This is a genomic window from Streptomyces sp. NPDC005722 (assembly GCF_040630935.1).
Classification (GTDB): domain Bacteria; phylum Actinomycetota; class Actinomycetes; order Streptomycetales; family Streptomycetaceae; genus Actinacidiphila.
The window spans coordinates 57,672-168,049 of record NZ_JBEXYN010000005.1; the positions used below are offsets into that span (position 1 = coordinate 57,672).

General features: G+C 73.6%; 107 protein-coding genes, 6 tRNA genes and 1 other RNA gene (2 of these 114 cut by a window edge). 62 read left to right on the forward strand and 52 right to left on the reverse strand.

Annotated features, from left to right (window positions below; translation table 11 throughout):
• Positions 1-1,226 carry the 3' portion of a transglycosylase domain-containing protein gene (locus tag ABZ479_RS07955; protein ID WP_500460626.1) on the forward strand. 1,090 nt of this gene lie to the left of the window's left edge, so 1,226 of the gene's 2,316 nt are visible here — the last part of the coding sequence; the start codon falls outside the window, past its left edge; it ends in the stop codon at positions 1,224-1,226.
• A gap of 85 nt (positions 1,227-1,311) precedes the next feature.
• On the opposite strand, the gene ABZ479_RS07960 is transcribed toward ABZ479_RS07955, so the two are convergent.
• Positions 1,312-1,773, reverse strand: coding sequence for a GatB/YqeY domain-containing protein (locus ABZ479_RS07960; protein ID WP_499604940.1), 462 nt, complete (start codon positions 1,771-1,773; stop codon positions 1,312-1,314).
• A 76-nt stretch (positions 1,774-1,849) separates the two neighbouring features.
• Here ABZ479_RS07960 and ABZ479_RS07965 point away from each other — a divergent pair, with 76 nt between their 5' ends.
• The 5 genes from ABZ479_RS07965 to ABZ479_RS07985 all read left to right on the forward strand — a co-directional run bounded on the left by ABZ479_RS07965 (position 1,850) and on the right by ABZ479_RS07985 (position 4,866).
• Positions 1,850-2,782, forward strand: coding sequence for a metallophosphoesterase (locus ABZ479_RS07965; protein WP_500460627.1), 933 nt, complete (start codon positions 1,850-1,852; stop codon positions 2,780-2,782).
• Positions 2,783-2,870: 88 nt separating this feature from the next.
• Positions 2,871-2,944, forward strand: a tRNA-Pro gene (locus tag ABZ479_RS07970).
• Between the two features lie 463 nt (positions 2,945-3,407).
• Positions 3,408-3,602: a hypothetical protein gene (locus ABZ479_RS07975; RefSeq protein WP_500460628.1), complete on the forward strand. Its 195-nt coding sequence runs from the start codon at positions 3,408-3,410 to the stop codon at positions 3,600-3,602.
• A gap of 85 nt (positions 3,603-3,687) precedes the next feature.
• A complete protein-coding gene (locus tag ABZ479_RS07980; RefSeq protein ID WP_500460630.1) occupies positions 3,688-4,152 on the forward strand; it encodes a hypothetical protein in 465 nt (154 codons plus the stop codon).
• 576 nt (positions 4,153-4,728) lie between these two features.
• The gene (locus tag ABZ479_RS07985) at positions 4,729-4,866 is read left to right on the forward strand and encodes a hypothetical protein (RefSeq protein ID WP_500460631.1); all 138 of its coding nucleotides are present in this window, start codon (positions 4,729-4,731) and stop codon (positions 4,864-4,866) included.
• Positions 4,867-4,945: 79 nt separating this feature from the next.
• Here ABZ479_RS07985 and ABZ479_RS07990 read toward each other — a convergent pair whose 3' ends face one another.
• Entirely contained in the window at positions 4,946-5,836 is an 891-nt protein-coding gene (locus ABZ479_RS07990) for a bifunctional helix-turn-helix transcriptional regulator/GNAT family N-acetyltransferase (RefSeq protein ID WP_500460632.1), read from the reverse strand.
• Between the two features lie 124 nt (positions 5,837-5,960).
• On the opposite strand from ABZ479_RS07990, the gene ABZ479_RS07995 reads away from it, so the two are divergent.
• Positions 5,961-6,140: a hypothetical protein gene (locus ABZ479_RS07995; RefSeq protein ID WP_500460634.1), complete on the forward strand. Its 180-nt coding sequence runs from the start codon at positions 5,961-5,963 to the stop codon at positions 6,138-6,140.
• Between the two features lie 45 nt (positions 6,141-6,185).
• On the opposite strand, the gene ABZ479_RS08000 is transcribed toward ABZ479_RS07995, so the two are convergent.
• Together ABZ479_RS08000 and ABZ479_RS08005 are read right to left on the reverse strand one after the other, a co-directional pair.
• Positions 6,186-7,748 (reverse strand): alpha/beta hydrolase, encoded by a 1,563-nt coding sequence (locus ABZ479_RS08000; protein ID WP_500460635.1) that lies wholly within the window; start codon positions 7,746-7,748, stop codon positions 6,186-6,188.
• Positions 7,749-7,978: 230 nt separating this feature from the next.
• Positions 7,979-8,443, reverse strand: a complete 465-nt coding sequence (locus ABZ479_RS08005; RefSeq protein WP_500460636.1) for a GNAT family N-acetyltransferase — start codon at positions 8,441-8,443, stop codon at positions 7,979-7,981.
• Positions 8,444-8,510: 67 nt separating this feature from the next.
• On the opposite strand from ABZ479_RS08005, the gene ABZ479_RS08010 reads away from it, so the two are divergent.
• Together ABZ479_RS08010 and ABZ479_RS08015 are read left to right on the forward strand one after the other, a co-directional pair.
• Positions 8,511-8,816, forward strand: coding sequence for a DUF6191 domain-containing protein (locus ABZ479_RS08010; RefSeq protein WP_499604928.1), 306 nt, complete (start codon positions 8,511-8,513; stop codon positions 8,814-8,816).
• A gap of 46 nt (positions 8,817-8,862) precedes the next feature.
• Complete coding sequence (locus tag ABZ479_RS08015; protein WP_500460638.1) at positions 8,863-10,653, forward strand: S9 family peptidase; 1,791 nt, start codon at positions 8,863-8,865, stop codon at positions 10,651-10,653.
• On the opposite strand, the gene ABZ479_RS08020 is transcribed toward ABZ479_RS08015, so the two are convergent.
• The 9 genes from ABZ479_RS08020 to ffs all read right to left on the reverse strand — a co-directional run bounded on the left by ABZ479_RS08020 (position 10,609) and on the right by ffs (position 19,216).
• Positions 10,609-11,463 (reverse strand): SURF1 family protein, encoded by an 855-nt coding sequence (locus ABZ479_RS08020; protein WP_500460639.1) that lies wholly within the window; start codon positions 11,461-11,463, stop codon positions 10,609-10,611. The two genes, ABZ479_RS08015 and ABZ479_RS08020, sit on opposite strands and share 45 nt — an antisense overlap.
• Before the next feature lie 48 nt (positions 11,464-11,511).
• On the reverse strand, positions 11,512-12,540 hold the full coding sequence (locus ABZ479_RS08025) for a hypothetical protein (RefSeq protein WP_500460640.1): 1,029 nt from the start codon (positions 12,538-12,540) through the stop codon (positions 11,512-11,514).
• Positions 12,537-13,097, reverse strand: coding sequence for a SigE family RNA polymerase sigma factor (locus ABZ479_RS08030; RefSeq protein ID WP_499605048.1), 561 nt, complete (start codon positions 13,095-13,097; stop codon positions 12,537-12,539). Before ABZ479_RS08030 ends, ABZ479_RS08025 begins: the two co-directional genes overlap by 4 nt.
• Before the next feature lie 390 nt (positions 13,098-13,487).
• Positions 13,488-14,762, reverse strand: a complete 1,275-nt coding sequence (locus tag ABZ479_RS08035; protein WP_499604920.1) for an aspartate kinase — start codon at positions 14,760-14,762, stop codon at positions 13,488-13,490.
• A gap of 286 nt (positions 14,763-15,048) precedes the next feature.
• Complete coding sequence (locus tag ABZ479_RS08040) at positions 15,049-15,696, reverse strand: DUF5063 domain-containing protein (protein WP_499604919.1); 648 nt, start codon at positions 15,694-15,696, stop codon at positions 15,049-15,051.
• Complete coding sequence (recR, locus tag ABZ479_RS08045; RefSeq protein WP_500460641.1) at positions 15,689-16,288, reverse strand: recombination mediator RecR; 600 nt, start codon at positions 16,286-16,288, stop codon at positions 15,689-15,691. Before recR ends, ABZ479_RS08040 begins: the two co-directional genes overlap by 8 nt.
• A 24-nt stretch (positions 16,289-16,312) precedes the next feature.
• Positions 16,313-16,648: a YbaB/EbfC family nucleoid-associated protein gene (locus tag ABZ479_RS08050; RefSeq protein ID WP_499604916.1), complete on the reverse strand. Its 336-nt coding sequence runs from the start codon at positions 16,646-16,648 to the stop codon at positions 16,313-16,315.
• A 157-nt stretch (positions 16,649-16,805) separates the two neighbouring features.
• Positions 16,806-19,052 carry a DNA polymerase III subunit gamma and tau gene (locus tag ABZ479_RS08055; protein WP_500460643.1) on the reverse strand — a complete coding sequence of 749 codons (2,247 nt, stop codon included), beginning with the start codon at positions 19,050-19,052 and terminating at the stop codon, positions 16,806-16,808.
• 67 nt (positions 19,053-19,119) lie between these two features.
• Positions 19,120-19,216, reverse strand: an RNA gene (ffs, locus tag ABZ479_RS08060) — signal recognition particle sRNA small type.
• Positions 19,217-19,288: 72 nt separating this feature from the next.
• Between ffs and ABZ479_RS08065 the strand changes: the two genes are divergently transcribed.
• A tRNA-Ser gene (locus ABZ479_RS08065) sits at positions 19,289-19,376 on the forward strand.
• Positions 19,377-19,790: 414 nt separating this feature from the next.
• On the forward strand, positions 19,791-20,297 hold the full coding sequence (locus ABZ479_RS08070) for a hypothetical protein (RefSeq protein WP_500460645.1): 507 nt from the start codon (positions 19,791-19,793) through the stop codon (positions 20,295-20,297).
• Between the two features lie 51 nt (positions 20,298-20,348).
• Here the strand turns inward: ABZ479_RS08070 and ABZ479_RS08075 are convergent, their stop codons facing one another.
• Together ABZ479_RS08075 and ABZ479_RS08080 are read right to left on the reverse strand one after the other, a co-directional pair.
• Entirely contained in the window at positions 20,349-20,723 is a 375-nt protein-coding gene (locus ABZ479_RS08075; RefSeq protein WP_499604895.1) for a winged helix-turn-helix domain-containing protein, read from the reverse strand.
• Positions 20,720-21,490 carry a hypothetical protein gene (locus tag ABZ479_RS08080; protein ID WP_500460647.1) on the reverse strand — a complete coding sequence of 257 codons (771 nt, stop codon included), beginning with the start codon at positions 21,488-21,490 and terminating at the stop codon, positions 20,720-20,722. The genes ABZ479_RS08075 and ABZ479_RS08080 overlap by 4 nt, the downstream gene beginning before the upstream one ends.
• Positions 21,491-21,731: 241 nt before the next feature.
• Between ABZ479_RS08080 and ABZ479_RS08085 the strand changes: the two genes are divergently transcribed.
• On the forward strand, positions 21,732-22,904 hold the full coding sequence (locus ABZ479_RS08085; RefSeq protein ID WP_500460648.1) for a serine/threonine-protein kinase: 1,173 nt from the start codon (positions 21,732-21,734) through the stop codon (positions 22,902-22,904).
• A gap of 161 nt (positions 22,905-23,065) precedes the next feature.
• Here the strand turns inward: ABZ479_RS08085 and ABZ479_RS08090 are convergent, their stop codons facing one another.
• Positions 23,066-23,914: an alpha/beta fold hydrolase gene (locus ABZ479_RS08090; protein ID WP_500460650.1), complete on the reverse strand. Its 849-nt coding sequence runs from the start codon at positions 23,912-23,914 to the stop codon at positions 23,066-23,068.
• 204 nt (positions 23,915-24,118) lie between these two features.
• Between ABZ479_RS08090 and ABZ479_RS08095 the strand changes: the two genes are divergently transcribed.
• The 4 genes from ABZ479_RS08095 to ABZ479_RS08110 all read left to right on the forward strand — a co-directional run bounded on the left by ABZ479_RS08095 (position 24,119) and on the right by ABZ479_RS08110 (position 26,632).
• Positions 24,119-24,616, forward strand: coding sequence for a MarR family winged helix-turn-helix transcriptional regulator (locus ABZ479_RS08095; protein WP_500460929.1), 498 nt, complete (start codon positions 24,119-24,121; stop codon positions 24,614-24,616).
• 94 nt (positions 24,617-24,710) lie between these two features.
• Positions 24,711-25,262: a SigE family RNA polymerase sigma factor gene (locus tag ABZ479_RS08100; protein WP_500460651.1), complete on the forward strand. Its 552-nt coding sequence runs from the start codon at positions 24,711-24,713 to the stop codon at positions 25,260-25,262.
• On the forward strand, positions 25,255-25,830 hold the full coding sequence (locus ABZ479_RS08105; protein WP_500460653.1) for a hypothetical protein: 576 nt from the start codon (positions 25,255-25,257) through the stop codon (positions 25,828-25,830). Before ABZ479_RS08100 ends, ABZ479_RS08105 begins: the two co-directional genes overlap by 8 nt.
• Positions 25,831-25,933: 103 nt before the next feature.
• Complete coding sequence (locus tag ABZ479_RS08110) at positions 25,934-26,632, forward strand: hypothetical protein (RefSeq protein WP_500460654.1); 699 nt, start codon at positions 25,934-25,936, stop codon at positions 26,630-26,632.
• A gap of 79 nt (positions 26,633-26,711) precedes the next feature.
• Here the strand turns inward: ABZ479_RS08110 and fmdA are convergent, their stop codons facing one another.
• From fmdA to ABZ479_RS08125, 3 genes are all read right to left on the reverse strand, one after another.
• Positions 26,712-27,959 carry a formamidase gene (fmdA, locus tag ABZ479_RS08115; RefSeq protein ID WP_500460656.1) on the reverse strand — a complete coding sequence of 416 codons (1,248 nt, stop codon included), beginning with the start codon at positions 27,957-27,959 and terminating at the stop codon, positions 26,712-26,714.
• A gap of 76 nt (positions 27,960-28,035) precedes the next feature.
• Positions 28,036-28,665 carry an AmiS/UreI family transporter gene (locus ABZ479_RS08120; protein WP_500460657.1) on the reverse strand — a complete coding sequence of 210 codons (630 nt, stop codon included), beginning with the start codon at positions 28,663-28,665 and terminating at the stop codon, positions 28,036-28,038.
• Positions 28,666-28,802: 137 nt separating this feature from the next.
• Entirely contained in the window at positions 28,803-29,081 is a 279-nt protein-coding gene (locus ABZ479_RS08125; protein WP_500460658.1) for an FmdB family zinc ribbon protein, read from the reverse strand.
• A 547-nt stretch (positions 29,082-29,628) separates the two neighbouring features.
• Between ABZ479_RS08125 and ABZ479_RS08130 the strand changes: the two genes are divergently transcribed.
• Positions 29,629-30,060: a hypothetical protein gene (locus ABZ479_RS08130; RefSeq protein ID WP_500460931.1), complete on the forward strand. Its 432-nt coding sequence runs from the start codon at positions 29,629-29,631 to the stop codon at positions 30,058-30,060.
• 98 nt (positions 30,061-30,158) lie between these two features.
• On the opposite strand, the gene ABZ479_RS08135 is transcribed toward ABZ479_RS08130, so the two are convergent.
• Both ABZ479_RS08135 and ABZ479_RS08140 read right to left on the reverse strand, forming a co-directional pair.
• Entirely contained in the window at positions 30,159-31,268 is a 1,110-nt protein-coding gene (locus ABZ479_RS08135) for a hypothetical protein (protein WP_500460659.1), read from the reverse strand.
• A 116-nt stretch (positions 31,269-31,384) separates the two neighbouring features.
• Positions 31,385-31,789: a VOC family protein gene (locus ABZ479_RS08140; RefSeq protein ID WP_500460660.1), complete on the reverse strand. Its 405-nt coding sequence runs from the start codon at positions 31,787-31,789 to the stop codon at positions 31,385-31,387.
• Between the two features lie 167 nt (positions 31,790-31,956).
• Between ABZ479_RS08140 and ABZ479_RS08145 the strand changes: the two genes are divergently transcribed.
• A complete protein-coding gene (locus ABZ479_RS08145) occupies positions 31,957-32,307 on the forward strand; it encodes a hypothetical protein (RefSeq protein ID WP_500460661.1) in 351 nt (116 codons plus the stop codon).
• Positions 32,308-32,355: 48 nt separating this feature from the next.
• Here ABZ479_RS08145 and ABZ479_RS08150 read toward each other — a convergent pair whose 3' ends face one another.
• Together ABZ479_RS08150 and ABZ479_RS08155 are read right to left on the reverse strand one after the other, a co-directional pair.
• Positions 32,356-33,582 (reverse strand): hypothetical protein, encoded by a 1,227-nt coding sequence (locus tag ABZ479_RS08150; protein ID WP_500460662.1) that lies wholly within the window; start codon positions 33,580-33,582, stop codon positions 32,356-32,358.
• Between the two features lie 370 nt (positions 33,583-33,952).
• Positions 33,953-35,236 (reverse strand): ferritin-like domain-containing protein, encoded by a 1,284-nt coding sequence (locus ABZ479_RS08155; RefSeq protein WP_500460664.1) that lies wholly within the window; start codon positions 35,234-35,236, stop codon positions 33,953-33,955.
• A 236-nt stretch (positions 35,237-35,472) separates the two neighbouring features.
• On the opposite strand from ABZ479_RS08155, the gene ABZ479_RS08160 reads away from it, so the two are divergent.
• The gene (locus tag ABZ479_RS08160; RefSeq protein ID WP_500460666.1) at positions 35,473-35,706 is read left to right on the forward strand and encodes a hypothetical protein; all 234 of its coding nucleotides are present in this window, start codon (positions 35,473-35,475) and stop codon (positions 35,704-35,706) included.
• A 281-nt stretch (positions 35,707-35,987) separates the two neighbouring features.
• Here the strand turns inward: ABZ479_RS08160 and ABZ479_RS08165 are convergent, their stop codons facing one another.
• Positions 35,988-36,923, reverse strand: coding sequence for a SigB/SigF/SigG family RNA polymerase sigma factor (locus ABZ479_RS08165; RefSeq protein WP_500460667.1), 936 nt, complete (start codon positions 36,921-36,923; stop codon positions 35,988-35,990).
• A gap of 480 nt (positions 36,924-37,403) precedes the next feature.
• On the opposite strand from ABZ479_RS08165, the gene ABZ479_RS08170 reads away from it, so the two are divergent.
• Positions 37,404-38,378 (forward strand): lysylphosphatidylglycerol synthase transmembrane domain-containing protein, encoded by a 975-nt coding sequence (locus ABZ479_RS08170; protein WP_500460668.1) that lies wholly within the window; start codon positions 37,404-37,406, stop codon positions 38,376-38,378.
• 170 nt (positions 38,379-38,548) lie between these two features.
• Positions 38,549-39,880, forward strand: coding sequence for an amidase (locus ABZ479_RS08175; protein ID WP_500460669.1), 1,332 nt, complete (start codon positions 38,549-38,551; stop codon positions 39,878-39,880).
• A 34-nt stretch (positions 39,881-39,914) separates the two neighbouring features.
• Here the strand turns inward: ABZ479_RS08175 and ABZ479_RS08180 are convergent, their stop codons facing one another.
• Positions 39,915-41,291 (reverse strand): serine hydrolase domain-containing protein, encoded by a 1,377-nt coding sequence (locus tag ABZ479_RS08180; RefSeq protein ID WP_500460670.1) that lies wholly within the window; start codon positions 41,289-41,291, stop codon positions 39,915-39,917.
• A gap of 196 nt (positions 41,292-41,487) precedes the next feature.
• On the opposite strand from ABZ479_RS08180, the gene ABZ479_RS08185 reads away from it, so the two are divergent.
• Genes ABZ479_RS08185 through ABZ479_RS08195 form a run of 3 tightly spaced genes read left to right on the forward strand, consistent with a single transcriptional unit; the run spans position 41,488 to position 45,448 of the window.
• Positions 41,488-42,180, forward strand: coding sequence for a FadR/GntR family transcriptional regulator (locus ABZ479_RS08185; protein WP_500460672.1), 693 nt, complete (start codon positions 41,488-41,490; stop codon positions 42,178-42,180).
• Entirely contained in the window at positions 42,177-43,589 is a 1,413-nt protein-coding gene (locus tag ABZ479_RS08190) for a tocopherol cyclase family protein (protein ID WP_500460673.1), read from the forward strand. Before ABZ479_RS08185 ends, ABZ479_RS08190 begins: the two co-directional genes overlap by 4 nt.
• The gene (locus ABZ479_RS08195; protein ID WP_500460674.1) at positions 43,586-45,448 is read left to right on the forward strand and encodes a GMC family oxidoreductase; all 1,863 of its coding nucleotides are present in this window, start codon (positions 43,586-43,588) and stop codon (positions 45,446-45,448) included. The genes ABZ479_RS08190 and ABZ479_RS08195 overlap by 4 nt, the downstream gene beginning before the upstream one ends.
• 18 nt (positions 45,449-45,466) lie before the next feature.
• Here the strand turns inward: ABZ479_RS08195 and ctaD are convergent, their stop codons facing one another.
• Entirely contained in the window at positions 45,467-47,134 is a 1,668-nt protein-coding gene (ctaD, locus tag ABZ479_RS08200; RefSeq protein ID WP_500460675.1) for an aa3-type cytochrome oxidase subunit I, read from the reverse strand.
• A 95-nt stretch (positions 47,135-47,229) separates the two neighbouring features.
• On the opposite strand from ctaD, the gene ABZ479_RS08205 reads away from it, so the two are divergent.
• Both ABZ479_RS08205 and ABZ479_RS08210 read left to right on the forward strand, forming a co-directional pair.
• Positions 47,230-47,772, forward strand: a complete 543-nt coding sequence (locus ABZ479_RS08205; protein ID WP_500460676.1) for a sigma-70 family RNA polymerase sigma factor — start codon at positions 47,230-47,232, stop codon at positions 47,770-47,772.
• Positions 47,769-48,797 carry a CU044_5270 family protein gene (locus ABZ479_RS08210; RefSeq protein WP_500460678.1) on the forward strand — a complete coding sequence of 343 codons (1,029 nt, stop codon included), beginning with the start codon at positions 47,769-47,771 and terminating at the stop codon, positions 48,795-48,797. Before ABZ479_RS08205 ends, ABZ479_RS08210 begins: the two co-directional genes overlap by 4 nt.
• A gap of 16 nt (positions 48,798-48,813) precedes the next feature.
• On the opposite strand, the gene ABZ479_RS08215 is transcribed toward ABZ479_RS08210, so the two are convergent.
• From ABZ479_RS08215 to ABZ479_RS08225, 3 genes are all read right to left on the reverse strand, one after another.
• Positions 48,814-50,097 carry a hypothetical protein gene (locus ABZ479_RS08215; RefSeq protein WP_500460680.1) on the reverse strand — a complete coding sequence of 428 codons (1,284 nt, stop codon included), beginning with the start codon at positions 50,095-50,097 and terminating at the stop codon, positions 48,814-48,816.
• 349 nt (positions 50,098-50,446) lie between these two features.
• Positions 50,447-52,669: a family 2 encapsulin nanocompartment cargo protein terpene cyclase gene (locus tag ABZ479_RS08220; protein ID WP_500460681.1), complete on the reverse strand. Its 2,223-nt coding sequence runs from the start codon at positions 52,667-52,669 to the stop codon at positions 50,447-50,449.
• Between the two features lie 144 nt (positions 52,670-52,813).
• The gene (locus ABZ479_RS08225; RefSeq protein ID WP_499604844.1) at positions 52,814-53,257 is read right to left on the reverse strand and encodes a DUF7144 family membrane protein; all 444 of its coding nucleotides are present in this window, start codon (positions 53,255-53,257) and stop codon (positions 52,814-52,816) included.
• Between the two features lie 150 nt (positions 53,258-53,407).
• Between ABZ479_RS08225 and ABZ479_RS08230 the strand changes: the two genes are divergently transcribed.
• Positions 53,408-54,004, forward strand: coding sequence for an HhH-GPD-type base excision DNA repair protein (locus ABZ479_RS08230; RefSeq protein WP_500460683.1), 597 nt, complete (start codon positions 53,408-53,410; stop codon positions 54,002-54,004).
• A gap of 11 nt (positions 54,005-54,015) precedes the next feature.
• Here ABZ479_RS08230 and ABZ479_RS08235 read toward each other — a convergent pair whose 3' ends face one another.
• Positions 54,016-55,566 (reverse strand): helicase HerA-like domain-containing protein, encoded by a 1,551-nt coding sequence (locus tag ABZ479_RS08235; protein ID WP_500460684.1) that lies wholly within the window; start codon positions 55,564-55,566, stop codon positions 54,016-54,018.
• A 97-nt stretch (positions 55,567-55,663) separates the two neighbouring features.
• Here ABZ479_RS08235 and ABZ479_RS08240 point away from each other — a divergent pair, with 97 nt between their 5' ends.
• Together ABZ479_RS08240 and ABZ479_RS08245 are read left to right on the forward strand one after the other, a co-directional pair.
• On the forward strand, positions 55,664-55,960 hold the full coding sequence (locus tag ABZ479_RS08240) for a type II toxin-antitoxin system VapB family antitoxin (RefSeq protein WP_499513003.1): 297 nt from the start codon (positions 55,664-55,666) through the stop codon (positions 55,958-55,960).
• Between the two features lie 132 nt (positions 55,961-56,092).
• Positions 56,093-56,770 carry a LytR C-terminal domain-containing protein gene (locus tag ABZ479_RS08245; RefSeq protein ID WP_500460685.1) on the forward strand — a complete coding sequence of 226 codons (678 nt, stop codon included), beginning with the start codon at positions 56,093-56,095 and terminating at the stop codon, positions 56,768-56,770.
• 94 nt (positions 56,771-56,864) lie between these two features.
• On the opposite strand, the gene upp is transcribed toward ABZ479_RS08245, so the two are convergent.
• Entirely contained in the window at positions 56,865-57,500 is a 636-nt protein-coding gene (gene upp / locus ABZ479_RS08250; protein WP_499604837.1) for a uracil phosphoribosyltransferase, read from the reverse strand.
• Between the two features lie 145 nt (positions 57,501-57,645).
• On the opposite strand from upp, the gene ABZ479_RS08255 reads away from it, so the two are divergent.
• The 9 genes from ABZ479_RS08255 (at position 57,646) to ABZ479_RS08295 (ending at position 62,870) form a co-directional block, all read left to right on the forward strand.
• Entirely contained in the window at positions 57,646-57,855 is a 210-nt protein-coding gene (locus tag ABZ479_RS08255) for a hypothetical protein (protein ID WP_500460686.1), read from the forward strand.
• A gap of 221 nt (positions 57,856-58,076) precedes the next feature.
• Entirely contained in the window at positions 58,077-58,619 is a 543-nt protein-coding gene (locus ABZ479_RS08260; protein ID WP_500460687.1) for a tRNA adenosine deaminase-associated protein, read from the forward strand.
• Between the two features lie 38 nt (positions 58,620-58,657).
• The gene (gene tadA / locus ABZ479_RS08265; RefSeq protein ID WP_499604832.1) at positions 58,658-59,113 is read left to right on the forward strand and encodes a tRNA adenosine(34) deaminase TadA; all 456 of its coding nucleotides are present in this window, start codon (positions 58,658-58,660) and stop codon (positions 59,111-59,113) included.
• A gap of 10 nt (positions 59,114-59,123) precedes the next feature.
• Positions 59,124-59,210: transfer RNA gene (locus ABZ479_RS08270), tRNA-Ser, on the forward strand.
• Between the two features lie 179 nt (positions 59,211-59,389).
• Positions 59,390-59,554, forward strand: a complete 165-nt coding sequence (locus tag ABZ479_RS08275) for a hypothetical protein (protein WP_018558266.1) — start codon at positions 59,390-59,392, stop codon at positions 59,552-59,554.
• A gap of 31 nt (positions 59,555-59,585) precedes the next feature.
• Complete coding sequence (locus tag ABZ479_RS08280) at positions 59,586-59,882, forward strand: Dabb family protein (protein WP_499604830.1); 297 nt, start codon at positions 59,586-59,588, stop codon at positions 59,880-59,882.
• Positions 59,883-60,043: 161 nt separating this feature from the next.
• On the forward strand, positions 60,044-60,970 hold the full coding sequence (locus ABZ479_RS08285; RefSeq protein WP_500460688.1) for an RNA polymerase sigma factor SigF: 927 nt from the start codon (positions 60,044-60,046) through the stop codon (positions 60,968-60,970).
• Between the two features lie 169 nt (positions 60,971-61,139).
• Positions 61,140-62,045 (forward strand): RNA polymerase sigma factor SigF, encoded by a 906-nt coding sequence (locus ABZ479_RS08290; RefSeq protein WP_026250826.1) that lies wholly within the window; start codon positions 61,140-61,142, stop codon positions 62,043-62,045.
• Positions 62,046-62,111: 66 nt separating this feature from the next.
• Complete coding sequence (locus tag ABZ479_RS08295) at positions 62,112-62,870, forward strand: hypothetical protein (protein ID WP_500460689.1); 759 nt, start codon at positions 62,112-62,114, stop codon at positions 62,868-62,870.
• An 85-nt stretch (positions 62,871-62,955) separates the two neighbouring features.
• Here ABZ479_RS08295 and ABZ479_RS08300 read toward each other — a convergent pair whose 3' ends face one another.
• Complete coding sequence (locus tag ABZ479_RS08300; RefSeq protein ID WP_500460690.1) at positions 62,956-63,630, reverse strand: esterase/lipase family protein; 675 nt, start codon at positions 63,628-63,630, stop codon at positions 62,956-62,958.
• Between the two features lie 146 nt (positions 63,631-63,776).
• Here ABZ479_RS08300 and ABZ479_RS08305 point away from each other — a divergent pair, with 146 nt between their 5' ends.
• Positions 63,777-66,545: a helix-turn-helix transcriptional regulator gene (locus ABZ479_RS08305; protein WP_500460692.1), complete on the forward strand. Its 2,769-nt coding sequence runs from the start codon at positions 63,777-63,779 to the stop codon at positions 66,543-66,545.
• 96 nt (positions 66,546-66,641) lie between these two features.
• Here the strand turns inward: ABZ479_RS08305 and ABZ479_RS08310 are convergent, their stop codons facing one another.
• Positions 66,642-66,821, reverse strand: coding sequence for a hypothetical protein (locus tag ABZ479_RS08310; protein WP_499604821.1), 180 nt, complete (start codon positions 66,819-66,821; stop codon positions 66,642-66,644).
• A gap of 106 nt (positions 66,822-66,927) precedes the next feature.
• On the opposite strand from ABZ479_RS08310, the gene ABZ479_RS08315 reads away from it, so the two are divergent.
• The 5 genes from ABZ479_RS08315 (at position 66,928) to ABZ479_RS08335 (ending at position 72,426) form a co-directional block, all read left to right on the forward strand.
• A complete protein-coding gene (locus ABZ479_RS08315) occupies positions 66,928-67,872 on the forward strand; it encodes an aldo/keto reductase (RefSeq protein WP_500460694.1) in 945 nt (314 codons plus the stop codon).
• Positions 67,873-68,018: 146 nt separating this feature from the next.
• Positions 68,019-68,474, forward strand: a complete 456-nt coding sequence (locus tag ABZ479_RS08320; protein WP_500460695.1) for a MarR family winged helix-turn-helix transcriptional regulator — start codon at positions 68,019-68,021, stop codon at positions 68,472-68,474.
• Between the two features lie 77 nt (positions 68,475-68,551).
• On the forward strand, positions 68,552-70,957 hold the full coding sequence (locus ABZ479_RS08325) for an MFS transporter (protein WP_500460697.1): 2,406 nt from the start codon (positions 68,552-68,554) through the stop codon (positions 70,955-70,957).
• 145 nt (positions 70,958-71,102) lie between these two features.
• Positions 71,103-71,936 (forward strand): YceI family protein, encoded by an 834-nt coding sequence (locus tag ABZ479_RS08330; protein ID WP_500460698.1) that lies wholly within the window; start codon positions 71,103-71,105, stop codon positions 71,934-71,936.
• A gap of 25 nt (positions 71,937-71,961) precedes the next feature.
• Positions 71,962-72,426 (forward strand): PPOX class F420-dependent oxidoreductase, encoded by a 465-nt coding sequence (locus tag ABZ479_RS08335; RefSeq protein ID WP_499604814.1) that lies wholly within the window; start codon positions 71,962-71,964, stop codon positions 72,424-72,426.
• Between the two features lie 765 nt (positions 72,427-73,191).
• Here ABZ479_RS08335 and ABZ479_RS08340 read toward each other — a convergent pair.
• Positions 73,192-73,932 (reverse strand): response regulator transcription factor, encoded by a 741-nt coding sequence (locus ABZ479_RS08340; RefSeq protein ID WP_500460699.1) that lies wholly within the window; start codon positions 73,930-73,932, stop codon positions 73,192-73,194.
• Positions 73,933-74,138: 206 nt separating this feature from the next.
• Between ABZ479_RS08340 and ABZ479_RS08345 the strand changes: the two genes are divergently transcribed.
• Both ABZ479_RS08345 and ABZ479_RS08350 read left to right on the forward strand, forming a co-directional pair.
• Entirely contained in the window at positions 74,139-75,020 is an 882-nt protein-coding gene (locus tag ABZ479_RS08345) for an LLM class F420-dependent oxidoreductase (RefSeq protein ID WP_500460701.1), read from the forward strand.
• A gap of 110 nt (positions 75,021-75,130) precedes the next feature.
• Positions 75,131-75,976: an MEDS domain-containing protein gene (locus ABZ479_RS08350; protein ID WP_500460703.1), complete on the forward strand. Its 846-nt coding sequence runs from the start codon at positions 75,131-75,133 to the stop codon at positions 75,974-75,976.
• Positions 75,977-75,991: 15 nt separating this feature from the next.
• Here the strand turns inward: ABZ479_RS08350 and ABZ479_RS08355 are convergent, their stop codons facing one another.
• From ABZ479_RS08355 to ABZ479_RS08365, 3 genes are all read right to left on the reverse strand, one after another.
• The gene (locus tag ABZ479_RS08355; protein ID WP_499604807.1) at positions 75,992-76,204 is read right to left on the reverse strand and encodes an EF-hand domain-containing protein; all 213 of its coding nucleotides are present in this window, start codon (positions 76,202-76,204) and stop codon (positions 75,992-75,994) included.
• A 145-nt stretch (positions 76,205-76,349) separates the two neighbouring features.
• A tRNA-Arg gene (locus tag ABZ479_RS08360) sits at positions 76,350-76,422 on the reverse strand.
• Between the two features lie 181 nt (positions 76,423-76,603).
• Positions 76,604-76,694: transfer RNA gene (locus tag ABZ479_RS08365), tRNA-Ser, on the reverse strand.
• Between the two features lie 186 nt (positions 76,695-76,880).
• On the opposite strand from ABZ479_RS08365, the gene ABZ479_RS08370 reads away from it, so the two are divergent.
• Complete coding sequence (locus ABZ479_RS08370) at positions 76,881-77,324, forward strand: SSI family serine proteinase inhibitor (protein ID WP_500460705.1); 444 nt, start codon at positions 76,881-76,883, stop codon at positions 77,322-77,324.
• Positions 77,325-77,544: 220 nt separating this feature from the next.
• Positions 77,545-80,886: a hybrid sensor histidine kinase/response regulator gene (locus tag ABZ479_RS08375; RefSeq protein WP_500460706.1), complete on the forward strand. Its 3,342-nt coding sequence runs from the start codon at positions 77,545-77,547 to the stop codon at positions 80,884-80,886.
• 72 nt (positions 80,887-80,958) lie between these two features.
• Here ABZ479_RS08375 and ABZ479_RS08380 read toward each other — a convergent pair whose 3' ends face one another.
• The 7 genes from ABZ479_RS08380 to ABZ479_RS08410 all read right to left on the reverse strand — a co-directional run bounded on the left by ABZ479_RS08380 (position 80,959) and on the right by ABZ479_RS08410 (position 87,535).
• Positions 80,959-82,608, reverse strand: a complete 1,650-nt coding sequence (locus ABZ479_RS08380) for a long-chain fatty acid--CoA ligase (protein WP_500460707.1) — start codon at positions 82,606-82,608, stop codon at positions 80,959-80,961.
• A 78-nt stretch (positions 82,609-82,686) separates the two neighbouring features.
• Positions 82,687-83,211 (reverse strand): SigE family RNA polymerase sigma factor, encoded by a 525-nt coding sequence (locus tag ABZ479_RS08385; RefSeq protein WP_499604777.1) that lies wholly within the window; start codon positions 83,209-83,211, stop codon positions 82,687-82,689.
• Positions 83,212-83,383: 172 nt separating this feature from the next.
• Positions 83,384-84,397 (reverse strand): DUF1906 domain-containing protein, encoded by a 1,014-nt coding sequence (locus ABZ479_RS08390; RefSeq protein WP_500460708.1) that lies wholly within the window; start codon positions 84,395-84,397, stop codon positions 83,384-83,386.
• Between the two features lie 129 nt (positions 84,398-84,526).
• On the reverse strand, positions 84,527-85,717 hold the full coding sequence (locus ABZ479_RS08395; RefSeq protein ID WP_500460710.1) for a lipid-transfer protein: 1,191 nt from the start codon (positions 85,715-85,717) through the stop codon (positions 84,527-84,529).
• On the reverse strand, positions 85,714-86,100 hold the full coding sequence (locus tag ABZ479_RS08400; RefSeq protein WP_499605035.1) for a MaoC/PaaZ C-terminal domain-containing protein: 387 nt from the start codon (positions 86,098-86,100) through the stop codon (positions 85,714-85,716). The genes ABZ479_RS08395 and ABZ479_RS08400 overlap by 4 nt, the downstream gene beginning before the upstream one ends.
• Positions 86,101-86,119: 19 nt before the next feature.
• Positions 86,120-87,031, reverse strand: coding sequence for a Zn-ribbon domain-containing OB-fold protein (locus ABZ479_RS08405; protein WP_500460712.1), 912 nt, complete (start codon positions 87,029-87,031; stop codon positions 86,120-86,122).
• Positions 87,032-87,229: 198 nt separating this feature from the next.
• The gene (locus ABZ479_RS08410; protein ID WP_500460714.1) at positions 87,230-87,535 is read right to left on the reverse strand and encodes a hypothetical protein; all 306 of its coding nucleotides are present in this window, start codon (positions 87,533-87,535) and stop codon (positions 87,230-87,232) included.
• A gap of 482 nt (positions 87,536-88,017) precedes the next feature.
• Between ABZ479_RS08410 and ABZ479_RS08415 the strand changes: the two genes are divergently transcribed.
• Entirely contained in the window at positions 88,018-89,505 is a 1,488-nt protein-coding gene (locus ABZ479_RS08415) for a multicopper oxidase family protein (protein WP_500460715.1), read from the forward strand.
• A 36-nt stretch (positions 89,506-89,541) separates the two neighbouring features.
• Here the strand turns inward: ABZ479_RS08415 and pip are convergent, their stop codons facing one another.
• Entirely contained in the window at positions 89,542-90,498 is a 957-nt protein-coding gene (pip, locus tag ABZ479_RS08420; protein WP_500460717.1) for a prolyl aminopeptidase, read from the reverse strand.
• An 88-nt stretch (positions 90,499-90,586) separates the two neighbouring features.
• Positions 90,587-91,954 (reverse strand): FtsK/SpoIIIE domain-containing protein, encoded by a 1,368-nt coding sequence (locus tag ABZ479_RS08425; protein ID WP_500460718.1) that lies wholly within the window; start codon positions 91,952-91,954, stop codon positions 90,587-90,589.
• A gap of 385 nt (positions 91,955-92,339) precedes the next feature.
• Here ABZ479_RS08425 and ABZ479_RS08430 point away from each other — a divergent pair, with 385 nt between their 5' ends.
• The gene (locus ABZ479_RS08430) at positions 92,340-95,525 is read left to right on the forward strand and encodes an FG-GAP repeat domain-containing protein (RefSeq protein WP_500460719.1); all 3,186 of its coding nucleotides are present in this window, start codon (positions 92,340-92,342) and stop codon (positions 95,523-95,525) included.
• 74 nt (positions 95,526-95,599) lie between these two features.
• On the opposite strand, the gene ABZ479_RS08435 is transcribed toward ABZ479_RS08430, so the two are convergent.
• Positions 95,600-96,214: a hypothetical protein gene (locus tag ABZ479_RS08435; protein ID WP_500460720.1), complete on the reverse strand. Its 615-nt coding sequence runs from the start codon at positions 96,212-96,214 to the stop codon at positions 95,600-95,602.
• A 301-nt stretch (positions 96,215-96,515) separates the two neighbouring features.
• Between ABZ479_RS08435 and ABZ479_RS08440 the strand changes: the two genes are divergently transcribed.
• Together ABZ479_RS08440 and ABZ479_RS08445 are read left to right on the forward strand one after the other, a co-directional pair.
• On the forward strand, positions 96,516-96,764 hold the full coding sequence (locus tag ABZ479_RS08440) for a DUF4265 domain-containing protein (RefSeq protein ID WP_500460721.1): 249 nt from the start codon (positions 96,516-96,518) through the stop codon (positions 96,762-96,764).
• On the forward strand, positions 96,761-97,000 hold the full coding sequence (locus tag ABZ479_RS08445; protein WP_500460722.1) for a DUF4265 domain-containing protein: 240 nt from the start codon (positions 96,761-96,763) through the stop codon (positions 96,998-97,000). The genes ABZ479_RS08440 and ABZ479_RS08445 overlap by 4 nt, the downstream gene beginning before the upstream one ends.
• Before the next feature lie 147 nt (positions 97,001-97,147).
• Here the strand turns inward: ABZ479_RS08445 and ABZ479_RS08450 are convergent.
• Together ABZ479_RS08450 and ABZ479_RS08455 are read right to left on the reverse strand one after the other, a co-directional pair.
• Positions 97,148-97,234: transfer RNA gene (locus tag ABZ479_RS08450), tRNA-Ser, on the reverse strand.
• 60 nt (positions 97,235-97,294) lie between these two features.
• Complete coding sequence (locus ABZ479_RS08455) at positions 97,295-98,887, reverse strand: S1C family serine protease (protein ID WP_500460723.1); 1,593 nt, start codon at positions 98,885-98,887, stop codon at positions 97,295-97,297.
• A 154-nt stretch (positions 98,888-99,041) separates the two neighbouring features.
• Here ABZ479_RS08455 and ABZ479_RS08460 point away from each other — a divergent pair, with 154 nt between their 5' ends.
• The 3 genes from ABZ479_RS08460 (at position 99,042) to ABZ479_RS08470 (ending at position 101,679) form a co-directional block, all read left to right on the forward strand.
• Positions 99,042-99,917 carry a glycerophosphodiester phosphodiesterase gene (locus ABZ479_RS08460; protein WP_499604756.1) on the forward strand — a complete coding sequence of 292 codons (876 nt, stop codon included), beginning with the start codon at positions 99,042-99,044 and terminating at the stop codon, positions 99,915-99,917.
• 71 nt (positions 99,918-99,988) lie between these two features.
• Positions 99,989-100,597 (forward strand): ATP-binding protein, encoded by a 609-nt coding sequence (locus ABZ479_RS08465; RefSeq protein WP_500460725.1) that lies wholly within the window; start codon positions 99,989-99,991, stop codon positions 100,595-100,597.
• Positions 100,598-100,707: 110 nt separating this feature from the next.
• On the forward strand, positions 100,708-101,679 hold the full coding sequence (locus ABZ479_RS08470; RefSeq protein ID WP_500460726.1) for a DUF5926 family protein: 972 nt from the start codon (positions 100,708-100,710) through the stop codon (positions 101,677-101,679).
• A gap of 202 nt (positions 101,680-101,881) precedes the next feature.
• Here the strand turns inward: ABZ479_RS08470 and ABZ479_RS08475 are convergent, their stop codons facing one another.
• On the reverse strand, positions 101,882-102,412 hold the full coding sequence (locus ABZ479_RS08475; RefSeq protein WP_500460728.1) for a hypothetical protein: 531 nt from the start codon (positions 102,410-102,412) through the stop codon (positions 101,882-101,884).
• A gap of 148 nt (positions 102,413-102,560) precedes the next feature.
• A complete protein-coding gene (locus ABZ479_RS08480; protein ID WP_500460729.1) occupies positions 102,561-103,214 on the reverse strand; it encodes a bifunctional DNA primase/polymerase in 654 nt (217 codons plus the stop codon).
• Positions 103,215-103,803: 589 nt separating this feature from the next.
• Here ABZ479_RS08480 and ABZ479_RS08485 point away from each other — a divergent pair.
• Both ABZ479_RS08485 and ABZ479_RS08490 read left to right on the forward strand, forming a co-directional pair.
• Complete coding sequence (locus ABZ479_RS08485; protein WP_500460730.1) at positions 103,804-105,207, forward strand: PP2C family protein-serine/threonine phosphatase; 1,404 nt, start codon at positions 103,804-103,806, stop codon at positions 105,205-105,207.
• Between the two features lie 45 nt (positions 105,208-105,252).
• Positions 105,253-106,740, forward strand: a complete 1,488-nt coding sequence (locus ABZ479_RS08490) for an aminopeptidase P family protein (protein ID WP_500460731.1) — start codon at positions 105,253-105,255, stop codon at positions 106,738-106,740.
• Between the two features lie 81 nt (positions 106,741-106,821).
• Here ABZ479_RS08490 and ABZ479_RS08495 read toward each other — a convergent pair whose 3' ends face one another.
• Positions 106,822-107,268: an ATP-binding protein gene (locus ABZ479_RS08495; protein WP_018558220.1), complete on the reverse strand. Its 447-nt coding sequence runs from the start codon at positions 107,266-107,268 to the stop codon at positions 106,822-106,824.
• A gap of 212 nt (positions 107,269-107,480) precedes the next feature.
• On the opposite strand from ABZ479_RS08495, the gene ABZ479_RS08500 reads away from it, so the two are divergent.
• The 5 genes from ABZ479_RS08500 to ABZ479_RS08520 form a co-directional block, all read left to right on the forward strand.
• The gene (locus tag ABZ479_RS08500) at positions 107,481-108,224 is read left to right on the forward strand and encodes a hypothetical protein (protein ID WP_500460732.1); all 744 of its coding nucleotides are present in this window, start codon (positions 107,481-107,483) and stop codon (positions 108,222-108,224) included.
• Between the two features lie 96 nt (positions 108,225-108,320).
• The gene (locus tag ABZ479_RS08505; RefSeq protein WP_500460734.1) at positions 108,321-109,082 is read left to right on the forward strand and encodes a YcnI family copper-binding membrane protein; all 762 of its coding nucleotides are present in this window, start codon (positions 108,321-108,323) and stop codon (positions 109,080-109,082) included.
• Positions 109,083-109,161: 79 nt separating this feature from the next.
• Complete coding sequence (locus ABZ479_RS08510; RefSeq protein WP_500460736.1) at positions 109,162-109,827, forward strand: SCO family protein; 666 nt, start codon at positions 109,162-109,164, stop codon at positions 109,825-109,827.
• A complete protein-coding gene (locus ABZ479_RS08515) occupies positions 109,824-110,276 on the forward strand; it encodes a copper chaperone PCu(A)C (RefSeq protein WP_500460738.1) in 453 nt (150 codons plus the stop codon). The genes ABZ479_RS08510 and ABZ479_RS08515 overlap by 4 nt, the downstream gene beginning before the upstream one ends.
• Before the next feature lie 10 nt (positions 110,277-110,286).
• A protein-coding gene (locus tag ABZ479_RS08520) for a copper resistance CopC/CopD family protein (protein ID WP_500460740.1) crosses the window boundary here: on the forward strand, positions 110,287-110,378 show its beginning. The gene runs 1,792 nt beyond the window's last position; 92 of the gene's 1,884 nt are visible here — the first part of the coding sequence; the start codon lies at positions 110,287-110,289; its stop codon lies beyond the right edge, outside the window.

Sequence of the window (110,378 nt, forward strand, 5' to 3'; positions counted from 1 at the left end):
CCACCGCCGTGACGCTGGTCCAGCCCGGCACGGGCAAGATCATCGGGATGGGCCAGTCCCGCCCGTACGGCTTCGGGAAGAACCAGACCCAGATCAACCTCTCGGTCAACCAGGCCATGGGCGGCGGCGTCGGCTACCAGCCCGGTTCGACCTTCAAGCCGATCACCGCGGCCGCGGCCATAGAGCAGGGCACCGACCCGGCGCAGACCTACCCGTCGCCCTACGAGATGCCCTACCCGAGCCCGGTCACGACCTGCGGCGGCAACTGGCTCAACACCGAGAACGCGACGGTGTCGAACGAGAACGAGTCCGAGAAGGGCCCGTACTCGATGAAGGAAGCGACCGCGAAGTCGGTCAACACCTACTACGTCCAGCTGATCAGCGACATCGGCGTCTGCCCGGTGGTCAAGATGGCCAACTCCATGGGCGTCCAGCGGGCCAACGGCAAGAAGCTCAGCCAGGTGCCCTCCCTCACCCTGGGTTCGCAGGAGGTCTCGCCGCTGACCATGGCGAACGCCTACGCGACCTTCGCCAACAAGGGCGTGTACTGCACCCCGGTCGCCATCCAGTCGATCACCGACGCGAGCGGCAAGAAGCTGCCGGTGCCCAAGACCGACTGCGAGCGGGCCATGACCGAGCAGACCGCGGCCACCCTGAACACCCTGCTCAAGGGCGTGGTCGAGGACGGCACCGGCCAGCAGGCCGGTCTGTCCGACCGTGACAGCGCGGGCAAGACCGGTACGACCGACGAGCGCTACGCCGCCTGGTTCGTGGGCTACACCAGCGACATGGCCGGCGCGGTCTGGGTCGGCGACCCGGCCCACAAGCGCCACATGACCAACATCACCATCGGCGGCGTCTACCACGCCAAGGTCTTCGGCGCCGACACCCCGGGCCCCATCTGGCGGGACGCCATGTCCGGCGCCCTGACGGGAACGACCTCCGCCAGCCTGCCGACGGTCGCCATCCGCGAGCCCGAGAAGCCCCGCGACCACGATGACGACCACCACGGCCCCGGCGACAACGGGGGCAACGGCAACGGCGGCGGCAACGGCGGGGACGACGGCGGCCTCTTCGGCGGCATCTTCGGTGGCGACACCGCAGGCGGCGACGGCGGCAACGGCTTCACCACCGGTGGCGGCAACGGCCGCGGCGGCGGGGACAACGGCGGCCCCGGCGCCGGGACCGGCGTCGTCCCCGAGACGGGCGGCACCGGGGCGGGCTGATCCCCCGGACACGACGTGACGCCGAAGGGGCGCCGGGACCGAACGGTCCCGGCGCCCCTTCCGTCGTCCGCTGCCCGCGGCGCCGTCAGCCGCCGGCGAGCTGCTTGCGCACCTCGGCCGCGACCCGGCCGCCCTCGGCCAGGCCCGCGACCTTCGGGTTCACGATCTTCATGACCGCGCCCATCGCCTTGGGCCCCTCGGCCCCCGACTCCGCGATCGCCGCGGCGACGATCCCGGCCAGCTCCGCGTCGTCCAGCTGCTTGGGCAGGTAGGCGTCCAGCACGGCGCCCTCGGCCAGCTCGCGCTCTGCGGACTCCTTGCGGCCGCCCTGCTCGAAGGCCTCGGCGGCCTCCCGGCGCTTCTTCGCCTCGCGGGCGATCACCTTCAGCACCTCGTCGTCGGAGAGCTCGCGCGCCTCCTTGCCCGCGACCTCCTCCTTGGTGATCGCGGTGAGGGTGAGGCGGATGGTGGACGAGATCAGCTCGTCCCGTCCCTTGATGGCAGCCGTGAGGTCGTCGTGCAGACGCTGCTTGAGCGTGGTGGTCATGGCGTCGAGTCTGCCAGGTCGCCACCGGGCGGGCCGGAAATTTATCCCTGACGAGCCGTCTGCCACCATGGAGGGCATGCGCGCGCGATACGGAGTACCCCTGGGCATCACAGTCGCCGGAGCCGCCTGCGTGGCCTACGCGGCCGGAATCGAGGTGCGGTCCTTCCGCCTGCGCAGGGTCCGGGTGCCGGTCCTGCCGGCCGGGATGCGGCCGATCCGCGTCCTGCAGCTCTCCGACATCCACATGGTCAGCGGCCAGGACAAGAAGCGCCGCTGGCTGCAGTCGCTGGCCGGGCTGCGTCCGGACTTCGTCGTGAACACCGGCGACAACCTCTCCGACCCCCACGGCGTCCCCGAGCTGCTCGACGCCCTCGGCCCGCTGCTCGACCTCCCCGGGGCGTACGTCTTCGGCTCGAACGACTACTACGCCCCCAAGCTGCGCAACCCCGCCCGCTACCTGATCGAGCGCGTCCGGGGCCAGCACGGCCTCAACGGCAAGAACGACCCGGCGATCGGCGTCACCCGCAACCCCTGGGAGGAGGTACGCGACGCCTTCGACGTGGCCGGATGGGTCGGGGTCAACAACACCCGCGGCCGCCTCAAGCTGGACGACGGCATCGAGATCGCCTTCGCGGGCCTCGACGACCCCCACATCCGCCGTGACCGCTACGCCGCGATCGCCGGGGGCCCCGACTCGGACGCCGACCTCTCCCTCGCCGTCGTCCACGCCCCGTACCTGCGCGTGCTCGACTCCTTCGCCGCCGACCGCTACCCGCTGATCCTCGCCGGGCACACCCACGGCGGACAGCTGTGCATCCCCTTCTACGGGGCCCTGGTCACCAACTGCGACATCGACACCGACCGGGTCAAGGGCCTGTCCACCCACCGGGCCGCCGGGCACCGCTCCTACCTGCACGTCTCCGCGGGCTGCGGCACCAACCGCTACACCCCGGTCCGCTTCGCCTGCCCGCCCGAGGCCACCCTCCTCACCCTGACCCCGGGAGCCTGAGCCGCCCGCGAAAACCGGATTTCGTCTCCAGCGGGAGGTCCGCTAGAGTAATCCTCGTCGCGCCGGGCCGAAAGCCACGACGCGACACCGGGGTGTGGCGCAGCTTGGTAGCGCGCTTCGTTCGGGACGAAGAGGCCGTGGGTTCAAATCCCGCCACCCCGACCCAGGTAAGAGGGCCAGGTACTCATATGAGTACCTGGCCCTCTTTCTTTTCCGGGAGGCGAACGGGGAACCGCCTGGGAGACGATCAAGCCGTCTCTTGCTGCTGCTCCCCTTCGCGGGCAAAGATCTCATCCATTGCGCCGGCACTCTCAGTGATCACCGGACGCGGTTGGGCCCCGAGCGGGATGTCGCGTTCGGACGTCCGGGAACCAGGAGCGGTCGTGGGCTCCGCCTACCGCTTCCCTTCTCCCGGCACGGCAGCAATGATGATCGCCGGATCACGGCCACCTCCGAGGGAGACATGCGTACCCGCCCCGTCACATCGGTCGTCATCATCGCCCTCCTCACCGGGCTCACCGCGTGCAGCACCTCCCCTCAGCCTCGAGAGTCTCGGGGTCACGCCGCCCCGTCCCGTGCCTCAGGCGCGTCGACGGTTTCACGCCCCGGCCCGGGCGACGTTCCGATGCCCAACTTCCTGGGTGGCAACGTGAAAAGAGCGGTCGAACAGCTCGGTCCCGACGCTGACGTGCGACTCTTCGACGCGAGCGGAAGGCATCGCCCCATCGGCGACGGTGACGCATGGAAGATCTGCAGCGCGCGGCAGACTCCCGAGCAGCTCATCGTCCTCGGAGCAGTCATGAGTGACGAGCACTGCTGACGGTCGCCGTCGGTACGGAGATTCCGACGCCCGCAGCCGCTCCCGCCGGCCTGCGGCGTAGGGTGCAGGCCTCACAGGGGGTTGGATGGCTTCGCTCACGATTACTTGGACGATGCGAAACCACGGCTGGGCCGTCATCAAGGTCGCCGACGATCATGCCGAGACAGAAGTGTGCGCCTCGTACGTCACGGATGGGCCCGAGCAGTTCTTGTACGCGATTGCCAGGCTTGTGGACGGCGATGAGGACACACGAGCCGAGTTCGAGGGGGAGCCCCAGGTCTACCGGTGGTTCTTCCACCGAGATGGGTCCGACGTCGACATCCGACTGGTCGAGGCAAAGGACCTTCGAGCGCCCGACAGCTCGGGGACCGTGCTCTGGTCAGGACGCCACGACGCCACTGCGCTGGCACGGGCGGCTGTGCGCGCCTTCGACCAGGTCGCTCACGAGCTGGGCGAAGAGGGCTACGCCTCCCACTGGGGCCGCCCGTTTCCCCGAACGGAGCTCGAGGCTCTACGGGCCGGGATGCGCACACGGACGAGGAGACCGTGACGCTCGTGGCCCCGGTCGACGATGCCGTCCAGGACAGGACGGGAGCGGGCGTCAGGCGAGACCGCGCCATGGCCTGTTGGCTCTTGGCAGCTGAAGCACTCGGAGAAAAGTGATCGACTACTTGGAACGGCTGGCCTTGCTGCTGCCTCCCCCCGCCGTGCCGGTTGCCCGACCGCCGTGGGAGCGGTCGCAAGCGAAGGTCGGGTTCGAATTCCCCTCGGACTACCGGGCGTTCGTCGACAGGTACGGCGGCGGCTTCGCGGGCACCCCGGACTCGCTGAGGTCCTTCGTGTACGCGCCGTCCTCCGTTCCTCTCGCACCTGGTCGGACTTCCGGTTTCGGGGGCTTCGTCGACTGGCACGCCTCTGAGATCGCGCCGCTGTCCACAGGGTGGGACGAGGACGAGTGGGGCGGCACCGCTTACCCATGCACCCCGAGCCGGGCGGTCTGCTCACGTGGGGCGAGAACCAGGCCGGTGACCTGTACTGCTGGTTGACCGAGGGGGACGATCCGGATGCATGGCCGGTCGTCATGTGGGCGCGCTGACCCGCCACCACCTACCGGTTCGACGTGGGGATGGTGAGGTTCCTCCGTTCCCTGGCCGGCGGCAGCCACCCCGCCCCCGACTGGATGCACTCCGCCGGGACCCGCTGGACGCTGACGACGGACTGGCTGCACCGAGGGCTGAACACCTCCGCCGGCCCCGCCCGGTAGGCCCCGTCCGTTGCGGGGTGCCCCGTGGCTGGGCGCAGCCCGGTACGGCCGGCGTGCGGGCCGGCCGTACCGGTCCGTTTCAGTGGGGGAGGTTCCGTTCGAACCAGTGGTGGGCGTACTGCTCGGTGCTGAAGGCCTCGACCTCCGTGAAGCCCGCGGTCTCGTAGAGGTGGCGGGCCTCCGCGAGGGCGCCGTTGGTCTCCAGGCGCAGGGTCCGCATCCCGCGGGCGGTGGCCTCGTCCGCAAGGCGTTCGAGGATGCGGCGGCCCAGGCCGAGCCCGCGGACGTCCGGCGACGTCCACATCCGTTTCACCTCGGCGATCCGCGTTTCGGCGTGCAGTTTGAGCGCGCCGCAGCCCACCGGGGAGCCCTGTGCGCTCGCCACCAGGAGCAGTCCGTGCGGCGGCGTCATCTCCTCGTCGGCGGCGGAGATGCTGCGGGCGGGGTCGAACCCGGTGTCGAAGCGCCGGTCCAACTCCTCGACGTAGGAGCGCAGGCAGTACCGGGCGTCGGGGGCGCGGGGGTCCGTGATCGCGATCCGTACCTGCGAGGCCAGCAGCAGACGCTCGACCTCGGCCATCGCCGCGACCAGGCGGTCGCGCTGGCCATCGGTCAGCGGATCGAGGACCGACTCCGCGAGTTCGTCGGAGCCGCGGTCCAGCAGCGCCCGTTCCGCGACGCCGGCCCCGGTCAGACGTACCTTCCGCACGCGGCCGTCGTCCGTGTCCGGGTCCGTGGTCACCAGGCCGTCCGACTCCAGCCGCCGCAGTTGCCGGCTCAGGTACCCGGAGTCCAGGCCGAGGCGTGAGCGCAGGACGCGCACCTCGGATCCGTCCGGCTCGACCTCCCACAGCAGCCGCGACAGCCCGAGCGACCGGTCCCGTGACAGGTACTCGTCGTTCAGGGCACCCACCCGCTGGGTGACCGCACGGTTGAACCTGCGCACCACGTCGATCTGCCCTCGTTCCATTCTCTGACGATAGTCAGAGAATTGTGCGGAGGCAAGGCCCCCGGTCCCCGCAGGCCGACCGACCGGAGATCGCGTCCGGGCCCACGTGTAGCGTCATGTGGTTGCACGGCCCCCGGAGGAGCACATGGACGACATAGCCGGCGCGATCGTGCGCGCCGTCTTCCGCGGCGTCGCGTCGCTGATCATGGACCTGGTCGGCGATGCGGTGCTGAAACGGCTGTCCCGGCCTGTCAGGCGGGTCCTCGGGCGCCTCCGGCCCCGCCGGCCGGCCTCGGGTTCCGACGCCCCCACCCCGGCTCCGTGAGCGCGCGCACCCCTGGGTGATCCGGCCCGGCTCGGCAGCCGCGCGTCAGCCGCAGACCGTGCCCGGGTCGGGGAGTTCGCCGTGGGCGAGGTAGCGGTCGACGGCGTCGTCGACGCACGGGCTGCCGCGGTGGTAGGCGGTGTGCCCGTCCCCGTCGTACGTGAGGAGCCGGCCGGAGTCGAGCTCGCGGGCGAGGGACTGGGCCCAGGGGTACGGGGTGGCGGGGTCGCGGGTGGTGCCGACGACGAGGATCGGGGCGGCACCGGGGGCCGCGATGGGGCGGGGGTCCTGGATCGGCGCCACGGGCCAGTGGGTGCAGAGCACCAGGAACGGGGCCAGCGAGGCGCCGAACTGGGGCGAGGCGCTCAGGAAGGCGGGCAGCGCGGCCTCGGCCTCGGCGGGGGTGAAGCGGGCGCCGAGGGTGGCGCTGAGGCAGTCGACGGCGAGCAGGGCGTCCGCGGCGTTGCCGGAGTCGCCCTCGTCCGTGCCGGAGAACTGCTGCAGGTGCGTGGTGTCGCCGGCCAGGGCCTGGCGCAGCATGGTGCGCAGTTCCTCCCAGGACGCCTCGCGCAGGGCCGTGATGACCGCGGTGAGGAGGTCCTCGCCGGTGACGGCGATGTCCTTGCCCTGGCGCAGCGGGCCGGCGTCCAGCTTGTCCACCAGGCCGTCGAGGACGCGGCCGGCCTCCGCGACGGAGTGGCCGACCGGGCAGTCGGGGCGGGCGGCGCAGTCGGCGGCGAAGGACTCCCAGGCGAGCTGGTAGCCGGCGGTGCTGTCCAGGTTCTCGCGGTAGCCGTCGATCGCGGGGTCGACGGCGCCGTCGAGGACCATGCGGCCGACCCGCGAGGGGAAGAGCTCGGCGTAGGTGGCGCCCAGGTAGGTGCCGTAGGAGTAGCCGAGGTAGTGCAGGCGCTCGTCGCCGAGGAGGGCGCGTACGACGTCCATGTCGCGTGCCGCGTCGGGGGTGCCGAGGTGGGGCAGCAGTTCGCCGGCCTGCTTCTCGCAGGCCTCGGCGAGGTCCCGGAACGCGTCGTAGGAGTCGGCGATCCCCGCCGCGTCGCCGGAGACGCGCAGGCCGAAGCCCATGGGGGTGGCCGCGGTGTCGGTGTCGCAGTCGACGGGGGTGCTCTCGCCCACGCCGCGGGGGTCGACGGCGACCAGGTCGTAGGCGGAGCGCATGGCGGGGGAGAAGGTGCCGGCGGCGGCGACCAGGTAGTCGACGGCGGACTCGCCGGGGCCGCCGGGGTTGACCTGGAGGGAGCCGACGTGGGCGGCGGCGTCGCCGGTGGCCCGTACGCGGGCGGCGGTCAGGGTGATGTCGCCGGCCTCGGGGCGGGAGTAGTCCAGGGGCACGCTCACGGTGGCGCACTGGAAGCCGGGGACGTCCTGGCAGGACCGCCAGTCGAGGCGCTGCTCGTAGTAGCGCCGCAGCTCCGGGGGCACGCCCGCGGCGGGGTCCGCCGCCCGGCCGTCCCCGGGTGTCGCCGGCCGGGGCGGGACGGCGTTGGCGCAGGCCGCGGTCAGCAGCAGCCCGCAGGTGCTCAGCACCGCGAGCGCGCCGCGCAGCCTGCGCCGGGGTATCCCGTCGGTCTCCAGGACAGCGATCATCGCCACGCCTTCCTCGTGCGCCCGTGTGACGGGGGAGCACCGGACGCGGCGCCGGGTCCTGCCCGGGGGCCGACGGGTCCGGTCGTGTCGCGGAGCGCTCGGACGCGCCCCCGCGACTCCGCTGCGTCATCAGCCCATCACACGTCGTGCGTGGCGGCGGCCCCGGGTGGGCCGAAGGGGTGAACCTCCGGGCCGCCCCGGAAGGGGTTCGGCGGGGCGGTTCAGCGGGTTCAGCGGGGCGCGTAGGCGATGCGCTCGAAGGGCCAGGCGCGGGCCAGCCAGTCGCGGACGACGCGGTGGAGTTCGGCGTCCAGGGCGGCGTGCGGGGCGCTGACCCAGGAGCGGACGTCGACGGTGCCGGGCTCGGTGCGGGAGCCGTAGACGTACACGCAGCCGATGACGTCGCCGCCGGGCACGGACAGGACGGTGTAGGTGAAGCCGGTGCGCCGCTCGAAGTCCTCCGCGTGCTTGCGCAGGTCCTCGAGGTTGGCCTCGGGGGTCATGCCGTCCGGCGGCGGCCAGGAGCGGCCCTCGAAGCCGGGGGTGGCGCGGATGTGGTCGATGCCGGCCGTCCAGGCGGCGTGGTCGGCGGCGTTGTGCCGCGGGCCGAGGGGTTCCAGGCGGAAGCGGTCGGTGGCGGGCGGCTCCGGGACGGCGAAGCCCGGTGGGACGAGGGGCTGTTCGGCGGCGGTCATGGCGCGAGGGTAGCGGGATGCCGCCGGGGCCGTCGCCGCCGCGGGGGCGCTGTGCGAAGGTGGGGCCATGGGTGTCGCGTTCGTGGTCTTCATGACACTGCCGGGCCTGGTGATCCTGCTGTGCGCAGTGGCCCTCGTCGACCAGGTGCTGCGCGCGGGCCGGTGGGCCGGGCGGAGCGGGCAGGTCTCCGCGACCGGCTTCGAGCAGCTGCACGCGAGCTTCTCCCCGGGCAAGCGGAGCGAGTTGGACGAGCGACGGGCGACGCTCCTGCTGCGCGACGAGGAGGGCGACGGCGCACCCCCGCGGTCGCGCGTGGACCTGGGCCGGGGGACGGCGCTGATCGTCGTTCCGGGACGTGATCGCAGCGGGTGACGACGCCCACGGTCCGCAGCGGGGCACGATCGGGTTTGATGGTGGCATGAGCGACGTCATGGCTGGGATGCCGGATTGGGAGAAGCGCTTCCGGGCGCCACGCGTCGGACTGCCGGAGTGGGCCGAGGACGCCCCCCACCGCAGCCTGTTCGTGTCGAATGCGACGGGTACGTACGAGCTCTACGCGTGGGACCGGACGACCGGGGCGCAACGGCAGGTCACCGACCGGCCGAACGGCACGTCGGACGGGACGCTGACGCCGGACGGCGCGTGGGTGTGGTGGTTCGCGGACACCGACGGGGACGAGTTCGGGGTCTGGATGCGGCAGCCCTTCGAGGGCGGTCCGGACGAGCCGGCCGCGCCCGGCCTGGAGCCCTCGTACCCCGCGGGGCTGGCGCTGGGCCGCGGGGGGCTGGCGGTGGTCGGCCGCTCCACCGACGAGGAGGGCACGACGGTCCACGTCGTGCGTCCCGGGGCGGAGCCGGTGGAGATCTACCGGCACGAGGAGTCCGGCGGGGTCGGCGCGCTGTCGGAGGACGGCACGCTGGTCGTCGTCGAGCACACCGAGCACGGCGACGCGATGCACTCGGCGCTGCGGGTGGTCACGACGGACGGGACGACGGTCGCGGAGCTGGACGACAGCGAGGGCGGCACGAAGGAACTGGGCCTGGAGTGCCTGGGGTTCGCCCCGGTGCCCGGGGACGCCCGGCTGCTGGTGGCGCACCAGCGGCGCGGCCGCTGGGAGCCGATGGTCTGGGACGTCACGGCGGGCACGCAGACCGCGCTGGCGATCGACCTGCCCGGCGACGTCGCGGCGGAGTGGTACCCCGACGGCACCGCGCTGCTGGTGGTGCACTCCTACCGGGCCCGCAGCGAGATCTACCGCTACGGGCTGGCGGACGGGGAGCTGACCCGGCTGGAGACCCCGGCGGGCTCGGTGAGCGGCGCGACGGCCCGGCCCGACGGGACGGTGGAGTTCCTCTGGTCGTCGGCGGCGGCGCCCTCGGAGGTGCGCTCGACGACCGGCGCGGTGGTCCTGGAGGCGCCGGGCGAACGGGCCCCGGGCTCGCTGCCGGTGGAGGACGTGTGGGTGGACGGCCCCGGCGGCCGGGTGCACGCGCTCGTCCAGCGGCCCGCGGCGGGCGAGGGCCCGTACCCGACGGTGTTCGAGATCCACGGCGGGCCGACCTGGCACGACTCGGACGCCTTCGCGGCCGGCCCGGCGGCCTGGCTCGACCACGGCTACGCGGTGGTGCGGATCAACTACCGCGGTTCCACGGGCTACGGCCGGGAGTGGACGGACGCGCTCAAGCACCGCGTCGGCCTGATCGAGCTGGAGGACATCGAGGCCGTCCGTGCGTGGGCGGTGGAGTCCGGCTTCGCCGACCCGGCCCGGCTGGTGCTCTCCGGCGGCTCCTGGGGCGGCTTCCTGACGCTGCTGGGCCTGGGCACCCGGCCCGAGCTGTGGACGGTGGGCCTGGCGGCGGTGCCGGTCGCGGACTACGTGACGGCGTACGGCGACGAGATGGAGGCGCTGAAGGCACTGGACCGCACCCTGTTCGGCGGTTCCCCCGAGGAGGTCCCGGACCGCTACGAGGCGTCCTCGCCGATCACGTACGTGGCGCGGGTCAAGGCCCCGGTCTACATCTCGGCGGGCCTGAACGACCCGCGCTGCCCGATCCGGCAGATCGAGAACTACGTCGAGCGGCTGGCGGGCCTGGGCAAGGCGCACGAGGTCTACCGCTACGACGCGGGGCACGGCTCGCTCGTCGTCGACGAGCGGATCAAGCAGCTACGACTGGAGCTGGACTTCGTCCGGCGCCACCTCGGCGGCTGAGGCCGCGGCCGGCCCCTCCTCCTCGGTGAGGCCGAGCTCGGCGTCGCGCCGGGACTCGGCCTCCCGCCGGACGAGCCGGAACCACATGAAGACCACGAAGCCGGCGAAGACGAACCACTCGCCGGTGTAGCCGAGGTTCTGGAAGGCCTTGAGGTCCAGGCCGGTGCCGCTGGGCGCGACCGGCGGCACGGCCCGCAGCGGCGCGTGGACGCCCTCGGTCTGGGTGATCCAGGCGCCGTACACCTGGTACGGGACGAGGTTGACCAGGGAGGCCGCGCTGATGATCCCGAGCTGTCCCGCGGGAAGTCCGCCGCGGTCGATCGCGCCGTCGGTGTCGGCGCCCTCGGGGGCCTGCAGGGCCCCGGTGACGGTGACCTCGCCGGCCGGCGGCGCGGGCACGCCGGCGGCGGTCGCGCGGTCCGCGTCGCCGGGCAGCCAGCCGCGGACGACGGGCAGGACGGCCTCGCCGTCGCCGGTCCGCAGCGGGGTGAGCACGTAGTAGCCGGTGCGTCCGTCGAGCTCGCGGCCCGGTACGAGGAACTGGTGCGCGGCGTCGTAGCGGCCGGTGGCCCGTACGGCGCGGCCGACCGTCTCGGTGGTGACCGCGGAGGCCGGACGCGGCAGCAGGCGCTCCAGCGGCACCGCGTCGCGGGCCACGGCCGCGGGTGTGTCCTGGGCGGCGCGGTGGCTGTCGACGCGCGCCTCGAACCGGCTCAGCTGCCAGCTGCCCATGAACGTGCAGACGACCACGGCGCACACCATGAAGAGGTGCCCGCCCAGCCAGCGGGGGGACAGCAGGAACCGGTACACGCCGTCCACGGTACGGGGCGGTCGCCCGGCCCAGGGAACCGCCCCCTGCTACGGGGCGGCGACGGCGCCGGTCTTGTACACCGTCCCCGCGCAGGCGCCGTCGATCGTCGCGTTGACGACGGGCGCTCCGGCCTCGGGGGTGTGGCTCAGCACGACGGCCGCCGGACCGGTCTGGCCGGTGCCGTTCTCCCCCGCCGGGGGCGCGGACGCCTCGCCGGTCGGGCTGTCGGTGGCGGTCGCGGTCGGCGTCGGCGAGGACGGGGGCGTGCAGCCGCCCGGGCCGCCGGCGGCCGGGACCCAGGTGAACTCGACCCGGTAGCTCTGCCCGGGCTTGAGGATCAGCGCCTTGCCGAGGGAGTCGGGCAGTGTGGTGCCGTCGTTCGCGGTGTGGTCGACGACGCTGATGCGGGCCGCTTCGGCCGCGCCCTGGGCGGCGAAGCCCACCGAACCGCCGCCGTCGACGGTGCACGAGCCCTTGGAGACGTTCCCCACCTGGAACCAGCCGCTGACCCGGCCGGAGACGTCGGCGGCACCGGCGTAGCCGGAGGCGTTGCCGAGGTCGCCGGTGGTGCACAGCGGGGCGTTGGCCGCGAGCGTGTCGGAGGGGTCCGCGGGACCCGAGGACCCGGGGGTGACCTGCCCCTGGGAACCGCCGGTGCGCGTGGGGTCCGCGTCGGGACGTCCGTCGCCTTCGGACGGGCTCGGCGTGCCGGCGTCCGCGTCGGGGCCGTCCGGCTCGCCGTTGGTGCCGCCGGTGTCCTGGGCGCTGGAGGCGTTGGCCGTCCCGGCTTGGGTGGAGCCGGAGATGTTCGCGGCGTGCAGGGCCGCGGGGACCGCGACCAGCGCGAGCAGGCACGCGGCCGCCGTGCCTGCCAGCAACTGCCGCCGGTGCGCCCGTCGGGCGGGGACCGCGCGGCGCAGGTGCTCCAGCGTCTCGTGGCCGGGCTGGATGCCGCTGACGGCGTCACGCATGAGCCGGCGCAGCGCCAGTTCGTCGGGGCTCAGCCGTTCCTCGGGACCGCCGCCGCTGATGTCGTTCTCAGGTTCCATACCGCCGGGTGGGTTCGGGTTGGTCATGCCGGGGCCTCCATCGCGACGCGGAGCGCCGCGAGACCGCGCGAGCCGTACGCCTTGACCGAGCCTATGGAAATGCCGAGGGTCTCGGCCACTTGGGCTTCGGTCATGTCGGCGAAGTAGCGCAGCACGAGCACCTCGCGCTGCCGGCGCTGCAGTTTGCGCATGGCCGCCTTCAGCTCGTCGCGCTCCAGCGCCTCGTACGCGCCCTCCTCGGCGCTCGCCATGTCGGGCATCGGCTTGGACAGCAGGCGCATGCCCATGATGCGGCGACGGAGTGCGGAGCGGGAGAGGTTGACGACGGTCTGCCGGAGGTAGGCGAGCGTCTTCTCGGGTTCGCGGACCCGCTTGCGGGCCGAGTGGACGCGGATGAAGGCCTCCTGGACGACGTCCTCGCAGGAGGCGGTGTCGTCCAGCAGGAGCGCGGCGAGGCCGAGCAGCGAGCGGTAGTGCGCCCGGTAGGTCTCGGTGAGGTGGTCGACGGTCGTCCCGACTGACATCGCGCCGTCAGTGTCGCCGCGGTCCGCGGGCGCCTGCACCACAGGCCAGGGCGCGATCACCGGGATCCCGCCGACTGCGCGCGACGGCCGCCGGACGTGCGGGCGCGCCGGGGCGCCGCCCAGCCCCACGAGGGGCGCTTCGATGCCGAGTGCCTCTGCCACGACTGTTGGACACGCGTCCCCCCGTCAGGGTTGTACGCCCGAGGCACCGTTTTTGGCGGTGCAGCACATATGCCCATGCGTACCAACTCTTCCCCAATGCCCCTTTTTGCTGGCGCTGTTGCGCCGCGCCCGGCCTGCAGCACAGTAGGGCAGTGCGCTGACACAAGGACGCTCCCTGTGCGTCGCGCGGTTGCGACACACAGGGAGCTGAAATTGTCTGGTGCCTACAGGCTTCCGAGCAAGCGGTATAGACCAGGGATGTGGGTCACTCGACCGAAATCGAGGTGCTCAGCGGCCCGTTCCTCCGTAGACGACCGCTTCGTCGCTTTCGCTGTCCAGGCCGAACGCTGAATGCACGGCGCGGACGGCCTCGTTGACGTCGTCGGCGCGGGTGACGACCGAGATGCGGATCTCCGAGGTGGAGATCAGCTCGATGTTGACGCCCGCGTTGGACAGCGCCTCGAAGAACTGCGCCGTGACCCCCGGGTTGGTCTTCATGCCGGCGCCGACCAGCGAGATCTTGGCGATCTGGTCGTCGTAGCGCAGCGCCTCGAAGCCGATGCCGCCCTGGACGCGCTTGAGGGCCTCGATCGCCTTCGGCCCGTCGGCCTTGGGGAGGGTGAAGGAGATGTCGGTCAGGCCCGTGGCCGCGGCCGACACGTTCTGCACCACCATGTCGATGTTGATCTCGGCGTCCGCGATCGCCCGGAAGATGACGGCGGCCTCGCCCGGCTTGTCGGGCACCCCGACGACCGTCACCTTGGCCTCGGATGTGTCGTGCGCGACACCGGAGATGATCGCGTGCTCCATGCCCTGCAGGTCCTCTCGCGGCTCGTTGCTGACCCAGGTGCCCTGGAGGCCGGAGAACGACGACCGGACGTGGATCGGGATGTTGTAGCGGCGGGCGTACTCCACGCAGCGGTGGAGCAGCACCTTGGAACCGGAGCTGGCGAGCTCCAGCATGTCCTCGGACGAGATCCAGTCGATCTTCTGCGCCTTCTTCACCACGCGCGGGTCGGCGGTGAAGACGCCGTCGACGTCGGTGTAGATCTCGCACACCTCGGCGTCCAGGGCCGCCGCCAGCGCCACCGCGGTGGTGTCGGAGCCGCCCCGGCCCAGCGTCGTGATGTCCTTGCTGTCCTGGGAGACGCCCTGGAAGCCGGCCACGATCGCGATGTTGCCCTGGTCGAGCGCGGTCCGGATGCGGCCCGGCGTGACGTCGATGATGCGCGCTTTGTTGTGGACGGAGTCGGTGATGACACCCGCCTGGCTGCCGGTGAACGACTGCGCCTCGTGTCCGAGGTTTTTGATCGCCATCGCCAGCAGGGCCATGGAGATCCGCTCTCCGGCGGTCAGCAGCATGTCGAACTCGCGGCCGGTAGGCATCGGAGATACCTGTTCGGCGAGCTCGATCAACTCGTCCGTCGTGTCACCCATCGCCGAGACCACGACGACCACCTGGTGGCCGCTCTTCTTGGCATCGACGATCCGCTTGGCAACGCGCTTGATGCCCTCGGCATCCGCAACGGAGGAGCCGCCGTACTTCTGCACGACAAGGCCCACGTGCGCTCCTCAAATCCGGTACTGCGTTCGGCTCAGTCTAACGAGCAGGCCGGGACGGACCCCTCAATACCACATGCTGAGATGTCGGGCCCACTCCGCGAGCCATCTGCCCATCGACACGCCGGGGTATGCACACCGACCGGCGTGCTCCCGGTCACTACACCCCCGGCGCCGCACCCCGGGACGACCACGCGCCCGCCCCGGGAGGGGACGGGCGCGGTGGCGTACGGGTACGGGTCCCGGTTCGGATCCGGGTCGCGGTTCGGGTCGCGGTACGGGTCCGGTTTCAGCGGCTGGGGCGCAGCCCCAGGGGCCTGGCGATCTCGGCGGCCATCACCCGGCCGGCCTCGGCGGCGAGCTTCTCCTCGTCGTCCGCGCCGTGGTCGGTGTCCAGGCCGTCCAGCGCGTCCAGCGGGCTGTCCAGCCGCACATGGGCCACGAGGGACTGCAGGGCCCGCAGCGAGGCCGAGGCCGTCGGCCCCCAGTTGGACAGGTAGGAGAACTGCCACCACCACAGCGCCTCGCTGACCCGGCCCTCACGGAAGTGCGCCAGGCCGTGCGCGAGGTCCGTCACCACGTCCGCGAGGTCGTCGGAGATCCGGCAGGCCACCGGCGTGCTGCGCGGCACGTACGGGTCGAAGACCTCGGAGTAGACGTCGATCGGCTCCAGCAGCACCGCGAGCCGCTGGCGCAGCTCGTCGGCGTCGGGCTCCGGGCCGATGTCGGGCTCGTAGCGCTCCTCCGGGACGATGTCCTCGTGCGCCCCGAGACGGCCGCCGGCGAGCAGCAGCTGGGAGACCTCCAGCAGCAGGTAGGGCACCGCGCTGTCGGGGTCGTCGCCCTTGGCGACCTCCCGCACCGACAGGATGAAGCTCTCGATCTGGTCCGCGATCGAGGAGGCGAAGTCGTCGGGGTCCAGGGCGTTGTCAGACATCAAGCAGCCGCCTTCCTTCAAAGGCCCGGCCGAGCGTGACCTCGTCGGCGTACTCCAAGTCGCCGCCGACCGGCAGGCCGCTCGCGAGACGGGTGACCTTCAGTCCCATCGGTTTGACCATGCGTGCGAGATACGTGGCCGTCGCCTCCCCCTCGAGGTTGGGGTCGGTGGCCAGGATCAGCTCGGTGACCGTGCCGTCCGCGAGCCGCGCCAGCAGCTCCCGTATGCGCAGGTCGTCCGGGCCGACCCCCTCGATCGGGCTGATCGCGCCGCCGAGCACGTGGTAGCGGCCGCGGAACTCGCGGGTCCGCTCGATCGCCACCACGTCCTTGGGTTCCTCGACCACGCAGATGACGGCCGGGTCGCGGCGCGGGTCACGGCAGACCCGGCACCGCTCGGCCTCCGCGACGTTGCCGCAGACCGCGCAGAACCGGACCTTGGCCTTCACCTCGCCGAGGGCGTTCGCGAGCCGTCGGACGTCCGCGGGATCGGCCTGGAGGATGTGGAAGGCGATCCGCTGCGCGCTCTTGGGACCCACGCCGGGCAGCCTGCCCAGCTCGTCGATCAGGTCCTGAACCACGCCCTCGTACACGCTGTGCCCTCTTCCCCGCCGGAACTAGAAAGGAAGGCCGGGGATGCCCCCGAGCCCCTGGGCGAGCGGGCCGAGCTTGTTCTGCTGCAGCTCCTGCGCGCTCGCGGTGGCGTTGTGCACGGCGGCGACGACCAGGTCGGCCAGCGTCTCCGTGTCCTCAGGATCGACCGCCGCGGGGTCGATGACCAGACCCCGCAGCTCGCCGGCTCCGGTCACGGTCGCCTTCACCAGGCCACCGCCGGCCGTACCCTCGATCTCGGTCTCGGCGAGCTCCTGCTGGGCCGCCGCGAGGTCCTGCTGCATCTTCTGTGCCTGCTTGAGCAGCTGCTGCATGTTCGGCTGACCACCACCGGGGATCACGGTCTCGCTCCTGCCTCACGACGTCGGTTGTGCGGGTAGGGCGAGCCTACGTGCTCGGGCGCCCGCTCGCGCTACCCGTACGAGGGAACGAGCGGCGCGCGTCGCCCGTTCCGCCCCGGCCGTGCCGTTCCCCACAGGAGGAACGGGGCCGCCGCCGCTACTCGTTGGCGATCTCCTCGATCAGGGTGGCACCCAGCTCGCGCACGATGAGGTCGTGGCCGCTGAGCGCCGTCTCGTCCAGGTCCGGGTCGTCGTCCTCGGGCATGTCGTACTCGACGGGCGGGGGCTCGTCGGCGACGGGCGGGTACGCGGAGGCCGCCGGCGCCGCGTTGACCGCGGCACGGGCCGCCGCCACGGCGGCGGGCGGCGGTGCCGGGGACGGCCCCGGGTTCTGGGACTGCTGGTGCGATTGCTGCGGCTGCTGGTGCGACTGCTGCTGGTGCGCGGACGGTGCCGGGGAGGCGGGGGCGGGACGGGGCCCACCGGAGCCTCCACCCGGTCCCGCCGGGCCGGAGCCGCCGGGGCCGCCGCCCGGGCTGACGATCGCCTCGATGCGCCACTGGACGCCCAGGGCCTCGCTGATCGCCTGCTTGAGCACCTCCTCGTGGCCGCGGTTGGCGAAGCTGTCGCGGGCGCCGGGGTTGTCGAAGCCGATCTGCAGCGTCGACCCGTCGAAGCCGACGAGCCGGGCGTTCTGGTCGAGCAGTATCCAGGTCACCTTCCGCAGCCGCTTGACCGCCTCGAGGACGGTCGGCCACATCTGGTGGACGCGCGAGGCATCGCCGATGGGCTGCGCGGCGGGTGCGGTCGGTCCCGGGGCCGGGGGCTGCGCGGGCGTGGCGGCGGGGGCGGGCTCCGGGGCCGCCGCCGATGCCGCGGTGGGCCAGGCGCCGGGACGCTGCCCGCCGCCGGGGGCGGTGGCGGTCGGCCAGGCGCCGGGACGCTGCGCGGCGGGGGGCTGCGCGGACGGGAGCGCGGGAGTGGGCTCCGGGGCGGCCGCGGGGGCCGGCGCGGGTGCGGGGGCCGGGGGTGCGGTGAACGCGGCGGGTTCGGGGGCGGGCGCGGGAACGGCTTCGGCGGGCCGGGCCGGGCCGCCCATCGCCGCACGCGCCGCGGCGGGGCCGCCGCCGGGCGGGAGCGGCTCCCCGAACTCCACGACCGGGACCGCCGGGCCGCCCGCGGGCGCCGCGAAACCACCGGCGGACGCACGGCGTTCCAGCCGGTCCAGGCGGGCCTGCAGCGACCGCTCGTCGTCGTAGGCCGCCGGAAGCAGCACGCGGGCGCAGATCAACTCCAGTTGCAGACGCGGCGAGGTCGCCCCGCGCATCTCCGTGAGCCCGGCGTTGACCAGGTCCGCGGCGCGGCTCAGCTCCGCCGCGCCGAACACCCCGGCCTGGGCCCGCATCCGCTCCACGACGTCGGCGGGGGCGTCGATCAGGCCCTTCTCCACCGCGTCCGGCACCGCCGCGAGGATCACCAGGTCCCGCAGACGCTCCAGCAGGTCGGCCACGAAGCGGCGCGGGTCGTGCCCGCCCTCGATCACCCGGTCCACGACCTCGAACGCCGCCGCGCCGTCACCGGCGGCGAAGGCGTCCACGACGTCGTCGAGCAGCGTGCCGTCGGTGTAGCCCAGCAGCGAGGTCGCCATGGCGTACGTCACACCGGCCTCGCCGGCACCGGCGAGCAACTGGTCCATCACGGACATCGAGTCACGCACCGAGCCGGCCCCGGCCCGGACCACCATCGGGTACACCCCGGCCTCGACCGGGATCGCCTCCCGCTCGCAGACCTCCGACAGGTAGTCGCGCAGCGTGCCGGGCGGCACCAGTCGGAACGGGTAGTGGTGGGTGCGCGACCGGATGGTGCCGATGACCTTCTCGGGCTCGGTGGTCGCGAAGATGAACTTGAGGTGCTCCGGGGGCTCCTCGACCACCTTCAGCAGGGCGTTGAAGCCCGCCGAGGTGACCATGTGCGCCTCGTCGATGATGTAGATCTTGTAACGACTGCTCGCCGGCCCGAAGAAAGCCTTCTCCCGCAGGTCACGGGCGTCGTCCACACCGCCGTGCGACGCCGCGTCGATCTCGATCACGTCGATCGACCCCGGACCGTTGCGCGCCAGGTCGCGGCACGACTGGCACTCCCCGCACGGCGTCGGCGTCGGGCCCTTCTCGCAGTTCAGGCAGCGCGCCAGGATGCGGGCGCTGGTCGTCTTGCCACAGCCGCGCGGCCCGCTGAACAGGTACGCGTGGTTGACCCGGTTGTTCCGCAGCGCCTGCTGCAGCGGGTCCGTGACGTGCTCCTGCCCGATGACCTCGGCGAAGGTCTCGGGACGATAGCGGCGGTACAGAGCGAGGGACACGACTACGACGATATCGGCCCCCACCGACACCCGGGCCCCGCGCATGTGACGACGGCCACACCGAGGCCCTCCCCCGGCCTCCCCGGCCCGTGTTCCCGCAGGCCCGAGGGCAGCAAAAGACCCCCCACGCACCCGCCAGAGCCCACCTACCCTTGCTGCCTTCCGGCCCTGGGGGGTTTCAGCGAGATAGCGCCACGTGAGGGGCTGCGCCCAGCCTACATGATCGGATCACCCGGGAACGAGTTCGCGAGCACTCCCTCCGGTCTAGTAATGTTTGCCGCGGAGGATTCGCCTAGTGGCCTAGGGCGCACGCTTGGAAAGCGTGTTGGGGGCAACCCCTCACGAGTTCGAATCTCGTATCCTCCGCCAGTGCCTCACCGGGCACGTTGTCGAAGGGCCCCACCGGTCGCGGTGGGGCCCTTCGACGTTCTCCGTTCCGGACGGCCCCGACGCCGGCGACGCCTGTCACGCCACCAGTTACGGTTTGGCCCAGCCGGACGGTTCGCCACTGGTGCCGGACAGGGGCTTCCGCCGCACCGAGCCGAGGCTTCTCCTTCGGCTCGCGGTCCTCTCGCGCTCCTTGATCGACGGGTCCGGCAGGCCAATGGTGCGACGGCCGGCCAGGGACGCGGTCGATTCGTACTCGCGACGCGCATGCTCGCACCCGGAGCAGTGCCCGGCCGCCGATGCCTGTGGTGTCGTCGCCGGTGGCCGCTCCCGCATACCGGACCGCCCCGGAGTCCGGCAGGGTGGCCTGCCGACCTGGTTCTGAGAAGATCCGGCGTGTTCAACTTCGGGATCGAGGGCTACCGGCCTCAATGGCTCAGCGGCCGCTCCGCGGTCGTGGCAGGCCACGGCCGGCAACTGCGTGCGCTGGTCGGCCGGCGGCTGACCCACGTCTGGCTGGTCTGGGACGTTGAAGACGACGAGTGGTTCCCCGACTGCCCTGTGCTGCTCGACTTCACCGGCGAACAGGTCGAGGTCAACCACCACAAGTTCGACGACCTCTCCCTCACATGGAACACCGTCGATCCCCACCAGCGGGTCCTGTGGGCGGACTTCGATCTCCAATGGCGCCACGACCTGCGCCCCGAAGCGCAGTCCCTCCAGGGCCAGGTCCTTGAGGACGTGGAGCTCATCGAATGGGCCGGGAGGGACATGGCCCAAGGCAGCGTCGCTGTCAGCTTCCGATTCCCCCACGGCCAACTGACCATCGCCAACGGGCTCGATCAGAACGAGATCACCTTCGGGGCGCCGGATTCTTGCTACCGGCGTCACTCACTGCGCTGAGGCACCCCGACGTCGCTCACGCTCCGCCGCGCGCCGGCAAGGTCGGCCTGATCACGTCCCGGGTGGGTCGGGCGTGGGGCGAGGGGATTCCAGGCGGAGGACGAGTGCACGCAGGGCGCGAAGTTCTGCGTCCAGCGCCTGCGCGCCTTGGCGGGTGAGAGCGATCCATGTTCGGGGGCGCCGGCCGGCGTAGCCCTTCTCCACGGTGATCAGACCTGAGTCCTCCAGCACCTTCAGGTGCCGGGAGAGGTTTCCGTCGGTGACGGCAAGCTGCTTCTTCAGGAAGCCGAACTCGACTCGATCGGCCTCTCGGGCGATGGTGAGGACGCCGAGGCGCACACGCTGGTGGACGGTGTCGTCCAGCGACTGGGTCGGATGGACGCCTTCCGGCTCATCCGACCCAGCGGTCGAGTCCTCGACACTCATGGTGCGACCGTACCGGCATCAGTGGCGTCGGGCGTCGCTCGACGACGGGCCACAGCCCCATCGACCAGGCCGGCGAGGAGCAGGATGGCGGCGAGCAGGAGCGCTTTGGCCTGCGGTCCGTCGGTCCAGTCGGGGTGTGCGGGGTGCTGCCAGGGGAGCCATCCGCTGCCCCAGGAGGCTCCGAGGTAGCCGGTGAGCAGCAGGGCGTGAGAGATGCCGGCGGTTACGGCGAACCAACTGCGTTCGGCGATCCCGAGGGCGAGGAGTCCGAAACCGACGAGGTACCACGGGGAGGCGTAGCTGTTCTCCAGCAGCTCGGCCTCCCACGGCTGGTTCCTGGCGAACAACAGGGCCATCAGGGCCGTCGTGATCACTGCGGTGGCTACGGCGGTCGTGGGGATCCACACGCCGCGGCGGGGGACGACGCCGCGGTCCTCACCGCGCCGGCGGTACCAGCGCGCGAAGACGAACCAGGCCAGGGGGAGCAGCGAGAACCACACGCCCCAGGCCGTGAAGCGCAGGACGGCCCCGTCGAACTCCCCCCTCAGACAAGGGGCCCCTGGTTGATGGACGACGCACAGGCCACTCAGCTCGGCGTAGGCAAAGGCGGGATACGACCCGATGTAGCGGCCGTGGGCTCCGAAGTTGAAGGCGTACCGGGCGATCGGGGCAGCCGCCAGGGCAAGCAGGCCGAAGCCGAGCAGGGCGACCCGCGAACCGTTCATCTGCGCGCGGGTCCTGACCCGCAGGTCTTCCGTCGCCGCCAACAGGCCGACCGCACGCGCCCTCGGTTCGGATCCCGCGCTGCTCGGTGACGGCGTCCCCATGGTGTCCCCCTTGTGGTCGCGCTTCAGGAGCGCTTCGGGAGCACTCGCAAGCGGGCCGCCAGTCGGCGGCCGCTCGAACTTTGCGATACAAAGTACCTTGCAGTCAAGAGCAGTTGTGACCGGGTCGCCGCCTTCGGGCTGTGCCCTGATCTTGCAAGTGCTTGTCGGACATACTGTCCGCGTGGATCGCATAGGCACGTACACCGTCGAGAAGAAGCTCGGCGAGGGCGGCATGGGCACGGTCTACCTGGCGCGGTCCCGCGGTGGCCGTGCGGTGGCGGTGAAGGTCGCCAGGCCGGAGCTGGCCTCCGACCCCGCCTTCCGTGAGCGGTTCCGTGCGGAGGTGGCGGCGGCCCGTACGGTGGGCGGATTCCACACGGCCCCGGTCGTGGACGCCGACCCCGACTGCGCGACGCCCTGGCTGGCGACCGCGTACGTGCCCGGACCCACGCTCGCGGAACTCCTCGCCACCGGGGGACCGTTGGACGAGCCGCGCCTGCGGAGCCTGGGTGCCGCGCTCGCGGAGGCGCTCGAGGCCATCCATTCGTGCGGTCTCGTCCACCGGGACCTCAAGCCCGGGAACATCGTCATGGCCGAGGACGGCCCCCGCGTGCTGGACTTCGGCATCGCCCGCGCCGTGGAGTCCACCCGGCTGACCGCGACGGGAGCGGCCTTCGGCACCCCCGGGTACCTCGCTCCCGAACAGGCGCTGGGCGAGGACGTCACGGGCGCGGCCGACATGTTCGCGCTCGGCGTGGTCCTGGTCGCGGCGGCGGGCGGGAGCGCGTGGGGCGAGGGCACGCCGATGTCCTTGATGTACCGCGCGGTCCACGAACCCCCGGACGTCGCCGTGATCCCACCGGACCTGCGGGAGGCCGTGACGTCGTGCCTGGCCAAGTCCCCCTCGGCGCGCCCGACGCCCTCCGCGTTCCTGGACCTCCTGACCGTTCCCCCGGTACCGCCCGCCGTGCCCTCGGCGGACCGTGTCCCCACGGCCTACGCGGCAACGGTCTCCGCACCGCGGCCGCCGGAGACGCCGGAACGGCCTCCCGTCCCGGGCCCCTCCGGTCCGGAGGACGACGCTCCGTCGATGGTCGCCGCCGACCGGGCGGCGAGCATCGCCGCGGACGGCGACGGGATCGCGTTCCAGCTCGACCACACCACGGCCGAGTTCGCCTGGTCCGAGATCACCGCCGTCGAGTACGGGGCACACCGACGCGGCAGGCAACTCGTGGTGAAGGTCTACCTGCGCGACGGCACCTACACCTGTGAGGTCGGCGCCCACCGCAAGGCCGATGTCGACGCGTGGCTCGAACAGCTCGAAGACGTGCTCGACTGGCACTTCGACACGTAGGAACCGGGCCGGCCACGGATCGGAGGGGCCTCGGGATCCCGTGGGCCTCGAGCGCTTCGGTACGTGGTCCGGTCGTGTGCGCGATCATCCGGCACCGGGCGGGAGGCGCACCCGCGCGCCCCGGCCCGTGAGGGGCCGGGGCAAGGTGCGTGCGGGGAGGGTCAGCGGACGGTGGAGCGGGCGGCCTGCTCGATGATGCGGGTGACCGCGTCGGGGCGGGAGACCGAGACGGCGTGGGAGGCCTTGATCTCCACGGTGTGGGCGTGCGCCCGCTTGGCCATGAAGCGCTGGGCGGCGAGGGTGATGTTCTTGTCCTGGGTGGTGACGAGGTCCCAGGACGGGATGGTCCGCCAGGCGGCGCCGGCGGCCTTCTCCTCGAAGACCGAGGCGGCCACGGGGCGCTGGGTGGCGGCCATCTGCTCGGCGACGGTCTTCGGCACGTCGGCCGCGAACTGGGCGCGGAACTTGTCGGCCTTGATGTAGAGGTCGGTGCCGGTGCCGCCGCCGGGGAGCGGGAAGGGCACGGGGTTGAGGGTCTCGCCGAGGGTGCCGCCGGGGAACTTGTCGGAGATCTGCGTGACGGTCTCGCCCTTGTCCGGGGCGAAGGCGGCTATGTAGACGAGCGCCTTGACGTTGGGGGAGTCCGCGGCGGCCTCGCTGATCACCGAGCCGCCGTAGGAGTGGCCGACCAGCACGACCGGGCCCTTGACGCTGTCCAGGAAGCTGTGGACGTACGCCGCGTCGCTCGCCAGGCCGCGCAGCGGGTTGGCCGGGGCCACGACGGGGTAGCCCGCGTGCTTCAGGCGGGTCACCACGCCGTTCCAGCTGGAGGAGTCCGCGAAGGCGCCGTGCACCAGGACGACCGTGGGCTTCTTCTCCTGCGGGTGGTGCGCGGCCTTGGCGGCGTTGGCCGGTGCCGTGGCCGCCAGCGTGAGCGCCGCGACACCTGCGGCGGCGCCCAGGACGGCGGCGCTCTTGCGGGTGGGGCGGAGGACGGACTTGAGGTTCACGGTGGCTCCTTGGCGTACGGCGCCCGGCAGGCGCGCCGGACAGGTGGTCGGTCCCGGGGCGTCCGCTCCGGCCGATGACGAGAAACCTAGCGTCCATTTAAGTTGTGCGCAAGCTAATCGGGTACGAGCCCATAGCTCACGGGGAAGGTGCGACAATGTGGGCCGGAGGACCGACCGACCAACCGACCGACGGAGGGGGAGGGAATCGTGAACGACGACACCCGCGCACCCGGGAACGACGACCTGGCGGAGCCCTCGCTCCTGCTGGACAACCACTTCTGCTTCACGCTGTACGCCGCCTCGCGCGCCGTCACCGGCGTCTACCGCCCCCTGCTGGACGCGGTCGGCCTGACCTACCCCCAGTACCTGGTCATGGTCGTGCTCTGGGAGCACCGCACCGTGACGGTCAAGGAGCTGGTGGCCGCGCTGCACCTCGACTACGGGACCCTGACGCCGCTGATCAAGCGCCTGGAGGCGCACGGCCTGCTCAAGCGGCAGCGCCGGGCGGACGACGAGCGGGTGGTGGAGGTGGCGCTGACCCCGGAGGGGACCGCGCTGCGGGAGCGGATCCGCAATGTCCCGCCGGCGATCGGCGAAGCCGTGGGGCTGACCCACGAGGAGATCGCGACCGCCCAGGACCTGCTGCGCCGGCTCACGGCCAACGTGGACCGGCACACCGCGGGCGCCGCGACGACGGCCTGACCGGCCGCTTGACGTGGTCGCCCCGGGCCACAGAATGGTCCCGCGGCGTTGACCACGTGTGTGCCGGGCGCACACGTCCGGCGGGGGATGAGGAATGCGACTGCCCGAGGAGCCCGCGGGGCGTGTGGTGGGGGAGGCCGAGTTCGACGCGTTCTACGCCGCGAGCGTCGGCCGCCTCGTCGGTCAGCTGTACGCGATGACCGGCGACCTCGCGGAGTCCCAGGACGTGGTGCAGGAGGCGTTCGCCCGGGCCTGGGAGCACCGGGCCGAACTCGACCTGCACGGTGCGCCCGAGGCCTGGGTGCGCACCGTGGCGTGGCGCCTGGCCGTCAGCCGGTGGCGACGCGTGCGCACCGCGCTGACGCTGGCCCGCCGGCAGGGACCGCCCCCGGCCGTGCCGCCGCCGGAGCCGCACCACGTGGTGCTCGTCGAGGCGTTGCGGCAACTCCCGGAGGCGCAGCGGCGGGCCGTGGTCCTGCACCACCTGTGCGATCTGCCGGTGGACCAGGTGGCGGCCGAGACCGGCTCCCCGGTCGGCACCGTGAAGGTGCACCTCAGCCGTGGGCGGGCGACGCTCGCGCGGCTGCTGGCGCACACGGAGGCGGACCCCGGGGCGGAACGACTTCCGGAGGGCAGGCGTGGCTGACGGGACCGAACTGGGCAGGCTCCTCGCCCAACTCGCGGAATCCGGCCGGGGACGGACCGTACCGGTGGCCGCGGAGCAGGTGCGGGCCCGTGGCGAACGGCGCCGCCGCCGCGCCCGTACGGTGCGGGCGTGCGCCGTGGCGGTGCTCGCCTGCGCGCTGCTGGGCGGCGGCATCGCGCTGGCCGGGACCACCGGGGGGCCCGGGCCGGCGGCGGTCTCGCCGTCGCCGCCGCCCTCCCCCTTCGTCCGCCCGGTCCCCGCGCCGGGCGAGGAGTACGCCGGCGAACTGGGCCTGGTCCACGACGCGGTGGTCCAGGGGGACATGGTGCGGGTCACCGTGCGGCAGCTGCGGGCGACCGGGGACGGGCCGCCGGTGCCCACCGGCGTCGTGCACACGCTGACGCTGCCGCGCACCACGCCGGTCGAGACGCTGCGCCTGTCGGACGGCCGCCCCGCCGACCGCGAACTGGCCCAGCTGGTCGGCCGGCTCGCGGGCGGGCCGCGGTGGACGTTCGAGATCGACTACGACGCGGAGGGGCGGGTGGCGTCCCTGCGGGAGGCCGGTTAGCGCGGCGGAAGGTTGTTACCGGTCCATGACATTCCCGGTGTAACCCGCGGGGCGGGCCGGTGCGTAGAGCCTGTGCACGCCGCCCGTACCCGACCCCGACCCGATGGGACCCACCGTGTTCGCCTCGCCCTCCGCGCACCGCCGCGCCGCCACCGCCCGGCTCGCCGCCCTCGCCCTCACCACCCTCACCACCCTCGCCCTCGCCGCCTGTTCGGGGGAGGGGACGGACGGCGGGCCGACCGGACGCACCGACGCCGCCGCCTCCGCCTCGCCCGTCCCGGCGCCGAGTTCGGCCCCCGCCTCGCCCTCGGCGACTCCCCCGGCCGAGGACTCCGGCACGCCCTTCCCCGCCCGCTCCACCGGGGCCCCGGCGGCGGACGGCGGGACGTACGGCGTGGCGGAGCCCCCGGCGGACGGCCCCACGGGCACCCCGTCACCGCAGGCGCCCGCGCGCTGGGCGGGCAGCAAGCAGTTCGTGCAGGTCGAAAGGGCCTGGATCGAAGGCGGGCACACGTACCTCTCCGTGCGCGCCGCACGCAGGGAAGTCCTCACCGGACCGATCGAGGGGTGGCAGCTGATCCCCGGCAAGGGCCCCTACACGACGGTACGCATGGCTCCGGCGGGCCGGGTCCTGCTGTCGGTCCCGCTGGGTGACGTGGCCCTTCCCCACGCCTACTCCCAGGACGAGTTCATCCGCCGGTGGTGGGCCCAGCCCGTCGACGAGCGGGGCTGGCTGGGCTACGACGTCAGCTTCGACCGCGACGGCGAGGTGGTCAGGCTCCAGTCGATCTACCGCGCCTGACCGCCGCGACGGCACGGGCGCGGACGGGTCCCGGCCCGGGGACGGGCCGGGACCCGGGTGCGCCGGGCGACCGGGAGGGTCAGGAGGTCAGCGCGGCCTGGCCGCGGTCCGCCCGCGTCGGTCCGGCGGACGACGGCCGCACGTCGAAGTCGAACATGGCGGTCGGCACGTACAGGGAGCAGCACGCGTTGGGGATGTCGACGATGCCGCTGATGCGCCCCTCTATCGGGGAGGACCCGAGCAGCAGGTACGCCTGCTCGCCGCTGTAGCCGAACTTCTTGAAGTACTCGACGGCGTTGAGGCACGCGCGGCGGTAGGCGAGCGTGGCGTCGAGGTAGTAGTTGGTGTCCGTGTCGTGGTCGACGGAGATCCCGATGAAGGTGAGGAAGTCCGAGTAGCGCGGCTCCACGTTGCCGGGCATGAACACCGGGTTGGTCGAGATGCCGTACTTCTCCATGCCGCCCTTGATCAGGTCGACGTGGAAGTCGATGAAGCCGCCCATCTCGATGGCGCCGCAGAAGGTGATCTCCCCGTCGCCCTGGCTGAAGTGCAGGTCGCCGCCGGAGAGCTTGGCGTCCTTCACGAGCACCGGGTAGAACACCCGGGAGCCGCGCGTGAAGTTCTTGATGTCGTGGTTGCCGCCGTTCTCACGGGCCGGCACCGTGCGGGCGCCCTCGGCCGCGATGCGCGCGGCGAGGTCACCGGTGGCCGTGCCGGCCAGCGCGTTGGCGGAGTCCGGGGGGACGGCCAGCGGCGGGACGCGCTCGGGGTCGGTGTCGATGAGCGCCTTCTCACGGGCGTTCCACCGGCCCAGCAGTTCGGCGGAGGGGGCGGTCCCGAACAGTCCCGGGTGGGTGATGCCGGTGAAGCGGATCCCGGGCAGGTGGCGGGAGACCGCCTGCTGGCCGTGGAAGTCCCACACCGCCTTGTAGGCGTCGGGGAAGTAGTCGGTCAGGAAGCCTCCGCCGTTGGCCTTGGCGAAGATGCCGGTGTAGCCCCAGCCCTGGCCCGCGGCGTCCCCGGCCTGCTGGGGTACGGGGCCGAGGTCGAGGATGTCGACGACCAGCAGGTCGCCGGGTTCCGCGCCCTCCACGCCGATCGGGCCGCTGAGCATGTGGGGGATGGTGAGGTCGATGTCGCGGACGTCGTTGGCGGAGTCGTTGTTGCCGATCTGGCAGTCGGTCCAGTCCCGGCACTCCATCCGGAACTCGGCTCCGGGCTTCACCATGGCGGCGACGGGAATGTCAGGGTGCCACCTGTTGTGTCCTGGGGTGTCCTGATCGCGCATCGACTTGGTCTGGTCCACGCTGAAAACTACTTCGGGCATGACAGCCTCTCTTTTCTGATCCGGTCAGGACGGTGGTCCCGTGCCTCGGGGACGCCGGGGCCGGCCGGACCCGCACCTAACCCGGCGAGCCGGACGACGCGGCGGCCCGGGCCTGTTCCCGCGATTTCCTGGTGAGCGGCCACAACGCCGCGAACACGACCACGCCGAAGGCACCCAGGGCGATGGCGATCTCGGTGGTGTGCTTCCAGTAGCCGGACAGCAGCAGCGCCGCGGGGATCACGCCGGTGACCCAGCCCTCGATCGCCGTCACCCAGCCGACATAAGTGCTCAGCTCCGATTTCCCGAGACCGAGCACCAGGAAGAACAAAGCCCAAAGGAACGCCCAGTACAGCCAGATGACGCCGAACGGGTAGTCCTTGAAGAGATGGAAATTCACGAACGAGTACCCGAGGGCGACAATCGCCACGAAGAGGGAGTACCAGCCGACGCAGATGTTGTCGATGTCCGCGAGAAGGACGATACCCACGTAGAGGTAGGTGAATCCGAAGAGGTACAGCCCGGACGCCGCCAGGATCTTGTCCTGGTCACCGTTGGCCGTGAAGATGAGGTACGTCGGGGTCAGCACCTGCAGTGCACCCACGAAGAGGTTGAACACCGCCGCCGACTTGGGGTCGACCTTCTGCAGCAGCAGCAGGCCGTTCATGAACAGCACCGCACCGACGAAGAGCAGTCCCACGTTGGCCACGGGGACGCACCTCCTAAGTCCGCGTGGGGACGGATTGCGGCCGGTACGCCACCTCGTCCCGCATCGGCGGGAGCGGGGTCCGTGCTCCGGCTTCGACCCCCCTGAGCAGCTACGACTCGCCGATCACCGCCCTCGCGCTAGGGCTTGGGCAGCCGGGCCAGCGCCGGATGGGGCCGCGGCTGCGGCCGCTCGCGCGGCGGCGGGGCGGACACGACCTCCGGCATCTCACGGGACTTCTCCTCCCGTTCCCGGGAGACGGCGAGCCCGTGCGGCGTGACGGCCAGGGAGGGCGAGGAGAACACCCGCCGGGACTCGCCCGCGCAGGCGGGGCAGTCGTGCGTCGCGGGTGCGGAACCGATCGTCAGCCTGACGTCGAAAGGCCCGCAGTCGTTGCAAAGGTATTCGTAGGTCGCCATGAAGTCGCCTCCGGTCATCGGCGCACCCGGGTCAACCTCGACGTCTGCGGCACACCCCGTTGAGCGCACGCCGGGGGAACAATCCCTATATCAAGGAGACGCCTCCGCAAGGTGGTTGTCAAGGTCGGCCGAAGGCACCCGGAGTGCCGCGGAAGGCAGTTCGGGAGTTCCCTTTCCGGCACTCCGGGAAACACCGGATTTCCATTTGTCTCGCCTTGTCGCCCGGGTCCGGAGCGCGGATATACCGCATCGCGGGCGCGACCGCATTCCGGGACCGGGGACGCCTCCGGGCCCGTCCTCCCGCCCCGCGGACGCCGGGACCAGGGGGGGTGGGACGGGGGTGCACGACGGGCGGGGGCGATGCGGGCGGTATGACCGCTGTGAGGCGGTTCACTGCTCTTTTCCTGGACGGACACTACTCGCGGCTTTAGCGTTCATATGCATCGGCCTTTTCCGTGAATGCAGTGGCAATGGAGCCCCGCTCATCGGACGGCACACAACGCTTCGCACGGAACAAGGCGAACGCCGGAGAGGTGGAGAAGTGAGCATGGACGCCGTGTGGGTCCGTGGCGTGAACGGCCTTCAGATGCACCACGTCACCGACCTCCAGGACGCCGGCAGGTTCCTGGGCAACGCAGCCATGGCCCTGCGGGCCGCACACGTGCGGACCGGTGCCGAGCGCTACCAGGGCCTCGCCACCGAGCTCAAGGCCCTGGTGACCCGCATACGGGAGCTGGAGGACGAGGCCCGGTCCGCGATGCACGAGCTGCACGCGACCGACCCGGAGCGCTTCGCCCGTTGCCGTGACGGCCACGAGCCCTGGCCCGGCGAGATCGAGGCCGGGTTCATCCCCCGCCACACCTGCCGCGACGAGTGCCTGTACCACGACCGCGGCGTGCTCGAGGCGATCACCCAGTGCACCTGCGGCCGGCCGCCCTGCCAGGCCTGCCAGATCGGCGGCGAGCCCGTGCTCGCCTGATCCACCGCGCTCCGCGGCCGCTCCCGGGCGGCACGAGGGCCCCGGCCTCCGACGAGGCCGGGGCCCTCGTCGTACCCCCGTGTACCCCGGGCGACCGGCTACACCAGCAGGACGAGCAGCAGCACGGCCACCACCAGGACCGCCGCCGCGATCACGAGCCCGTACGCGACCCGGCGACGGGAGGGCAGCGTCAGCACCTCGACGCCGTCGGCGCCCGGGAACGCGTAGTGGACGCGGTCGGGGTCGGTGGGGACGGTGATGCGCGCGAGGGGCAAGTGGCGCAGCACGATCCTGCGGTGGGCCTCTCCGGCGCGGACGGAGAGGTACGGGGCGAGCGCCTCGGCGTGCGCGGCGTCGAGGTCGCCGGGCAGCGGGTCGTCGCCGGTCAGCACGGCCTTGCGCCACCGGCCCAGGCGGGCGGTACGCCGGCGGACCGGGAACGGCGGCCGTCTGCGGGGCCGGCGCACCAGCTCCTCGTGGCTGCGCTGCTCGATGACACCGCCCACCCAGGTGGTGACGACCCCGCTCCCCCCGCACGCCTCGTGTGCGACGGTGCCGTCCCCCTTGCACGTCGGGCAGTCGACGAGGCCCGACCCCGAGCACTGCGGGCACTTCGTGCGGGCCCGCCCAGCGCAGGTGGGGCACGCGGCGTCGGGACGACGGCACTTGGCGCAGCGGACGCGCCGGGGCACGGTGCCGGACGCGGTCGCCTGCGCGGCGCGTCCCTGGTCGCGGTCCTTCGTGCGCGGCCGCGGCCTGCCGGTGCCGTCGCACTCGGCGCAGGACTCCAGTCCGCGGCAGTCGGGGCAGGCCGTCGTCGGGTCGCAGGGGAGCCGGCCGCGGCCCTCGCACCGCTTGCAGACCCATGCGCCGTTGCCGCACTCGCAGGTGTTGTGGCGTACGGATCCCTCGCGCACCAGCTCGATCCGGCGCAGGGAGCCGTGCTCGGCGGGCGGGCCGGGCCGGTGGCCGGCGAGGTGGGTGTAGGTGGCGAGCGCGGAGAGGTCCTTGCGGCCCTTCTCCGTCCTGGCGGTCTCCTTGCGGGTCTCGGTGGTACGGCGGATGCGGCAGTCGAGCACGGAGTGCCAGGAGAGGTCCGCCCCGGCGGAGGCTTCGGGCCGGACCGCGCCGCCGGCCGCGGAGAGGTGCCGCGCCAGGGCTTGGAGCATCTCGTCGTCGGACGGTGTACCGGACGGGTCCTCGGCCATGACGACCACTCCCCTCGACGGGCGCGAGGCGCGCTGTCGGCAGGGTAAGGGCGTACCTGACGATCCATCAAGATCGGGGGCGGGGAGGGCCCTTGCGGACCCTCCCCGCGGCCGGCTCAGCTCGCGCCGGTGGTGGTGCCGCCGCTGCCGTAGGGGCGGGTGATGACCTCCATGCCGTGGCCCGCCGGGTCCGTGAAGTAGACGCCGCGGCCGCCGTCGTTGTGGTTGATCTCCCCGGGCCGCTTGCCGTGCGGGTCGGCCCAGTAGGTGAGTCCGGCCTCCTGGATCCTGCTCAGGATGCCGTCGAAGGCGGTCTCGGGGACCAGGAAGGCGTAGTGCTGCATGACGATCGTCTCCGCCGGGACGGTGGCGAAGTCGAGGGTGACGCCGTTGCTCAGCCGGAGCGGGACGAACGGGCCCCATTCCTCGCCGGCCCGCAGACCGAGGATGTGCGCGAGGAAGTCGGCGGATTCCCGGTTGTCCGGGGCGTGCACGATGGTGTGGTTCAACTCGACTGACACGGTGGGATGCCTCCGTAAGGCATTCTCACGGGCACCTCCATGCCTCACCCGGCCGGTGACCGGCACGCGATGCCGTGCCTTCGATCCTATGCCCGGCCGTAATCCGGTGGGCCGGGGCCGGCGGCGGCCCCTACGGTGGACGACCGGACCGACCGAGGAGGACGACGATGACGGACACCGTGACGCTCTGGCGCCCCACCGGGCCGGAGGAACTCGCCCTGGTCGAGGCATCGGGGTGGCGGGCGTGGCCGCCGCGGCTGCCCGAGCAGCCGATCTTCTACCCGGTGCTCGACGAGGACTACGCGGTACGCATCGCCCGCGACTGGAACGTCCCCGCCTCCGGCGCCGGTTACGTGACGCGCTTCGAGGTCGAGGCCGGGTTCGCCGCCCGCTACCCGGTGCGCCAGGTGGGCGGCCGGACGATCCTCGAACTGTGGGTGCCGGCGGAGGAACTGCCGGAGTTCAACCGGCACATCGTGGGCCGGATCGAGGTCGTCCACGAGTTCCGGGCCGCGTAGGGGTGCGGGGACCCGGGCCCGCGGGGGCCCGGGTCCCGGCCGGCGGCGTCAGACGCGGAGCGTGGTGACGGCCGCGACCCCGGTGAACTGCAGGGGTTCGTAGCCGAGGGCGAGCAGTTGGGCCGTGAGCGTCAGCGTGCCGCCCCGGTGACCCTGACCGCCCGGGCCGCCCGGGCCGCCCGGGCCGCCCTGACCTCCCGGTCCGCCCGCCGTCTCGGCGGTGTCCGCGCCGTCCACGGTGTAGGGCCCGTCGTTGAAGGCCACCGTGATCGGGACGCTGAAGGTGCCGCCGGGACCGAGGTCGACGGCGGGCGACGGGGCGTAGGTGCCGACGAGGGTGCCGCCGGGCCCGGGGGTCAGGACGACCGGGACGCCGCCCACGGTGACGGTCAGGTCGCCCGGGTCGACGCCGCGGGTACGGGCGAGGATCAGCCGGATGCCCACGGAACGGTACGCGGGACCGTCGGCCGGGTCGGTGAAGACGATCTGCCCGGAGGCCGCGTGGCAGGGCCGCCCTGGCGTGCTGTTGCCGAGGGTGATGCGGGCGTTGGTACGGCCGTCGACGAGGAAGTCGTACGTGGTGCCGTTGACGGTCAGGTTGTCGACGTACGTGTCGAGCGTGAGCCCCGCGTTGGGCTGGCCCAGCCGCCCCGCGTTGGCGATGACCCCGTCGACGCCGTCGCCGGCCGCGGTGCAGGCGGCGATGTACTCGGCGAGGGTGCGGTCGGCCTGGGCGGGGATCGTCCCGGCCTGCCGCGAGGTCCGCCACAGCGAGTCGGGGCCGTTGACGAAGTGCTGCCAGACGCCCTGGACGACGCCCTGGCGGCCCTGGCTGTCGGTGGCGAGCTGGGGCTGGAAGCTGAGCGTGGTGAAGCTGCCCGCGCAGATCATGGGGAGCTGGAGGTTGGCGGCGGTGCCGGTGACGCTGCCGCTGGTGACGAAGGAGTCGTACGACAGCTCCGAGGCCGCGATCGTGGCCAGCGGGACCCGCGCGGGGAAGGGGTGCGCGGCCTGGGACTGCTGGTCGCCGGTGATGGCGAGGTGCAGGCTGCCGTTGAAGCGGACGGGGTCCGCGAAGGGCGAGACCTCCTGGATCCCGGGGGTGCGGTCGCCGTTGCCCGGCTGGTCCTGGAGCCGGAACCAGGGCCCACCCGGCCCGAGGTCGGCGGCCCGGACCTGTTCGACGCGGGGGGCGGAGGAACCGGGTGCTGCGGATATCACGGAGGCGCCCGCCGCCAGGACGGCGGCGGCGGCAAGCGCTATCGGGCGGATCATGAGGCGGGGGACTCCCTCGTACGGGCGGCCCGGTACGGCCGCGACGGGGCGGCGCCCAGTGGCGCCGCGGCCTCGTATGGGTGCCCCGCGGGATTGCGCGTCCGGCATATGACAGGCCGGGCTCACCCGCGCGTCGCAAAAAATCCCACGCCTGGCGCCGAGAAGGTGCGGACGGCGCGGCGCTCCCCTGTGGCGGACGTCGCGGTGTACGCGGAACCCGGGCCGGTCGGGTCCCGCATCGGCGAGGGCCCGCACGAGGGTGGCCGGCCGCCCACGGCGGGATGTCCGTCGCGGGAGCCGGCGCCCCCGGCTCCCCCGGCGACCGGGGCGTCGGGGTGGGTGCGGAACCGGCCGCATCGGTGCGGGTCCGCTACGCGCGGCCGCCGGGGGAGCCGGTCGTCGCGGGGGCGGGCGGGTGGTCGGCTCCCTGGGCGGGCGGGCGGAACTGGGGGCCGTACGTGTGGCGCCCGTCGCCGAGCGGGATCTCCATGAGGGCGAGGGCGGGCTCCTCCAGTTCCTCCATCGTCCGGATCGCGCGGTTGAGCGCGCCGTGGTCGGCCGACTGCCAGGCGGACTCCAGGCCGCGCAACAGGTCCCCGTACGCGGTGTCGAAGCGGCGCAGCAGGGTCGCGGCCTCGCGGGGCGGGTGGGGCCAGCCGCCCCGGGGGACCACGCCCATGGGGTGGACGTCCGGGAACGGGATGGGCGGGCCGCTGAACTCCCACAGGCCGTCGGTCTCCTCCAGGGCCCGGCCGTGGTAGATCTCCGCGAAGGCGAAGTAGTGGGCCAGGTCGCGGTGGCCACCGACGGCCTCGCCGGTCGGTGCCTCCGGGGAGTCCGAGCTGCCCTCGCCCTGCTCCTTGATGATCTCCACGGCGGCGACGACGTCGTCCAGGGTCCGCATCGGCCGCAGTTCGTCGGGGCCGATGCGCTGGCCGATCTGGCCGCGGACGCTGAGCTCGGGACGGTGGTCGAGGAAGGCGGTGACGACGCCGTTGTAGAAGTCGCCGATGGTCGGCGGCCCGGCGGACGGCTCGGGGAGCGTGGACTCCGGGGTCTCGATGGCCATGAGGACGTCCCGGACGTACGCGCGGGTCAGCCCGGAGAGGGAGACCGTCAGCTCGCTGCGCACGCCGCCGGGCAGGCGGCAGGGATAGTCCGGGGTGACGCCGGCGATCCGCGGCCGGCCGCCGACGGCGACCAGCATGTTGCAGGCCAGGCCCATGTGGAACATCTCGTCGGTGACGATGCCGCGGATCAGGCGGGCGACGGTGTCCGAGCGGTCCCGTACCGACCACCACGCGCACAGGTAGGGCGGGATGGTGGCGAGTTCCAGCTCGACGGCCACCTGCAGCGCCTGGTGCAGCCAGTCGGTACGGCGGGAGGCCGCGGGGACGGCGAGCAGCCGGGCGACCATGCCGTGGGCGGCGGCCGCGGCGACCGCGGGGGCGACCGCCGGTACCGCCGCCGCGGCGGTCTGGACCGCCACCGGCAACGTCGCCGCGAGCGGGGCCGCGTGGGCGGCGGTGCCGAGGACGGCGGGGCTGACGGCGGCCGCCGCGGCGGACTTGACGAAGCCCCGGCGGTCGAGGGCGGCCGGCGGGACCTCGTCGCCCCCGCGCCCGTTGTCCTGGTCGTCCACCGGTTCCGTCACCCACGTCTCCGTCCCCGAGAAGAATGGCGCGCGGGACACGGCACTGGGCGGACCCGCGAGGCTGGCGAAGCTACCAGCCGGGCCCCGGCCCCCCGGGCCGCGACGCCGCGCGCGCCGTGCCGTGCCGCCCGTGCGGCCCAACGCGCCCCGGACGCCGTCCGCGGGCGGCCCCGCCGCCCGCCTGACCTCGGCTCCGCGCCCGGCGCGGGCTCCGCGGTGCGGCCTGGGGCGCGGAGTTGCTGCTCCCCTCGGTGCGCGAGGCGCTGCCCGGGGTGCGCCGGCTGATCTCCCGGGCCCGGGAGGAGGACGTGGACGTCATCCACGTCAACGACGACTTCGGCCGCCGGCGGCGTCGCGCTCGACGGCCCGCACGCCGGCCTGGTGGAGCCGGTGCGTCCCGACGCGGACTCGCTGTTCGTCGTGAGGGCACCCTCGTCGCGCCCTCCGCCCGGATCGCACTGCGCGGCTGAACCCGGCCCGGCGGCCCGTCACCTCCCGCGCCCGTATGGGAACGGGCATTCGGGGCATCCGAAACGTCAGGAGGTGCTGACGATGGTTCCCCTGCCGGCCGGCCCCGAGGACGACGCGGCGAGCGAGGTGGGACGGCTGCGCGCGGAGAACGAGCAGTTGCGCCGCGCGCTGGGCAGCCGGTCGGTCATCGACCAGGCCGTCGGCATGGTGATGGCGGCGACGCCCTGCCCCGGCGACGTGGCCTGGACGGTGCTCGTGCGGGCCTCCCAGTACGGCAACGTCAAGCTCCGTGAGGTCGCGGCCGCGCTCGTGGCGAGCGCGGGCGGCCGGCCCCTGCCGGCGGACGTCCACCGCGCGCTCCTGCGGGCCCGGCGCCCCCGGCCCGTCCGGCAGCCTCGGCCACCTCGGACGCCTCGACCTCCTCGCGGAGGCGCCGGCAGGTGCGGCTGATCAGCCGGGAGACGTGCATCTGGGACAGGCCCAACTGGTCGGCTATCTGGGTCTGCGTCATGTCGCGGAAGAACCGCAGGTAGAGGATCTGCCGCTCGCGCGGGGGGAGTTCCCGCAGCCGCGGTGCGACGGCCACGCGGTCCACGACGAAGTCCAGGCAGGGGTCCTCGGACCCCAGGGTGTCGAGGAAGGTGCGCCCCTCCGCGCCGGGGGTTGCGGAGTCGAGGGAGGCGGGGGCGAAGCTGTCGAGGGCCTCCATGGCGGTGGCCACGTCCTCCTCGCTCATCCGGGCGTGCGCGGCGATCTCGGCGACGGTGGGGGTGCCGCCCTTCGTCCCGGCGAGTTCGTGGCGGACGGCGCGGACCCGGCTGCGCAGCTCCTGGACCCTGCGGGGGACGTGGACACCCCACAGGTGGTCGCGGAAGTGGCGTTTCACCTCGCCGACGATGGTGGGGACGGCGAAGCTCTCGAAGGCGCTGCCGCGGGCGGGGTCGTAGCGCAGCACGGCCTTCACCAGGCCGAGCGCGGCGACCTGTACGAGGTCCTCGGTGGACTCGCCGCGGTGCCGGAAGCGGCGCGCGAGCCGTTCGGACATGGGGATCCAGGCGATGACGACCTGCTCGCGCAGGGCGTCCTTCTCCGCGCCGTCGGGGAGGGCGGCGATCCGCCGCAGGACCTCGGTGGTGTCCGGGGCGTCGTCGTGCGGACGCGGACGGGCGCCCGGGGGCGGATGCGGATTCCTGGTACGGAGCTCTCGGGCGGCCATTGGCGGACCTGTGCCTTCCTGCCGGGGACGGGAGCCGCGCCGCGCAGGGGCGTGCCGTGCGGAAGGGCACGCCCGCGCTCGGGCGCCCTGCCGGGACGCCCCGCGCGTGCGTGCCTCCGTTCCGAAGCACGGGGATCGCCTGCCCCGGCGCGCGCCGTCCAAACCCCTTGCCGGGCAGTGGCGCTGAACTTCCGTCAGAGCGCACCGGGTGCCGGTGGCCGGCCCCCTCAGGCGGGCACCGCCGTCCGTCCGTGCCCGCGGTCCGGTGCCCGTACGCGGCCCGCCGGCGCGCCGGGGTACGAACGGCGACCGGGCGACGTACGGTGCCCCGCCCGGAGCGGCCCGCACCGGACCGACGCCGTTCCGCCATCCGGGAACGTGCCGGACGTCAGCCCCAGGACACCCGCAGGTCGCGCGGACAGGGCATGAAGGGGCGACAACACCTGCGGACAGGCGCACGACGCGCGGGGGCGACCGACCATGGGCATCACCACCACGACGACTCCACGTCTCCTGAGCGGCGCCACGCTGCGCCGGATCGCGTGCCTGGCCCCGATCGTGCTCGTCGGGTGGTGGGTGGCCCGGCACTGGCACCTGATCGCCGACGGGGGCCGCGGGTTGCTGGACGCCAACCGGGGCTGGCTGCTGGCCGCCGTGGCGGCGACCGGGCTGGCCTGGGTCGCCGTGTCCTTCATGCGGCAGGGCACGGTCCTGGAACGGCTCCCGGCGGGACGGCTGCTGGCCACGCAGTTCGCCGCGGGCGCCGCGAACCACCTGCTGCCTGCGGGCATCGGGGCGAGCGCGGTCAACCTGCGCTTCATGCGGGCGTGCGGACTGCCGCCCGCCCGGTCGGCGGCGGCCATCGCGCTGTACTTCCTGGCCGAGTGCGTGGGCCGCGGGACCCTGCTGGTGGTGCTGCTCGCCGTGTTCCCGCACGCGCTGCGGCTCGACGGGCTGCTGCCCGACGGCATCTCCGTACCGGTCGGCCCCACGGCGGGGGCGGCGGCCGGGGTGTGCGTGGTCGTGACGGTCGTGCTGGTCGCGATGCCCCGGCTGCGGCAGGTGGTCCGTACGTTCCTGGCCACGGCGTTCACCGACGCGCGCACGCTGCACGCCCGGCCGTCGCGGGCCCTCGCGCTGTGGGGCGGCTCGCTCGCCTTCCCCGCGCTGCAGGCCGCCGGCCTCGTCGCCGTCACCATGGCCCTGGGTGTCCCGGTGCCGTTCACCCACGTCGCCGTCGCCTACCTGGTGGCCAGCGTCGCGGCGGCGGCGCTGCCGACCCCCGGCGGCGTCGGCTCGGTCGACGCGGCGCTCGTGGTGGCCCTCGTCGCCACCGGCGCCTCCCTTGCGGCGGCCACCTCGGCGGTCCTCGGCTACCGCATCGTGACGGTCTGGCTGCCCCTCGTCCCCGGCGCCCTGGTGCTGGGCGCGCTGGTGCGCCGCAAGGTCGTCTGACCCGCCCCCTCGCCGGCGAAAACCCCGTGGTGGCGGCCCGGCGGCGCGTGCCACGCTGACCGCGGGACAGGGCGCGGGAGGGCGGAACGCTGGAACTGCACGAGTACGCGGAGCGGGACGCGACCGGGCTGCGGGAGCTGATCCGCGCCGGCGAGGTGACGGCGGGCGAGGTGGAGGCCGTCGCACGCACGGCCCTGGAGGCGGCGGGGGCGGAGCTCAACGCGCTGACGCTGCCGCTGTTCGACCCCGCGCCCGCCCACCGGACGGACGGGCCACTGGGCGGGGTGCCCTTCGTCGTCAAGGACGGCGGGCCGTTCGTGCGGGGTGTGCCCTTCACCCTGGGCAGCCGCGCCCTGCGGGGTGCCGTGGCGGACGCCGACCACGATCTGATGGCCCGGTTCCGGGAGGCCGGGCTGGTGGCGCTCGGCCAGAGCACCGCGCCGGAGTTCGGCCTGAACTTCGCCACGGAGCCGGTGCGGTACGGGCCGACGCGCAACCCCTGGGACCCGGCGCGCGGGGTGGGCGGGTCGAGCGGCGGCTCGGCCGCGCTGGTCGCGGCGGGCGCGGTGCCCGTGGCGCACGCCAACGACGCGGGCGGTTCGATCCGCATCCCGGCGTCCTGCTGCGGGCTGGTCGGGCTCAAGCCGGGCCGGGGGCGCACCCCGTGCGGGCCGCTCACGGGCGAGGCGGCGTTCGGGCTGCAGGTGGAGTTCGCCGTGACCAGGACGGTACGGGACGCGGCGGCGCTGCTCGACGCCGTGGCCGGGCCCGGTGACGGCGCCAAGTACCCGCTCCCGGCGCCCCCGGTGCCGTACGCGCGGGCGGTGCGCTCCGACCCGGGGCGGCTGCGGGTCGCCGTGACCACCGCCGCGTGGACGGGGACGCCGGTGGACCCGCAGGTCGCCGCGGTCGCCGTCGACGCGGCCAAGGTGCTGGAGTGGATCGGGCACCGCGTCGGCGAGGACGCGCCGCGCCTGGACGGGGACGACCTCGTGGAGGCCGCCGCGCTGGGCGCGTTCGCCAGTGGCGGCGCGCTGCTGCGGGCGGCCCCGCGCATCGACCGCTCCCTGCTGGAGGCGGTGTCGCGGGCGGTGCTCGCCGAGACCGAGGCGTGCACGGCGCTGGAGCTGATGGCGTCGATGGAGGCGCAGCACCGCGTGACCCGCGCGGTGGACCGCTTCTTCGCCGGTCACGACCTGCTCGTCACGCCGACGCTGGGCGCGCTCCCCGCGCCGCACGGCACCCTCGACCACGACGACCCCCGGCACACGGTGCGCTCCTGGCTGCGCGAGCTGTTCGCGTACGGGCCGTTCACGGCGGCCTTCAACGTCTCGGGGCACCCGGCGGTCAGCCTGCCGCTCGGCCAGAGCCGCGAGGGACTGCCGGTCGGGGTGCAACTGGTCGCCGCCCACGGCCGGGAGGACCTGCTGCTGGCGGTCGCCGCGCAGTTGGAGCAGGCCGTCCCGTGGCGGGACCGCAGGCCGCCCTTCCCGGCCGGCTGATCCCGCGCGGCCGGGAAGGGCGGCCTCCCCGCGCTCAGCTGCTGCTCGGGCTGGTGCCGGTGCCGTTGGTGGGCGGGAACGCGTAGACGTGCTCCGGGGTGACGATCTTGGTGATGGCCTCGGCGAAGAGGCTGCTGGGCTCGTTGCCGCCCACGGGGGTGTCGGTGTTGAGCAGCACGACCAGGGTGGCCCCGGCCCCGGGCAGGTGGACGGCCGTGCTCTGGTAGCCGGGCAGGGAGCCGTTGTGCCCGATCCAGCCGTGGTTGTCGAAGAGGCCGAGGCCGTAGCCGATGCCCGGGTAGGGGGTGGGGAGGAAGGTCGTGCGCTGCGTCTGCGTCGCCCCGGCCAGCAGGGTGCCCTCGGCCACGATGCGGGCCCAGGCCCGCAGGTCCTGCTGGTCGGAGATCATCGCGCCCGCGGCCCAGGCCCAGGAGGGGTTCCAGTCGGTGGCGTCGGCCTCCTTGCCGTCCTTGGTCTGCCGGGTGTAACCGCGGGCGTGCGGGCTCGGGAAGGCGCGCCCCGCCGGGAGGACGGTGTGCTTCAGCTTGGCCGGGGCGAGCACGTTGCGCTGCAGGTAGTCGCCGAACGACTGGCCGCTCGCCTTCTCGATCACCAGGCCCAGCAGGACGGTGTTGGTGTTGCAGTACTGGAAGCGGGCGCCGGGACCGGACGGCGAGGGGTGCTGGAAGGCGTAGGCGAGCAGTTCGGCGGGGACGAACTCCCGGTGCGGGTCGGCCTTGAGGGTCTTCTGGAAGGCCGGGTCGTCCGTGTAGTTGTAGAGCCCGCTGCGCATCTCGGCGAGGTGCCGCAGCGTGATGCGGTCGCCGCCGGGCACGCCGTCCACGTAGCGGGCGACGGGGTCGTCGAGCGCGACCTTCCCCTGGTCGACCAGCTTCAGCAGCGCCGTCACGGTGAAGGTCTTGGTCTCGCTGCCGATCCGCACGTAGAGGTCGGGCGACATGCGCGCCTTTGACCTCTTGTCGGCCACGCCGAGGGCGCGGACCCAGGAGCCCTTGCCCGCGGCCCACAACCCGACGCTCACACCGGGCACCGCGGTCCTCTTCAGCGTGGCCTCCAGCGCGTCGTCGAGCTTCTTGACGACCTCGCCGGTGAGCGCCGGGAAGTCGTCGCCCGCTCCCGGCGAACCGCTCGGCGAACTGGTCGGCGAACCGCCGGGGGAGGCCTGCGCGGGGGAGGCGGAGGCCGGGTCCGCCGTCCGGTCCTCCTCGGCCCGCGCGAGCGGCGAGGCCGGCGCGGACGTCGCCGTCCTGGTACCCCCGGGGGAGCGGGTGCTCTCCGCGGGCCCGCCGCACGCCAGGGCCGTGGGGAGCGCGGCGGCGGCGAGGGCCGTCGCGACGGCCCTCCGCACGGTGCTGCGGAGCCCGGACGGACGGGCGCACGGCTGCGTCATGTCGGTGCCTTTCGGCCGTGGGGACGGGCGGGGCGAGGGCATGCCATCGCGAACGTAAGCCGACCGTCGCGGTGCGGCGACCGGACGGCGGGTGACGCGCCGCCGGGCGGGTGAGCGACGGCCGCCGCGGGGGCGGGTCTTGACGGTGCGTCGGCTCATTGGTTGAGTGGCTCATCCACTGAACCATGGAGGTGTGATGGAAGCGCTGCCGCGCACGTCGATCGTGGACGTCCTGGAGGACCGCATCCGCGAGGAGATCCTCACCGGCCGCCACCCCGCGGGAAGTCTGCTGCCGCCCGAACGCACGCTGGCCGAGGGGTACGGCGTCACCCGGACCACCCTCAAGCACGCCTTCGGCCGGCTGGTGCAGGCCGGACTGCTGGAGACGCGGCACGGCGTCGGCACCCGGGTCCGGGACTACGAACGCCTGGGCGGCGCCGACCTGCTGCCCATGCTCGTCCGGCACGACGCCCGCTGGCTCGGCGAGATCTTCGAGGCACGGCGCGGGGTGGGCGCCCTGATCGCCGGCGCGGCCGCGGCCCGCGCGAACGGCGCCGCGCGGACCCGGCTGCGGGAGCTGGTGGAGGCCGTGCGCACGGCCGGCGACCCGGACGCGGTGCAGCTGGCGGACGCCGAGGTGCACCGGGCACTGGCCCGCGCCACCGGCAACCGCGTCTACGTGCTCCTCACCAACACCCTGTTCAACGCCTACCTGCCGATGCGCCGGCACCTCGCGGGCCCCTTCCAGGACCCGCAGGAGGCGTACGCGCGGCTGGCGCCCGTGGTCGCCGCGGTGGAGGAGGGCGACGGCGCGGCCGCCCGCGCGGCGGCGGAGGCCTATCTGACGGCGACCGAGGAGATCATGCGCGAGGGGCTGAAGTCCCGGTGAGCGCGGCACGGGGGACGGTCTTCGCCGAGCGCATGTCGGGCACCGTACGGCTGCGCGGCGAGGACCGGGAGCGGCCGGTGCGGCTGGAACTGACGGCGCGCAGCGACGGCCTGCTGCTGCCGCACCGCACGACCGCGGCCCGCGTCGGCGGACGGCTGCGCGTCGCGGGCCGGGCAGACACCGCCGTCACCGGCACGCTGGAGGTGTCGCCGCTGGCCCGGCGGCGCGTCCACTACCGGCTGGAGTACGAACTGGACGGCGAGCGCTGCCTCCTGGAGGGCTGGAAGTCCGTCACCCCGCGGCGGCCGCTGGCCTCGATGACCACGCTGCCCTTCACCCTCACCGCCGGGGACGACCCGGAACCGGCCGGCACCGGCACCCTGCGCTTCCGTACGGCGACCTCGCTCGTGCCGTTCCTGGCGAGCTTCCGCTTCCCGCGCAGGGACGACCCCCGCGCGCAGTGGGCGCCGCGCTGGGACGGCGCCGCGGGCCGCACCGAGGTCTGGTACACCACGGCCACCGACCCGGCGACCGGCACCGGACTGTGGCTCCACCACGAACTCGTCGCCCCCGCCGACGGCTCCCCCGCCTTCGCCCACGGCTGGGCCGCCGTCTTCCCCCCGGACGGCGGGGGCCCCGTGGAGCACGCCCGCTTCGGGCCGCTGCCCTGGGAGCCCGCGACGGGCGCCGAGGGCTTCACGGCGGACGGCGTCGAGGCGGTGCCCGGCCGGCTGCGCGGCACGGCGGGCGAGCTGACCTGGGACCTCACCGAGGACCCCGGCGCCGAGCCGCCGCTGTACACCTTCCCGCGCTGGTCGTGGCGGCACCCGCTGCTGCCCGCCGCGCAGATCCTGCCGTCGCCCCGCGCCCGGTACACGGGCACCGTCCGCCACGGGACGTCCGAACTCGCCCTGCGCGGCGCCCCCGGGGCCTCGGCCCGCATCTACGGCCACGGCAACGCCCGCCGCTGGGCCTGGCTGCACGCCGACCTCGGCGACGGGGACGTGCTGGAGGTCGTCGCGGCGGTCTCCACCCGCCCGGGTCTGGACCGGCTGCCGCCGCTGGTCTTCCTGCGGCTGCGCAAGGACGGCCGCGACTGGCCGCGCGGCGGCCTGCGCCCGGCACTCGGGCGGGCGGGCCTCGCCCGCTTCACCGCCGACATCGGCCTGCCGCGGTGGACGGTCACCGGGCGGGCGGGCGGGCGGCGGATCACCGTACGGGTCGAGCAGCCGCCGGAGCGCACCCTCGCCCTCGACTACGCCGACCCCGACGGCTCCCCCGCCGTGTGCCGCAACAGCGAGACCGCCGACGCCCACGTCGTGCTGGAGCGCCGGGGCCGCGGCGGCTGGCGCACCGAGGCGCAGTGGACGCTCGCCGGCACCGCCCACGCCGAAGTGGGCGGCCGGTGAGCGCCGCCGTCCGCGGCCTGGTCGCCGCGCTGCTCGCCGACCCGGGCGACGGCGGCTGGCCCGCGGGCGTACCGCGCCGGCTGGACGGCCTGCTGGCGGCGATGCCCGCGCGGACCCGGCACGGCTTCCGTGCCGCGGCGGCCGCAGTCGACGCCTACGCGGCGGTGCGCACCGGGCGGCGGCTGGAGCGGCTGGGCCCGGGGGAGCGGGAACGGGTGCTGGCGGGGCTCGCCGCGCGGCCCGCGTTGCTGCCCCTGCTCGACGTGGTCAAAGTACCGGTGCTGCTGGCGGCGGGCACCGAACGGCTGCTGGCGGGAGCGCCCCGCGCCGCGGTGCCCGCGGCCCCGCAGGACCCGCCGCTGGACTGCGTGCCCGCCGGCGAGTGGCCGGACCGCTCGCGCGCGGACGCCGTCGTCGTCGGCTCGGGCGCCGGCGGGGCGATGGCGGCGCGCACCCTGGCCCTGGCCGGCCTGCGGGTGGTCGTCCTGGAGGAGGGCCGGCGGCACACCACGGCGGAGTTCGGACGGCGGGCGCCGCTCGACCGGTTCGCCGAGCTGTACCGGGACGGCGGCGCCACCGTGGCCCTCGGGAACCCCCCGCTGATCGTGCCGACCGGCCGTGCCGTCGGCGGTACGACGGTCGTCAACTCCGGCACCTGCTACCGCACTCCGGACCGGGTGCTGGCCCGGTGGCGGGAGGAGCACGGGCTCGGGGACCTCGCGGACCCGGCGGCCTTCGGCGCGTACCTGGACGAGGTGGAGCGCACCCTGCGGGTGGCGCCCCAGCCGCATGACGTACTGGGCCGCAACGGCGACCTCGCGCTGCTCGGCGCGGGCGCGCTCGGCTGGCGGGCCGCGCCCCTGCGGCGCAACGCGCCCGGCTGCCGGGGCTCGTGCCAGTGCGTGGTGGGCTGCCCGTCCGGGGCGAAGCAGAGCGTCCAGCTGTCGGTGCTGCCGCAGGCGTGCGCCGCCGGGGCCCGGATCGTCACCGGGGCCGAGGTGCGGCGGGTGCTGACCGAGCCCGACCGGCCCGGCGGCCCGCGCGCCTGCGGCGTGGCGGTACGGCGGCCCGACGGCAGCGAACTGGAGATCCTCAGCCCCCTGGTCGTGGTGGCCGCGGGCGCGCTGCGCACTCCCCCGCTGCTGCGCCGCTCCGGCCTCGGCGGGCACCCGCGGACCGGCCGCAACCTGGCCGTGCACCCCGCCACCAGCGTCGCCGGGCGGTTCGCCGAGCCGGTCGCGGACGGCGGACCGGCGGTGCTGCAGAGCGTCGGCGTGGAGGAGCTGCACGGGGACGGCATCCTCGTCGAGGCCACCGCCCCGCCGCCCGGCATGGGCTCGTTCGTGCTGCCGGGCGTCGGCCGCGAGCTGCGCGCGGAACTGGAGGACTCCGGACGGCTGGCCACCTTCGGCGCGATGATCGCGGACCGGCCCGGCGGACGCGTCCTCGGCCGCGAGGGCGCCCTGCTCCGCTACGACCTCGACCCCCGCGACGGCCGCCGTCTGCTGCGCGCCGTCCGTGCGATGGGCGGCCTGCTCTTCGCCGCCGGGGCCGAGGAGGTGCTCACCGGTGTCCCCACCGCCCCGCGGGCGCGTACGCCGCGGGAGTTCTCGGCGGCCCTGGAGGGCGTGACGGCGCGGCAGTTGCACCTGTCGGCCTTCCACCCCACGGGGACGGTGGCGCTGGGCGCGGACCCGCGGGTGGCGCCCGCCGACGCCGCGGGACGGCTGCGCGGCGTCCACGGGGTGCTGATCGCCGACGCCTCGGCGCTGCCCAGCTGCCCCGAGGTGAACCCCCAGCTCAGCATCATGGCGCTGGCCCTGGCCGTCGCCGAGGGCGCGGTAGGGGCGGCCGGCTGAGGGGTCGGCGGGCCCGCGCTAGGCGTCGGAACGGGCCGCCGGGAGCGGCGTGTCCGGCCTGTCGGGCACCCCTCCCGGCACCATGGGTGCGGCGTGGCGCAGGTCGAAGGCGGGCGACTCGGAACGGATGCGCGGCAGGGAGCGGAAGTTGTGGCGCGGCGGCGGGCAGCTCGTCGCCCACTCCAGGGAACGGCCCCAGCCCCAGGGGTCGTCGGTGCCGACCGGCTCGCCGTACTTGGCCGTCCGCCACACGTTGTAGAGGAACGGCAGGATCGACAGCCCCAGCAGGAAGGAGCTGACCGTCGAGACGGTGTTCAGCGTGGTGAAGCCGTCCGCCGCCAGGTAGTCCGGGACGCGCCGCAGCATGCCCTGCGTGCCCAGCCAGTGCTGGACGAGGAAGGTGCCGTGGAAACCGGCGAAGAGCGTCCAGAAGGTGATCTTGCCGAGGCGTTCGTCGAGCATCTTGCCGGTGAACTTCGGCCACCAGAAGTGCAGCCCGGAGAACATGGCGAAGACGACGGTGCCGAAGACGACGTAGTGGAAGTGCGCCACGACGAAGTAGGAGTCGGAGACCGCGAAGTCCAGCGGCGCCGACGCCAGGATCACGCCGGTGAGCCCGCCGAAGACGAAGGTCACGAGGAAACCGGTCGCCCAGAGCATCGGCGTCTCGAAGCTCAGCGAGCCCTTCCACATCGTGCCGATCCAGTTGAAGACCTTCACCCCGGTCGGCACGGCGATGAGCAGCGTCATGAAGGAGAAGAAGGGCAGCAGCACCCCGCCGGTGACGTACATGTGGTGCGCCCAGACCGTCGCCGACAGCCCGGCGATGGAGATCGTCGCCGCGATGAGGCCGGTGTACCCGAACATCGGCTTGCGCGAGAAGACCGGTACGACCTCGCTCACGATCCCGAAGAAGGGCAGCGCGATGATGTAGACCTCGGGGTGGCCGAAGAACCAGAACAGGTGCTGCCACAGCAGCGCCCCGCCGTTCGCCGGGTCGAAGACGTGCGCCCCGAACTTCCGGTCCGCCTCCAGCGCGAGCAGGGCCGCGGCCAGCACCGGGAAGGCCATCACCACCAGCACACCGGTGAGCAGCACGTTCCAGGTGAAGATCGGCATCCGGAACATCGTCATGCCGGGGGCGCGCATGCAGATGATCGTGGTGATCAGGTTGACCGCGCCCAGGATGGTCCCGAAGCCGGACAGCGCCAGCCCCATGATCCACAGGTCGCCGCCCACCCCGGGCGAGTGCACCGCGCTCGACAGCGGTGCGTAGGCGAACCAGCCGAAGTCCGCCGCGCCCTGCGGGGTGAGGAAGCCGCCCACCGCGATCAGCGAGCCGAAGAGGTAGAGCCAGTACGCGAGCATGTTGAGCCGGGGGAACGCGACGTCCGGGGCGCCGATCTGCAGCGGCATGATCCAGTTCGCGAAGCCGGAGAACAACGGGGTCGCGAACATCAGCAGCATCACGGTGCCGTGCATCGTGAACAGCTGGTTGAACTGCTCGTTCGACATGACCTGCAGACCGGGCCGGGCGAGTTCGGCACGCATCAGCAGGGCCATCACCCCGCCCCCGCAGAAGAAGGCGAACGCCGTGCCGAGGTAGAGCGTGCCGATGGCCTTGTGGTCGGTCGTGGTCAGCCAGGCCACGGCGGACGCCGCGCGTCGCGGGAACGTGAGACTCATGCCCGGTAGGTGTCCGGGCCGGGCCCCGGCGTCACGCGGAGAACGTCACAGCGGCGGGGTGTGATGATCGGACCCATGGCGGACACCAAGCGGTCATGAGCACGGACGAGACGCATTCCCAGGCGTTCGCCGCTGCCTACCGCGAGCACTACTGGGCGGTCAGCCGCTACGTCGCCCGGCGGACGGCCGGGCGGCAGGCGTACGACGAGGTGGAGGAAGTGGTGGCGGAGGTCTTCGCCGTCGCCTGGCGGCGCCGCGCCGAGCACCCCTCGTACTCGCTGCCCTGGCTGTACGGCGTCGCCCGCAACTGCATGGCGAACAGCGTGCGCGGGCAGGGGCGGCGGCGCAGGCTGCTGGACCGGATCGGGAACCACGAGACGGCGCACGGCGCGCACCTCGTGCCGAGCCCCGGCACCGAGGCACCCGGCTCCTGGGTGCACGAGGCGCTGGGCCGGCTGGCGGCGCCCGACCAGGAGGTGCTGCGGCTGACCGCCTGGGAGGAGCTGGACGTCGGGGAACTGGCGGTGGCGCTCGGCTGCGGGCGTTCCGCCGCCGCCATGCGCCTGCACCGGGCGCGCCGCAGGCTGCGCGAGCAGATCGACCGCATGGGGATGACCGTGACCCAGGAGGGGCCATGACCGACGAGCCGGAACTGGAGCTGCTGCGCCGGGCCGACCCCGTGCCGGCCGGGGATCCGCGCTGGCGCGACCGCCCGCTGGACGCGCGGGCCGAGCACACGCTGCGGCGGCTGCTGGCCGCCGAAGCGGCGTCCGGAGGGGCCGCCGCGTCCGCGCCCCGCCGGACCGGCCGCCGGGTGGGCGGCCTCGCCACGGGCCTGGCCACGGTGGCGGCGGCCGTGGTGGCCGCCCTGGTCGTCGTGCTCTCCGGGGCCGGCGGCACCCCGGCGGTCGCCGCGCCCGTCGCGCTGCGTCCGCTGGCCGGCTCACAGGAGGTCCCGCTGGCCGACGTGGCCGGCGCGGCCCGCGAGGCGGCGGCACGGGGCGGCGGCACGGGCACCCGGCGGGGGAGCCACGTGATGACGTGGAGCATGGCCATGGAGTCGGGCCCGGGCGCCCGGCCGCCCGTCACCCTGCCCGAGGAGCACCTCACCCGCTGGGACGCCGACGGCAGCGGCACCGAACTGGTCGTCGCCACCGACCCCCGGCACCCCGGCGAACCGGTGATCAGCGACTCCGGCGGCGCCCCGCACACCGTCGCCGACGGCGAGGTCCTGCACCGCGCCGCGTTCCCCCCGGGCACGCTCCCCCCGTACGGCCGGTCCGGGACCGAGCCCCCGGACTCGGCCAAGGAACTGCGGGGCTACCTGTCGCAGGTGTACGGCTGCGCCTGCGCCGGCACCCCGGAACTGGTGGACGCGCTGGCCTCGCTGCTGCAGGACTGGACTCCGGGGCCCGCAGGCACCGCCGCCGTCGACGAGCTCCTCGCCGCCGCCCCGGGCCTCCGCCCGGCCGGCGCCGTCACCGACCGCCTGGGCAGGCGCGGCCAGGCCTACGTCCACGACACCGCCGGCCTGCGCCGCATGCTCGTCCTCGACCCGGCCGACGGGCGCGTCCTCGGCGTCGAGGAGACCTTCACCAAGGACCAGCCCGAGTACCGGGTGAAGGCCGGCGACGTCATGTCCTACCAGGCCTGGATGGACTGACCGGCGGCCCGCCGCCTCACGCGAAGCGGCCGCTGCGCACCGGACCGGACGGGGCGGACCGTTCCCGCGGCCCCCGCGGCGGGCGGCCGGCCAGCCGGGCGGCGAAGGAGCGGAAGGCCTCGTCCGAATCGGGCGGGGTCCCGCCGTCGCCCGGGTCCGGGGTCGTATCGGCGGCGAGGACGTCGTCGGCGATCTCCTGCTCGGCGCGGTCGTCGGCGGCGGACTTCCCGACGGAGCCGTCCGGGTCCTGCCGCAACTGCTCGCCCCAGAACGGGACACAGTGCTGCGCGAGCAGGCCGCTGACGTCGGCGCAGACCGCGGGCGGCCGGGTCCAGCAGGTGGCGTGCTCGTACAGCACCTGCCCCGGAGCGCGGTCGAGGAGACCGCCGAGCAGGGCGGGGTCGGTCTCGCCCAGGTCGTAGCCGACGACCACGGTGTCCGGGCGGTCCGGCGCGTACGGCTCGAGGGGCAGTCCCAGGACCCGGGCCGCGGCCAGGGCCATGATCCGGCTGGAGCGGTCGGGCAGCGCGCAGACCGCACGCGGTGCCGTCCCGCCGGCCTCGATCGCCAGCCTGAGCCGGTCCAGGCCGAGGTGACACAGGGCCGGGCTGTCCTGGAGGAAGGCCCAGCGGCCGGTCATGCTCTCGAAGCCGTACGGGGAGAGCGTCGCGAGCAGGCCGCCGGTCAGGACGTGGTGCCAGCCGCGCAGGTCGCGGTCGTCCAGCGCGCTGAACCCGGCCAGCGCGTCGGCCCGTCCGAGCATCCGGCGCAGGCGTGCCTCGGCGGGCTGCCAGCTTTCGTCGGCCCCATCCGGCCGGGGCAGCCGGGCGGCGGTGGCGCGGGCGAGTGCCAACTCACCGGCCACCAGGGCGTTGTGGGCCAGCAGGTAGCGCTCCGGCCAGGGGGCGAGGTCGGGTTCGCGCGCGCGGAGCAGTTCCGTCACCTCGCTGTGGCGTTCCTCGCGCTCCAGCGCGGCGACCAGCTCCACCAGGACGCCGCGGGAGCCGGGCGCCTCGCGCAGCGCCGCGCGCAGTGCGGGCACCGCGAGGAAGGACGCGCCCTCCTCGACGCAGGCGTAGCCGTACGCGTACAGCTCCTGCGCGCCGCGGGGCTCCGCGGCCAGCGCGGCGGCCGCGGCGGCGAGGGCGTCGAGGCCGGAAAGCCGGGCGACGCCCTCCATGAGGGGGGCAAGACGGGCGGGGTCGGTGGTCTCGGCGTGGGCTCGCAGTTCGCGGATGGCGCCACGGGCGTCGCCGGCGTCGACCAGCCGGCGTATCGCGGTCAGTGGTTCGTCGTTCACGGTGTCGGTCCTCCTGTGTCCGTGCAGGGCGGGGCGGCCGGGGGTATCCGGCTGCGGGTGGGGAGGGACCGTGCGCGAGAGCGTCCGGCAGCGGGGCCGGTGCCTCGGGGCTCACCGGTGCGGGCGGCGCGCGCCCTTTCCGTGGCAGGTGCTTTCGGTCATGTGCGGGATCGTCACATCCCCCGCGCGGCGCGGCAAATGATTTCCGCCGCCCTCCCGGGCACGAGGCCGCACCGGTCACGGACGAGGACCCCTCATCACCCCCGGAGCCGGACGGCCCGCCCCCCGCCGCGCACCGAACCACCCCGCGGCGGGGGCGGGCGCGGCGCCCCCGCCCCCGCCGCATACGTCAGCGTGCGGCCAGGAGCGCGAGGCGGGCCGCGGACGTGCCGAGGCCGGTCGGGCCGGTGGGGGGCCGGAACCCGCCGACCGGGCGGCGCAGTTCGGCCTCGTCGTAGCGGTGGCAGCCGCGGTGCCAGGCGAGGATGCCCGAGAGCCAGTCCTGCAGCTCGCGCACATAGCCGTCCAGCACCGCGCGGGCCTCCTGGTCGAGGGCGAAGTCGTCGTACAGGACCGGGAGTTCGTACGCGGCCACGTGCTGGAACTGCCGCATCCGCCCGGTCATCAGGTCGTGGACGACGGCGAGCGAGACCTTTTCGTCGCAGTCGAAGAAGTTCTGCACGACCAGCAGCGCGTTGTGGATCTCGCCCTCGAACTCGATCTCCTTCTGGTACGAGAAGACGTCGTTCATCAGGCAGGCGTAGTCGGCGGCGGCGTTCTCCAGGGAGCGCATCGGCCCGCTGCGGTAGACCTCCTCGGGCACCCGCCGGCCGTGCCCCAGCCGGCACAGGCTCATCGTCAGGTCGGAGCCGAAGGTGTGACGGCGCATCTCCAGGTAGTCGACGGGGTCGGGGACGCGGTTCTGCGCCTGGTTGGCCAGTTCCCACAGCCAGCTGCCCGTCATGTTCTCGACGGCCGTGCGGAAGCGGCGCCGCGCCTGCGGTTCCATGGTCGCGGCCGTCCGGGTCCACAGGTCGGCCAGGCCCCGTTCCAGGGCGGTGGCCGGGGCCGGGGCGGCGGAGCCGTCCACCGGCATGAGGGCCGACAGGCGCTCGTTGGCCGCGCGGGCGCCGGCCAGGTCGCGGGTGCGGCCGTAGACGGCGGGGAAGTAGTCGTCGGCGTAGGTGCCCCAGGTGAGCCAGCCCGAGGTGAGGTCCAGCGCCTCAGGTGACGCGTCGGGGTGGATGCCGGCGGCGCACAGCGGGAAGTCGAAGGCGGCCAGCTTGTGCTCGTCCCAGACGTGGGAGTGCGGGACGCCGGGCTGCGGCAGCAGCAGTCCCGTCCGGTGCGCCCAGTCGACGACGTGGCGCCGCGCGGCGTCCAGGTGCGGGCTGAGCCGGGCCGGGAACGGCATGAGGAAGTCGGGCAGCGGGGTCGGCCCGGTGTGCCGCGGCCCATGGGTGAACGACCGGACGCGGGCCGTCTCGGCGCGGCCGGTGGTCCGTACGGTGCCCGCCGACACCCCGAGCCCGCCGGGCAGCGCGAACGCCGACCACCGGGGGCCCGCGGCGGCGCCCGCCCCGCCGCCGTTCATGTAGCGGCTGGAGCGCATGTGCCACTCGTGGCCGCCGGACTGCCAGTCCTGCAGGCCCTTGACGTACGCCAGCACCCGCGCGCACTGCTCCGGGTCGAGCGCGTGCTCGGCGAAGAGCGGGGGCAGTTCGGTGAGCGCGGTGTTCTCGAACTGGTGCAGCCGGGAGGTCAGCAGGTCGTTGACCGATTCCGCGGCCTCCTGCGTCGAGCAGCCGAGGAAGGTCTCCAGGACCAGCACCCCGTTGCTGAACTCGCCCTCCTCCTCGGTCTCGCGCTGGTACGAGAAGAGGTCGTTGCGCAGGTGCACCGCGTCGGAGAAGGCGTCCCGCAGCACGAGCAGCGGCCGCGCCCCGGCGACGGCGGCCGGCACCTCGGCCCCGGCGGCGTACTCCACCAGCCCCGCCGACCAGGGCGCGCCGCCGACCTTGCGCCGCATCTCGATGTACTCCACCGGGTTGGGCACCCGGCCCGCGTTGATGTTGGACAGCTCCCACAGGGACTCGTTGAGCAGGTGCTCGGTGCTCTCGGCGAAGCGCCCGCGCCAGTCCATGGACATCGCCGGCACCGTGCGCGCCCACAGGTCGGCGAGGCCCGCCTCCACCGGGTTCCGCGGCTCGGGCGTGCCCTGCGCGAGGTCCATCGGCATGAAGGCGGGCAGCCGGTCCAGGTACGCCTTGCCACCCTCGCGGTCCTGCGTGCGCTTGAACGCCTCCAGGAAGTGGTCGTCGAAGAAGAAGACCCACACGTACCAGTCCGTCACCAGGGACAGGGCCGGCCCGGAGCAGTCCGGGTGCGTGTACGCGCACAGCAGCGCGTAGTCGTGCGCGTCGAGGTCGTCGGTGTCCCAGATGCCCGAGCCCTCGAGCATCCCCATCTCCCGCGCCCAGCCACGGGAGTGCTCCCTGGCCTCCTCCACGTGGGGGTTGAGCCGCGCGGGGTACGGGAGGTAGAAGTCGGGCAGTTCAAATGGCTGCGTCACTCGTTCAGCGCTACCCGGGGCCACGTCCCCTATCCGGCATCACGGGCAAGCCATACGAACGGGTGAAAACACCGCGGGAACGCCCGGGGCCGCCCCGTGCTCCGGACCGGCCCCGGGCGTCGGCGACGGCGACGGCGACGGCGGTCAGACCCGTTTCGGGTGCGCCCGGTGCTCCCGGTGCTCCCCCCAGCTCCTGCACAGCGCCCAGATGACGAAGACGTCCACGGCGATGACGATGATCGCCCACACCGGCGTGTACGGCATCCACGCGAAGTTCACGACGATGTTGAACGCCGCCAGGGCGACACCGGCGACCCGGGCCCAGTCGGGGGCGTTCTGGAGCAGGGCGGCGCCCACCACGATGACCAGCACGCCGAGCACGAGGTGGATCCAGCCCCACGCCGTCAGGTTGAACTTGAAGACGTAGTCACCGAGCCGGACCCAGATGTCGTCCTGGGCGATGGCCGAGATGCCCTCGAGGATCATCACGACACCGGAGACGATGAGCAGCACCCCGGCGAAGGTGGTACCGCCCGTCGCCCACCCCGAGTGCGTGCGCTCCGTGACCGGCTGTGTCTGCTGGCTCATGTGACGGCTCCCGTCCACTCGCTGCCCGGGCTCGCTGCCCGGACACTCCACACGGTCCGCCCGGCCGGTGGGTACGGCCATCCGCGCTGCGCCGTCCGGGTGACCCGCGGGCGGCGTGCCGCTGATCCCGGGTCGCGGGATCATCGGTGCATGGCAACCACACTCCGCCTCGCCCAGCAGCCCGAGGCCGACGCCCTGCTCTCCCGCAGTCCGCTGGCGGCCCTGGTCGGCATGCTGCTCGACCAGCAGATCCCGATGGAATGGGCCTTCTCCGGCCCCTGGACCATCGCGCAGCGCATGGGCCGCGAGGACCTCGACGCCGGTGAGATCGCGGCCTACGACCCCGAGGCCTTCTCCGAGCTGCTCTCGCAGAAGCCCGCCGTCCACCGCTACCCGGGCTCGATGGCCAAGCGGGTCCAGCAGCTGTGCCAGTACCTCGTCGAGCACTACGACGGCGACGCCGGAGCCGTCTGGCGCGACGTCCCCACCGGCCGCGAACTGCTGACCCGGCTCAACGAGCTGCCCGGCTTCGGGAAGCAGAAGGCGCAGATCTTCCTGGCGCTGCTCGGCAAGCAGCTCGGCGTGGCACCCGAGGGGTGGCGCGAGGCGGCGGGCGCGTACGGGGACCGGGGCTCCCACCGGTCGGTCGCCGACATCACCGGCCCGGAGTCCCTGGACAAGGTGCGGGCCTTCAAGCAGGAGCAGAAGCGGGCCGCGAAGGAAGCGAAGTCCGCGAAGGAGTCCTGAGGGCCCTGCCCCTAGCGACGGCGGCGCTTGGACGTGCCGAAGAGCGACCGGGTGATCTCCCGCCCGATCTGGGTGCCGATGGAGCGGGCCAGCGACTGGAAGACGCCGCTGCCCATCACCTGTTCGACCACCCCCGTCTCCTCGCGCGGCCGCTCGCCGCGCCCGCTCCTGGCGGGGCCCGGCGGGGAGGGCCGTACGGGGGCCGGCTCCGGCCGTCCGGCGAGCCGCTCGTACGCCGACTCCCGGTCCACCGCCTGCGCGTAGCGCCCGTACAGCGCCGAGTCCGCGATCGCGGCGTCCATCGCCGCCGGGTCGGCGGGGCCCATCAGCGACCGCGGTGCCCGCAGCCGTACCGCGGCGACCGGGGTGGGGGCGCCGTCCTCGTCGAGGACGGTGACAACGGCCTCGCCGGTACCGAGCCCGGTGAGCAGTTCCTCCAGGTCGTACGGCGAGGTGGGGAAGGTGCGCACGGTCGCCTTGAGCGCCTTGGCGTCCTCCGGGGTGAAGGCGCGCAGCGCGTGCTGCACCCGGTTGCCGAGCTGGCCGAGCACCTCGGAGGGCACGTCCTTGGGGGTCTGCGTCACGAAGAAGATGCCGACGCCCTTGGACCGGATCAGCCGCACGGTCTGCGTGATGGCCTCCAGGAAGGCCTTGCTCGCCCCGGTGAAGAGCAGGTGCGCCTCGTCGAAGAAGAAGACCAGCTTGGGCCGGTCCAGGTCGCCCACCTCGGGCAGGTCCTCGAAGAGGTCGGCCAGCAGCCACATGAGGAAGGTGGAGAAGAGCTGCGGCCGGTCCTGCACGGCGGGCAGTTCCAGCACGGAGACGACGCCCCGCCCGTCGCCGTCCGTCCGCAGCAGTTCGGCGGTGTCGAACTCCGGCTCGCCGAAGAAGGCCCCCGCCCCCTGGGCCTCGAAGGTCGTCAGCGACCGCAGGACGACTCCTGCCGTCGCGCTGGAGACCCCGCCGATCCCCTTCAGCTCCGGCTTGCCCTCGTCGGAGGTGAGGAAGGTGACCACGGCCCGCAGGTCCTTCAGGTCCAGCAGTTCCAGGCCCTTGGTGTCGGCGTAGTGGAAGATCAGGCCGAGCGACTGTTCCTGCGTGGTGTTGAGCCCCAGCACCTTGGAGAGCAGCACGGGCCCGAAGCTCGTCACCGTGGCGCGCAGCGGGATGCCGCGACCCGTGCCGCCGAGGGCGTAGAACTCGGCGGGGCAGCCGGCCGGGGTCCAGTCCTGCCCGACCTCGGCGACCCGCCGGACGACGCGGTCGCCGGGCACGCCCGGGGCAGAGATGCCGGAGACGTCGCCCTTGACGTCGGCCAGGAAGACCGGCACGCCGTGCGCGGACAGCTGTTCCGCGACGAGTTGCAGCGTCTTGGTCTTGCCGGTGCCGGTCGCGCCCGCGACGAGGCCGTGCCGGTTGAGCACCGCTAGGGGGACGCGGACGGGTGCCCCGGGCAGGACCCGGTCCTCCCAGAGCAGGGCGCCGAGTTCGAGGGCCGGACCGGTGAAGGCGTACCCCTCGGCGATGGCCCGGGCGGCGCCGGGCAGGCTCGGCGTGGTCATCGGCTGCTCCGCTGCTCCCGCTATCACCGTATTTGCCCACCATCGCACTCCTGCGCCGTTGCTGCGCCCGTACGCCCTTGCCCGGTAGGCTTTCCGTGTGATCTTCAAGCGCATCGGAAGCGGGCGGCCGTACCCCGACCACGGCCGGAAAAGCACCCGTGAATGGGCGGACGTCGCCCCACGTCCGGTCCGCCTCGACCAGTTGGTCACCACCAAGGGCAACCTCGACCTGGAGACCCTCCTCGCCGAGGACTCGACCTTCTACGGGGACCTGTTCGCGCACGTCGTGAAGTGGCAGGGCGACCTCTACCTGGAGGACGGGCTCCACCGGGCCGTGCGCGCGGCGCTGCAGCAGCGCCAGGTGCTGCACGCCCGGGTGCTGGAGATGGACTGACCTCCGGACCGCTCCGCGGGCCCGTCCGGGCGGGCGGAGCGCTTCGCCCTTTCGGGTTCAAGTCCCCCTGAATGGCCCCGATTGGTTGATCGTTTAGTACGCCCGGACGCCCGATCGCACTACGCTGCGCACATGAGCATGCTGACGCCCCCTGGCATGGGCGGGAAGTACCGGGTGACCGGGAACCAGTACCCGCGGATGCGCCGCCCCCGGAGCCGGGTACGCATCGTGGCGGTCGTCGTGACGACCGTCGCCGTGGTCGGTCTCGCCGGCTGGGGCACGCTCCAACTGGTCGACGTCTTCGGCGGCAAGTCCACGCCGGCGAAGGCCGCCGCCGTCAAGGCCGGGACCACCGCCGGGGAGCGCGCCTGCAAGACCGCGGCCCCCAAGGGGTCCGCCGGGGCCGCCCCCACCGCCTTCCCGGATCCCGGGGAACTCACGGTCAACATCTACAACGCCACCGCCAAGGGCGGTCTGGCCAAGGACACCGCGGACGAGTTCGCCGCACGCGGGTTCAAGGTGGGCACCTTCGGCAACGCCGACCCCCAGTACGACCGCAAGGTGAAGGAGGCCGCGCTCCTGATCGGCGGCCACGGGCCCAAGGCCGAGGCCGCGATGAAGCTGGTCAGCGCCCAGATCAAGGGCACCAGCACACTCAAGCCCGCGGCCGCCGGCTCGAAGCGCGCCACCGGCACGGTGGACGTGATGCTCGGCAAGGGCTTCACCAAGCTCTCCGGTGACAAGGCCGTCGAGAAGGCCCTCGCCGCCCTGGCCCGCCCGAGCGCGGCGCCGAGCGCCGGCACCTGCTGACACCGGGGTACCGCGGTACCGGCGGTACGACGGAACCGGCCGCCGGGGCGTGGCGCCCCGGCGGCCGGTTCCGTGCGTCGTGGGACGGCGGGCGTCAGCCGGCCGTGCCGTAGAGGCGGTCGCCCGCGTCGCCCAGGCCCGGGACGATGTAGCCGCTCTCGTTGAGGTGGTCGTCGACCGCCGCGGTGACCACGGTGACCGGCTTGCCGGCGAGCGCGCGCTCCATCGCCTCGACGCCCTCCGGCGAGGCCAGCAGCACCACGGCCGTCACGTCGTCGGCGCCCCGCTCGATCAGCAGGTCGATGGCGGCGATCAGCGTGCCGCCGGTGGCCAGCATCGGGTCCAGGACGTACACCTGCCGGCCGGACAGGTCCTCCGGCATGCGGGTGGCGTAGGTCTTGGCCTCCAGGGTCTCCTCGTCGCGGATCATGCCGAGGAAGCCGACCTCCGCGGTCGGCAGGAGGCGCACCAGGCCCTCCAGCATCCCGAGTCCGGCCCGCAGGATCGGCACGACCAGCGGACGCGGGTGGGACAGCCGCACACCCGTGGTGTCCGCGACGGGGGTGCTGATGTCCACCTGCTCGGTGCGCACGTCACGGGTCGCCTCGTAGGCGAGCAGGGTGACCAGCTCGTCGGCCAGCCGACGGAAGGTCGGCGAGTCGGTGCGCTCGTCGCGCAGGGTGGTGAGTTTGTGCGCCACCAGGGGGTGGTCGACGACGTGGATCCGCATGTCCACGACTCTAACGTTCGGCCCGCGCCCCGGCCTGCCCGGTCCGTACGGCCGCTCAGGCTTTGAACCACCCGGTAGGGGGAATGCGTGCCCTTACGCCTGGACTGTCCCGGCCGGGCACGTGGATCTCTAGGGGTGGTGCCCCATGGCGGAGCGCGGCAGCGACGGCGCCGGCGCGGACGACGCGGGCGACGCCCGCACGCAGCAGGAGCGCGACGCCGAACGCCGTCGGCGACGTGCCATGTTCCTGCGCGAACTGAACGAGGCGAAGGAACTCCGTGACCGCGTCCAGCCACGCCGGGCGCGCGCGGCACGCGCGCGCCAGCAGATGCGGATGCGGACGTTCCGCTGGTAGTGCCCAGGTCGGCACAATGCCCCCACCTGGCGGGCACCGTCGGGGTCGGCGCGGCCCGCCGCGCGGAAAAAAGCCGGAAGGCCTGCCACGCGGCACGCGCGGAAGACCCTTCGCAAAGCCGAGGTTTCTGCCACGATGCCGAGTGTGGGCGGGGACCTGCGCCGGAACATTCGGCCCCCGCCCGTAAGTCCGGACGGCCTGAGACCTGTGGGAGAGTCACGGTGTACTTCGCCGCACTGCTCGCGCGCACCGAGGACGGTTGGGAAGCGCGCGAGACCGATCTCGACGATGTGGAAACCCTCGCCGACCTGACCGACTTGGCCCGGGCTGCTTCAGCCGGGGAGGATACGGTCCTGGTCTTCATCGAACAGGAGGACGCCTGGTTCGGCGTCGTCCGCGTCGACGGTGAGGAGGACCCGCGGATCTACGTGTCCGACGCCGCCACCGCGGCGCGCAGCTCGTACGGGGAGATCCTGCTCACCGACGAACTGCTGGGACGGGACCCGGAGGACCTGGACGACATCGTCGACCTCGACGGCACCGAGGAAGGTGACGCCGAGGAGCTCGACGACGACGTGGTGCCCGGTCCGACGGAGGAGCACGTCCCGATGGGCCCGCTCGGGGACGCCGAGCTGCTCGCGGACTTCGGGATGAGCGACAAGGAGCTGCTGGCCCTCAGCGGCGACGGCGCGCTGACCGGGGAGGCGCTCGGGGAGATCGCCGACTCGCTGGGCTGCGCCGACGTCCTGGAGGCGGTCCGCTGACCGGTCCCGACCCGCTGCGCGACCCCTGGGTCCCCGCGATGCGCCTCGCCCTGGAGGAGGCCCGCCTCGCCCCGCGCACCGGTGACGTACCGGTGGGCGCGGTCGTGCTGTCCCCGCAGGGCACGGTCATCGGCCGCGGCCGCAACGAACGCGAGGCGGTCGGCGACCCGACCGCCCACGCGGAGGTGCTCGCCGTCCGCGAGGCCGCGAAGGCGCTCGGGGAGTGGCGGCTGACCGGCTGCACGCTGGTGGTGACCCTGGAGCCCTGCACGATGTGCGCGGGGGCGGTCGTCGCCTCGCGCCTGGAGCGCGTCGTCTACGGCGCGCTCGACGAGAAGGCCGGTGCGGCGGGCTCCCTGTGGGACCTCGTCCGCGACCGCCGGCTCAACCACCGTCCGGAAGTGATCCAGGGCGTGCTGGCCGGGGAGTGCGGTGAGCTGCTCACCGCTTTCTTCCGCTCAAAGGATTTCGGAGCACCCCCGGACGTCCGCTAAGCTCTCTCTCGGTAGCGTGTCCGAGCGGCCTAAGGAGCACGCCTCGAAAGCGTGTGAGGGGGCAACTCCTCCGTGGGTTCAAATCCCACCGCTACCGCTGCGAGTGACGAAACCGAATCGCCCGGTCCCCACGGACCGGGCGATTCGGCGTTTTCCGGCCTTCCGGACGCGCTGTGCCGAAGGTCACACGGCGAGCGGGGCGGGGCCGTGGATCACCCGCAAGGAGGCCCTCCGTCACCCGGTCTGATACGGCCATCCGGTGGATACACTCCAGCCATGGCGCAGGCGAAGAAAATCACCATGTACGTCATCGTGGCTTTCGTGCTGTATACGATCGTGACATCGCCGGCCCGCGCAGCCGATCTCGTGCAGATAGGCTTCCAGGGCATATCGGACGCCGCAAAGGGCGTCGGGGAGTTCATGACCGCGCTGGTCAACTGACCGGCCGGGAGCCGGCGAGGAGCACAGCACCGTGATACGCCACCTGGTCCTTTTCAAGCTCAACGCCGGCGTCGAACGCGACGACCCGCGGGTCGTGGCGGGTGTCGACGCCTTCGAGCGGCTCGGCGGGCAGATCCCCGAGCTGGCCTCCTGGGAACTGGGCTGGAACATCTCGGACCGCCCGATCGCCCACGACTTCGCCATCAACTCCTCCGTGGCGGACGCCGACGCGCTCAAGACGTACCTGGAGCACCCCGCGCACCAGGCCGGGGTGGCGCTGTGGCGCGAGTTCGCCACCTGGGTGGTCGCCGACTACGTGTTCGAGTGACACCCCGCGGCGGCCCCTCGGGCCCCGCTCCAGAGGCTCAGCCCTCCGCCCGCCGGGTGGAGGGCTTTTTCATTGAGGGCCGCGCCTCACTTGCACACAGTCCACATGAATTGTGATGCTATGACCGCTTTTGCCGGATGAGTGGACCGATGAGGAGTGGCATGTCCGTGTCGGCCCGACCCGCGTCACCATCGACCTCCGGAGACGGCAACGGGACCGGCACGACCTCCGGAGACGGCAACGGGACCGGCACGACGACCGGCGGCGGCAACGGGACCGGTACGACGACCGGCGGCGGCACCCGCGAGAGGAGCACCAACAGCAACGCGGTGGAGGCGCGGGCGCTGACGCAGGTGCTGTTCGAGCAGTTGTCGGGGCTGGAACCGGGCACTCCGGAGCACGGCCGGGTCAGGGCCGCGCTCATCGAGGTGAACCTGCCGCTGGTGCGCTACGCGGCGGCCCGCTTCCGCAGCCGCAACGAGCCGATGGAGGACGTCGTCCAGGTCGGCACGATCGGGCTGATCAACGCCATCGACCGGTTCGACCCGGAACGCGGGGTACAGTTCCCGACCTTCGCGATGCCGACGGTCGTGGGGGAGATCAAACGTTACTTCAGGGACAACGTGCGCACCGTCCACGTCCCGCGCCGGCTGCACGAGCTGTGGGTCCAGGTCAGCGGCGCCATCGAGGACCTGACGGTGGCCCACGGACGCACCCCCACCACCGCGGAGATCGCCGAACGGCTGAAGCTCTCCGAGGACGAGGTGCTGGCCTGCCTGGAAGCCGGCCGGGCGTACCACGCCACGTCCCTGGAGGCGGCCCAGGAGGGCGGCGACGGGGCCCCCGGGCTGCTGGACCGGCTCGGCTACGAGGACCCGGCCCTGACCGGCGTGGAGCACCGGGACCTGGTGCGGCACCTCCTCGTACAGCTGCCCGAACGGGAACGGCGGATCCTGCTGCTGCGCTACTTCGGCAATCTGACGCAATCCCAGATCAGTGCCGAACTCGGGGTTTCGCAGATGCACGTGTCCCGGCTGCTGTCGCGTAGCTTCGCCCGGCTCCGATCCGCAAACCAGCTCGAATCGTAACCCTTGAGGACTACCCACCCCCTGAGAAATAAGTCGACATGGCGCTACAGCGCGTTGCCGACATGTGACATTCTGCGGGAACCGCGTTTGTCGCGGTCCGGCCTCCGGTATTCCAGTGGAGGAACGAACCGTCGCCCGCGACACCCGTCCGCGACCTCAAGGGGGTGGCATGTCCGTAGAAGTGGGCAGTCCGAAGGTGCTGAACACCGACGCGCCGCACGATGCTCCTGACGGCAAGGCCATCGACACCGCCGGCACCGCCGTCGCCGACACCACCGCCGTCGACAGCACGATCGAGGCCATCGACACCAGCGTCGACACCCGCACGCTGTCCCGCTCGCTGTTCCTGCGGCTCGCCGAGCTGCCGGACGACAGCCCGGAGCGGGCGTACGTGCGGGACACGCTCATCGAGCTGAACCTGCCGCTCGTGCGCTACGCGGCGGCCCGCTTCCGCAGCCGCAACGAGCCGATGGAGGACATCGTCCAGGTCGGCACGATCGGGCTGATCAAGGCGATCGACCGCTTCGACTGCAACCGCGGCGTGGAGTTCCCCACCTTCGCGATGCCCACGATCGTCGGCGAGGTGAAGCGCTTCTTCCGCGACACCTCGTGGTCGGTGCGGGTGCCGCGCCGCCTGCAGGAACTGCGGCTGGCGCTGACCAAGACCAGCGACGAGCTCGCCCAGCGGCTGGACCGCTCGCCCACCGTCTCCGAACTCGCGGCGGCGCTCGGCGTCTCCGAGGAGGACGTGGTCGACGGCCTGGCGGTCGGCAACGCGTACACCGCCAGCTCGCTGGACTCCCCGCCCCCGGAGGACGACGGCGGCGAGGGCTCGCTGGCCGACCGGCTGGGCTACGAGGACACCGCGCTGGAGGGCGTGGAGTACCGCGAGTCGCTCAAGCCACTGCTCGCCCAGCTGCCCGCGCGGGAGCGGCGGATCATCATGCTCCGCTTCTTCGCCAACATGACGCAGTCGCAGATCGGCGAGGAGGTCGGCATCTCCCAGATGCACGTCTCCCGGCTGCTGACCCGGACCCTGGCACAGCTGCGCGAGGGCCTGACCGCCGAGCAGTAGGGGCGGGCGGGACGGCCGGCGGGACCGGCCGGTTACTCTCTGACGGTTCGTCAGTACACTGGCGTGATGGTGCACATACCACGGGGCCGCCGGGGCGCGCTCGCCGCAGCCTCGGCGGCCGTCGTCTGCCTGGGTGCCTTCGCCGCGCTGGGCCCGGACTGCGAGAGCAACGGCGCGGGCTACGTGGCGGCCGGTGCACCGGGCCCGCCCGGCGGCCCCGCGGTCAACGCCGCGCCCACGGGTGACGTGGACCTCGTGCCGCTGGACGGCCGTACGGCCGCGCCCTCCGGTCCCGGCCGCACCTCGCCCGCCGCACCGGGTGCCCCGGGCGGGGGCGGCACCGGCTCCCCGCCCCCGGCGGGGCCCGGCGCCACGAGCGGCCCGCCACGGCAGGACGGCACCGCACCGCCCGCCACCGCGACCTCCTCCGGGGACCCCACGGGGCGCCCGGCTCCCGGCGGTTCCGCTCCCGCAGATCCGACGCCCGGGACGTCCGCGCCCCCGTCCGCGCCCGGCGCGCCGGCCCACCTGGTGGTCAGCGCGGTCGAGCGCGCGGCGGCCGCCGACCGCTGGTGCGAGAAGGTCACCGTCACCCTCACCAACACCGGTGGCCGTGCCGCGGCGGCGGGCACCGTCACCTTCGGCACGCACGTCATCGGCCTGCTGGGCGTCGACTGGGCCACGGTGCACAGCAGCCGTGCCGCGCCGGTTCCGGTGCCCGGCGGCGGCAGCGTGAAGGAGGGCTGGGAGGTCTGCGTCGAGGCCTGGCGGGTGCCGCCGGGCATGCACGTCGAGACCCGGGACGTGTCCGTCGCGGACTCCTGACCCGGCCCGTCCCGCGCACGCGGAGGCGGGGACCGGCCCGTCCCCGGACCGGTCCCCGCCTCCCCGGGAAGGCGTGGCGGTGCGCTCAGCCGGCCAGGTAGGAGCGGATCTGGCCGAGGGTGCCGGTGTCGCTGAGGAACCCGATGTGGGTCGTGCACGCCACCAGGTGGTTGTTCGCGCCGCTCAGCGGGGTGCTGGTGTACGGGATGATGATCCCGTCGCACGGCGAGTACCAGGTCGCGTAGACCGTGCTGCCCGGCGTCTCGTCACCGCTGCTGATGGTGCGGACGAAGGACGAGCCCGGGAGCATCTCGACGCAGGAAGCGTAGATCACGCAGGCCGAGGCGTAGGTGGTGCCGTGGTTCGCACCCGCGACCGAGGCGACCCGGCGGACGGACGAGGTGCCGCCGAGCTGCGTGAGGTACCACTGGGTGACCAGGCCGCCCATCGAGTGGTTGACGATGTCGACCTTGGTCGCGCCGGTGCGGGCCAGCACCTGGCGCACGTAGCCCGCCAGTCCCGCGGCGCTGGTCTTGTTCGACTGGGCCCAGTTGTACTCGTACGCGAAGAGCTCGCTGCGGCTGTAGCCGCCGGCCACGAAGACCGACTCCGCGTAGTCCCAGTTGCTCGCGCTGCCGGTGTAGCCGTGCACGAAGACCACCGGGGTGTGGGTGGCGGCGTTCGCGGTACCCGGCGCCACGAAGGTGCCGAGGCCGACGGCGGCCGCCACGGTGAGCAGGATCGCCCATATTCGTCGCATCTGAACTCCTTGTCGTGGGGGTCGACAGGAGTCTGCGAGCGGTACGCGGGTGACGGACCGGTGGAATCACCAGTGTCGTTCCTGTCATGGACGGAACATGACGCACGACCCTTCCCTCCCGTTGGGCGCCAGCAGACACTGGCGTCATGGAGGCCGGACGGAGCGAACCCGCCGCGTGGCCGCCGGCGCTGCACGGCCGGGACCGCGAACGCGCCCTCCTGGACGCCCTGTCGGCCCGGGCCCGGCAGGGCGGGGGACGGGCGCTGCTGCTGCTCGGCGCACCGGGCACCGGACGCACCTCGCTGCTCGCGGCCGCGGCGCACGACGCGGCGGCGGCCGGCGGGACCGTGCTGCGCACCGACGGCGTACGGGCCGAGGCGCGGGTCCCGCTCGCGGGACTGCACCGCACCCTCCTGCCGCTCGCCCCGCGCCTACGGGCCCTGCCCGGACCGCACGGCGCGGCCCTGGCCGAGGTCCTCGCCGGACGGCGGCCCGCCGGGGGCGAACTCGCCCTGGGCGCCGCGCTGTCCGGCCTCGTCGCCGAACTCGCCCACCCGGCATCGCTGTTGTGGTGCGTGGACGACGCGCACCGGCTGGACCCCGCGACGCTGCGCGCGCTCGGCATGGCGGCGCGCCGCCTCGACGGCCTCCCGGCCGCCGTGCTGTTCGCCGCCGACGACGGCTGCCCCGCCGCCTCCGTGCTGGAGGGCCTGGACGTACTGCGCCTGGGGCCACTGCCGCCGGACGCCGCGCGCCGCACGCTCACCGAGCGCTTCCCCGGGATGCCGCCGCACGGTGCGGACGCGGTCGCGGTGCTCGACCTGGCCGCGGGCAACCCGCTGGCCCTGGTCGAACTCGCCGCGGCGGCCCTGGAGGAGCGGCTGCCGGAACCGCCCGCGCTGCCCGAGGGGAGCCGGCTGCGCGAACGGCACCGGGAACGCTTCCGGGCGCTCACCCCCGGCGCCCGGGCCGTGGTGGCGCTGCTGCTCTGCGGCGGGCCGCTGGCCGTACCGGTGCTGGAGTCCGCGGCCCGCCGCGGCGGGCCGGGCGGCGGCGTCGAGGAGGCCCTGGCCTGCGGGCTGGTCGACCTGCGCGACGGGACGGCGACCGTGCCGGGGCGGCTGCTGCGCGCCTCGCTGGCCGGACTGCTCTCCCCCGCCGACCGGCTGGCCGCGCACGGGACGCTCGCCTCGGTGCTGGACCCCCCGGCCGCCCTGCTGTTCCGGGCGCTCCACCGGCTCGGCCGCTCGGCGGACCCGGCGCCGGGGACGGAACGGGAACTGGAGGACGCCGCGGGCGCCGTCCGCCGCTCCGCCGGCCACGCCGCGGCGGCCGCCGCGTGGGAGCGGGGCGCCGAGGCGGCCGCCCGCCCGCACACCCGGGTCCGCTGGCTGGTCGCGGCCGCCGCCGACGCACAGGCCGCCGGGGACACCCGGCGGGCGCGCGGCCTGCTGCGCCGGGCCGGGGCACAGGGCGGCCCGGCACCCGGCGGGGCGCCGGGCGCGCTGGTCCGGGGCGAGATCGAACTGCGCGACGGGGTGCCCGCCGTGGCCTGCCGCGATCTGGCCGCCGCGGCCGCACGTTTCCCCGCCGGACTGCGCGCACCGGCCGTACGGGCCCTGATGCTGGCCGGCGAAGCGGGCTGCGTGGCGGGCGACTTCGCCGCCTTCTTCGCCCTCGCCGACCGCGCCGACGCGCTGCGCCGCAGCGACGACCCGCCGGAACAGCGGCTGGTCTTCGACCACTTCGCGGGCCTCGCGGCGACCTTCCGGGGCCGGCACGACCGCGCGCAGTGGGCGCTGCGCCGGGTGGTCCGGCTCGCCGAGACGCTGACGGACCCCGAGTCCGCGATCTGGGCCGCCCAGGCCGCGTACACCCTGGGGGACGCACCGAGGGCGCACGCCCTGGCGACCTCGGCCGTGCACCGGGCGCGGCGGCAGGGGGCGGGGGCGCTGGTCCCGGCGGCCCTGGTCTACGAGGCGCTGTGCGCGCTGGCGCTCGACCGGTACCCCGCGGCCGGGGCCGCCGCCGAGGAGGGACTGCGGCTCGCGGCGGCGACCGGACAGCGCAACCTCGCCGTCGACCACCTCGCGGTGCTGGCGCTGCTCGCGGCGCTGCAGGGCGACAGCGCCACCGCCGGGCTGCGGATGGCGGCCGCCGAACGCGCCGTCGCCGTACGGGGACTGGGCCGTCCCGGGGCGTTCAACTGCTGGGTGTCCGCCTGCGCGGACCTCGCCGCGGACCGGCCCGCCGACGCGCTCTCCCGCTTCGCCCGGATGCGCGGCGGCGCGGGCCAGGTGAACCTGGCGGTCCGGGGGATGGCCGCGCCCCACTTCGTCGAGGCGGCGGTGCGCTGCGGTCAGCGGGCGAAGGCGGCGGGGGCGCTGCGCGCGTACGAGAAGTGGGCGGCGGCGAGCCGCAGCAGCGTACGGCTGGCGCTGGCGCACCGCTGCCACGGGCTGCTGGCGGAGGACGACGCGAGCGCCGTGGACCACTTCCGGGAGGCGGTGCGGCTGCACCAGGACGACGGCACCGTCCTGGAACTGGCCAAGACGGAACTGTTCTACGCCTCCCGGCTGCGGCGCACCCGCCGGCCCGGCGAGGCCCGCGGCCTGCTGCGGGAGGCGGTGGCGGTGTTCCGGCAGTTCGACGCCCGTCCCTGGGCGGAACGGGCCGCGGCCGAACTGCGCGCCGCCGGGGACCGGGTGGGCCCGGTGGACCGGGAGCCCGGTGGCCGACGGGAGCTGACGGCGCAGCAGACGAGGATCTCCGAGCTGGTGGCGCAGGGCGCCACGAACCGCGAGATCGCCGGCCTGCTGCTGCTCAGCACACGGACGGTCGAGTACCACCTGCGGAACATCTTCAGCCGGCTCGGGGTGCGCTCACGCGTCGAACTGGCGTCGCTGTTCCGCTGAGTCGGGACGGAGGCGCCGGACACGGGCGCGCGACGGCCGCCGGACGGCCGGCGACCGCCGGCGTCCTGTGCCGGTGGGGGTGGTGGGGCGCGCCGGTCAGGCGACCGCGAACCACACCACGGCGGCGATCACGACGACGGCCGCGATGACGCCGACGATCAGCCCGGTCTTGTTGCCGCCCGAGGCCTGGACCTGGGCGGGCTCCTCGTCGACGAAGGCGCGGAACATCTGGGTGTTGCCGGCCGGGTCGTAGTTGTTGTTGTCAGGGGTAGTCATGGGGCAGGACCCTAGCGAAGTCCCACGGCGAGGGTCACCCCCGGTCCGCCGTTGACGAGGGGAACAGCCGGGGAATACCGCTCGTCCCCGCCGCGTCCAAGACCACATGGCACTCATCGGCAACTCCGATCTCGACGTCTTCCCTCTCTGCCTCGGCGGCAACGTCTTCGGCTGGACCGCGGACGAGGCGACCTCGTTCGAGGTCCTGGACGCCTACGCGGAGGCGGGCGGAAACTTCGTCGACACCGCGGACGTCTACTCGGCGTGGGTCCCCGGCCACACCGGAGGGGAGTCCGAGACCGTGATCGGCTCCTGGCTCGCCAAGCGCGGCCGCCGCGACGACGTCGTCGTCGCGACCAAGGTCGGCTCCCACCCCGACTTCAAGGGCCTCAAGGCCGGCACGGTCAAGGCCGCCGCGGAGGAGTCGCTGCGCCGGCTGGGCACCGACCGGATCGACCTCTACTACACGCACTACGACGACCCCGAGACCCCGGTCGAGGAGATCGTCACCGCCCTGGACGCGCTGGTCCGCGAGGGCAAGGTCCGCCACGTCGCGGCCTCCAACATCACCCCCGAGCGGCTGGCGGCCTCGCTGGAGTTCGCCGAGCGCGAGGGCCTGACGAAGTACGTGGCACTGCAGCAGCACTACAACCTGGTGGAGCGGGAGCAGTACGAGGGCGGCGCGGTCCCGCTGCGCGAGGTCGTCGAGGCGCACGGCCTCGCCTCCGTGCCCTACTTCGGTCTGGCGCGGGGCTTCCTCACCGGCAAGTACCGGCCCGGCGTCACGGTGGACAGCGCCCGGGCGGCAGGTGCGGGCGCCTACCTGGACTCCGAGCGCGGACTGCGGGTGCTGGCCGCACTGGACGAGGTCGCGGCGGCGCACGGCACGGAGCCGGCGAGCGTCGCGCTGGCCTGGCTCCGGTCCCGGCCGACCGTCGTGGCGCCGATCGCCAGCGCCCGTACGCCGCAGCAGCTCACCGCGCTGCTCGCCTCCGTGCCCCTGGAGCTGACCCCGGCGGAGCTGCAGCGGCTCACGGACGCATCCGCCTGACCTGCGACTCCCGTCCCACGGCCCGCCTCCTTGACCGGAGGCGGGCCGTTCCTTTTGGAGGTTTTTACCCGAAAGAATTTGCCTGCAGCAACCAACGTTTCCTAAGGTTGCTTGAGGCAACCAACAAGGGTCGGAGGCGAGGCGCCATGGCGACGCAGGAGCAGTTCGCGGAACTCGCGAGCCAGCTGCGCGCGATCCCGGTGGTCGCCCGCGAACTCAGCCGGGCCTGTCCCCCGGAGTGCCCGCCGTCGTCACTCGGCGTGCTCTCGGTGATCAGCCGCCACGGCGAGACGCGGATGAGCCGGCTGGCCGAGCTGCTGGAGGTCGACATGTCCGTCACCAGCAGACACGTGGCCCACCTCGCCGAGCGCGGCTGGATCGACCGGCTGCCCGACCCCCACGACAAGCGGTCACGGTTGCTGCGCCTGACCCCCGGCGGCGCGGACATGCTGCGCGCCGCCCAGGACCGGGTCGCCGAGGCGCTGGCCCACCACATGCGGGACTGGCCGGACGAGGACGTCAGCGAGTTCTCCCGGCTGCTGGACCGGCTGCGCAGGGACTTCGCGGCCGACTGCCGCCCCCGTACGCATTCCACGACGTGAAGAGGATGACGATGGCAACAACCGCATCACCGGCCGGTGTGCGGGGGACCGACGCCCACGCAGGACACGCGGCCCCCATGTCGCACCGGCAGATCATGGAGGCCCTGACCGGCCTGATACTCGGCTTGTTCGTGGCGATCCTGTCGTCCACGATCGTCTCCAACGCCCTGCCGAAGATCATCTCCGATCTGCACGGCGGACAGAGCGCCTACACCTGGGTCGTCACCGCCGCACTGCTCTCCACCACCGCCACGACCCCGCTGTGGGGCAAGCTCTCGGACCTGTTCAGCAAGAAGCTGCTGGTCCAGCTGGCGCTGGTGATCTACGTGGTGGGCTCGCTGGTCGCGGGCCTGTCGCAGAACGCCGGGATGCTCATCGCCTGCCGCGTCGTCCAGGGCATCGGCGCCGGCGGCCTGACCGCGCTGACCCAGGTCATCATGGCCGCGATGATCTCCCCGCGCGAGCGCGGCCGCTACAGCGGCTACCTCGGCGCGGCCTTCGCCCTCGGCACCGTCGGCGGCCCACTGCTCGGCGGCGTCATCGTCGACACCGACTGGCTCGGCTGGCGCTGGTGCTTCTACGTCGGCGTGCCCTTCGCGGTCCTCGCGCTGATCGTGCTGCAGAAGACCCTGCACCTGCCGGTCGTCAAGCGCCGGGTCAAGGTCGACTGGGCCGGTGCCTTCTTCGTCACCGCCGCCGTCAGCCTGCTGCTGGTCTGGGTCACCTTCGCCGGCGACAAGTACGACTGGATCTCCTGGCAGACCTACGCGATGGTCGCGGGCGCGCTGCTGCTGGTCCTGGTCTTCGTCCTGGTCGAGTCCCGGGCGAACGAGCCGATCATGCCGCTGCGGCTGTTCCGCAACAAGACCATCAGCCTGACCTCGGTCGCCTCGCTCTTCGTCGGCACCGCGATGTTCGGCGCCACTGTCTTCCTCAGCCAGTACTTCCAACTGGCCCGCGGCGAGTCGCCGACCATGTCCGGCGTCATGACCATCCCGCTGATCGCCGGTCTGTTCGTCTCCTCCACCGCCTCCGGGCTCATCATCACCCGCACCGGGCGCTGGAAGGCGTTCCTGGTCTCCGGCGGCGTGCTGCTCACCGGCGGCCTCGCCCTGCTGGGCTCCCTGCGCGCCGACACCACGTACTGGCACCTGGCGCTCTTCATGGCGCTGCTGGGCCTCGGCGTCGGCATGATGATGCAGAACCTGGTCCTCGCCGTGCAGAACCAGGTGGGCGCGGCCGACCTCGGTGCCGCCAGTTCCGTCGTCACCTTCTTCCGCACGCTCGGCGGCGCGATCGGCGTCTCCGCGCTGGGCGCGGTGCTCGGCAACCGCGTGACCCACTACGTCAAGGACGGCCTGACCGCGCTGGGCGTGAAGTCCACCGGCCAGTCCGACGGCGCCATCCCGGACCTCGCCACGCTGCCCGCGCCGATCCGCCACGTCGTGGAGGCCGCGTACGGGCACGGCGCCGGGGACGTCTTCCTGGTCGCGGCCCCGGTGGCGTTCCTCGCGCTGCTGCTGGTGCTCTTCATCAAGGAGGTGCCGCTGAAGACCGCGAGCGGTCTGCAGCAGGCCGCCGGTGTCACCGGCGACGCCGAGCAGACCCCGGTCGTACCGGCCCAGGCCTCCGCCGTCCAGGCCGTCGCCGCGACGGCCGCCGAGGTGGCCGCCGTGACCGCGCCCGTGACACCCCCGCCGGCCGAGGGCACCACGATCCACGGCCAGGTGCGCAACTCCGACGGCACGGGCGTCGAGCGGGCGACCCTCACCCTGATCTCGCTCACCGGCCGGCAGCTCGGCCGCGCCTCGACCCGCGCGGACGGCGGCTACGAGCTGACGGCGCCCGGCGCCGGCTCGTACGTGCTCATCGCCGCCGCCGACGGCCACCAGCCGCAGGCGTCGACCGTGGTGGCCGGCGAGGAACCCCTCCCGTACGACGTGGTCCTGGCCGGCACCAGCGGGCTCACCGGCACGGTCGTCGCCGAGACGACCGGCATCCCCGTCGCGGGTGCCATGGTCGTGGTGACCGACGTCCGCGGCGAGGTCCTGGCCAGCGGCGGCACGGGAGCCGACGGCGCCTTCGGCTTCGAGGACCTGCCCGCCGGCGACTTCACCCTGGCCGTCAACGCCGCCGGCTACCGGCCGGCCGCGCTGCCGGTCGAGGTGGCGGGCAACGGGCCCACCCACGTCGAGGTCCCGCTCCGCCCCGGAGCGCGCCTGCAGGGCTCCGTGTTCGGCGGCGCCGCGCGGACGCCGCTCCCGGAGGCCCGCGTCACGCTGATCGACGCGGCCGGGAACGTGGTGGCGACCGCCACCACCGGCACCGACGGGGCGTACGCCTTCGGCGACCTGGACGCCGGCGAGTACTCGCTGGTCGCGAGCGGCTACCCGCCGGTCGCCACCCAGGTCACCGTCGGCAACGGCGCCGCGGCCGGCCACGAGGACGGCTTCGACGTCCAGCTGAACCACCCCGAGGGGTGAACCACCGGCCGGTCCCTGCGCCGCGGAGACGCACGGACCGGCGGACGGGGGAAAGCGGGTCCGGTCCTGACGGCCGGGCAGGGGACGGCCGTGGCCGTCAGGACCGGACCCGGCCGGGGGAATCCACCGAAGGCGAGCGAGGGACATGGACACGACGGCAGGAGCCGGGCTGCGCGGGCGGATCCGGACGAAGGACGGTTGGGCGGTACCGCACGCGGTCGTCACCGTCACCGACATGACCGGGCAGCAGATCGCGCGGGAGGCCGCGGACGCCGAGGGCGCCGTGCGCACCGCGGCGCTGGCCCCCGGGGCGTACACCGTGATCGTGACCGCCGTGGGCTACCGCCCGGCCGCCGCGACGGCACTGGTGACCGCCTCCGGCTCGGCCGACCTGGGGAACCTGCTGCTGGCCCGTGCGGGCGGCCTCGAACTGCCGCCGCCCGGGCCGTGGACGATCGACCCGGCGCACTCCGAGGTGGGCGCGGTCGCCCAGCACCTGGGCCTGTCCAGCGTGCACGGCCGCTTCACGGCCTTCGCCGGCCGGATCGACGTCGCGGAGCAGCCGCTCGCGTCGTCCGTCGAGGCGGTGATCGACGCCGCGTCGATCGACACGGGCAACGGCACCCGTGACGAGCACCTGCGCTCCGCCGACTTCCTCCACGTCACCGAGCACCCGACCGTCACCTACCGCAGCACCTCGCTGGAGCCGGCCGCCGGCGACCGGTGGACCGTCCACGGCGAGCTGACGATGCGCGGGATCACCCGTCCCGTCGACCTGGACCTCGCCTACCTGGGCACCGGACCGGACCCCTGGGGCGGCGTGCGCGCCGCCTTCCGCGCGACGGCCGAACTGCGCCGCGAGGACTTCGCGATGAACTGGAACCAGGTCGTCCGGGCCGGCATCGCCACGATGGGGACGACGCTGAGGATCACCCTCGACATGCAGGCGGTCCAGGGGACGGCCCTCCCCGCCGGGTGACCGCGGGCCGCATAGGCTGCCGTCCATGGCTGCCAACATCGCGACCAACACCGACGTCGAGCTCGACCAGTTGCTGGAGTTCGTACGACCGCGCCACCGCGCCCTGCTGCTGACCACCCGCGCCGACGGCCGCCCCCAGGGCTCCCCCGTCACCTGCGGGGTCGACGACGCGGGGCGCCTGGTCGTCTCCACCTACCCCGAGCGGGCCAAGGCCCGCAACGCACGCCGGGACACGCGGGTCTCGGTGATCGTCCTGTCGGACGACTGGGACGGCCCCTGGGTGCAGGTCGACGGCACCGCCGAGGTCATCGACACCCCCGACTCGGTCGAGCCGCTCGTGGAGTACTACCGCAACATCGCGGGCGAGCACCCGAACTGGGACGAGTACCGCGCCGCCATGGTCCGGCAGGGCAAGTCCCTGGTGCGCGTGACCCCCGAGCGCTGGGGCCCGATCGCCACGGGCGGCTTCCCGGCACGGCTGGCGCCGTAACCGTAGGGGGGCGTGCGGGCGCCGTGGTACCGGTGGGTCCCTCGGCTGTCGCGCCGTCTCGCGCCCTTCGGGCGCACAGCGGCTGGCTGCGGATGGGAGGGTGGGGGGCCGGGGCTTGTCGGCGGTGTGCGGGTCGGGGGTGGCTGGGGTTCAGGCGCCGGAGCGGGGTCGGTTGTTCGTCTGGCTCGGGTCTCGTTGCCGTCCGCGGGTATAGATGGCCGGTTGCCACGCCTACTCCCGGTGGTGGGCGCGCCCGCCGTAACCCGCGACTGCGGATATTTCGGGGTGCTGCCCGGGCGGTCGGCGGGAGATCGGGCCCGCTTTCGACGGTATATCCGGCGGAACAGAGCCCGATCTTCGCGCGGACGGAGACCGGGCTCGCTTTCAGCGGTATTGCCGTCGGAAGAGGGCCCGATCTTCGGATCCGCCGAGATCCGGCCTGCTTTCGCTGTCACAGCCGTTGGAAGAGGGCCCGATGTCGGATCGGGGAATTACCCGCAGACGCCGGTTACGGCGGGCGCGCCACCCACGAACGGTGGGCGTGGTCACCGGCCATCTATACCCGCGGACGGCAACGAGACCCGAGCCGGACGAACAACCAGCCCCGCTCCGGCGCCTGAACCCCAACCGACCACCGGGCCGCACACTGCAAACAAGGCGGACCCCCACCCTCCCATCCGCAGCCGGCATCTTTGCGCCCGCAGGGCGCGAGACGCCGGGAAAGCCGACCGACCAGCCCGCCAGCCCACCCACGCACCCCCGGGCCTACGCCGCCTCGCCCGGTTTGATCAGGTAGCCGGCGCCGCGCCGGGTGTGGATCATCGGTGTGCGGCCCGCGTCGATCTTCTTGCGCAGGTAGGAGATGTACAGCTCGACGACGTTGGCCTGGCCACCGAAGTCGTAGGACCAGACGCGGTCGAGGATCTGCGCCTTGCTCAGCACCCGGCGCGGATTGCGCATCAGGTACCGCAGCAGTTCGAACTCGGTGGCCGTGAGGTGGATGCCCTGGCCGTCGCGGCTGACCTCGTGGCTGTCCTCGTTGAGCACGAGGTCGCCCACGACCAGCAGCGAGTCCTGGCGCACGGCGGCCGCCCCGGCCCGGCGCAGCAGCCCGCGCAGCCGGGCCACGACCTCCTCCAGGCTGAACGGCTTGGTGACGTAGTCGTCGCCGCCCGCGGTGAGTCCCGCGATGCGGTCCTCGACGGCGTCCTTGGCGGTGAGGAACAGCACCGGCACGTCGGGCAGTTCGCGGCGCAGCCGGGCCAGCACCTCCAGCCCGTCCATGTCGGGGAGCATCATGTCGAGGACCACGGCGTCCGGGCGCTGCTCGCGCGCGGTGCGCAGCGCGTCGGAGCCGGTGCCCTCGGTGCGGACGACCCAGCCCTCGTACCGCAGGGCCATGGAGAGCAGGTCGGCGAGGGCGTTCTCGTCGTCCACGACGAGTACCCGGACGGGTGAGCCGTCGGGACGCGTGAAACCGACGGCGGGGGAAGGGGACGCGGTCATGACCGCATCCTGTGAGCCGCCCCTGAGAAGACCCTTTCCGCCGTCTGTGATTTCCCTGAGAATCGCCGGCCGCGGCCCCACCCCGCGGGACGGCCCGGCGCCCGGACGCGCCGCCGGGCGGGGAATGCCCGGGCCGCGGACCCCGTTTTGGTACGAAGGACGACATTCCATCGGCTTCACACGGACTTCGTGGCGGGAGAAGACCCATGAGCGACAGCCGGACGCCGGCGATCGGACGCTACGGCCTGTGGAACGGCGGCCTGCGCGACCCCCACCCGGCCCGCGCGGCCGAACTCGCCGAGACCGCGGCCGAACTCGAGGAACTGGGGTACGGGGCGCTGTGGCTCGGCGGCAGCAGCGGCGTCGAGCACGCGGCCCCCCTGATCGCGGCCACCTCCTCGATCACCGTCGCGACCGGCATCCTCAGCATCTGGCAGTACGGCGCCGAGGACACCGCCGCCCGCCAGGCCACGCTGGAGGCCGCCCACCCCGGGCGGTTCCTGCTGGGCCTGGGCGTCAGCCACGCCCGCCTCGCCGCGCAGTACAAGCGCCCCTACGCGGCGATGACCCGCTACCTCGACGAACTGGACGCCGCCGGCGCACCGGCCGCGAACCGGGTGCTCGCCGCGCTGGGCCCGAGGATGCTGGAGCTCGCCCGCGACCGCTCGGCGGGCGCCCACCCGTACCTGGGCACCGTCGAGCACACCGCGCAGGCGCGCGCCACGCTGGGCGAAGGGCCGCTGCTGGCCCCGGAGTTCACCGTCGTCCTGGAGACCGACCCGGCCCGGGCCCGGGAGACCGCCCGGGAGATGCTGGCGTTCTACCTGACGCTCCCCAACTACACGGGCAACTGGCTGCGGCTGGGCTTCGGCGAGGAGGACCTCGCCGGCGGGGGCAGCGACCGGCTGGTCGACGCGCTCTTCGGCTGGGGCGACGAGGAACGGGTGCGGCGGCGGATCGACGCCCACCTGGACGCGGGCGCCGACCACGTCGCCGTCCAGGTGCTGGTCCCGGGCGGGGGCGGGTCCGGGCTGCCGCGCGAGCAGTGGCGCCGGCTGGCCGCCGTGCTCCGGCCCGGCGATCACTGAAGGTCGGCTGGGGATCAGTAGGGGGCAGCCCGCCGAACAGGAACGGAACCCTCCGCTCAAAGGCGTTCAGCGCCCGGCCCCGCCGCGGGGCCGGGCGTATGTTCGGCCCCATGGACAGCGGTACCGTCCCCCGCACCGTCCCGGTCGACCGCATGGCGTCCGGCGACCACGCCTGCCTCGGCTTCCAGGACGAGGACGACCGCTGGGAGATCCGCGCCGCCTTCACCGCGATCGGCCTGGCCCGCGGCGAACGCGTCCTGCTCTCCACCGGCCCCGGGACGTCCCCGGCCGAAGCCGTCGGCCGCCTCACCGCCCACGGGGTGGGCGCCGCCGAGGCGGTGTGCCACAACGCGCTCGTCATCACCCCCGAGGTCCCCGGCTACGACGCCGCCGGGGCCTGGGCCGCACTGACGAACACCGCACACCGGCAGGGCTTCTCCGGGCTCCGCGTCGCCGGCGACATGTCCTGGGCGCTGGGTCCCGGCCTCGACCGCGACCGCCTGCTCGGCCACGAGACCGCCATGACCGCGATCCTCGCGGGCCTCGGTCTCACCGCCATCTGCGAGTACGACCAGCGGCGCTTCGCCGCCCCGCTCCTCGACCGGCTCCGGGCCGCCCACCCGGTCTGCGTACGCCCGCGCCAGGACCCCCTGCGCGCGGAGCGCTCCGGGGGCACCCTCGCCCTGCGCGGCGACGCCGACCTCGCCACCCGCAACGACTTCGAACTGGCCGTCCGTCACGCCTTCTCGGCGCCCGGCGGACCGCCGTCCCGGGTCGACCTCACCCGGCTCTCCTTCATCGACGCCCGCTGCGCGGTCGTCCTGATCCGCCACGTGGCGTCCCTCGGCCCCGCCGACCGCGTCACCATCCGCTGCCCGCGACTGCACGCGCGCACCCTGCGGCTGTGCGGCGCGACCGAGGTCCCCCAGCTCCTCCTCGAGGAGACCCGGGCCTGAGCCCCCGGCCCTGCGTCAGGCCTGCTGGGCCGCCCAGAACTCGTCCCACGAGATCTTGCCGTCGCCATTGGCGTCGACGGCCCTGATCACGCTCTGCGCCACCGTCTCGGTCACGTTGAAGTCCCCGAGCTGCGCCATCACGCTCTTGTACTCGTTCGCCGTGATGAGCCCGTCCCCGTCGACATCGAATCGCGTGAACGCCTTCTTGGCCGCCTCGATGTCCGCCATCGCGACCACCCCTCCTTGTGTGAACCCGGTCCTGACTGCGCACACCCTAGCCGCCGCGGCACCCCCCAGAACGGGCGGGCGGACCCATCTACGCCATCACAACGCCAGAGGCCCCCGGGTGATCCCGGGGGCCTCTGGCATGCTGTGCACTCGGCAGGATTCGAACCTGCAACCTTCTGATCCGTAGTCAGATGCTCTATCCGTTGAGCTACGAGTGCTTGTGCTTCCCGGCGTTTTCTTGCCGGTCGGCGTTGCGGGAACAACATTACATGACCCGCGCCGTGAGGTGAAATCCATTAGCCACACCCGTTCTGACCTGCGGAAACAAGCCAACGGCGGCCCAGCAGGGGTCCCGGGAACGGCAGAAGCCCCGGCCGGTTGGCCGGGGCTTCCGTGGAGCGGAGGCGGAGGGATTTGAACCCTCGATGGACGGTAAAGCCCAAACCGCATTAGCAGTGCGGCGCCATAGACCGGACTAGGCGACGCCTCCTGGTGCGCCCGCGCGAGCGGGTGTGTGCAGATGATGGCACAGCCCACCGGGCTGGGACCAATCGCTGACCAGATTACTAGGCCGCGTGCGGCCAGGGCAAAGGCGTTGCGGCGGGCGCCGGGGCGACGCGCCCACGATCGGGTGGATTGGCGGGCGCGGGCGGCGGCGGGGAGGTAGGGACGGAGCATGCGATTGGCTCGTGTGCCCATGACCGCCGCGCTCGCGCTCGGCCTGCCACTGACGGTGGCCGCACCGGCCCTGGCCTGCCCTCCGGGGCCGCCGGGTGGGCCGCCCGACGTGCTGCGGGTGACCGTGGACGACGGGGGCGGCCACGTGACGGAGTACGACCTGCGCTGCGGCCCCGCCGGCGGGACCCACCCCGAGGCGTCGGAGGCGTGCGCCCACCTGGAGCGGCTGGGTGGTCCCGTGGGGCCCTCACCCGCGGGCACGATGTGCACGATGATCTACAGCGGCCCGCAGCGCGCGACCGTACGCGGCAGCTGGCGCGGCCGGCCCGTGGACGCCCGCTACGACCGCAGCAACGGCTGCGAGACGGCCCGCTGGCGGCGGATGGCCCCCGTGCTGCCCGCACCCCCGGTCCACGACGGGCCCGCCGGCCGGGGTGCGTGACCTGCGAGGGTGACCGACACCACATCCGCACGGCCCGGCCACGAACGCTACTCACGCGTACGGGACATGGGCATCCGGAGCCTCGCCGCCAACCTCTGCCCGTACACTCGCTCTAGTGACATGCCCCCCGGTCGGCGGCAAGATGGGCCACCACCGGTGGATGCCCCCTTCGCGGGTGGTGGCGCGGCAGCAAGTGCGGTTTTCAGGGAGGACGCGTCTCGTGAGCAGCAGGCCATCCCGAGGCGCTGCTCGCCTCGCGGCAATACTCGACGCGCTGCCCGACGCCCTGCTGCTGGTGAACGCCAACGGGACCGTCGTCAACGCCAATTCCATCGCCCTGGAGACCTTCGAGTCGCCGGGCACCGCCCTCGTGGGCCGCGGGCTGCTCGACCTCCTGCCGTCGTTCGACGCGCGTCGCATCCCCGGTTCGATGCGCCGCCCCGACGACGACGAGGGCCGTACCAAGCCGACCCGGATGGTCGCGCGGCGGACCGACGGCAGTGAAATTCCGGTGGAGGTCACGAGCGCGAACCTCGACGACGCCCGCACACCCTTCGCCGAGACCTACAGCTACACCGGCGACGAGCTGCTGATGCTGGTCGTCCGGGACCTGACCGGGACGCTGGACACCGAGGCCGAACTCGCCCGCCAGCAGCGCCAGACCGAGATGATCCTGCGCGCCGCCAGCGAGGGCGTGATCGGCGTCGACACCGACGGCAAGATCGTCCTGGTCAACCCCGCGGCCGCGCAGATCCTGGGCTTCCGGGCCACCGACCTCGGCGGTCAGGAGCTGCACCCGCTGGTGCACCACTCCCGTCCGGACGGCACCCCGCTGCCCGTCGAGGAGACGCCGCTGTCCGAGACGCTGCGCTCCGGGCTGAAGCACCGGGTCCGCGGCCAGGTGCTGTGGCGCAAGGACGGGCGTTCGGTGCCGGTCGACCTGATCACGGCGCCGGTGCGGGAGGGCGACCAGCTGGTCGGCGCGGTGATGACCTTCACCGACCGCACGCGCTTCGACGCGCTCGCGGCGCGCAACGCGCAACTGCAGTCGCTGCTCGGCGACGCCCTGCGCGGGCCGCTGGACGAACTGCGGGCCGAGCTCGCCGGGCTGGCCAACGACCCGGCCGGGCAGCTGTGGCCGGAGGCCAACCAGATCCTGCACCACCTCACCGCGGGCTACGCGCGGATCACCACGCTCATCGACAGCGTGCTCTCCTTCCAGCGGCTCGACCGGGGCGAGGAGAAGCTGCAGCGCGAGACGACCTCGATGGACAAGGTCGTGGCGTCCGGTGTCGAGGCGGCCGTCGAGCTGATCGGTCCCGGGCGGGCCCAGTACGCGGTGCACGCCCCGCCGATAGAGGCGACCGTGGACCCGGAGCGGATGTCGCAGGCGCTGTCCCACCTGATCGCGGACGTGGCGGGCGTCGACGCGGCCGGCAACGTGCCGGTCGTGGTCGGCGGCGTCGACTCCACGATCGTGGTGGCGGCGGCGCAGCGCGGCGACTCCGTCCGCATCGAGGTGCGCGGCCCGCACGCGGGTGACAACCCGGTGCACGTGCCGCTCGCGCGCGGCATCGTCGAGAAGCACGGCGGTGTGCTCCAGACGCACGAGGTGCCCGGGCAGGGCAGCGCCTACGTGATGGAGGTGCCGGTCGGCAAGGGTGGGACGAAGACGGCGGTCAAGGAGGCCCGGCGGGAGTCGGAGACGACCGTGATGCCGGTGCCGGCCGAGCCGGTGCGCGGCACCGCCCCCGCGGCCCTGCCGCCGGCGCCCCTGGCCGTCCCGGTCCCGCAGCCGGCCCGGCCGGCCACGCCGGTGGCGACCCCGGCGCCGGCGCCCGGTGCCGCGCTCGCGCTGCCCGCCGCGCCCACCACCGACGCCCCGACCCCCACCGGACGGCGCCGTGCCCTGCGCCGTCCCGAGGAACCGCAGTCCCAGGCGCAACCCCAGGCACAGCCCGCGCTCCCGCCGGCTCCGGCCGATGCGGAGGAGCAGCCCACCGGCCGCCGGGCCCGCCGTGCCACCCCGCAGGAGCCGCAGCCCGGGTTGCTGCCCGCGCTGCCGGAGGCACCCGCGCCGGAGCAGGGCGCACCGGGCAACGGCCGCCGCGCGCGCCGGGCCGCCGTCGCGGAGGCACCGGCCCCGCCGGAGCTGCCCGCGCTGCCGCCCGCCCCGTCGGCCCCCTCCGTCCCCGCCACGCCGGCGCCCGAGTGGCCGGAGGCCCAGGGGTCGGCCCGCCGTCCGCGCGGCATCGTCGAGAGCACCCCGCGCCCGTCGGCGATCGTCGACCCGCGGCGGCTCCCGCCGCCCACCCCCGCGGCACGGCCGGAACCCCTGGCCCTCGAGCCGCCGATGATCCCCGAGCAGACGCAGCGCAGCCCGGAACCGCAGCCCGTCGCGCAGCCTCAACCCGTCGCCCCGCCGCAGCCCATGGTCCCGCCCCAGGCACTGGCGCCTGCCCCGGCCCCCGCGCCGCCGCAGGCACAGCCCCAGGCGCAGGCCGCGCAGAACGGCGGCGGCGGCGGTACGCACGGCCGGGCCATCAGCGTGCGGACCCTCGGCCAGGGCGTCGCCTTCGCCCAGCAGATCAACGAGCAGATCGCGCAGCCGTCCAGCGGCTCAGGGCGGCGCCGCAAGCTGGCCACCCCCGCGGAGCCCGAGCCGGCGCAGACCGCAACCCCCGGGACGCCCATCGCGCCCGCCGCGCCCGCCGTCGTCAACGGCACGGAGACCCCCGGCCGGGCGTACGCCATAGGCGCCCCCACGGAGGACACCGAGGGCCCCGAGCCGCTCGACGGCCCCAACGGCGCCGTCGACGTCACGGAGGAGAACGCCCAGGAGCCCGGGGCCGTCCTGGACGAGCCGCGCAGGCTGCTGGTCTGGCCCGAGCCGGACGTCGCCACCCGCCAGGCGCTCACCGACCGCGGCTACCGCCCGGTCATCGTCCGCTCCCGCGAGGAGGTCGACGCGCAGGTCGCCGATCCGCCCGCCGCGCTCTTCGTGGACCCGCTCACCGGACCCATCACCCGGACCGCCCTGCAGTCGCTCCGTCAGGCGGCGGCGCAGGCCGAGGTGCCGGTGCTCGTCACGGCCGGCCTCGGGCAGGCGACGCGGGAGGCCGCGTACGGGGCCGACCCCGCCGTGCTCCTCAAGGCCCTGGCGCCGCGGGACAGCGAGCAGCACCCGCCGCGGGTGCTGCTGATCGAGGCCCACGCGCCGATCGCCCAGGCCTTCGCCGCGACGCTGGAGCGGCGCGGGATGCACGTCGCGCACGCCCAGTCCGAGGCGGACGCGATGACGCTGGCCGCGCAGGTGCACCCGAACCTCGTGGTGATGGACCTGATGCTCATCCGCCGCAGGCGGCAGGGGATCGTCGACTGGCTGCGGTCGAACGGCCGGCTGGAGCGCACGCCGATGGTCGTCTACACGGCGGGCGACATCAACCCGGCCGAGCTGCCGCGGCTGGCGTCCGGCGAGACGGTGCTCTTCCTCGCGGAGCGCTCCACCAGCGCGGACGTCCAGGGACGCATCGTCGACATGCTCGGCAAGATCGGCTCCTGAGGGCCCTCCGCACGACGTGCGCCGGGCCCCGGGGGCGCGTCCCCCGGGGCCCGGCGCACGCGTGCCGTGCCGTCAGACGAGCTTGGTGACCTCCAGCTCCCCCTCCGCGTACTGGCGCCGGATCACCTTCTTGTCGAACTTGCCGACCGAGGTCTTCGGCACCGCCGGGATGACCGCCCAGCGCTCGGGCAGCTGCCAGCGCGCGATGCTCTCGCCGAGGAAGGTCCGCAGCTCCTCGTAGCCGACCGTGCTGCCGTCCTTGAGGACGACCGTGGCGAGCGGCCGTTCGCCCCAGCGGTCGTCGGGCACGGCCACGACCGCGGCCTCGGCGACGGCCGGGTGGGCCATGATGGCGTTCTCCAGCTCGACGGACGAGATCCACTCGCCGCCGGACTTGATGACGTCCTTGGCGCGGTCGGTCAGCGTCAGGTAGCCGTCGTGGGTGATGGTGCCGACGTCCCCGGTGCGCAGCCAGCCGTCGGGGCTGAACTTGTCCTCGGGGCGCAGCGGTTCGGCGTCGGCGCCGCCGTAGTAGGCCGCGGCGATCCACGCGCCGCGGACCTCCAGTTCGCCCGCGGACGCACCGTCCCAGGGCAGCACCTCGCCGGCGGGGCCGACCAGGCGGGCCTCCACGGAGGCGGGGAAGCGGCCCTGGGTGATCCGGTACGGCCACTCCTCCTCCTCGGTGAGGCCGGCCGGCGGGTGGGCCATGGTGCCCAGCGGGGAGGTCTCGGTCATGCCCCACGCGTGCAGGAGGCGGACGCCGAGCTTGTCGTACGCCTCCATCAGGGAGGGCGGGCAGGCGGAGCCGCCGATGGTGACGTGGCGCATGCTGCCGATGTCCCGCGGATTGGCGGCGAGTTCGGCGAGCAGGCCCTGCCAGATGGTGGGGACGGCCGCGGCGTGCGTGGGGCGCTCGGCCTCGATCATCGCGGCGAGCGGGCCGGGCTGCAGGAAGCGGTCCGGCATCAGCATGTTGATGCCGGTCATGAAGGTGGCGTGCGGCAGGCCCCAGGCGTTGACGTGGAACTGGGGCACGACGACCAGGGTGGTGTCGGAGTCGGTCAGGCCCATCGACTCGGCCATGTTGACCTGCAGGGAGTGCAGGTAGATGGAACGGTGCGAGAACAGCACGCCCTTGGGGTCGCCGGTGGTGCCCGAGGTGTAACACATGGCGGCCGCGGAACGCTCGTCCAGCTCGGGCCAGTCGTAGCTCTCGGGGCGGCCCTCGATGAGGGACTCGTAGGTGTGCAGCGTGGGGCGGCAGCCCTCCAGCGGCGAGGTGTCGCCGGGGCCGACGACGACCACGTGCTCGACCGTCTCCATTGCGGGCAGCAGCGGTGCGAGCAGCGGGATCAGGGTGCCGTTGACCAGGACCACGCGGTCGGCGGCGTGGTTGGCGATGAAGACCAACTGCTCGGCGGGAAGCCGGAGGTTGAGCGTGTGGAGGACGGCCCCCATGGAGGGGATCGCGAAGTACGCCTCGACGTGCTCCGCGTTGTTCCACATCAGCGTGGCGACGCGGTCGTCGCGCTCGACGCCGAGTCCGTCGCGCAGCGCGTGCGCGAGGCGGGCGGCGCGCGCCCCGATCTCGGCGAACGACCGGCGGTGCGGCTCGCCTTCGCCGGTCCAGGTCGTGACCTGCGACCGGCCGTGCACCGTCGAGCCGTGGGTCAGGATCCGGGACACCAGCAGGGGAACGTCCTGCATTGTGCTCAGCACCGGTCGCCTCCTCGTTGAAGCGGCTACGCGTGGGTAGGTGGGTGCTGAGATTCTGCTGGCATACCGAGCGGTATGTCACTACCCCAGGCGCAATTCGGGGTCCTCGCGGAGTTTGCCGAGGGCGCGCGACACCGCGCTCTTGACCGTGCCCACGGACACCCCGAGCACCTCGGCGGTCTGCACCTCGCTCATGTCCTCGTAGTACCTGAGGACGACCATCGCCCGCTGGCGGGCGGGGAGCCGGGAGATCGCGCGCAGCAGAGCGTCGCGCTGGGCCTGCTGCTCGGCCGCGTCGGGGCCGGTCACGGCGTGGCCGTGCGGCTCGGGGATCTCCTCGGTGGCGTACTCCTCGACGCGGCGCCTGCGCCACTGCGAGGTACGGGTGTTGACCAGCGTGCGGCGCACGTAGCCGTCCAGCGCCCGGTGGTCGTCTATCCGGTCCCACGCCAGGTAGGTCTTGGTGAGGGCGGTCTGCAGCAGGTCCTCGGCGTCGCAGGGGTTGGCGGTGAGCGAGCGCGCGGTCCGCAGCAGCGCCGGGCCCTTGGCCCGGACGTAGCGGGTGAACTGGGCCTGCGCGGCGCTTGTGCACACGGGCGTGGTCATGGCTCCACGCTAGGATCCGGTCCGGCCGCCGGGGATCCGCCGCAGGTGCCGAAGCGGGGTCACCCTGAAGTCGTAGGGCGGGGGCCCGCCCCACCTCCGGAGGGCTGAGGCCGGACCCGCCGCCCCTACGGGTCACCCCGCAGGGGCCGCGTCCCGGCGGTCGCCCGCCGCGTCATCCGACGACGGCCACCGGCCCGTCCAGCCGGTTGCGGTCGATCGCCAGCCGCCGTCCGCCGTGCTTCTCGCGCACGCTGCCCGAGTACTGGTGGATGCGGCCGTGCGGATGCCAGGCGTCCCGTTCGAGGACCGGTTCGCTGCCCACCGCCGGCTTCCCCTGCCAGCGGGCGAACCAGACGGCGCGCGGCAGGTCGTCGTAGCCCTCCCGGCGGGCGCGTTCGATGTGCCGGATGCCGGACTCCGAACTGCTGTAGAGGCCCGGCAGGTAGCCGGCGTCGTCGACCTCGCGGTCCCAGCCCCGGATGAAGTCGAGGGTCTGGTCGGCGCAGCGGGACCGTTTGACGTTGTACGCCTCCATGTCGAGGTAGAGCGCGCTGCCGGGCTCGAAGCCGAGGGCGGCGGCCCTGCGCACGGCGTCCCAGCCCTCGCTCGCGCCCTGGCCCCAGGGGTCGTCGGTGCTCATCCGGTGGCCGCGCAGGTGCCTGCCGCGTACGCAGGGCGACTGCGAGCCCACGTAGATCGGCAGGATGCGCCAGCCCATCCGGTGCACCGAGCGCACCCAGTTGCGGTTCAGGTGGCGCTGCGTGGTGCAGGCGCGGGCGCGGCCGCCGTAGTAGACGCCGATGGCGCGGTACTTGGAGCGCAGCCAGGCGCGCATCGTGGACAGCGGCGGTGTGCGGCAGGTGTCGAAGCCGTAGCCGCGGTAGACCCGGGCCGGGGCGCTCTCGGGGGCGCCCCCGCCGCCGAGCCCGTAGGGGAGGTCCAGGCCGTCGAGGAGGCCGGTGTCGGCGAAGCCGAACGGGCCGTCGTCACCGCCGTCGCCGGGTGTACGGGCCGGTCCTCCGGCGGGGGCCGTGCCCGGCGCGGAAGCCGCCGCCTGGGCCCGCTCGGCGACCGACGCGGCGGGACGCGGCGCGACAGCCTCGGCCGCGGTGGGCCCGGCCAGGAGGCAGGCAAGCACCATCGCCACGATCGCCCCGTGTCGGATGATCGGCTTGTGTTCGCGCATGCGTCGAGTGAACGCAGGCGTCTTCCCGCTGACGGCGGAGCCACGCCCCCTTGTCAGCCGTACGCAGCAACACCCGGCCCCGTATGGGCCGCCGGGCGGCGGGCGGCGGGCGGCGGGCGGCGGGAACGCTCAGTCCGCCGCGCCCAGCAGCAGTCCCGAGGTGGGGACTCCCGTACCGGCCGTGACGAGGACGTGGGCCGCGCCCGGGACCTGGTTGACGCTGGTGCCGCGCAACTGCCGTACCCCCTCGGCGATGCCGTTCATGCCGTGCAGGTAGGCCTCGCCGAGCTGGCCGCCGTGGGTGTTGACCGGCAGCCTCCCGCCCCGTTCCAGGCCGCCGTCGGCGGCGAAGGCGGCCGCCTCCCCACGCGCGCAGAACCCGTACTCCTCCAGCTGCATCAGGACGAAGGGGGTGAAGTGGTCGTAGAGGACGGCGGTGTCGACGTCCGCCGGCCCGAGGCCGGAGGTGCGCCAGAGCTGGCGGGCCACGACGGCCGACTCGGGCAGCCCGCACAGGTCCTGGTCCGGCCGGTAGTAGCCGGTCATCTGCTCCTGGCCGCGCCCCGCGCCCTGCGCCGCGGCCCTGACCACCGCCGGCGGGTGCCGCAGGTCGCGGGCGCGTTCGGCGGAGGTGACGACCAGCGCCTGGCCGCCGTCGGTCTCCTGGCAGCAGTCGAGCAGGCGCAGCGGCTCGACGATCCACCGCGAGGCGGCGTGGTCGGCCAGGGTGATGGGCCGGCCGTGGAACCAGGCGGCCGGGTTGGTCGCGGCGTGCCGGCGCCCGGCGACGGCGACATGGCCGAAAACCTCCGGTTCGAGCCCGTACGTGTGGAGATAGCGCTCTGCCGACATGGCGACCCAGGACGCGGGGGTGAGCAGCCCGGACGGCAGGTTGACGCCGAGCGCCGCGCCCTCCGCCGAGGGTTCGCGCCGCTGGACGCCGGAGCCGAAGCGGCGGCCCGAGCGCTCGTTGAACGCCCGGTAGCAGATGACGACGTCCGCGACGCCGGTCGCCACGGCCATCGCGGCCTGCTGCACGGTGGCGCAGGCGGCACCGCCCCCGTAGTGGATCCGGGAGAAGAAGCCGAGTTCGCCGATGCCGGCGGCCTGGGCGACGGTGATCTCCGGGCTGGTGTCCATCGTGAAGGTGACCATGCCGTCGACGTCGGACGGCGTCAGCCCGGCGTCCTCGACCGCCGCCCGCACGGCCTCCACGGCCAGTTGCAGTTCGCTGCGGCCGGAGTCCTTGGAGAACTCCGTGGCGCCGATCCCCGCGATCGCGGCCCGGCCGCCCAGTCCGTCGCGCCGCCGTACGCTCATCCGCCGCCCACCTCCACCACCGCGGTGCCCGTGACGTGGTTCCCCCGCCCGACCGCGCCGACGACCTCCACGGTCGCCGCCGTGCCGCGCACCGTCGTGACGCTGCCGGTGAACACCAGCTCGTCGCCGGGGTGGGCCGGCGTGCCCAGGCGCACGCGCAGCGAGCGGAGCACCGCCGAGGGGCCGAAGTGCCCGGCGAGGTAACGGCCGACGAGCCCGCCCGTGGTGAGGATGTTCAGGAAGACGTCCGGCGAGCCCTTGGCCCGCGCCGCGTCGGGGTCGTGGTGGACGTCCTGGAAGTCGCGGGTGGCGATCGCCCCGGCGACGACCAGCGTCCGTGTGACGGGGATCCGCAGCTCCGGCAGGACGTCGCCGGCCCGCACCTGCGTCGGTCCGGTCACCTCACACCTCCGCGCGGAAGACGGGCACGGCCGGCTCCCCGTCGGCGTGCCGGAACGCGAGCGTCACCGGCATGCCGATGCGCACCTTCTCGTACGGCACGCCGACGACGCCGCCCAGCAGGCGGACGCCTTCGGCCAGTTCGACCAGGGCGACCGCGTACGGCGGGTCGAAGGCGGGGAACGGCGGGTGATGCACGACGACGCGGCTGTAGACCGTGCCGCGCCCGCAGGCCGGTAGCGTGTCCCAGGCGCCGGAGCCGCAGCTGTTGCAGCCGGGGAGCCACGGCAGCCTCAGGGTGCCGCAGGAGGAGCAGCGTTGGATGAGCAACTCGTGCCGCTCGACGCCCTCCCAGTACCCGGCGTTGTCGCGGTTGACGACGGGGCGGGGCCGCCTCGGCCGTTCGCCCGGCGCCCGCGCGGGGGCGTACTTGAGGATGCGGAAGCGGTGGCGGCCGGCGGGTTCGCCGTCCGCCCGTACGTCCGTGCGCGTGGTGACGAAGTGGCCGCTGCCGAGCCGGGTGGTCTTGCGCGGGGAGACGCTCTCGATCACCGCGTCGAAGGTGATCCGGTCGCCCGGGCGCAGCAGCCGCAGGTACTCCTGCTCGCAGTCGGTGGCGACGACCGCGGTGCAGCCGGCGCCGTCGAGCAGCGCGAGGAGTTCGTCGTAGGCGCCGGCGCGGGAACCGCCCCCGGCGGCGTCCGGGTCGCCGGGGAGCGCGGGCAGGCCGCGCATGGTCCACACCTGGAGCATGGCGGCGGGGGCCGTTCCGTCCGGCGGGAGGGGGTGGCCCATCGCCTCGCACCAGTGCCTGATCATCGGCGTGTTGACGGGGTCCCTGCCCTCGCCCGCAATGGCGGCGGGGCGCCCCTCGTACGTCCGCAGCCGCTCGTACAGGTCGTCGTCGGTCGTCATGGTCGCCGTCACCGCCCCTGTTTTCTGACTGATCGTCAGATTGACCAGGAGGTGGCGCCGCTGTCAAGACGCCCGGACGGAAGACGCTGTCCACAGGCTGTGGACAGCACCGGACGTGACTGCGCGACGGCAGTGAGGTTGCCGTCGCGCAGTCGACCCTTCAGCCCCCCGGCCCGCCCCGGCGGCGGGCCGGTCCGCTCACCACATGGGCCCGAAGTGGATGTTCAGCGTGGGCTGGTTGATGGTGGTGAAGGCCGAACCGACCACGCTGGCGGTGCTGTTCTGGTTGGAGGCCCCCGCCCCGGTCGCCGCCTGCTGCGCGGTCGTCACCGTCCCGAAGTTGTCGCGGCCCACGTTGCCACCGCTGTTGCTCACCACGGTCGCGTTGGAGGTGCCACCCGCCACGGCGCCGTTGTCGGCCACCGCCGTGCCGGCGAACAGGGCCGCCGCCAGCGGCAGTGCGGCCAGGGTGGCCATGACTCGGGCGGTACGGATGCTTGCCATGTGTTTCCCTCCGAGGAGTGGATACGAGGTGCGCGGCGCGGCCGGCCGACCGCTCCGCCGGCTCTGCGACGTCGCCGCAACCAGAGTTGCCCAGCACCGCGGCGGCCAAGCCGGGCTTTGATCCCTTTCGCTCGCAAGCGTGACGATCTGTCGACAAACCTCCACAACCGCCGCGACTGACCCGGCCGCCCCCGTTCCGGGCGGCACGACCCGGGCCCCACAGGCGGGGAATCGTTACGGCACGACTTTCGGCCAATCCCGGTGACCCGCCCTCCCGGGTGCCCGCCCTCCCCGGCGCACCCCTCCCCGGACCGGGCACCACCCCGCGGGCGCCCACCGTGCTGCCGTTCGAGCGGATGCCGTCCCCCGGTGGTGCGTGGCGCAGCGGAAGGCAGCCGTCCGCTTCCTACGCTCCGGCTGACGGACCCCGCCGCCCGTCGCGCCCGGACGCCCACCGCCTGCCGCTTCCCCTGGGGAGAGATGTGACCCGGTCCCGTACCCGAACCGCGCCGGCCCGGCTGGTCGCCCTGCTGCTCCTGGCCGCGGCCTGGATCGCCGGCTGCGCGGGGCACGCCCCGTCCGGGCACCCCCACGGCGCCGACCGGCCCGCCCCGCAGGACCGCCGGGCACCCCCGGTGGAACCCGCCGGCCCGCGGCTGCAGGACCCCCCGGAACTGGTCAGCCGCGACGGCGTCCTCAAGGCCCGCGTCGTCGTCGAACGCCGCAAGGTGCGGGTCGGCGACCACCGGCTGTACGCCCTCACCTACAACGGGAGGTACATGCCGCCGACGCTGCGCGTGCGGCCCGGCGACCGCATCGACCTCACCATGACCAACCGGGTGCGCCAGGACACCAACGTCCACGTGCACGGACTCCACGTCTCACCGCGCAGCCCCGCCGACGACATCTTCGTCGCCATCAAGTACGGCAGGAGCCACCACTACACCTACCGGCTGCCGCGCACCGTCACGCCCGGCACGTACTGGTACCACTCGCACGCCGACATGATGTCCGCCGCCCAGGTCGCGGGCGGGGAGTCGGGCATCATCGTCGTCGACGGCCTGCGGCGGTACCTGCCCCCGGCGCTGCGCGGCATCACCGAACACGTCGTCGCGCTCAAGGACTTCCAGGTCCACGGGGACGCGATCAGGACCCACGGGCTGAAGATCGGCGCACGCACCAACCGCACGGTCAACGGCCGGCAGAACCCGGTGATCTCCCTGCGGCCCGGCGAGACCCAGCTGTGGCGGCTGGCCAACATCGGCGCCAACATCTACTACCGGCTGCACCTGAAGGGCGGCCGCTTCCACGTGATCGCCCAGGACGGCTACCCGGTCCGGCGGGTCTACGCGGCCCGGACCCTGGTCATCGCCGCCGGCGCGCGCTTCGACGTCCTGGTGCAGGGCGCCCCCCGGCCCGGCACCACCACACTGGAGACCCTCGCCTACGACACCGGCAAGGCCGGCAACCGCTTCCCGCGCACCGACCTGGCGACCGTCGTGACCGCCGGCGCCCCCGTGACCCCCGCGCGGATCCCGACGGACTTCGCGCCCAACGAGGACCTGGCACACGTCACGGTCGCGGACCGCAAGACGGTGGTGTTCACCGAGAACGCGGCGGGCGACGTGTTCTACGTCAACGGCCGCACGTACGCACCGGGCCGGGTGGACTTCACCTCCGTGCTCGGCACCGTCGAGGAGTGGACGGTGCGCAACGACTCCGACGAGGAGCACTCCTTCCACGTCCACACCAACCAGTTCCAGCTGATGAGCACCGACGGGAAGGCCACCGACCCGGATCACCGCTGGTTCGACACGGTCAACGTGCCCGCCCGCGGCAACGTCGTGATCCGCGTCCCCTTCACGGACTTCACCGGCCGGACCGTGCTGCACTGCCACATCCTCAACCACGAGGACATGGGCATGATGGCGATCCTCGACATCGTCCCGCCCCGCCCCCGCGGCAAGTGACCGTGCCGGGGCACTCCCCCGGCACGGCTTGCCGCGTCAGCGCGTTCCGAAGCGCCGCGCCGCGGCCACGACCGCCTCCCCCATGGTGGGGCTGCCCGTGTGGCCGGAGTCGTCGATCACCTGCAGCTCCGCCCCCGGCCACGCCTTGGCCAGCTCCCACGCCGTGGACAGCGGGCCGCCCAGGTCCAGCCGCCCGTGGATCAGCACGCCCGGGATCCCGGCGAGGCGGTGCGCGTCCCGCAGCAACTGCCCCTCCTCCAGCCAGGCGCCGTTGGCGAAGTAGTGCGCGCAGATCCGCACGAAGGCGACCAGGTCGGCGTCCGGCCGGTCGCCGTACGCCCCCGGCTTGCCGTTGGTCTCGTGGGCGATGACCGCGTCCTCCCAGGTGACCCAGTCGCGTACGGCCTTCTCCCGCACCGCGGCGTCCGGGCTGTTCAGCAGCCGGTCGTAGGCGGCGGGGAGGTTCCCGTCCCGCTCCGCGGGCGGCACCCCGTCGCGGAACGCCTCCCACGGCCCGGGCACCAGCCGGGCCACACCGCGGTAGAGCCAGTCGATCTCCTCCCGCCGGGTCGTGGTCACCCCGACGATCACGATCTCCGACACCCGCTCCGGGTACCGCTGCGCGTACGCCAGGATCAGCGTCGAGCCCCACGAGCCGCCGTACAGCATCCACCGCTCGACGCCCAGGTGTTCGCGCAGCCGCTCCATGTCGGCGATCAGGTGCCCGGTGGTGTTGTGCTCGAGCGACACCGCCGGGTCCGAGGCGTGCGGCAGGCTCTGCCCGGACCCGCGCTGGTCGAAGAGCACGATCCGGTACACCTCCGGGTCGAAGGTCTTCCGGCTGCCGCGCTTGCCCCCGGAGCCCGGGCCGCCGTGCACGCACAGGACCGGCTTGCCCTCCGGGTTCCCGCTGGTCTCCCAGTAGACGCGCTGCCCGTCCCCGACGTCGAGCAGCCCCGACGCGTACGGCTCGGTCGACGGAAACCCCGCCATCACGATCCCCTCCTCCGCACCGGAGCCCGTGCCCCGGCGAACGACCCCGCGAGGCTAGCCGTTCACCCGCCCGGCCGCCGCCCCGCCGTCACTCCGGGCCCGAGCGGGGCCGGGGGAAGGGGCCGGGCTCCTGCGGCCCGTCGTCCTCGCCGCGGGCGGAGGGACGGTAGCGGTCCAGGGCCGGCAGCTCGGGCACCAGGTGGGCGTGGGCCCGGCAGACGGCAGCGGTCTCGGCGATCGACACCCGCGGGCTGCGGATGTGGGACCAGCCGCCGGAGGCGTCGCCCGCCACCGCGACGCCCACCCGGTCCCGGGCGATGGCGGTCGCGGCGGCCATCGCCTCGGACGAGATGTCGCCCAGACCCACCTCGGCGGTCTGCTTGTTGACGCGGTGCACGACGCGCCCGGAGAGCTGGGACCGCAGCGTGGCCGCGCCCTTGCCGAGCTCCACCCCGAAGCGCTGCCCGCAGATCTCCAGGTAGATGCCGACCGCGCGGGCCCGCTGGGCCAGCCGGATCAGGTTCGCCACCGTGCGGTCCCGGCGTTCCTCGTCCTTCTTCGTCGCGCTGAGGAAGAGTTCGGCGACCTCGTCGACCAGGACGACGACCGGCACCGGCCGCACGTACGCGGGCAGCCCCCAGATGTCGGAGGCCACCTCCTCGTCCGGGCTGTCCAGGGCCGTCCGCTGGCACTCCTTGAGGAGCGCGAACCGGTGCTCCATCTCCGCCACCAGCGTGTCCAGCAGCTCCGCCGCCTGCGCCCGGTCGGTCGCCAGGGCCGACAGCCGCGCCGCGTACGGGGTCTGCTCCACGCCGCCCTTGCAGTCGATCCCCACCAGGGCCACCGGCAACCTGGCCAGGTTCATGATCAGGTTGCGCTGGTACGTCGACTTGCCCGACTGGTTCGCCCCGAGGGTGAGCGCGTGCGGGACCTCCCGGTAGTCGCGCACGAAGGCGGTCCCGTCGTCCCGCAGCGCCACCGGCACCACCATCGGCCCGGACGGCAGGCGGCGCGGCATCCGCACCTCGCGGAGCACGTCGTAGCCGGTCATCCGCACCTCCACGACCCCGGGCCCGAGCTCGGCCACGTGCACCGCGTGCACGCCCCAGGCGTGGCGCAGCCGGCTGGACGCGGCGACGACGTCGGCGGGCTCCAGCCCGCCCGGCAGCCGCAGCCGCACCCGCATCCCGGTCAGCGAGCCGCCCAGCCGGCGGATCCGCGGCGGCACCGGCCGCGCCTCCCGGCGCCCCATCGCCCACCCCGCCAACACCCGCACCCGCGACGGCGGTACGGCCAGCCCGCAGGCCGCCATGGTGGAGCCGTAGGTCGACAGGAACCGCCCCCAGGCCAGCGGCAGCCCGAACAGCAGCCAGAACGCGACCGGGAACCGTTCACGGGCGTAGGCCAGACCACCGGCGGCGGCCAGCAGCACACCCAGGAGCGCGACACCCGTCATGGTGATCAGCCCTTGCCGTTCGGGACGGCGGCCGGCACCGGCCCGGCGACCGCCCGCGGCACGCGAGCACATCCCATGACCGGTTTGACCGTTAAGCGTATTCTCCCAGCCCCACCCCCGCCCCCCGGTCACCGACACCGGGGTTCCACCCATGGGGCCGCGCCCCGTCCGGCCGACGCCCACGGGGAGCAGCACCGAAGCCCCGGCAACCCGCCTCTCGTTGACCCCACCTGCCCGCGGCGGCGGTCGACCGATCGGCTAGCGTCTACGCACCGGCGGCCGGCATGGCGGGCCGCGACCGTCGGGGGGCGGCGCGGCCGACGCGACGGCAACGGTCCGGCACCGCCGCGCGGCGGCGCACCGACACATCCTTGAGGGGGGAGACGTGAGGGCACCGACCCGGACGTCGCCTGATCCACTGTCCACCGGCCGCCACAGACGCGGGACCGGCCTCGCGGCGCGAGCGGCCGCCACGGTCCTGGCGGTCGCGGGGACGGCCGTCCCGCTCGCCGTCGACGCACCAAGCGCGCGGGCCGCCCAGGAGGTGACCGCGGCGAACGCGACCCAGGAGGTCGTGATCCCGCCCGCCGACCGGGCCACCCCGCGCGTGGACACCCCGCTGGCCGGCGGCACCACTGGTTTCCTGCACCAGCAGGAAGGCAGGGACGGCTACACCTGGACCGACTTCGCGAGCGGCACCTCGACGCGGGTGCCCGGCCTCCAGTCGCTTCCGGCCAACGCGGTCGTGAGCCCCGTCGGCGCCGGCGGCGACCTGCTCGCCGTTTCGCCCAGCCCGGCCCGGGGCGCCACCTGGTTCACCCTGCTCGACCCGCACACCGGCCAGGGCCGGGAGGTGCAGCTCCCGGCCGGTCACACCTTCCGGGGCACCGTCGGGGGCAAGGTGCTCGCCCTGGAGTCCGCGACCAGCACGACCAGTTCCGCCGGTGTGCTCCTCGACACCGGCTCCGATCCCGCCCAGCCGCTGCCCGTCACCGGACTGCCGGCCGGTGCCCAGCTGAGCAGCCTCTCGCTGCAGCCGGAGGCCGTGGACGGCGGCACGGCGGTGATCCCGTACCGGCAGGACGGCGCGTACCGCTACGGGCTGTTGGACGCCGCCACCGGCGTGATCACCCCGCTTCCCGACACGATGAGCGGTGAGGGCCTGCGCATCCTGCTCACCGCGGACCGCGTCGCCTGGTGGGGGCACGGCCTCGCCGGTCTGCGCTGGCTGCCCCGCGCAGACGTCTCCTCCGGGGTACGGGAGTTCCCGCTGCCCGACGACGCGGCCGCCGTGGCCCTCGTCGGCGACACCCTCCTCACCTCGGGTCCGGACGCCACCTCGGGCACCACGCTCGGCCGGCGGCTCACGGCCCGGCCGCTCGACGGCGGCGAGCCCGGCACCGCGCTCGACCACATCGCGGTCGTCGGGGACCAACCGCCGCAGGCCGCGGACGGCAGTGCCCTGGTCGTCGGCGGCTCCGGCACCGGCGACTGGGCGGTGCACCGCTTCACCGCCGGCTCCGAGGGGACCCCGGCGCGACAGGTCGTCCAGCCGCTGCCCCCGGTGATCGCCAAGGTGCTCGGGCTCAGCCTGTACCGGGGCACCCTCAACCGGGTGGACAGCACCGAGGGCAGGCTCTCCCTCCACCAGCAGGACGTCGGTACGGGACCGGTCCCCGTCGCGGGAGCGGCCCGGCCGCGGCCCGCGGGCATCCCCTCCTCCGTCGTGCGCTGCGCCACGGACCAGGAATGCGTACGGATCGTCGAGGGCAACTGGTACGGGCTGTCCTTCCTGTCCCAGGCGGACGGGCGGACGTACCTGGAGACGCGGGTGAACGCCGACACCTCGTACGCGCGGCTGCCCGTGCCCGGCAACGGCGGCGAGGTCAGGGACGCGTCCCCCTCGTACGTGGTGGTGGACGGCGGTTCCCCGAGGACCCAGTACCTGGTCGACCCGGGCTCCGCCAAGGTGATCCGCAGCCGTCCGGTGCAGGCCGCGGCGCTCTGGTACTCCACCCTGTGGAGCGCGAACGCCGGCAGCCCCGGCACGCTGACCGCGGAACTGCTCGACGGGAACGGCGTCACCGCGGGCAGGACCGTGCGGACCGGTGCCTCCTGCGTGCCCACCGAGCTCCAGGCGACCGCGCGGTGGCTGTACTGGTCCTGCGGTCCCGACAAGCAGGCCGGGGTGTACGACCTCGCGAACAACCGCGGTTTCGCGGTGCCGTCGGGCCCGGCCATGCTCGGCGACGGCTATGTGGTGCGGCACGACCGGAACGCCGGCGAACTCAAGGTGACCGACTTCCACACCGGGACCCCGCTCGCGGAGCGCGCCTTCGCCACCCTCCCGGCCGGAACCCTCGCGGACGACCGCAGGATCACCTGGACCGTGGACAAGTACAGCGGACACGTCGCCTACGTGGACGCGGACCGCCGCGTGCACGTGGCGGCGGACGGCGTACCTGACTCCGCCCCCGTCATCGGCGAGCAGCACACCTCCGACGCCGTCGCGCCGCGGACCACCACGTCGATCTACTCGACCTGGTCGTCCTCGTTGCTGCTGAGCCGCCCCGTGGACTCCTGGGAGCTGGCCATCGTCCAGAAGACGACAGGGCGCCGGGTGGCCGTGGTGCAGGGTGGGGCCGAACGCGGTCTCGACGGCCTGCGGGCCTTCTGGAAGGGCAGGGAGTCCAACGGGGCCCTCACCCGCAGCGGCGTCTACACCTGGCAGCTGACCGCCCGGTTCGGCGGTGGCACCGCGGCGGTGCCTGTGGGGAGCGGCAACCTCCAGGTGCTGTGCGGCGTCCTGCCGACCCACGTCTACGACTGCGACGGATTCCCCGACATGGTCGCCGTCCGGAAGGACGGCAGGACCGACTCCTGGGAGGGCCACTCCAAGGGGTACTTCTACAACCGCAGCTACACCGCGGACTGGCCCGTCTCCTCGACCCTGGTGCCGTCGGGCGACCTCAACGGCGACGGCAACGCGGACATGCTGGTCCGCAACTCCGCCGGCGAGCTGCGCGCGTACTGGGGCATCGGCCAGGTCTACTTCGCCCGCGGCACCAACAAGTCCTCGCTCATCGGCAAGGGCTGGAACATCTACAACGTCCTGACGTCACCCGGGGACCTCACCCGCGACGGACGGCCCGACCTGCTGGGACGCGACAAGTCGGGTGCGCTCTGGCGGTACTCGGCGGACGGCAAGGGCGCGTACAAGAAGCGGGTCCGCGTCGCCACCGGCCTGTCCGGCTACACCGCCCTGGTGGGCGCGGGCGACCTCAACGGCGACAGGAACGGTGACCTGCTGGGCCGCGACAAGGCCGGCGTCCTGTGGCGCTGGTTCGGCAACGGCAAGGGCGGCTTCGGCGGCCGCGTGAAGATCGCCTCGGGCTTCAACGCGTACAACTCCATGGTCGGCATCGGCGACCTCACCCAGGACGGCCGCGACGACCTGATCACCCGTGACGCCCACGGCAACCTGTACCGCTGGGCGGGCAACGGCAAGGGCGGCTTCGGCGGCCGCGTGAAGATCGGCACCGGCTGGAGCGGCTACAAGATCCTCTTCTGACCGCAACCGTCCGGAACACGAGGAAGGGGTGCCCCCGTGTCTTGGGGTACCCCTTCCGTCCGGCCGACGCCGCATCAGTGCTGGTCGCGGGGCTCGACGCCGGAGGGGAAGCCGTGGATGCCCGGGGCGACGGCGTCGTCGGGTATGTCGAGGGGGCACAGGCCCCAGTTCCGCGCGATGCGCATGACGTCGAACTCCACCGGCATGGCGGCGTGCCAGGCGTCCCACTCGGCTTCCTGCCAGTCCCGCCAGCCGTCTTCCAGCCGGCGTTGCCCGACACCGAGTTCCCGCTCGATGGCCGTGGGTTCACCGACGTGCAGGGGCACTTCACCGCGCATACCGACGTAGCAGTAGGCGCGGGTCAGCTCACCGGACTCGACCTTGGCCCAGGCGTGGTACTCGCCGATCCGGTCGGTGGCGAAGAACTGCAGGTCCCCGAGCCGCTTGCCGAGCGTCTCGAGCCAGGCGGTGAAGCCTGGCTCCGTGGCCTCGGGAGTCAGATGGATCCGGCCGTGGGCAACCGTCCAGTCGGCGACGGGGCGGGCCACGAAGACCCCCTGCCGGTACGCGGCTTCGGTGCCGTCCGTCCATCCCGCGATCCGCCGGTGACGCAGGTCGAGGGCGTCGGCCACCTCCTCCGGCGTGGCGGACCGCACAGCGAGCCATGACGTCTTGTAACCGAAGCCCATGATCCCTCCCACCAAGGTGACCACAGAAGCATCGCAGGGGGTACTGACATCCCCCGTGGAACCGGGGAGGCATGAAGAAGGGGTGCCCCCGTGTCTTGAGGCACCCCTTCCGTCCAGCGCCTTGGATGTGAACCCGTGGTGGCATCGCTGTCGTGGCGGCTCTCCATACCTTCCCCCGGCGTGTAGGCGACCGATAAAACCGCCGCCCGCCGCCTGGCAGCCCGCCGCGCTTCCGCGCCCGGCGCCGGAGTTCACACCGCAGTCGTCCAGGCAGCCGCCGCGTTCGTGCACACTGTCGGGCATGACTGGACCCGGTCCCGAGCACGTGAAGGTGCACTTCCGTCTGGAGGTCGAGGACGACTGGCCCCCGGCCGGGGTGGAGAGCCTCTGGGCCGTCGACCGCGGCGACGGAAGGGTCGAACTGGCGAACACGCCCTTCTTCGTCCGGGGAGTCGCCAACGGTGACGTCGTCGAGACGTCCGTGGACGACGAGGTCGCAGCTGGGCAGGCAGAGTGGTCCGGCCCTCGGACTGCTGCACCATCCGCTTGATCGTGTTCCGCGACAGCGGCTCGGCGGCGGCCCGGCAGAGCGTGATCGACGCCTTCCATGAGTTGGGCGCGGGCGGCGAGGGCATCGAGCAGTTCCGCATGGTCGCCCTCGACATCCCGCCGGAGGCGAATGTCGGCAGGATCAAGCGTCTCCTTCGACACGGCGTCGATCAGGAGTGGTGGGACATGGAGGAAGGCTGCGTCACGGACGCCTGGCGGACCACCGCGGCCGGCTGACACTCGAGGCCACCGTGCACCCGGCGCGCCCGTCCGGACGAGGAATCCGGGGGAACGACGGGTGCCGCCCGGGCACGAAGAACACGAAGAAGGGGTGCCCCCGTGTCTTGGGGCACCCCTTCTGTCCAGCGCCTTCGCCGGCCATTGCGGAGAGTGTGGGATTTGAACCCACGGTGACATCGCTGCCACGACGGTTTTCAAGACCGTTCCCTTAGGCCGCTCGGGCAACTCTCCCCGCGCCGCGGGGTCCGGTGGGTGGGCCGGGCGGCGCGGGGGACAGCCTAACGGGTCGGCTCAGCTGGTGCTGTCGCCCTTGCGTTCGCCGAGGGTGACGGTGGCGGTGCGGGTCTGGCCGCCGCGGGTGTAGGTGAGGTCCACCTTCTCGCCGGGCTGGTGCTGCCAGATCTCGCCGATGAGGGTGGGGCTGGAGTCGACCACGGTGTCGTCGAACTTGGTGATGACGTCGCCGGAGCGCAGGCCCGCCTGGTCGGCGGGACCCCCCGCGGTGACCGCGTCGGCGCCCGTGGCGATCTTCGCGCCCTCGCCGCTGTAGCTGGAGTCGACGTGGACGCCGATGACGGCGTACACGGGCTCGCCGGTCTTGATCAGCGTCTCGGCGACGCGGCGGGCCTGGTCGATGGGGATGGCGAAGCCCAGGCCCACGCTGCCGGACTGGGCGGCCCCGTCGTTCCCGCCGGTGGACTGGATGGCGGAGTTGATGCCGATGACCGCGCCCTCGGAGTTGAGGAGGGGACCGCCGGAGTTGCCGGGGTTGATCGAGGCGTCGGTCTGTATGGCGCTCATGTAGGAGGCGTTGGAACCCTCGCCGTCGCTGGAGGCGATGGGACGGTGCAGAGCGCTGACGATGCCGGTGGTGACGGTGCCGGAAAGCCCGAAGGGGGCGCCGATGGCGATGGTGGAGTCGCCGACCGCCACCTTTTCGGAGTCGCCGAGGGCGAGCGGGGTGAGCTTGTCGGGGGTGACCCCCTTGAGCTTGATGACGGCGACGTCGTAGCCCTGGGCGCGGCCGATGACCTCGGCCTCGTACTTCTTGCCGTCGGAGAACGTGGCGGTGAGCTTGCCGCCGTCGGCGGCGGGGGCGACGACGTGGTTGTTGGTGAGGATGTGGCCTTCCTTGTCGTACACGAAGCCGGTGCCGGTGCCGCTCTCCTGGCGGCCGCTGGCCTCGATCGTGACGACGCTGGGGAGGGCCTGCTTGGCGATGCCCGCGACCGAGTCGGTGGCGCGGCTGAGGTCCTTGGGGTTGCCGACCGAGGAGACGGTGGTCGAGGAGGAGTTGTCGTTGCGGTCCGCGGCCCAGAAGCCGACCCCGCCGCCGATGCCGCCCGCGACGAGCGCGGCGACGAGGACGGCCGCCACCAGGCCGCCGTTGCCGCGCTTCTTGGGCGCGGGGGCGGCCGGCACCGGCGTCCCCCAGACCGGGCCCACGGGACCGGACGGGCCCATCGGGCCGCCGGGCCCGCCGTACGGCTGGGTGGGCGGCGGCGCGAACGGCGGCAGGGGCGTGGTGTGCACCTCGGCGGGCGGTGCCACGGGGGCGGCCGGGGGAGCGGCCTGCGGCGCGGCGGACGGCCCGGCGGGGGGACCGGACGGAGGACCGGCCGGAGGACCGGCCGGAGGACCGGCCGGAGGCGTGGCGGCGGCGGGCGCCGCCGGGGCCGGGGACTCCGCCGCGACGGGCGCCGCGGGAGCCTCCGCGGCCGCGGGGGCGGCCGGACCCGGTGACGGCACCTGCGCCTCGGCCGGGGGAGTAGAGGACGCGGCGGCGGGCGCGGGAGGCGCAGCGGGAGCGGCGGACCCAGCGTCAGCGGGCGGCTGCGTCGGCAGCGCCGCCGGGACCGGACCGGCCTCGTTCTCGGTGCTCACGGCTGTTCTCCTCGGATATGCGTTGTATGCCGTGCGTACGGTTACGGCTACGGTACGTACGACGACCGTCTTGATGGACACAGCTTTTCCCACCGGGTGTCAGACCACCGTAAGCAGCGGCCGTTCCCGGCCCGGCGGATGGCACGATAGCCCGGTGACCGATCTCCGCGCGATCCAGGTCGTGGCTCACCGGGGAGCGTCCGAGGACGCCCCGGAGCACACGCTCGCCGCCTACAAGAAGGCCATCGAGGACGGCGCGGACGCCCTGGAGTGCGACGTGCGCCTCACCGCGGACGGCACGCTGGTCTGCGTGCACGACCGCCGGGTGAACCGCACCTCCAACGGACGGGGCGCGGTCTCCGCGCTGGAGCTGGCCGACCTCAGGACGCTGGACTTCGGCAGCTGGAAGGCGGAGGCCGGCAACGGACGGGCCGGCGGGACGCGGCGGCACCCCTCCGCGGAGCTGCGCTCGCTGCTCGACGCGGACGCCGAGGCCCCCGACCGCTTCGACGGCGACCCGGACGAGCTCAGCCGGGTGCTGACCCTGGAACGGCTGCTGGAACTGGTCGCGGACACCGGGCGCCGGGTGGAGCTGGCGATCGAGACCAAGCACCCCACGCGCTGGGCGGGCCAGGTCGAGGAGCGGCTGGTGGAGCTGCTGGACCGGTTCGGGATGCTGTGGCCCGAGCCCGGTGAGCCGTCCCGGGTCCGCGTCATGAGCTTCTCCTCCCGTTCCCTGCGCCGGATCCGGATGGCCTCGCGCCACCTGCCGACGGTCTTCCTGATGCAGTACGTACTGCCCCGGCACCGCGACGGCCGGTTGCCGGCCGGGGTGGGGATCGCCGGTCCCGGCATCCGCATCCTGCGCGCCAACCCGGGTTACGTGGAGCGGCTGCACGAGGCGGGGCACCGGGTCCACGTGTGGACGGTGAACGAACCCGAGGACGTCGAACTCTGCGTGCGGCTGGGCGTCGACGCCGTCATCACCAACCGTCCGCGGCAGGTGCTGGCCCAACTCGGGCGCTCCTGAAGGGAATACGGATGATCGCCCTCCACGGGCGGTGTGCACCGGCGCGTTCGGAACCTGTTCGATCGTTGTGTGTGCCCCAAGAGATCGCAGTTGGCCGGTTTCCGGCCCAGAACGAGAGGGCATCCATCCCGTGGCGTGGGGTGAAGGAGGTCTCGGGGGTGGCGTTGGTGGTGGCCCAGGAGGTGCCGACGTCCTCGACCATGGCCCTGCCTCATGGTCCGGCGGGCGTGGCCGAGGCGCGGCGCAGGCTGCGCAAGGAACTGTACGCGTACGGGGTCGCCGAGCCGGTCGTCGACGACGCGGTGCTCATCCTGTCGGAACTGCTCAGCAACTCCTGCCGGCACGCCCGGCCGCTGGGCGAGGACGCGCCGTGCTCTGGCGGCAGCGGCATCAGGGCCGCCTGGCGGATCGACGAGGACGGGCTGCTGACGGTGGAGGTCACCGACGGCGGCGGGCCCACCCGCCCGCTCCCGGCCAGTCCCTCCCTCACCGCCCGCGGCGGCCGCGGGCTGGGCATCGTACGGAACCTGTCGCTGCGCTGGGGCGTGCGCGACGCCCCCGGCGAGGTCACGGTGTGGGCCGTGCTCGCGGTGCGCAGCCGGCACGCGCGGCGCGACGACCTCGTGCCCGGGCTCGACGTCCCGATCGACTTCGCGGACCCCTTCGACGAGCTCGCTTAGGCCCCGCGGGGCGGTTGCCCGGCCTCGACGGGCGCGACCTCCGATGGGGGCGGACGGCGTGGCGCTAGGCTCACGGCCGGAACACCGCCGTTACCGGGAGAGATCGAGCCATGGCGAAGAAGCGCCCGACGAAGACGAAGGCCCCCGCCCGCCCGCAGATCACCGACGGGGAGATCCCCGCCGTCGGCGCCCGGGAACCTTGCCCGTGCGGCTCTGGACGGCGTTACAAGGCGTGCCACGGCCGTGAGGCGGCGCACGCCGTGACGGAGCTGGTGCGGCGGCCGTTCGAGGGCCTGCCGGGCGAGTGCGACTGGGTGGCGCTGCGCGAGCTGGTGCCCGCCGCCACCGCCGAGTTGACGCTCAAGGACCCGCTGCCGGAGGGCGTGCCGTCCGTCACGCTGGCGACGGTGCTGCCGATGGCGTGGCCGGGGCTGCGCCGGGACACCGGCGCGGTGCTGCTGGGCCTGCAGAACGACACCGCGTCCGGGGACATCAGCCGGGACCTGGCCGACACCCTGCTGCGCGCGCTGCGGGCGGAGCCCGGGAACCCGGTGGCCGGGGAGCGCCCGGCGCCCGACGGCCCCCGGCTGCAGGACCTGCTGGACCTGGGCGCCGCGTTCGAGCCCGTGGTCCACACCGGCTTCGAGTTCTGGCTGGAGGACGCGGAGTCCGCCACCGGCGAGGTCGCTGCCTCCCTGGAGCGGGCGAACGCGGCCGTGATCCCGACCGTGCGGCTGACCGGTGTCGACGCGGCGTACTGGTGCGAGACGCCGGAGAAGAACCACCTGCGCTGGGTCATGCCGCACCCCGAGGAGCAGTTGCTGGACGCGCTGGCCCGGCTGCACGCCGCGGGCGCCTCGTCGCTGGGCGACGACACCCGGCTGGTGGGCTCCTTCCGGGCGCACGGGCTGGTCGTCCCGGTGTGGGACCTGCCGAGCGGCGTCACCGCGGACGAGGTGGAGAAGCCGGCGGCGGCCTTCGGCGAGCGGCTGGCCGAGGTGCTGGAGCGCACGTCCCCGCTGACCGCGGAGGAGCGGCGGGCGCGCAGCGGCTTCACCAACCGGCAGATCACCCTGAGCTGACCGGTGTCCCGCGCCGGCGGCCGCAGTTCGGGCCATGATCGCCTCCGGGTGATCCTGGTCACAGCCGCTGCCGGCCGGGCCCGGAACCCGGGCCTGAACCCGTACCCCGGATTTGCGTACGGGCGAAGTCTTGTTACCGTTTAAACAGTCCGGTCGCTGGTGCATCCCCCGTCGCCAGCGACCGGACGTTTCCATGTCCGGGTCAGAGCGCGGATCCGCTGCGCAGCAACGGGCGTTCCCCGTCCCGCTCGGCGATCTCCGCCACCGCCATGTACGGTTCCGCCGCCCCCGCCACCGTCGGCTCGCGCGGCGTCTCGCAGCTCCCGCTCCCGCCGTCCGCGGTGATGGCGCACCGCGTCTGCACCGTCCGGCCGTCGGGCCCCATGAGGGTCAGCACGCCGTCCAGCGGCCGGCCCGTGGTGTTGCTGTAGTAGGTGCGCGCCCAGGTGTCGCCGTCCTCGCCGATGGTGCAGGTCTGCGCCCGCAGGCCTTCGGGCGAGGTGAGTTGGGGACCGCAGGAGGCGGTCTGGGGCTTGGATCCGGCCAGCTTCGGCAGGCTGTCGAAGACACCGGACCCGCTTGACAGCGGCTTGTCGTCGGTGAGCGCGGTCGTCACGTCCACGGGCACGGCGGGGAGCACGGGCCCGGCGGTGGCACCGGTCAGGGGCAGCATCGCGGCGACCGCCACGACCGTGGCGAGGGCGGCCATCCGCAGGTTCGGCGCACGCATCATGCACAGAACATAGCGGGAGAAACGGACATGGAGCGGGGGCCGTTGCCCGTTCGCCGGGCAACGGCCCCCGCTCCTACCCGAACGAGTGACGGCCGAGGGCGACTGCCGCCCTCACACGCCTCCCACGGGCCCCGCCGGGGAGCCGGCGTCAGTACGAGAGCCGGCTGCCGTCCGGTGCCGTACGCCCGGCCTGCACGAGGGTGTCGACGATCACCCGCACGCTGGGCAGCCACGGCGCCCGGTCGCCCGGGTCCACCACCGGCGGCCTGACCCAGCGCGCCCCCGCGGTGCCGCCGGATCCGACCGGGGAGGGCGGCAGCAGGAGGTAGCCGCCCTGGCCGTGGTACCGCAGCGAGGTCGGCACCCACTCGTGCCGGTCGAGCAACTCGCCCAGTTCCTCGAGGGAGTACGGCTCCACCAGGAGGGCGAAGCGCGTGGGGGTGGCCACGACCGGGCCGGTGCGCACCCCCAGCTTGTCGAAGACGCCCAGCGCCCGCGCCCCCGCGACGGCCGGCAGGCTCACCGCCGAGACCGGGTCGCCGGTGGCGAGCACGAGCGGCTGGTCCGGCCGCCGCGTCCACCACCAGCGGACCATCCGTGGATCGCAGGTCGCCGCGAGGAGGCCCGGGTCGTGCGGATGGGCGCCCGGCACCGGACAGTCGGGCCGCAGACAGGCGCATCCGCCGCGTGCGTCCGTACCGGCTCCCGGTACCACGGGCCAGTGCCACCGCTCGGCGCAGGTGAGCGCCGCACGCAGCAGCTCGGGACTGCTCTTGCGTCGCCTTCCGAGGATCTCGCGCATCTGCGCTCGTTCCTTTCCGTTAGCGCTCAGGGATCTGCCCATGACACAACGTAATCTGGAGCACACCGCTTACGAGTCAGCGCATCACGTCTCGAGCCGAGCGTGGAACGTGGCGGGGGGTGGCGCACACTGGCGCTTGTTCGTCCTGCGGAGTGCTGGGAACTGCTGCGTGTGCTTGCGTGTGCTGCTGTGTGCGGTCCCGCCGGCTGTGCAAGAACCCCGCCATGGGGGGAGGGTCGGCCGTCTCGGTCTATGACGCCCCGGCAGGGCGCCGGGTTCCTGAGGCCGCCAACTCCCATCCCGTACGTACCCACTGCGATGGATATGACGCGCTGTCGAACCCCTTCAGTCGACAACTAATTGTGGCACGCGGTGCCCTTTTTCGGCCATAGTCCTGCATCTCCGCGGACCCGCCGACACCAGCCCTTCCACCTGGGCAATCCTGGACACACCCACGAGTAGGCGGTAGAAGGGAAACCATTGATAGCGGCGCAGCACGAGCTTGGGGGTTTGCGATGCTATTGACGGAAATGCGCTGCTCTGCGGAGCCGTCGCCGCGGCACGACGAAGATCGTGAAAGCCGGCGGCCATGAGCGCCGCGCGCCTTCCGAAAGTGGCCGGAATCGACCCACCCATTCCGCCACCGGCGCACACTGCCTCCCCCGTGGTCGAACAGCAATCCCATCCGGAACCCCGTCCCGACGATCCGGACGCACGTCCCGGGACGGCGGATCCGGTCGGCCGGCTCACCGCCACCCAGGACAGGCTGGCCTCCTGGGTCTCCGACCTGACCACCCTGCACGAACTCACCGAGCGGCTGGCCGGGACCGCGACCCTGCAGGACGCGCTGCGCGAACTGCTGCGCGCCGGCGGCGCCTTGGTCGGCGCCCGGCGCGGCCTGGCCGCCGTCTCCCCCGCCGACCGGCTGGGTCCGGCCACCGTCGTCGGCCTCGGCCTCGGCCCGGCCGAGCTCGGCGCGCTGGAGACCGTCCCGCTGCCCGCGGCACCGGAGGCGGTGCCCGCGGAGGAGATCCACACCGACCTGTGCCGCGAGCCCGGGATCGACCCGCGCCACCGCGAGGTCGCCCTGCGGCTCGGTTTCGGCGCCAGCTACGCCCTGCGGCTGTCCGCGGAGTCCACCGGCCGGCTGGGCTCGGCCCTGTGGTTCTACGACGAGCCGGCCGAACCCACCGAGCGCCGGCGCCACCTCATCGGCCTGTACTGCCGCCACGCCGCCGAGCACCTTGCCCGGCTGCTGGAACTGGACCGCAGCCGCGCCACCGTCGCCACGCTCCGCCAGGAGCTGTTGCCGACCCGGCTGCCGCGGGTCCCCGGGGTCCGGCTGGCCGTGCGGCACCTCCCGGCCGCCGGCGGTGGGGGCGACTGGTACGACGCCCTCCCGCTGCCCGAGGGGGCGCTGGGGCTGTCGGTCGGCGGGGTGAGCGGCGGCGGCATGAGCGCGGTCGCCGCGATGGGCCGGATGCGGGCCTCGCTGCGGGCGTACGCGGTGATGGAGGGCGAGGACCCGGTCGCCGTCCTGTCCGACCTGGAGCTGCTGCTGCGGCTGACCGAGCCCGCCAGGTCGGCCACGGCCCTGTTCGCGTACGCCGAGCCGGGCTCCCGGAAGGTCGTGGTCGCCGGGGCGGGGCACTGCCCGCCGCTGGTCGTGGGCGGGCACCGGGTCGAGTACGTGGAGACCTCGCTGTCCGCGCCGCTGGGCATGCTCAGCTGCTGGGAGGCGCCGAGCGTCGAGTTCCGGCCACTGGCGGGGGAGACCGTGCTGCTCTACACCGACGGCCTGCTGCACCGCACCGGCGATCCCGTCGACCGCGCCTCCGCCCGCCTGCACGCGGCCGCGGCGTCCGCCCCGCGGACCGCCCGGGACGACCCGGCGCAGCTGGTGGAGCACGTCCTGCACGCCATGCTCCCCGGCGACCACGAGGACCCCCACCCGACCGAGGACGTCGTCCTGCTCGCCGCCCGCTTCGACTGAGCCCGGACGGGGACCGCCGCCGGCCGTCTTCCGCGCCCACTTACGATGGGGTGGTCTACAGCGAGGAGGCACGACGTGGTCGAGGACCGCGCTCCGGAGACCCCGGAAGGCGACGAGCCCATCAAGCAGCGGAAGAACGGCCTGTATCCGGCCGTCTCCGACGAGCTCACCGAGGTGATGAAGTCCGGCTGGGCGGACACCGAACTGCACGACCTGCAGCCGGTCGAGCAGGCGCCGTACGCGGCCAAGCGGCGTGCCGCGCTGTCCGCGCGGTTCCCCGGCGAGCGGCTGGTGGTCCCGGCCGGCAACCTGCGCACCCGCGCCAACGACACGGACTACCCGTTCCGTGCCGCCAGCGAGTACGTGCACCTCACGGGCGACCAGACCCAGGACGCCGTCCTGGTCCTGGAGCCCAACGGTGACGGATCTCACGACGCCACCGCCTACCTGCTCCCCCGCTCCTCCCGGGAGAACGGCGAGTTCTGGCTGGACGGCCAGGGCGAGCTCTGGACCGGCCGCCGCCACAGCCTGGCCGAGGCCGAGGTCGTGCTGGGCCTGCCGTGCGCCGACGTCCGCAAGGTCGCCGACGTGCTCCGCGAGGCCACCGGCCCGGTCCGGGTCGTCCGCGGCTACGACGCCGGCGTCGAGGCCGCGCTGACCGACAAGGTCACCGCGGAGCGCGACGCCGAGCTGAAGGAGTTCCTGTCCGAGCTGCGGCTGGTCAAGGACGAGTGGGAGATCGGCGAGCTGCAGAAGGCCTGCGACTCCACCGCCCGGGGCTTCGAGGACGTCGTCCGGGTGCTGGACAAGGCCGAGGCGACCTCCGAGCGCTACATCGAGGGAACGTTCTTCCTGCGCGCCCGCGTCGAGGGCAACGACGTCGGCTACGGCTCCATCTGCGCGGCGGGCCCGCACGCCTGCACCCTGCACTGGGTCCGCAACGACGGCCCGGTCCGCTCCGGCGACCTGCTGCTGCTCGACGCCGGCGTGGAGACCCACACCCTCTACACCGCCGACGTCACGCGCACGCTGCCGGTGAACGGCACGTACAGCGACGTCCAGCGGAAGGTCTACGACGCCGTGTACGAGGCCCAGGAGGCCGGCATCGCCGCCGTCCGCCCCGGCGCGGCCTACCGCGACTTCCACGACGCCGCACAGCGGGTGCTCACCGAGAAGCTCGTCGAGTGGGGCCTGGTCGAGGGCCCGGTCGAGCGCGTCCTCGAGCTCGGCCTGCAGCGCCGCTGGACCCTCCACGGCACCGGCCACATGCTGGGCCTGGACGTCCACGACTGCGCCGCCGCCCGCACGGAGACCTACGTCGACAGCACGCTGGAGCCGGGCGTGGTCCTCACCGTCGAGCCGGGCCTGTACTTCCAGGCCGACGACCTGACCGTGCCGGAGGAGTACCGGGGCGTCGGCGTCCGCATCGAGGACGACATCCTCGTCACCGAGGACGGCAACCGGAACCTCAGCGGCGGCCTGCCGCGCCGCTCCGACGAGGTCGAGCGCTGGATGGCGGAGCTCAAGGGCTGACCCCCCGCCACCCGGACGGACGGCCGGGGCCGCACGGACCTCCGTGCGCCCCGGCCTCCGTGCGTCAGGGGACCGCGTGCGTCAGGAGACCTTGAGCAGCGAGTCGTCCCGCCACTTGAGGATCTTGTCGAAACTGACCACCGCCCCGTGCCCGGGACGGTTGTGGAAGTGGACGTGGTCCACGAGCGCCTCGATCAGGAAGAGCCCGCGCCCGTGCTCGGCGTGCTGGTCCTTCTTCGCCAGCGGGCGTACGGAGTGGTGCGTGCGGCGCAGGTCCGGGGCGAAACCCGGGCCGGAGTCCGCCACCTCGATGCGGCAGCGGTCGCCCTCGATGCGGGCCGTGACCCGGTACTCGCCGTGGGCGGCGTGCTCAACGGCGTTGGCACAGGCCTCGGTGAGGGCGACGGACAGGTCGTAGGAGATGTCCGGGTCCACCCCGGCCGTCTCCATCGTCCCCAGCAGGAGCCGGCGGGCGAGCGGAACGCTCGCAGCCTCGCGCCGCAAGTGGAGGGACCACCAGATGCTCATGCTCAGCCTCCTGGCTGCGGCTCGACATACCGATACGTATTGCCCCGAAACACGGTCGGTAAGCGTGGCGTTGACGTGATGCCAGCCATACGGCGGATGCCCTCGCTCCGTAGGCGGGTGTAGGAACGGCACCGGACGCCATAGCACAGACCGGCGTGTTCCGGGCCCCGCCGTTCGCAGGAGGGGCACTCGGTGAGAGGATGACGCCCGTCATGTCTTCCCCCGTGCGCGCCGGCGCCGATCTGCGACTGCTGCGGGCCGCGGTGTTCACCGCGGTCTGCGTCGTGTTGTCCGCGGGCGCGCACATGCTGGCGTCGGGGCACGGGGTGCCCGGCTGGACGCTGGCGGCGGGCTGGCTCGCCGTCTTCGCGTTCGTCGCCCCGCTCGCCGGGCGGGAGCGCTCGATGCCCGCCATCTCGACGGGTCTCGCGGGCGGACAGCTCGTCCTGCACGTGCTGTTCAACGTGGGCGGGATCTGCGGTGGCGGCGGCGTGGCCGCGATCGCCGGACGGCTGCTCTGCGACGAGCGGGCGGCGGCGCTGCCCGCCCACGCGCACACCGTCACCGGGACGGGCCACATGGCGGACATGCCCGGGATGGCAGGAATGCCCGGGATGTCCCCCACGGTCACCGAGAGCACGATGCTCTCCTACAGCCTTCCCATGCTGCTCGCGCACGTGGTCGCCGCGGTGACCGCCGGCTGGCTGCTGCGCCGCGGCGAGGCCGCGCTGTGGCGGCTGCTCGCGCTGTCGGCCCGCGGGCTGGCCGAGCTGTCCGGCGCCGGCCTGCGCCACGCCGTCGCGCTGGTGCGCCTGCTGCTGTCGGGGAACCCGGCGGCGCCCTGCGCCGTCCCCGGCGCGGGCCGCGCCGACGGCCCCGACCGCGCACCGCGCACGGTACTGCTGCGGCACAGCCTGGCCCGGCGGGGGCCGCCGGCGTACGCCCCCGCGGCCTGAACGCGATCCGCTCAACCGACGTATGAGGGCGGAATCGCGCGCGCCGCACGCGTGCCATCCGACACCTTCCCTCCGTCACCGTGGAGTCTCCGCATCATGAACACCGTCATGCGCCGCGCCACCGCCCTCGCCGCCGTCACCGGGGCGGCCGTGCTCGCCACCGCCGTCCCCGCCTTCGCGCACGTGAGCGTCCAGCCCGGCAACGCCGCCAAGGGCGGCTACAGCACGGTCGCGTTCAAGGTCCCCAACGAGGACGACAAGGCTGCGACGATCAAGGTCGAGGTCAACCTGCCGATCGACCACCCCATCGCCTCCGTCTCCACCCAGCCGGTGCCCGGCTGGACGGTGAAGATCACCAAGAGCAAGCTCCCGACGCCGTTGAAGACCGGGCACGGTGACATCACCGAGGCCGTCACGAAGATCACCTGGAGCGGCGGGGAGATCAAGCCCGGCGAGTTCCAGCAGTTCCCGGTCTCCCTGGGCCCGCTGCCCGAGGACACCGACCAGCTGGTCTTCAAGGCCCTCCAGACGTACGACGACAAGCAGGTCGTGCGCTGGATCGAGGAGCAGCAGAAGGGCGAGGAGGAGCCGGAGCACCCGGCTCCCGTGCTGACCCTCGCCGACGCGGCGGACGACGGCCACCACGACGCCTCCACCGCGGACGACAAGAAGGACGACGTCAAGGCCGAGCCCGTCTCGGCGAACGGCGACGCCGCCACCGAGAAGGCCGCGTCCGCCGACACCAGTGACACCACCGCACGCGCGCTGGGCATCGTCGGCATCGTCGTGGGCGTGGCCGGTGTCGCCTTCGGTGTGCTGGCCGGCCGTCGCCGCGGCACGGGCACGCCGTCCGCCTGACGCACCATCGCCGGGGCGGCCGCACCGCGCACGCACCGCGGCCGCCCCGGCGCCGCAACGAATTCCTGGGGATCCCCTGATGCGTACCACCCTCAGGGCGGCAGCCTCGGCCGCCGCCGTCGCCGCACTCGCCCTGACCCTTGCCGCCTGCGGCGGCCCGGACGGCGGGGCCGACACCTCCGGCGCCGAGCCGGCCGTCTCCATCGACGCGACGCCCAAGGCGGCGACCGTCCTCGACACGCCGTTCGAGAAGCCGGACATGATCCTCACGGACACGCACGGCGCGAGGTACGACTTCGTCGAGCGGACCAAGGGCCGGCCGACCCTGCTCTTCTTCGGCTACACGCACTGCCCGGACGTCTGCCCGACGACGATGAGCGACATCGCCATCGCCAAGTCGAAGCTGCCGAAGGCGGAGCAGGACAAGCTCGTCGTGGTCTTCGTGACGACCGACCCCGAGCGGGACACACCGCAGCGGCTCGGCGAGTGGCTTGGCGCGCAGGACAAGGCGTTCGTCGGCCTCACCGGTGACTTCGCCACCATCCAGGCGGGCGCGCGCACGCTCGGCGTGGACGTGGAGAAGCCGGTGAAGGAGAAGGACGGCAGCATCACCGTGACGCACGGCGCCCAGGTGATCGCGTACTCGCCGAAGGACGACAAGGCGCACGCGCTGTACATGTCGGGCACCACGTCCGAGGAGTTCGGCGCCGACCTGCCGAAGATCATCGCTGGACGGACGCCGTGACCCGCCGCTCCCTGCGACGCGTCCCGGCGACGGCCGCCCTGGTGCTGCTCGGCGCCACGGCCTGCTCCGGAGCGCCGGACGGCCCCGAACTGGAGGTGAGCGGCGCCTACATCCCGCAGCCCGCGCTGGCGGACATGGCGGCCGGGTACTTCACCGTCACCAACAGCGGGGACCGGGACGCCCGGCTGACCTCCGTCACCAGCGACCTGTCCGGCGACATCACCCTGCACAGCACCGACGACAACCGGATGCGCCGGGTGACCTCCTTCACCGTCCCCGCGGGCGGGCGGCTCACGCTCGCGCTCGGCGGCAACCACCTGATGCTGACGGACCTCGAGCACAAGCCCGTGGCCGGCGAGCGCATAGCGCTGCGGCTGCACTTCGACGACGCCGGAACCATCGACGTACGCGTCCCGGTCGAGCCCGCGGGCTACCGTCCGGGGGACTGAGGAGAGCGCCATGAGGGTGATGACGAAGTCCGTGCTGCGCCTGCTGGCCCCGCCGCTCGCGGTGCTGGGCCTGCTGCTCGGCACCGCCGTGCCGGCGTCCGC

Excerpts from the sequence above, each read along its gene's own strand:
- ABZ479_RS07960 (WP_499604940.1), bottom strand. The coding sequence starts at position 1,773 with ATGACCACCACGCTCAAGCAGCGTCTGCACGACGACCTCACGGCTGCC.
- ABZ479_RS07965 (WP_500460627.1), top strand. The coding sequence starts at position 1,850 with ATGCGCGCGCGATACGGAGTACCCCTGGGCATCACAGTCGCCGGAGCC.
- ABZ479_RS07975 (WP_500460628.1), top strand. The coding sequence starts at position 3,408 with ATGCCCAACTTCCTGGGTGGCAACGTGAAAAGAGCGGTCGAACAGCTC.
- ABZ479_RS07980 (WP_500460630.1), top strand. The coding sequence starts at position 3,688 with ATGGCTTCGCTCACGATTACTTGGACGATGCGAAACCACGGCTGGGCC.
- ABZ479_RS07985 (WP_500460631.1), top strand. The coding sequence starts at position 4,729 with ATGGTGAGGTTCCTCCGTTCCCTGGCCGGCGGCAGCCACCCCGCCCCC.
- ABZ479_RS07990 (WP_500460632.1), bottom strand. The coding sequence starts at position 5,836 with ATGGAACGAGGGCAGATCGACGTGGTGCGCAGGTTCAACCGTGCGGTC.
- ABZ479_RS07995 (WP_500460634.1), top strand. The coding sequence starts at position 5,961 with ATGGACGACATAGCCGGCGCGATCGTGCGCGCCGTCTTCCGCGGCGTC.
- ABZ479_RS08000 (WP_500460635.1), bottom strand. The coding sequence starts at position 7,748 with ATGATCGCTGTCCTGGAGACCGACGGGATACCCCGGCGCAGGCTGCGC.
- ABZ479_RS08005 (WP_500460636.1), bottom strand. The coding sequence starts at position 8,443 with ATGACCGCCGCCGAACAGCCCCTCGTCCCACCGGGCTTCGCCGTCCCG.
- ABZ479_RS08010 (WP_499604928.1), top strand. The coding sequence starts at position 8,511 with ATGGGTGTCGCGTTCGTGGTCTTCATGACACTGCCGGGCCTGGTGATC.
- ABZ479_RS08015 (WP_500460638.1), top strand. The coding sequence starts at position 8,863 with ATGAGCGACGTCATGGCTGGGATGCCGGATTGGGAGAAGCGCTTCCGG.
- ABZ479_RS08025 (WP_500460640.1), bottom strand. The coding sequence starts at position 12,540 with ATGACCAACCCGAACCCACCCGGCGGTATGGAACCTGAGAACGACATC.
- ABZ479_RS08040 (WP_499604919.1), bottom strand. The coding sequence starts at position 15,696 with ATGTCTGACAACGCCCTGGACCCCGACGACTTCGCCTCCTCGATCGCG.
- ABZ479_RS08055 (WP_500460643.1), bottom strand. The coding sequence starts at position 19,052 with ATGCGCGGGGCCCGGGTGTCGGTGGGGGCCGATATCGTCGTAGTCGTG.
- ABZ479_RS08075 (WP_499604895.1), bottom strand. The coding sequence starts at position 20,723 with ATGAGTGTCGAGGACTCGACCGCTGGGTCGGATGAGCCGGAAGGCGTC.
- ABZ479_RS08100 (WP_500460651.1), top strand. The coding sequence starts at position 24,711 with ATGCGACTGCCCGAGGAGCCCGCGGGGCGTGTGGTGGGGGAGGCCGAG.
- ABZ479_RS08110 (WP_500460654.1), top strand. The coding sequence starts at position 25,934 with ATGGGACCCACCGTGTTCGCCTCGCCCTCCGCGCACCGCCGCGCCGCC.
- fmdA (WP_500460656.1), bottom strand. The coding sequence starts at position 27,959 with ATGCCCGAAGTAGTTTTCAGCGTGGACCAGACCAAGTCGATGCGCGAT.
- ABZ479_RS08125 (WP_500460658.1), bottom strand. The coding sequence starts at position 29,081 with ATGGCGACCTACGAATACCTTTGCAACGACTGCGGGCCTTTCGACGTC.
- ABZ479_RS08130 (WP_500460931.1), top strand. The coding sequence starts at position 29,629 with ATGGACGCCGTGTGGGTCCGTGGCGTGAACGGCCTTCAGATGCACCAC.
- ABZ479_RS08135 (WP_500460659.1), bottom strand. The coding sequence starts at position 31,268 with ATGGCCGAGGACCCGTCCGGTACACCGTCCGACGACGAGATGCTCCAA.
- ABZ479_RS08145 (WP_500460661.1), top strand. The coding sequence starts at position 31,957 with ATGACGGACACCGTGACGCTCTGGCGCCCCACCGGGCCGGAGGAACTC.
- ABZ479_RS08150 (WP_500460662.1), bottom strand. The coding sequence starts at position 33,582 with ATGATCCGCCCGATAGCGCTTGCCGCCGCCGCCGTCCTGGCGGCGGGC.
- ABZ479_RS08165 (WP_500460667.1), bottom strand. The coding sequence starts at position 36,923 with ATGGCCGCCCGAGAGCTCCGTACCAGGAATCCGCATCCGCCCCCGGGC.
- ABZ479_RS08170 (WP_500460668.1), top strand. The coding sequence starts at position 37,404 with ATGGGCATCACCACCACGACGACTCCACGTCTCCTGAGCGGCGCCACG.
- ABZ479_RS08180 (WP_500460670.1), bottom strand. The coding sequence starts at position 41,291 with ATGACGCAGCCGTGCGCCCGTCCGTCCGGGCTCCGCAGCACCGTGCGG.
- ABZ479_RS08185 (WP_500460672.1), top strand. The coding sequence starts at position 41,488 with ATGGAAGCGCTGCCGCGCACGTCGATCGTGGACGTCCTGGAGGACCGC.
- ctaD (WP_500460675.1), bottom strand. The coding sequence starts at position 47,134 with ATGAGTCTCACGTTCCCGCGACGCGCGGCGTCCGCCGTGGCCTGGCTG.
- ABZ479_RS08205 (WP_500460676.1), top strand. The coding sequence starts at position 47,230 with ATGAGCACGGACGAGACGCATTCCCAGGCGTTCGCCGCTGCCTACCGC.
- ABZ479_RS08210 (WP_500460678.1), top strand. The coding sequence starts at position 47,769 with ATGACCGACGAGCCGGAACTGGAGCTGCTGCGCCGGGCCGACCCCGTG.
- ABZ479_RS08225 (WP_499604844.1), bottom strand. The coding sequence starts at position 53,257 with ATGAGCCAGCAGACACAGCCGGTCACGGAGCGCACGCACTCGGGGTGG.
- ABZ479_RS08230 (WP_500460683.1), top strand. The coding sequence starts at position 53,408 with ATGGCAACCACACTCCGCCTCGCCCAGCAGCCCGAGGCCGACGCCCTG.
- ABZ479_RS08235 (WP_500460684.1), bottom strand. The coding sequence starts at position 55,566 with ATGACCACGCCGAGCCTGCCCGGCGCCGCCCGGGCCATCGCCGAGGGG.
- ABZ479_RS08245 (WP_500460685.1), top strand. The coding sequence starts at position 56,093 with ATGAGCATGCTGACGCCCCCTGGCATGGGCGGGAAGTACCGGGTGACC.
- upp (WP_499604837.1), bottom strand. The coding sequence starts at position 57,500 with ATGCGGATCCACGTCGTCGACCACCCCCTGGTGGCGCACAAACTCACC.
- ABZ479_RS08255 (WP_500460686.1), top strand. The coding sequence starts at position 57,646 with ATGGCGGAGCGCGGCAGCGACGGCGCCGGCGCGGACGACGCGGGCGAC.
- tadA (WP_499604832.1), top strand. The coding sequence starts at position 58,658 with ATGCGCCTCGCCCTGGAGGAGGCCCGCCTCGCCCCGCGCACCGGTGAC.
- ABZ479_RS08275 (WP_018558266.1), top strand. The coding sequence starts at position 59,390 with ATGGCGCAGGCGAAGAAAATCACCATGTACGTCATCGTGGCTTTCGTG.
- ABZ479_RS08285 (WP_500460688.1), top strand. The coding sequence starts at position 60,044 with ATGTCCGTGTCGGCCCGACCCGCGTCACCATCGACCTCCGGAGACGGC.
- ABZ479_RS08290 (WP_026250826.1), top strand. The coding sequence starts at position 61,140 with ATGTCCGTAGAAGTGGGCAGTCCGAAGGTGCTGAACACCGACGCGCCG.
- ABZ479_RS08295 (WP_500460689.1), top strand. The coding sequence starts at position 62,112 with ATGGTGCACATACCACGGGGCCGCCGGGGCGCGCTCGCCGCAGCCTCG.
- ABZ479_RS08300 (WP_500460690.1), bottom strand. The coding sequence starts at position 63,630 with ATGCGACGAATATGGGCGATCCTGCTCACCGTGGCGGCCGCCGTCGGC.
- ABZ479_RS08305 (WP_500460692.1), top strand. The coding sequence starts at position 63,777 with ATGGAGGCCGGACGGAGCGAACCCGCCGCGTGGCCGCCGGCGCTGCAC.
- ABZ479_RS08310 (WP_499604821.1), bottom strand. The coding sequence starts at position 66,821 with ATGACTACCCCTGACAACAACAACTACGACCCGGCCGGCAACACCCAG.
- ABZ479_RS08315 (WP_500460694.1), top strand. The coding sequence starts at position 66,928 with ATGGCACTCATCGGCAACTCCGATCTCGACGTCTTCCCTCTCTGCCTC.
- ABZ479_RS08320 (WP_500460695.1), top strand. The coding sequence starts at position 68,019 with ATGGCGACGCAGGAGCAGTTCGCGGAACTCGCGAGCCAGCTGCGCGCG.
- ABZ479_RS08325 (WP_500460697.1), top strand. The coding sequence starts at position 68,552 with ATGTCGCACCGGCAGATCATGGAGGCCCTGACCGGCCTGATACTCGGC.
- ABZ479_RS08330 (WP_500460698.1), top strand. The coding sequence starts at position 71,103 with ATGGACACGACGGCAGGAGCCGGGCTGCGCGGGCGGATCCGGACGAAG.
- ABZ479_RS08335 (WP_499604814.1), top strand. The coding sequence starts at position 71,962 with ATGGCTGCCAACATCGCGACCAACACCGACGTCGAGCTCGACCAGTTG.
- ABZ479_RS08340 (WP_500460699.1), bottom strand. The coding sequence starts at position 73,932 with ATGACCGCGTCCCCTTCCCCCGCCGTCGGTTTCACGCGTCCCGACGGC.
- ABZ479_RS08345 (WP_500460701.1), top strand. The coding sequence starts at position 74,139 with ATGAGCGACAGCCGGACGCCGGCGATCGGACGCTACGGCCTGTGGAAC.
- ABZ479_RS08350 (WP_500460703.1), top strand. The coding sequence starts at position 75,131 with ATGGACAGCGGTACCGTCCCCCGCACCGTCCCGGTCGACCGCATGGCG.
- ABZ479_RS08355 (WP_499604807.1), bottom strand. The coding sequence starts at position 76,204 with ATGGCGGACATCGAGGCGGCCAAGAAGGCGTTCACGCGATTCGATGTC.
- ABZ479_RS08370 (WP_500460705.1), top strand. The coding sequence starts at position 76,881 with ATGCGATTGGCTCGTGTGCCCATGACCGCCGCGCTCGCGCTCGGCCTG.
- ABZ479_RS08385 (WP_499604777.1), bottom strand. The coding sequence starts at position 83,211 with ATGACCACGCCCGTGTGCACAAGCGCCGCGCAGGCCCAGTTCACCCGC.
- ABZ479_RS08390 (WP_500460708.1), bottom strand. The coding sequence starts at position 84,397 with ATGCGCGAACACAAGCCGATCATCCGACACGGGGCGATCGTGGCGATG.
- ABZ479_RS08395 (WP_500460710.1), bottom strand. The coding sequence starts at position 85,717 with ATGAGCGTACGGCGGCGCGACGGACTGGGCGGCCGGGCCGCGATCGCG.
- ABZ479_RS08405 (WP_500460712.1), bottom strand. The coding sequence starts at position 87,031 with ATGACGACCGACGACGACCTGTACGAGCGGCTGCGGACGTACGAGGGG.
- ABZ479_RS08410 (WP_500460714.1), bottom strand. The coding sequence starts at position 87,535 with ATGGCAAGCATCCGTACCGCCCGAGTCATGGCCACCCTGGCCGCACTG.
- pip (WP_500460717.1), bottom strand. The coding sequence starts at position 90,498 with ATGGCGGGGTTTCCGTCGACCGAGCCGTACGCGTCGGGGCTGCTCGAC.
- ABZ479_RS08425 (WP_500460718.1), bottom strand. The coding sequence starts at position 91,954 with ATGACGGGTGTCGCGCTCCTGGGTGTGCTGCTGGCCGCCGCCGGTGGT.
- ABZ479_RS08435 (WP_500460720.1), bottom strand. The coding sequence starts at position 96,214 with ATGGGCTTCGGTTACAAGACGTCATGGCTCGCTGTGCGGTCCGCCACG.
- ABZ479_RS08440 (WP_500460721.1), top strand. The coding sequence starts at position 96,516 with ATGACTGGACCCGGTCCCGAGCACGTGAAGGTGCACTTCCGTCTGGAG.
- ABZ479_RS08470 (WP_500460726.1), top strand. The coding sequence starts at position 100,708 with ATGGCGAAGAAGCGCCCGACGAAGACGAAGGCCCCCGCCCGCCCGCAG.
- ABZ479_RS08475 (WP_500460728.1), bottom strand. The coding sequence starts at position 102,412 with ATGATGCGTGCGCCGAACCTGCGGATGGCCGCCCTCGCCACGGTCGTG.
- ABZ479_RS08480 (WP_500460729.1), bottom strand. The coding sequence starts at position 103,214 with ATGCGCGAGATCCTCGGAAGGCGACGCAAGAGCAGTCCCGAGCTGCTG.
- ABZ479_RS08485 (WP_500460730.1), top strand. The coding sequence starts at position 103,804 with ATGAGCGCCGCGCGCCTTCCGAAAGTGGCCGGAATCGACCCACCCATT.
- ABZ479_RS08490 (WP_500460731.1), top strand. The coding sequence starts at position 105,253 with ATGGGGTGGTCTACAGCGAGGAGGCACGACGTGGTCGAGGACCGCGCT.
- ABZ479_RS08495 (WP_018558220.1), bottom strand. The coding sequence starts at position 107,268 with ATGAGCATCTGGTGGTCCCTCCACTTGCGGCGCGAGGCTGCGAGCGTT.
- ABZ479_RS08500 (WP_500460732.1), top strand. The coding sequence starts at position 107,481 with ATGTCTTCCCCCGTGCGCGCCGGCGCCGATCTGCGACTGCTGCGGGCC.
- ABZ479_RS08505 (WP_500460734.1), top strand. The coding sequence starts at position 108,321 with ATGAACACCGTCATGCGCCGCGCCACCGCCCTCGCCGCCGTCACCGGG.
- ABZ479_RS08510 (WP_500460736.1), top strand. The coding sequence starts at position 109,162 with ATGCGTACCACCCTCAGGGCGGCAGCCTCGGCCGCCGCCGTCGCCGCA.